The following is a 112,338-nucleotide window of genomic DNA, read 5'->3' on the forward strand; positions in this document are numbered from 1 at the left end:
GCCCGGCGGTACGTCTCCAGGAGACGGCGAGCACCCGCTGCGGTCAGCCGGTGACCTTCATCAGGGCGTCGCCCAGGGCTTCGGCCTCGTCAGGCGTCAGCTCCACCACGAGACGTCCGCCGCCTTCGAGCGGAACGCGCATGATGATGCCCCGCCCCTCTTTGGTGACTTCGAGCGGGCCGTCACCCGTCCGCGGCTTCATGGCCGCCATGCTCGTTCCCCTTCCTGCAACCGCTCAGCTACGCACCGGCAGTCCGTCCACCGCCGGTATCGAACGCATTGATCGGAAGCCATTATCCCGCATGCCACGGCCTGATGACCAACATCACTCTCGGTGCAACATCGGCCGGACCGACTCCAACCGCCGCAATTGGCGTCATAAGCCCCGGCGTGGCGGCGGTACCGGCACCGCGGGAAGGTGCGATACCTCACACTCCCCAGCCCGGCCCGCGCTCCGGCATCCTGGCACAACCACCGACGCGACGATCGTTTAGGGAGCCCTCGCCCATGTCCGATTCCGTGCTGTACGAGCTGGACGGCGGCCTGGCCGTCATCACCATCAACCGCCCGGGGGCGATGAACGCCCTGGACGTCGCCACCAAGGTGGCGCTGCGCGACGCCGTGACAGAGGCGGCCGGGGACCCTGCGGTGCGGGCGGTGCTGCTGACCGGGGCCGGCGACCGGGCGTTCTGCGTCGGGCAGGACCTGAACGAGCACCTGGCGCTGCTGAAGCGGTTCGAGGAGACCGGCGAGGGCGCGCTGCGGACCGTCGCCGAGCACTACAACCCGCTGACCCGGGCGCTGGTCGGGATGCGCAAGCCGACCGTCGCCGCGGTCGGCGGGGTGGCGGCCGGCGCGGGCGCCTCGCTCGCCTTCGCCTGCGACTTCCGGATCATCTCCGACCGGGCCGGCTTCAACACCGCCTTCGCCGGGATCGGGCTGACCGCCGACTCGGGGGCGTCCTGGACACTGCCCCGGCTGGTCGGGCACGCCAGGGCCACCGAGCTGCTGATGCTGCCCCGGACGGTCAAGGCCGCCGAGGCGATGGAGCTGGGCCTGGCCACCAAGGTCGTGCCTGCCGAGGAACTCGCCGCCACCGCGCGGGTCTTCGCCCGCGAGCTGGCCGAGGGCCCGACCGTGGCCTACGGCGCCATCAAGGAGTCGCTGGCGTACGGCGCTTCGCACTCGCTGGACGAACTGCTCGACAAGGAGGACGAGCTGCAGACCCTGGCCGGCGAGAGCGAGGACCACCGGATCGCGGTGCGCGCCTTCATCGCCAAGGAGAAGCCGAAGTACGTCGGGCGCTGAGGCTCAGCGCCGCTTCCCCCCGCCGGTGCGGACGTGGCAGTCCGCCAGGTGGTCGTCGACCAGACCACAGGCCTGCATCAGGGCGTAGGCGGTGGTCGGGCCGACGAAGCGGAAGCCCGCCTTCTTCAGCGTCTTCGCCAGCGCCGTCGACTCGGGCGTGACGGCCGGCACCTCCGCCGGTGTGCGGGGGGCCGGCCGGTCCGGGTCGGCGGCGAACTGCCAGATCAGCGCGTCCAGGCCGCCGTCCAGGTCGCGGGCGACCCGGGCGTTGGCGATCGCCGCCTCGATCTTGGCCCGGTTGCGGATGATGCCGGTGTCGGCGAGCAGCCGCTCCTCGTCCGCCTCGCCGAACTCGGCGACCTCGGCGATCCGGAAGCCTGCGAACGCGGCCCGGAAGCCCTCACGGCGGCGCAGGATGGTCAGCCAGGACAGGCCGGACTGAAAGGCCTCCAGGCAGACCCGCTCGAACAGGGCGTCGTCGCCGTGCACCGGGCGGCCCCACTCGGTGTCGTGGTAGAGGCGGTAGTCGTCCGTCGACTCGCCCCAGCCGCAGCGGCGCAGGCCGTCCGCGCCGAGCACCGCGCCTTCGACGACCTCTGTCACTGCTGCGCCCCCGGCTCGGCGTCCTCGGGGGCCGGCTGCTCGGTGAGCGCGGCGGCGGGCTGGACCACCTTGGCGAAGTCCTCCAGGCCCGGCAGCGGTTCGGCGGCCGGGTCCGGAGCGGTGGTGGCCTCGACCGCGCCGCGCAGGTGGGCGGCGGCCTCCAGTTCGGCGATCCGCGAGTCGCGGTAGGCGAGTTCGGCGCCGAGGCGGTCCAGGACGTCGTCCACCTCGTCCATCCGGTAGCCGCGCACGGCCATCGGCAGGCGCAGGTCGTCCACGTCCGTCTTGCTCAGCGGTCGGTCCTGCGGCAGCCGCGCGGCGATGCGGTCCGGCACCGCCTCCGGCATCGAGCCGCCCCCGCCCAGCGCCACCAGCGCGGCGCCGCCGACCACCACGGCCATGGCGACCACGATCACCCAGAACACGAGCTGTCCTCCCGAACTCCCGGCCGGTCCTCGATCAAGTGCCAGGGAACCAGACTGATCATGACAGCATGGTCCCTAGTGAGGCCGGGAGCCATCATCGCACCCGCAGGAGCTGTGGAGGAGACATCGGTGGCGCTACGCCTGGGACCGCGCGAATTCGGTGAGGACGAGCTGGTGATCATGGCGATCGTGAACCGGACGCCGGACTCGTTCTTCGACAAGGGCTCGACCTTCGCCGACGAGGCCGCGTTCGCCGCCGCCGACCGCGCGATGGCCGAGGGCGCGGCGATCCTGGACATCGGCGGGGTGAAGGCCGGCCCGGGCGACGAGGTCACGGTCGAGGAGGAGCTGCGGCGCACCGTCCCCTTCGTGGCCGAGCTGCGCAAGCGCCACCCCGACGCCGTGATCAGCGTGGACACCTGGCGGCACCAAGTCGGCGAGGCGGTCTGCGAGGTCGGCGCGGACCTGCTGAACGACGCCTGGGGCGGGGTGGACCCGAAGCTCGCCGAGGTGGCCGCCCGGTACGACGTCGGGCTGGTGTGCACCCACGCGGGCGGCGCCGAGCCGCGCACCCGGCCGCACCGGATCGGGTACGAGGACGTGATGGCGGACATCCTGCGGGTGACCGTCGGGCTGGCCGAGCGGGCGGTGGGGCTGGGCGTCCGCCGGGACGCGGTGATCATCGACCCGGGGCACGACTTCGGCAAGAACACCCGGCACTCGCTGGAGGCCACCCGGCGGCTGCCGGAGATGACCGCGACCGGCTTCCCCGTGCTGGTCTCGCTCTCCAACAAGGACTTCGTCGGCGAGACCCTGGACCGGCCGGTGAACGAGCGGCTGCTCGGCACCCTGGCCACCACGGCGGTCTCGGCCTGGCTGGGCGCGCAGGTCTACCGGGTGCACCAGGTCGCGGAGACCCGCCAGGTGCTGGACATGGTCGCCTCGATCCGGGGCACCCGCCCCCCGGCGGTCGCCCGCCGGGGGCTGGCCTAGGCCGCCTGTTCGGCGCTCGGCTCGCCTCCGGGGCGCTCGGACCCGGTGCCGACGTTCGTCGCTCCGGCGCTCGTGCCTCGCTTGTCGTTCCTCGCTCTTGGCGCTCGGCTCGCCTCCGGGGCGCTCGGACCCGGTGCCGACGTTCGTCACTCCGGCGCTCGTGCCTCGCTTGTCGTTCCTCGCTCTTGGCGCTCGGCTCGCCTCCGGGGCGCTCGGACCCGGTGCCGACGTTCGTCACTCCGGCGCTCGTGCCTCGCTTGTCGTTCCTCGCTTTCGGCACCGGCGCGCCCCTTCGGCTCGCTCGCGCTAGATCTCGTTGGCGGGCCGGCGGGCGTCGGCGAGGATCTTCATGACCTCGTCGATCTCGTCGGTGATGTGGAACAGCTCAAGGTCGTGCGGAGCCGCCTTGCCCTGCGCGACCAGGGTGGTCCTCAGCCACTCGTAGAGGCCGCCCCAGTAGGCGCTGCCGTAGAGGATCACCGGGAAACGGGTGACCTTCTTCGTCTGCACCAGGGTCAGTGCCTCGAACAGCTCGTCCAGCGTGCCGAGCCCGCCGGGCAGGACCACGAAGCCCTGGGCGTACTTCACGAACATCGTCTTGCGGACGAAGAAGTAACGGAAGTTCAGCCCGAGGTCGACGAACTCGTTGAGGCCCTGCTCGAAGGGCAGCTCGATGCCGAGCCCGACGCTCAGCCCGCCGGCCTCGGAGGCGCCGCGGTTGGCGGCCTCCATCGCGCCCGGACCGCCGCCGGTGATCACCGCGTAGCCGGCCTCGGCGAGGGCCCGGCCGATGGCCACCCCGGCCTCGTACTCGGGCGAGTCGGCCGGGGTCCGGGCCGAGCCGAAGACGCTGATCGCGGGCGGGAGTTCGGCGAGGGCGCCGAAGCCCTCGACGAACTCGGAGGTGATCCGCAGCACCCGCCAGGGGTCGGTGTGCAGCCAGTCGGTGGGGCCGGTGGTGTCCAGCAGACGCTGGTCCGTGGTGCTCGTGCCGACCTGGTCCCGGCGCACCAGCACCGGGCCCTTCTGCTTCTCGGGCCAGGCCTTCTTCTTCCGCGGCGCGCCGACCTGCTCGGGGCCGTGTCCGTAGTGCTTGTCGTCTCCTGTGCCTGTCATGACGAAACCCTACGCCGACCCTCCCCCGTTTTCAGGCAACGGGGGAAGGTCGGTTGGGCAACCGGAAGATGGCGTTCAGCAGCTGACCGGGTCGGTGGCCGAACGGCCCCGGCTCAGCTGGTCAGCCAGGCGCGCAGCCGGTCCTCGGTCTCGGCGATGGCGCTCAGCGAGCAGTGCTCGTCCCGCTTGTGCGCGAAGTTCGGGTCGCCGGGGCCGTAGTTGACCGCCGGGACGCCGAGCGCGCTGAACCGGGCGACGTCGGTCCAGCCGAACTTGGCCCGGGCCTGACCGCCGGTGGCCGCCAGGAAGGCCCGGGCGGCGGGCTGGGAGAGGCCGGGCAGCGCACCCGCGGCGAAGTCGGTCACGGTCAGCTCGAAGCCGTCGAAGACCTCGCGCACGTGCTTCTCCGCCTCGGCCTCGCTGCGGTCCGGCGCGTAGCGGAAGTTGATCGTGATCACGCACTCGTCCGGGATCACGTTGCCGGCCACGCCGCCGTCGATCCGCACCGCGTTGAGGCCCTCGCGGTACTCCAGGCCGTCGATCTCCACCCGGCGCGGCTGGTACTGTGCGAGCCGGGTGAGCACCTCGGCGGCGCGGTGGATGGCGTTGTCGCCGAGCCAGCTGCGGGCCGCGTGGGCGCGCACGCCGGTGAGCCGGATCTGCGCCCGCAGGGTGCCCTGGCAGCCGCCCTCGACCACGGCGCCACTGGGCTCCATCAGCACCGCGAAGTCGGCGGCCAGCCACTCCGGGCGGTCCTTGGCGAGGTGGCCGAGGCCGTTGCGGTGGGCCTCCACCTCCTCGCAGTCGTAGAACACGTAGGTGAGGTCGCGGTTGGGCTCGGTCAGGGTGGCGGCCAGGCGCAGCGCGACGGCCACGCCGGACTTCATGTCCGAGGTGCCGCAGCCGTAGAGCAGGTCCCCGTCGACGTACGAGGGCAGGTTGTCGGCGATCGGCACGGTGTCCAGGTGGCCGGCCAGGACGACGCGCTCGCCGCGGCCGAGGGTGGTGCGGGCGACCACGTTGTTGCCGTACCGGTCCACGGTGAGGTGCGGGTAGCCGCGCAGGGCGGCCTCCACGGCGTCGGCGAGCGCCTGCTCGTCGCCGCTCACCGAGGGGAAGTCGACGAGCCGGGCGGTCAGCGTGCCGCCGTCGAGAGTGAGGTCCAGGGGCGTCGGGTTCGGGCTGCTCATGGCGTCAGCCTATCCGCGTAGGTGTGCCGCCGGTGTGGTCGTTCCGTGACACGGAAGGCACGTGGATCGGCAACCGGGATGCGCCGCACATCCGTCCGAGTGGGTACGGTGTCGGATCAAGAAGGCGGGCGCGAGAGGGGCGAGGGTGGCCAGGAGAAGGCGCAGCGAGAAGCTGGGCGAGGAGCTGGGCGACGAAGTGGCGCCCCGCCGCCGCGGTCCGGTGCGCGCGCTGCTGCTCGTGCTGGTCGGGCTGCTCGGCCTGGCGTTGGTCGCGGGCCTGGCGGTGGTCGGGATCTGGTGGTTCGGGTTCCGGCCGGGCGTCTCCGAGGAGTGCTCGGTGAAGACCGCGGCCGGCAGCGGCACGCTGGAGCTGCCGCAGGCCGCCAACGCGGCGACGATCGCCGCGGTGGCGCGGTCGCGCGGGCTGCCGGACCGGGCGACGGCGATCTCGCTGGCGACCGCCATGCAGGAGTCCAAGCTGCGCAACCTCGCGGGCGGTGACCGGGACTCGATCGGCCTGTTCCAGCAGCGGCCGTCGATGGGCTGGGGCACCCCGACGCAGATTACGGACCCGGTGTACGCGACCAACAAGTTCCTGGACGGCCTGGTCAAGGTGCCCGGCTACACCCGGATGCCGCTGACCGACGCGGCGCAGGCGGTGCAGAAGAGCGGCTACCCGCAGGCGTACGCCAAGCACGAGACCAAGGCGACCCTGCTGACCTCGGCGCTGGCCGGGCGCGAGCCGGCCTCCTTCAGCTGCGTGGTGCACGACTACGCCAAGCCGGACCCGGCCGACTCGCCGTCGCCGACCGCGGGCGCCTCGGCCACCCCGGTCGCGCAGCCGGACCGCGCCCAGGTGCTGTCCGACCGGGTGCGCCGGGAGTTCGGCCGCACCGTCACACCGGCCACCGGCTACACCTCGACGATCAAGGGCGCCGAGAACGCGGTCTCGCTGACCCCGGACCCGGCCGCCGCGGCGCTGACCTCCTCGGCGGACGCCGGCGGCGACGCCGGGGCGAGCGCGGAGCGAACCAGCGGCTGGGAGGTGGCCCACTGGGCGGTCGCGCAGGCCCAGCAGCTGGGCATCGCGACGGTCGCCTACGACGGGAGGATCTGGCGCAAGACCAAGTCCGAGGACGGCTGGCAGACCCAGACCTCGGGGACGTCGACCAAGCTCGTTCAGGTCACCCTGGCCCCGTACGACAAGAGCTGACGCACAGACGTACGGGTTGCCGCCGGACGGGTGATTCCGGTCAACTCCGGTGGACCGACCGCCCGTTCCGGCGAACCGGGGTGGAGAACCGTCACTTCCCTTGGCCGGGGCCGATCCGACGGGGTGCGGCGGGGTCCGGTGGACCCCACCGCTGTGGTCATACGATCCGATGGTCGGTTGGGAACTTTCCTTGCCCCGGCCGAAACCTTCTGGCTTCTCAAGCGGTAACTACCTCGTCCGCCCGGTCCCGTCCAGGCCCGGTCGTCCACTCGGCGGACGGGACGGACCCAGACCCCTTCGAGGAGCCCCATGTCTCACCCCCTCACGCGCCGGATCGCCCAGGCCGCGCTCGTCGTGGCCGCCGGAGCGACCCCGCTGGTCGCGGCCGGCTCCGCGTCCGCCCTGGGCGGGGACGCCCTGCTTCCCAAGAGCGACCTCGCGGCGCCGCTGGGCCAGCTGACCAACACCGACACCGGTTCCACCCTGCAGCACACCACCCACCAGCTCGGCCAGGCGGCCGGCACCACCGGCGCGGCCACCGTCGCCGCGGGCGTGCCGGCCTCCGCCGACGCCGCCGGCGACATCGTCGCCCACCAGTTCCCCGAGGCGAACGAGAAGGCCAGTTCGCTGACCGCCCCGGTCGACCAGACCGCCGCCACCACCGGCCAGCTCTCCGCCGTCACCCCGAAGGTCGCCTCGACGCTGGCCGGCAAGCTCGGCGAGGCCGTCACCGGCAAGGCCATGGGCACCCGCAGCGCCAACGCCGGCACCGGCCCGGTCGCCGGGCTCGGCCAGGCGGGCGCCGTCGCCCAGGCCCTGCCCGGCGCCGACAAGCTCTCCAGCGCCGTCCCCGGCACCAACGCCGTCACCGACGCGCTGCCGCTCGGCTCGGTGGAGCGCGCGCTGCCGCTCGGCACGGTCGAGCACGCCCTGCCCGGCGGCCTGCCCGGCACCGACGTCCTGGGCCTCGCGGAGCACGGCTCGGCCAACCGCCTCGGTGGCGCCGACCTCGGCCCGCACAACCCGCTCTCCGGCCTGACCGGCGCGCTCGGCCCGGTCAGCGGCCTGCTGGGCGGCGTCAACGGCGGCAGCATCAGCGGCCTGCCGCTGTAGTCCGGGCAGTCCCCGGCAGTCCGCACAGACCGAAGGGGCCGGTGTTCCCGCTCGGAACACCGGCCCCTTCGACGTGTCGTCAGCGCGCCGCGTCCAGCCGCTCGACGGCTGCGGCGACCCGCTCGTCGGTCGCGGTGAAGGCGACCCGGACGAAGCGCTCGCCGGCCGGGCCGTAGAAGTCGCCGGGCGCCACCAGGATGCCCAGAGCGGCCAGTTCGGCCACGGTCTCCCAGCACGGCCGGTCCTGGGTCGCCCACAGGTAGAGGCTCGCCTCGGAGTGCTCGACGCGGAAGCCGTACGCCTCCAGCGCCGCCCGCAGCGCCGAGCGCCGGGCCGCGTACCGCTCCCGCTGCTCGGCCACGTGGGCGTCGTCCGCCAGCGCCGCGATCGTCGCCGCCTGGACCGGCGCCGGCACGATCATGCCGCCGTGCTTGCGCACCTCCAGCAGCTCCTTGACCACCACCGGGTCGCCCGCCACGAAGGAGGCGCGGTAGCCGGCCAGGTTGGAGCGCTTGGAGAGCGAGTGGACGGCCAGCAGGCCCTCGTGCTGCGTTCCATCGTCGGGGCCGCCGCAGACGTCCGGGTGCAGGACGGAGACCGGGTCGGCCTCCCAGCCCAGCTCCAGGTAGCACTCGTCGCTGACCAGCAGCGCCCGGTGCTCCCGGGCCCACTCGACGGCGCGGCGCAGCTCGTCCCCGCCGAGCACCCGGCCGGTCGGGTTGGACGGCGAGTTCACCCAGAGCAGGCGCACCCGGGAGCCGTCCAGCTCCTCCACCGAGTCGTACTCGACCGGCTCGGCGCCGCACAGCCGGGCGCCGACCTCGTAGGTCGGGTAGGCCAGCCGCGGGTAGGCGACCTGGTCGCCCGGGCCGAGGCCGAGCTGGGTCGGCAGCCAGGCCACCAGTTCCTTGGAGCCGACGGTCGGCAGGACGGCCTGCGGGCCGATCTCGGCGCCGCAGCGGCGGTGCAGCCAGCCGGCGATCGCCTCGCGCAGCTCCAGCGGGCCCCAGACGGTCGGATAGCCGGGCGTGTCGGTGTGGGCGGCCAGCGCCTTCTGGATCACCTCGGGGACCGGGTCGACGGGGGTGCCGACGGAGAAGTCACAGAGGCCGCCCGGGTGGGCGAGGGCGGTGGCCTTGTAGGGCTCCAGCTTGTCCCAGGGGAAGACGGGCAGCCGGTCGGAAACGCGGCGCGCCGCCCCCGGGTGGCCCGGGAACGGCGCGCGCGTGCTGTTCGTACTCACAGCTCAGTAGCCACCGATCGTCAGTGGTCGGCGTTCTGCGGCGGCAGAGCGGCGATGAACGGGTGGTCCCGCTCGATCAGGCCGAGCTTCGAGGCGCCACCGGGCGAGCCCAGGTCGTCGAAGAACTCGACGTTCGCCTTGTAGTAGTCCTTCCACTCCTCCGGAGTGTCGTCCTCGTAGAAGATCGCCTCGACCGGGCAGACCGGCTCGCAAGCGCCACAGTCGACACACTCATCCGGGTGGATGTAGAGGGAACGCTGGCCCTCGTAGATGCAGTCAACCGGGCACTCTTCGATGCACGCCTTGTCCTTCACGTCGACACAAGGCTGCGCGATGACGTAGGTCACGCTGTCGTTCCTCCTCGGAAGGGGCCTGGCGGCCCGTTCTGTTCTGCTCGCGTGCGCGGTGAGCGCGGCGTCGTCGATGCCCGCCCCTAGTATCGCGGGTCGGAGACCGCAAATGCACAGGAGGTGGCCGGATCATGACTCGGGACCCGCTGGACAGCCGTCCGGAAGTCCGGATAGATCGCTCTGACGTGGGACGACGCGTGTCCGTGCGACGGGTGTCCGGGTTCGTGGACGACCGTCCGGTGTTCCGCGATGTGATCGGGGTGCTCACATCGTGGGACGATCATGGACTCACCGTAGCACCGCGCTCGGGCGAGCCGGTCTCCTTCCCGGAGAAACTGCTGGTCGCGGGCAAGGCCGTCCCGCTGTTCCCGGCCCGGCGCGTGCCGCAGCCGCCCGCCACGCCCGTCGAACTGCAGCGGATCGCCGGGCGCGGCTGGCCCGGGGTCGAGCAGGAGGCGCTCGGCGAGTGGACCCTGCGGGCCGCGTCCGGGTTCACCCAGCGGGCCAACTCCGTCCAGGCGCTCGGCGAGCCGGGGCTGCCGCTGCCGGACGCGCTGGCCGCCGTCCGGGACTGGTACGCGGCACGCGGCCTGCCCGCGCTGGTCGAGGTGGTCACCCCCGGGACGGCGGACGAACTGCGGGCGCTGCTGGGCCCGCCGCGCTCGCCGACCCTGGTGCGCACGGCCCCGCTGGCCGGGGTGGCCCGGGCCGGCACCGGGCACGACCGGGTCCGGCTCTCGCGGACCGCGGACGCGGACTGGATGTCGCTGTACGGGCGGCTGAGCGAGGACCCGGCGGTGCGGGAGGCGGCCCGGCGGGTGCTGCACGGCGGCCCGTCGGTCTGGTTCGCCACCGCGCCGGGCGCCCCCGGGCAGCCGCCGCTGGCGATCGGACGCTGCGTCATCGACGGACCCTGGGCCTGCTTCGGCGCGATCGAGGTCCAGCCGTACGCCCGGCGGGCCGGGCTGGCGACGGCGGTCATGGCGGTGCTCGCCGCCCGGGCGGCCGAGGAGGGGGCGAGCGGCGCGTACCTGCAGGTCGAGGCCGGGAACGACGGTGCGATCGCGCTCTATGACGGACTCGGCTTCACGACCAGTCACACTTACCACTACGCACCTCTGCCCCAGGGGTAGCCGCCCGACCGTTACATCCCCGTTTGTCCGCTTGTCCGTCCGTCGCACGAAGGCCGTCGTCGTCACCGTGACCGAGCAGAGCAGAGACCGCTTCCGGATCGCCGCCCGCGCCGAGCAGCCCGACCCGGTGCTGCTCTGCCTGCTCGCCGCCGCCGAGCACGGCCCCGTCCTCGACCCGGGCGACGTCGGCGAGCCGCCCGGCGTCGACGCCCTGCTCGCCGCCTGCGAGGCCGCGCTGGACCGGCACGCGGCCGCCGTACGGCTCGCCGTCGCCGAGCGCTCGCCCTCCGGGCCGGAGGAGACCGCCGCCCTGCTCGCCGCCGTCCTCGGCGGGCGGGAGCGGTTCCACGGGCGGATGTCCGACTACCGGCGGCTGGAGTCCTCGCTGCTGCCGGACGTGCTGCGGCGCCGGCGCGGACTGCCGATCATGCTCTCGCTGGTGTGGACGGCAGTCGGACGGCGGGCCGGGCTCACCGTCCACGGCATCGGGCTGCCCGGCCACTTCATCGTCGCGGTCGGCGGCCCGGCCGGCGGCGAGGAGTACGTGCTCGCCGACCCCTTCCACGGCGGCCGGCTGCTCGGCCCGGCCGACGTCGAACAGCTGGTCGCCGCCGCCGGGCACGAGTTCACCCCTGACCTGCTCACCCCCGCCCAGCCGCTGGACATCGTGCTGCGGGTGCTCGGCAACATCCGGGCCTGGGCCGCCGACCGGCCCGAGCACGCCCGCACCCAGCTGTGGGCCACCGAGCTCGCCCTGCTGCTCCCCCGGCACCCGGCCCAGCTCCGGCTGGAACGGGCCGAACTCCTGGTGCGGATGGGGGACTTCCTCCGCGGCTCGGCGGAGATGGACGCCTACGCGCAGATCCTGGACGCCTTCGACCCGGACGGCGCCGCCAAGGTCCGGCAGGAGGCCCGGGCGGCCCGGCACCGGCTCAACTGATCTTTCGCGCGGCTACAAAGGCGGGGTTACAGCCAGCCCTTCTCCCGGGCGATCCGGACCGCCTCGGCGCGGTTGCGGGCCTCGGTCTTCTGGATCGCCATCGACAGGTAGTTGCGGACCGTCCCCTCCGACAGGTGCAGCCGCTTGGCGATCTCCGCGTTCACCGCGCCGTCGGCGGCCGCCCCCAGCACGTCCCGCTCGCGCGCGGTCAGCGGGTTGGCGCCCTCGGCCAGCGCGGCCGCCGCCAACGCGGGGTCGATCACCCGCTCGCCGCGCAGCACCCGGCGGATCGCCTCGGCGAGCTCGGAGGCGGGCGCGTCCTTCACCAGGAAGGCGTCCGCGCCGTACTCCATCGCCCGGCGCAGGTAGCCGGGGCGGCCGAAGGTCGTCGCGATCACCACCTTCGTCCGCGGCGCCTTGCGGTGCAGCTCGGCGGCCGCCTCGATGCCCGTCATGCCCGGCATCTCGATGTCCAGCACGGCGACCTGCACGTCGTTCGCCAGCACCGCCTCCACCACCTCGTCCCCGCGGCCCACCTGCGCGACGACGTCGATGTCCCCCTCCAGCCCGAGCAGCGCCGCCAGCGCCTCGCGGACCATGCCCTGGTCCTCGGCGAGCAGCACGCGGATCGAAGGGCTGTTCTCTGTGTTACCCATGGCCATGACCTTAGAGGGGAACGGGCTTGAGTCTCCGGCAGGGGGAGACTGCACAGTGGTGCCCATGGACGGCAGCGAAACGCTCTACTCGATCGGCGACCTCGCCCGACGCACCGGACTCACCGTCAAGACGATCCGGTTCTACGCCGACACCGGCCTCGTGCCGCCCACTGACCGCACCCCGGCCGGCTACCGGCGCTACGACGTCCGGGCGCTGGCCCGGCTGGACCTCGTCCGCACCCTGCGCGAACTCGGGCTCGACCTGCCCGCGATCCGCCGGGTGCTGGAACGCGAGGCCCCGCTGCACGAGGTCGCCGCCGCGCACGCGAAGGCGCTGGAGGTGCAGATCCGCACCCTTCGGCTGCGCCGGGCGGTGCTGCTCGCGGTCGCCCAACGTTCATCCACCCCCGAGGAGATGAGACTCATGCACAAGCTCGCCAAGCTTTCCGACGCCGAACGCCGAAGGCTGGTCCACGACTTCATCGACGAGACCTTCGGCGGCCTGGACGCCAACCCCGAGTTCGTCGCCATGCTGCGCTCGGCCATGCCCGAACTGCCGGACGAGCCAAGGCCGGAGCAGGTGGAGGCCTGGGTCGAGCTGGGCGAACTCGTCCAGGACCCGGACTTCCGTGCGGCGGTGCGGCGGATGGCCGAGCACCAGGCCGCCGAGCGGGCGGACGGCGACCGGGGCGGACTGCACGTGGCGCTGACCGAGACCGTACGGTCGGTGGTCGGCGAGGCGCTGGCCGCCGGTATCGCGCCCGGCTCTGTTGCCGCCTCCCCCGTCCTGGACACCCTCACCGCCGCCTACGCCGAGGCCTTCCAGCGCCCCGACGACACTGAGCTGCGGCGCTGGCTCCTCGTCCGCCTCGGCACCGCCAACGACCCGCGCGCCGAGCGCTACTGGCAGCTCCTGGCCGTCATCAACGGCTGGCCGGCACAGGAGAGCCTGCGATACGTATTCGAGTGGTTCACCGAGGCCCTGCACAGCAGACTGGCCGGATGCTGACCCTGGAGCCCCTCCGCCCCGACCACGCCGACGCCCTGCTCGCCTTCGAACTCACCAACCGCGCGTACTTCACCCGCACGATCCCCGACCGGGGCGACGCCTACTTCGCCGAGTTCCCGGCCCGCCACGGCGCCCTCCTCGCCGAACAGGCCGCCGGCACCTGCCGGTTCCACGTCATCCTGGACGCCTCAGGCGCCCTGGCCGGCCGGATCAACCTGGTCGACCTCGCCGACGGCAGCGCCGAACTCGGCTACCGCATCGCCGAGTCCGCGGCCGGGCGGGGCCTCGCCACCGCGGCGGTCGCCGAGCTCTGCTACCTCGCAGTCCGCAGCTACGGCCTTCGGTCCCTGACCGCCGCCACCACCCTCGACAACCCCGCCTCCCGGGCCGTCCTCGCCCGCAACGGGTTCGCGGTCACCGAGGAGTTCCTCCTCGGTGACCGCCCCGCCCTCCGATACCGCCGCTCCCTTACCGACCGCGACTGAACGCCCAGGTCACGAGGACAGTGACCGCGCTGAGAGCCAGGAGGAAGAGAAGATTCGCCGCTCCTGGATGACCGGCTCTCAACGGCCAGGAGAGGAGCCAACCAACACCGACCCCGCAGATCACTCCAAGTGCCGCTCCGCCGGAGCGGAGGGCGAGTTCGGCCAGTCGATGCACTGGGCGTCGGCGGTCCATTCGATGCCGCCGCCGGGCGGTCGGAGATAGAGCCGCCCGCCGATGACGTCCATCAGAACGCCGATACGGTTCGCGCGCCGATCGTGCACCAGATCGCTGTGGCCGGGGGTGTACGTCCCGGAATCGCTCATCGAAGCTTCGTCTTTCGTGCGTGCTCAGCGGGGATCCGTCCACGGCTCGATCTGGTGGAGACGCCGGAGCCGGAGGTTGCCGTCGGCCGAGAGCGTGACCAGGTTGTCGACCACCTCGACCACCTCCGCCGGGACACGCGGCGCCCACGGGGTGCTGATCTCCCAGTCCGGCGGCACGATGGCGACCGTCTCGCCGACAGTCGGCACCCCGTCGGTCGCCTGCGCGCCCTTCCGCAGCACATCCACGAGCTTGGCGACCTCGGCGGGCGCCGCCGCCCCGAACTCGATGACCACCACCCCCGTGGCCTTCACGGACGCCCAGTCCACCCGCAGCGACGGCAGTTTCACCCTCACCGCCGCCAACACGGCTTGAAGGTCGTCGAACACCATCGCCGCCTCCCTGCGGATCTCCTCAGTCTCCCGAACCAACCTCGATCCCATGGCCACCACCTCGATCGCTACAACAACCGGCGGACCAGATCGTCGCTCGCCGGCCCGCTCCCTTGCGACGGCGCGAGGGCGACTCTTCGACGGCATTACAAGACGTCATTTAGGCGTCATTGCAAGGAGATTCGTCATAGCCTGGGAACATGACGACTCCGAATGAGACCCTTCGGGTCGTGCGAATCGGCCTGCGCCTCAGCCAGGACGAGTTCGCGAAGCGCCTCCGGGCTGCAGGAGAAGATCAGGGCGAGCCCAACGACGCCAGCAAGCGGCTGGTCCAGCGCTGGGAGTCCGGTGAGGTGCGGTCGCCGCGCCCCGTGTACGTTCGTGCCCTCGAAGCCGTAACGAGGGTCCCCGTGGAACACCTCGGCTTCGAGGTCCCGCAGTTGCCGCCAAGAGTCACCGCCGACGGAAGAGGAGGTCACGACATGAGCAGCGCCGAGCGAGACATCGCCCCGGGCGGTACTCCCGGACCGAACGGCGAGGACTTCTCCGGAATCTGGCTCAGCCACTACGAGTTCTTCAGCAGCAGCCGCGAGGGCACGTTCACCGGGCTGCACCACGTCCTGTTCGCCCAGCAAGGGAACCGCATCACCGCGCGCTCTCTCCCCGGGGCGTCGTCCAACCCGGACTCGCCGCTCTTGCTCGATCTCACGGTCGACCGCAATGTCGTCACGGGCACCTGGACCGAGCAGACCGCACAGGACGGCTACTACCAGGGTGCGCGCTACCACGGCGCCATACAGCTCCTGGTGGACCCGACCGGCCGCTGCATGACCGGCAAGTGGGTCGGCTTCGGCAAGGAGTTCGAAGTGAACACCGGCCCATGGGAGTTCCGCCTGCTCGACAGGTCGACGGGGAACTCGTCCGTCAGCCGGTTCAGCAATCCCCCTCAGGTGTGACCGGAGCAGGAAGTCGGCCAGGCGACTTCCCACTCCATCTATCGGTCGGGGCTGGCATGATGGCGGGCATGACGACCTACCGAAAGGCCGATGCCACGTAAGCGGCCCGGCGCGCTGCGCGCGCACTGTGACCCCGCCCGCCGCTGGGAGACCGCCCCGCCGGTCCGGCTGTGCGGGCTGTCGACCTCGACCAGCCTCGCCATTCATCGGCATGAGCAGCTGACCACCTCGTACTACGTGTTCCCCGGAGCAACGGACCGCGCTCTGCGCCGGTACCGCCAGTTCCTCGGTCCACCCGGTACCCGTCCGCGCTATCCGAGAGCGCTGCACTGCACCTGCCGTGGCTGCTCGTTCGACGACGTCCGGCACGCCCGCGACGTCCTGGCGGAGGTGCTGTCCGCACTTGCGCCGGGGCCGCGCGCCGAACTCGCCCGACTCCTCCGGCCCATGGATGCCGCCTACCTCCGGCGCACCCTGCCCGATCCCCTCACCGAGCACGTCTGGCCGGCCCCCTGGTGGTACCGCCGCCTCGGCGAGCGGTGGGAGTGCGGGAGCTGAGCGGAGTGGGAAGTCGGCTGGTCCGACTTCCCACTCCGTCACTCGATCACTCGTACCGCAGGCCCGGGTAGCGGCCGCGCCTGGTTCCGGCGGGCAGGAAGGTCGCCCCGGACCTGGTCCCGTGGAAGGGTGCGGTTCACGGCAGCGACAGCCAGCGCTGGGCGGCCTCGACGCTGTCGGCGCCGCTGGTGTTGAAGGCGATGGCGGCCTGTGGGGCGTGGCGGCGCACGAGGTTGACGACGAGTTCGAAGAAGGGCAGCGCCGGCTCCGGCTTGCGGATGCCGCCGCCGATGACCACGACGTCCCAGTCGCGGTCGGCGAGGGCAGCGGTGATCGCGGGCTCGGCGGTCTCGTCGGGGGCGATCAGGGTCATCGCCGCGTCGAGGCCGTGCTCGGCGAAGCGGGCGAGTTCGGCGTCGAGGACGGCCCGCATGGCGTCGCCGTCCATGCCGGGGACGGTGTGCGGGTCGAAGCCGAGGATGAGGACGGTGGACATGCCCAACAGAACGATCAGTCCGCCCGGTCGGGTTCCCCGACTGTCGTCCGGCTAGCGGGCCTTGGAGGGCTCTGAAGGCACGGAAGGCGCGGAAGGCGCGGAGGGTTCGGAGGGCGCGGCCGTCGTGCGCAGTGGCACCGAGGCCCGCAGCCGGAAGCCCTTGCCGCGCTCCCCCGGCCCGGTCTCCAGCCGCCCGCCGACCAGCGCGAGGCGCTCCTCCAGCCCGGAGAGCCCGTTGCCCGGCTGGGACTTGCCCGGCCCGTGCCCGTCGTCGGCGATCTCCAGGACGGCGTAGCGCTCGCCGCTGCCCTCCCAGCTCTCGTCCGCCGTCACCGTGCACACGGTGGCGCCCTCGCCGTGCCGGACGATGTTGGTGACGGCCTCGCGCAACGCCCAGGCCAGCGCGCCCGCCTCCTCCTTGGCCAGCGACGGCCAGGCGTCCACCAGCTCCGGCGCGGCCTCCAGCCGGACCTGCGCGGCGGACAGGGCGGTCCGGGCGGCGGCCAGCTCGACCGGCAGGGTCGGGCGGCGGAAGCCGGTGACCGCCTCCCGCACGTCGATCAGCGACTGCCGGGCGACCTGCTCGATGTCGGCGACCTGCGCCCGCGCCGCCTCGTCCTTGCCCGCGTCCATGAACCGGCCGGCCAGCTCGCTCTTCAGGGTGATCAGCGAGAGCGAGTGCCCGAGCAGGTCGTGCAGGTCGCGGGCGAGCCGCAGCCGCTCCTCGGAGGCGGCCAGGTGGGCCACGGCGGCCCGGGCCTCGCGCAGCTCCTTCATGGTGGCGACCAGCCGCTGCAGGCCGGTCATCGCGACGCCGGAGAGGAAGGCGCTGAGCGCGAAGGTGGAGATGTTGTCGTTCCCGGCGTGGATCATCAGGCCGGTCGCCACGGTGAGCACGGCCATGCCGACCAGGGCGCGCAGCGCGAGGTTCGGCGGGGTGATGACCGCCAGGCACACCGAGGCGTAGATGAACATGGTCAGGAACGCGCCGCCGAGCACGAACGAGGAGGCCACCGCGAGCACGATCATCGTCCCGACGACCACCTGGCAGGCCCGCGGCTTCATCCCCGCCTGCGAGCGGAAGATCACCAGCAGCACGTAGGAGGCCACGAAGACCGCCAGGCAGGCCCAGCCGAGCACCTGGCCGGCCGGGCTGTGGCCGCCGTGGAGCAGGTTGCCCGCCGGGTAGGCCAGGTAGGTCATCCACAGCAGCATCCAGGCGACCTTGACCAGCATCTGTCGCCGGGTCTCCACCGGGGAGCCGGGGGCGTTCATGAACGACACGCGCGCCACACCCGCCTCCGGCTGCTCGTCGGTGCGGTGGGTCTGGCGCGCGTCACTCATATGGATCATCATGCCTGGCGGGTGTCACGGCGGTACAGTGCCGCGGCGGCGGCGACGAACACCGCGAAGAAGGCGGCCAGTCCGGCGACCGCGGCCAGGTCCAGGGAGTGCCCGGGCCGGGTGAAGGTGGCCAGCTTGTTGTACAGGAACACCGGGTTGAACCGGGCGAACTTCTCCAGCGAGCCGCTCACCGGGAACCAGGTGCCGCCGAGCAGCGCCATCAGCATGTAGGTGATCATCACGATCGGCTGCACCGCGTCCGGCGTCGCCGCGTACCCGAGCGCCACCCCGAGCGCCGCGAAGACGAAGCTGCCCAGCCACAGCGCGACCACCAGCCCGATCCACTGCGCCGCGCCGAGCTCGACGCCCTGGCTCGCGCCGACCGCGAAGACCACCAGGATCGCCGGCAGCGTGGTCACCGCGGTCGCCGCGATCTTGCCGACGGTGTACGCCCGGCCCGGCAGCGCGGTCAGCCGCAGCTGGCGCGTCCAGCCGCTCTTGCGCTCCAGCGAGATCCGCTGCGCATTGCCGGTGAGCACCGCGCCGACCGCGCCGAAGGTGGCCATCGAGACCATGAAGTAGGACTTCACCGGCAGGCCGCCGGCCACCTTGGAGGTGTCGTAGGCGTGGATGAAGAAGACGTACAGCAGCGCCGGGTAGGCGATGCTGAAGAGCAGGTAGCGCCGGTTGCGGAGGGTCCGCATGATCTCCAGCTTGATCAGGGTGGTCATCGCACGCTCTCCTTCGCGGCGTGCTCGGCGCCGTCCTCGCGGTCCAGCTCGCCCGTGATGGTCAGGAAGGCCTGCTCCAGGCCCAGGCCGGCGACCTCCAGCCCGCGCGGGTACAGGCCCGCCCGGTAGATCCCGGCCACGCTCGCGTCGGCGTCCGCGGTGCGGATCCGAACCGTCCGCACCCCCGGGACGCGGGCGGTGACGTCCAGCGACTGCACGCCCGGCAGGGAGCGCAGCACGGCCTCCTCGAACTCGCCGTCCATGTCGTGGAGTTCGAAGGCGATCCGGCGCGCCCCGGCGCGCGCCTTGATCTCCGCGGAGCTGCCGTCGGCGATCAGCCGGCCCCGGTGCAGCACCAGGACGCGGTCGGCGATCGAGTCGGCCTCCTCCAGGTAGTGGGTGGCGAACAGCACCGTGCGCCCCGCGTCGGCCTGCGCCCGCATGCTCGCCCAGAACGCCTGCCGGACGCTGACGTCCATGCCGGTGGTGGGCTCGTCGAGCACGATCAGGTCGCTGTTGCCCGCGATCGCCAGGGCGAAGCGGACCCGCTGCTCCTGGCCGCCGGACAGCTTGTCGACCCGGCGGTCGGCGATCTCGGTGATCCCGGCGTCGGTCAGTACCCCCGTGACCGACCGACCGCTCGGGTGCACCTTGCAGGCGAGCTCGACCAGCTCGCGGACCTTGACGTCGGTCATCAGCCCGCCGCTCTGCAGCATCGCACCGACCCGGCCGGCCGCGATCGCCTCCCGCGGGGTGCCGCCGAACAGCGTCACGCTGCCCTGGTCGGGCTCGCGCAGGCCGAGCAGCAGGTCCAGGCTGGTGGACTTCCCGGCACCGTTCGGGCCGAGCAGGGCGACGGTCTCGCCCGGCCGCAGCACCAGGTCCAGTCCGTCCACGGCGCGGACCCGTCCGTAGCTCTTGCCGACGCCGCGGAAGGCGGCTACCTCGGTAACCATCGCCCGGCTCCTCTCCCCTGATGGTGTCGCGTGCGGCGCTGTCCGCACCACCTCAGAGTCCCGCGCGGGCGGGTGCCGGCGGCAGTGTCGGCCGTCGTGCCTTCGGTATGACGGATGTCATGCCGGCGGCCGGTACCCCCATCACGCCAATGAGGCAGTACCGGGTACCGGCCGCGAACAGGCTGGTCAGGGGGTTCTACAGGCCCAGCGCGCGCTTCACGAAGTCGACCTGGAGCAGCAGCAGGTTCTCCGCGACCTCCTCCTGCGGGGTCATGTGGGTGACACCTGACAGCGGCAGCACGGTGTGCGGGCGGCCGGCGGCCAGCAGCGCCGAGGAGAGCCGCAGGGTGTGGGCGGCCACCACGTTGTCGTCCGCGAGGCCGTGGATGATCATCAGCGGCCGCTCCAGTCCGGCCGCGTAGCCGTTCAGCGAGTTCGCCTCGTACACCTCGGGCCGCTCGGCCGGGTGGCCCAGGTAGCGCTCGGTGTAGTGGGTGTCGTACAGCTCCCAGTCGGTGACCGGCGCCCCGGCGACCGCCGCGTGGAACACGTCCGGGCGGCGCAGCACGGCGAGCGCGGAGAGGTAGCCGCCGTACGACCAGCCGCGGATGGCGACCCGGTCGAGGTCGAGCGGGAACTCCCCGGCGAGCGCCTGGAGCGCGTCCACCTGGTCGTCCAGGGTGGCCCCGGCGAAGTCGAAGGCGATGGACTTCTCCCAGGCCGGACCGCGCCCGGGGGTGCCGCGGCCGTCGGCGACGACCACCGCGAAGCCCTGGTCGGCGAACCACTGCGAGTTGAGGTGCGGGTTGTGGGCCTGGACGACGCGCTGGCCGTGCGGGCCGCCGTACGGGTCCATCAGGACGGGCAGCAGGCCGTCGCGCTCGCGGTCGTAGCCGGTGGGCAGGAAGACGGCGGCCGGGATGCGGCGCTCGCCGGCGAAGCGGAAGACCGGGCGGGCGGTGATCACCGGGGTTTCGGCGTGGGAGGCGATGACGGCGACGTCGTCGACCACCACGCCCTCCGGCAGGTCGCGGGCGACCTGCACCAGGGTGCCCGGCAGGTCGGGCTCGGCGGTGGCCCGGACGGTGATGCCGCCGGCGTGCACCGCGCTGGTGACGGAGGTGAACGGACGGCCGTTGGAAGACTCCCAGGCGAGCCGCTTGCCGTCGTGGCTGATCCGGCCGACGGCGATCCAGCCGGGCTCGGGGTCGGTCTCCTCGGCGCCGCCGGAGGCGGTGAAGAACACCTCCTCCTCGGTGACGGTGACGACGGACCTGACGTGCAGGTCGGCCCCGGTGACGGCCTGGTCGCCGACCACCAGCGCGCGCACTCCTCCCTCGTCGGAGATCCGGACCAGCTTGCCGTCCGGGGTCCAGGCCGGGACGCCCTGGAAGGCCTCCAGCCATGCCTCGTCGCGCTCCTCGAACAGCACGTCGGTGGCGCCGGTGGCCACGTCCAGGCCGAGGATCCGCTGCGCGCGCTGGTCGCGGGACTCGACCAGCAGCAGCGGCACCCCGCCCTTGGACCAGTGCACCCGGGCCAGGTACGGGAAGGCCTCGCGGTCCCAGGACACCTCGGTGCGCCCGCCGTGCAGGTCGAGCACCCAGAGGCCGACCTCGGCGTTGGCGGTGCCGGCCGCGGGGTAGGCGACCTCGGCGGGCTCGCGGTCCGGGTTGGCCGGGTCGGCGATCCACCAGCGGCGCACCGGGTTGTCGTCGGCGCGCTCGACCAGCAGCCGGTCGCTCTCCGGGGACCACCAGAAGCCGCGGTCGCGGTCCATCTCCTCCTGGGCGATGAACTCGGCCTGGCCCCAGGTGACGTGGGGGCCGTCCGGCTCGGCGAGCGCCCGGTCGCCGCTGCCGTCGGTACGGGTCAGCCGCAGCTCGCCGGCGGTGTTGGCGTAGGCGACGTGCGAGCCGTCCGGGGAGAGCCGCGGGTCCAGCAGCGGGCCCCGGGCGGGCAGTTCGGCGGTGGCGCCGGTGGCCAGGTCGGCGGTGAACAGCCGACCGGACAGGGCGAAGGCGGCGAGCTTCCCGTCCGCGTCCAGGGCGTAGCCGACGACGCCGGCCGAGCCCTCGCGACTGCGCTCGCGACGGGCCTTCTCGGCCGGCGAGAGGTCCTCCTCGCCGCCGCCGAGCAGGACGGCCGGGTCGGCGGCGATCCGCTCCTCGCCGGAGGCGGTGTCGAGGGTCCAGAGCAGGTTGGCCCGGTCGCTGCCGGAGCGTGAGCGGAGGAAGACGACCCGCGAGCCGTCCGGTGCGACGGAGAAGGAGCGGGGCGCGCCGACGGTGTAGCGCAGGGTCCGCGCGTACTGCCGGGGGAAGGTGTCCGCAGGGGTGTGGGAGGTCATGGCACCAGACCCTACGACGGCGGACTCCCACGGCCGGGTGACTGGTGATCACTCGTTCGGAGCATCGTCGCGAAGTACGCCCCAAAGAGGTCCAAACCCCCTCCGACCGGCCCATGCACCGCACGAGTGCCCCGATGCCCGGGCGCGCGCGGACTCACTGAATGTAATGCTCCCCTTACCCATCGGGTATGACTGGTCGTGCGAGTGATCGTCGGGTCCGTCCCGGCCCCCGATCACCCGACCCCGATTCCCGTACGGTCCGACCGCCGGCCCTCCCCAGGGGTCGGCGCCCGAGAAGGGGCATGAGCCGACATGGCCATGAACATCTCCGCAGTCGCGCTGATGCTGACGATCGTGGTGGTGCTGGTCCGCCGCTCCGACCTGAAGCCGGCGCACGCCGTCGTCTGCGCGTTGCTCGGCTTCTACCTGGCCTCCAGCTCGATCGCCCCGTCGATCAGCCAGCTCACCACCAACCTCGCCGGAATGCTCAACGGCCTGAAGCTCTGACCCGCGGCCGCGGTCGTTAGGCTTCCTCCCATGACCGCGACTACCGGCCGCCGCCTCCTCCTGGTGCACGCCCACCCCGACGACGAGTCGATCGGCAACGGCGCCACCATGGCCCGGTACGCCGCCGAGGGCGCCCGGGTGACGCTGGTGACCTGCACCCTCGGCGAGGGCGGCGAGGTGATCCCGCCCGAGCTGGCCCATCTGACGGCCGATCGGGACGACAGCCTCGGCGCGTACCGGATCGGCGAGCTGACCGAGGCGATGCGCGCCCTCGGCGTCACCGACTTCCGCTTCCTCGGCGGCCCGGGGCGTTACCGCGACTCCGGGATGATGGGCGTGCCCGACAACGACGCCCCCGGCTGCTTCTGGCGGGCCGACGTGGACGAGGCGGCCGGCCACCTGGTCGCGGTGATCCGCGAGGTGCGGCCGCAGGTACTGGTCACCTACGACGAGAACGGCGGCTACGGGCACCCGGACCACATCCAGGCGCACCGGGTCGCGATGCGCGCGTACGAGCTGGCCGCCGACCCGGCGCACCGCCCGGAGCTGGGCGGGGCCTGGCGGATCGCCAAGGTGTACTGGAACCGGATGCCCCGCTCGGTGATCGAGGCCGGGCTCGCCGAGACCGCCGTCAAGGCGCCGTTCCCGGGCGTCGCCCAGCCCGCCGACGTGCCCGGAGTGGTGGCCGACGAGGCCGTCACCACCGCGCTGGACGGCGCCGGGTACGCGGGGCGCAAGGCCGCCGCGATGGCCGCGCACGCCACCCAGATCACCGTGGACGGCGCCTTCTTCGCGCTCTCCAACGACCTCGGCCAGCCGCTGTTCGCCACCGAGTACTACCAGCTGGTGCGCGGCCAGGCCGGGCCGGAGCGGCCCGAGCGCGACCTGTTCGCGGGCCTGGACCACGACACCGAGACCGAGACCGCCACTGAGGGGAGCGTCCGATGACCGCGCCCGCCACGCCGCCGCGCCGCTCGTTCGCGGCGGCCGTCCTCGGCACCCAGAAGGAGCGGCTAGCCGAGCCTCAACCCCCGCGCGCCGTCCGGATCGCGGTGTATGTCCTGTTCTTCCCGCTCGGCATCGCGGTGTCGATCTGCGGATCCTTTGTGCAGGCCCTGTGGCCGCCGGTGGGGGTTCTGCTGGCGCTCGCCGCGAGCGTCGCGACCTTCTACGCCGGTCTGCGGATCACCGGCACCCGGCTCGGCGCCGCGATGCCCGCGGCCGGCTGGTTCCTGGCGATGCTGCTGATGATGGTGCCCCGGCCGGAGGGCGACAACGTGCTGTGGTCCAACGCCACCTCGCTGGCCTGGCTGTTCGCCGGCTCGGTCCTGGGCGTGATCTGCGCCACCCTGCCCACCCGTGGCAGCTGGTTCCCGGGGGTGTCCAACCCCCCGCGCTGATCCCGCCCGCGAGCGGCGCACGGCACCGCGCACGACGCGCAGTCAGGACCACACGGCCGTACTCTCATACCGGAGGAACCGGACGTATCAGGATCTGTCCGAAGCCGTTCACCGCTCAGTTCTTCCCAGTATGGTGGTCCCGCAGTACGTCGAACCCGACCGTCGGTCGCAGAGACAGGCCCAGGGCCCGGCGACCACGAACCGCGGTCGCGCCGCACGGCCCGCCCGCGAACCCGGAGCAGAGCAGCATTGAGCAGCCGCGAATCTGACAACGCCAACCCGACGCCCCGGCGCACGGGTCCGGACGCCTACCCGTCGGGCACGCCGCCCTACGGCACCCCGGGGTTCCCCGGCGGCGACCGGGCCGCGGCCGGTGCCGACCAGGGCGCCGCGTCGGGCGGCGAGGACGACGGCCCGAAGACCGAGACCACCCTGACCACCCGGGTCCGGATCAACATCCCCGGCTCGCGCCCGATCCCGCCGGTCGTCGTCCGCAGCACCGTCAAGAACGAGGACGGCCCGGGCGAGCAGGCCCCGGCCGCCGCCGAGCCGGGCAGCCCGCGGCACCGCTCCGCGCCCGCCTCGCCCGTCCTCGGCGTGATGGAGGGCGGCGGCCGCGCGGCCACCCCGCCGCACCTGCCGCCGGAGTGGCAGATCCCGCCGATCCCGCCGGCGACCTCCGAGTCCGAGTCCACCGGCGCGTGGTTCCGGCCGCGGCAGAAGAAGGCCCCGGCCGCCGAGCCCACACCGGCCGCCGTGCCGGCCGGTGCCCCGAGCGCGCCGGAGGCCCCGACCGGGCCCGGCACCGCCGGGCCCGGTCCGCAGGGCGCCCCGAACGGCCGCCCGGTGCCCGCCCCGGGTAAGTCGCCGCGCCAGGCCCCCGCCCCCACCGCGCCGTTCGGCGCCGAGGCGCCGGCCGAGGAGCCCGGGGTGTACGAGGCCGCCGAGCCCTTCGCGCCGGTCGCCGACCCGTTCGCCCCGACCGGCCCCGAGGCCGGTCCGCGCGGCCCGCGCGGCGGCCGACCCCAGCAGCAGGCCCAGCAGCCGAACGGGGCCCAGCCGAACGGTGGCCGGCCGAACCGGCGGCAGCAGAACGGCCCGCAGGGCGCGCCGGGTCTGAACGGCCGCCCACAGGGCCCGGCCACTGCCGAGCCCGGCCCGGAGGACACCTCCGTGGACGGCTTCGCGCCGATCCGCGAGAACACCCCGCCGCCGGCCGCCATACCCGGCCGGCCCCAGAACGGCGCCCCGCGCGGCGCCGACGGCCGTCCGCAGCCGGGCCTGTTCGCCTCGGCCCCGACCGGCGCCGACCCGTTCGCCACCCAGCGTCCGGCCGCCCCCGGCCAGGACCCCTTCGGCCCCCCGGCGGCCCCCGGCGGGCTGTTCCCGAGCGCGCCGCAGCCCGCCCCCGGCGGCCCCCGGCAGGCCGGCCGCGACCCGGAGGCCACCGAGCTCACCCCGCTGCCGACCCCGGCCCCCGGCCCGGGCCCGGAGGCGGCCCGGCCCGCTCCGGGCGGTCCCGCCGCGCAGCCCGCCTCCGCACCCAACCCCGCGCCGAACCCCGCACCGGCTCCGGCCAAGGCCGAGCCTGCCGCCCCCGCCAAGGGCAAGGGCAAGGGCAAGGGCGGCGGCGCCAAGAAGCTGGTCAAGCTCGGCGTCTACGCCGTCGGCGGCGTGCTCTTCCTCGGCGCCGCCGCGTACGGCACCGGCCTGATGCTCAACCAGTCGGACGTCCCCAAGGGCACCGTGGTGCTCGGCACCGACATCGGCGGCAACAGTCGTGACCAGGCGATCCACGCCCTGGACGAGTCGGTCGGCAAGGCCGGGCAGCAGCCGCTCAAGCTGAAGATCGGCGACCAGAGCGTCGACCTCGACCCGACCGTCGCCGGGCTGAGCTTCGACACCACGGCCACCGTGGACGGCCTCGCCGCGCACAGCTACAACCCGGTCGACGTCATCAAGTCGCTCAAGGGCGGCACCAAGGCGGTCGCGCCGCAGGTCCGGGTCGACCGGGCCAAGCTCAAGGCGGCGCTGGACTCGCTGGCGGCCGGCTCGGGCCAGGGCCTGCAGGAGGGCTACGTCAAGTTCGGCGACACCGGCGACCCGGTCGTGGTGCCCGGCAAGGCCGGCCAGGCGGTGGACTCCAACGCCGCCCTGGACGTGGTCGAGCAGGCCTACCGCGACCGCGCCGACGGCAAGCCGGACCAGCCGATCGCGCTGGCCGTCACGGCCGCCCAGCCCAAGGTCTCCACCCAGGCCCTGCAGGCGGCGGCCGACGGCCTCGGCAAGCAGGTCGTCAATGGCAAGATCCACATCCTGGCCGGCAGCAAGCCCTGGGAATTCGGCGCCAAGACCGCCGCCAAGGCGCTCACGCTGGTCCCGGACGCCTCCGGCAAGATCGTGCCCAAGTGGGACCTCGACGCGCTGAACTCCCAGCTGAACGGCGTGTTCGACAAGGTGAAGGTCAAGAAGAACGGCCAGACCGGCACGATCACCCCGCAGGACGTCGCGGACGCCGTCACCTCGCTGTTCGACAAGACCGGCGACAAGGACCGCACCTTCAAGTTCACCGTCGCCTGACGGACCGGACACGAACGAGGGGCGGGCCCGCTGCCGCAGTGCCGGCAGGTGGTCCCGCCCCTCGACAACTCCCCTGCCGGTCAGCAAGATGTGACGCCACACCGTCCGTCACCGCAACCCCGGGAGCCACGCCGATGAGCAGCCGCCTTCAGCACCACCGGACGGCACTGCTCGCCGGCCTCACCGTCCTGACCCTCTCGCTCGCGCTCTGCTCCTGCTCCTCCGGGCAGGGCGACGCCGCCGCGGACGCGATGCCGAGCGTCGCCGGGGTGCCCAAGCTCACCTCGATCGACATCAACCAGCACGACCGCTCCGAGCTGCGCCAGGGCGGCACCCTGAACCTGGCGATCACCCAGTTCTCCCACCAGTGGTCGCCGATCCACACCGACGGCAGCGAGTCCTCGACCATCGCCGTCACCAAGCCGCTGCTGCCGACCTTCTTCCGCTCGGACGCGGCCGGCACCCAGACCGTCAACCCGGCCTACCTGCAGGAGGCGCACGCCGACTTCAAGGACGGCCGGCAGGTGGTCACCTGGACGCTCAACCCCAAGGCCCACTGGTCCGACGGCACCCCGATCACCTGGCGCGACATCGAGGCCAACTGGCGCGCCCTGAACGGCAGGAACCCGGCCTACCGGCCCTCCAGCAGCACCGGCTTCGAGCTGGTCTCCTCGGTCGAGCGCGGCAAGGACGACTTCCAGGCCGTGATGACCTTCGACCAGCCGTTCTCCGAGTGGCAGTCGATGTTCAACGGAGCCGCCAACGCCCCGCTGCTGCCGGCCGCCAAGGTCTCCACCCCGGAGCTGTTCAACTCGGCCTACCTGGACGCGATCCCGCTCACCGCCGGCCCGTTCAAGGTCGACCGCCTGGACCCGGCCGCGCAGACCGTCACCCTGGTCGCCGACCCCGCCTGGTGGGGCGACAAGCCGATGCTGGACAAGATCGTCTTCCGCGCCATGCCGCCCGACGCGATGGGCGCCGCGTTCGCCAAGGGCGAGATCGACCTCTTCAACAACGGCCCGGACCTGGCCGGCTACCAGATCATCAAGAACACCAAGGGCGCCGCCGTGCGCCGGGCCGGCGGGCCGGACTTCCGGCAGATCACCCTGAACGCCCGCACCCCGGCACTCGGCGACCCGTCCGTCCGCCAGGCCGTGTTCCAGGCGATCAATCGGGACGCCCTGATCCGCTCCGACCTCAACGGCCTGGACTGGCCCGGCACTCCGCTCAACAACCATCTGCTGGTCGCCAACCAGAACGGCTACCGCGACAACTCCCTCGGCCTGTCCCGCTTCGACCCCGCCGAGGCCGCCCGCAAGCTGGACGCGGCCGGCTGGAAGCTGGACGGCGACGTCCGGAAGAAGGACGGCCGCGAGCTGAACCTGCGGATGATCGTCCCGGCCGGGGTCGCGGTGGCCCAGAACGAGGCCGTCGGCGTCACCAGGATGCTCAAGGACGTCGGGATCAAGGTCACCATGGTGACCGCCGCCGCCAACGAGTTCTTCGACAAGTACGTCAACCGCAACGACTTCGACCTGGCCGCCTACGCCCTGCTCGGCACCCCGTTCCCGGCCAGCGGCAGCCGGGCCGGCTTCGCGCAGAACGGCGGCGCCAACCACGTCGGCGCCGGCAGCGCGGCCGCGGACGCCGCGCTCGACCGGGCCGCCGCCGCGACCGACGCCGGCACCGCCTCCGAGGCGATCAACCAGGCCGACGGCGAGCTCTGGAAGGTGGCCGGCGTGCTGCCGCTCTACCAGCGTCCGCAGCTGTACGGCGCCCGCGCCGACCTCGCCAACATCGGGGCGCAGGGGCTGTCCGACATCGTCTGGGAGAACGTCGGCTTCACCAAGTAGGGGCCGCCCGGCGCCCGGTCGGCCCGAAGGGGCTCAGCCGTGCAGCGTCTCCCGCCAGTAGTGGCAGGCGCTGCGCCGGCCCGGCAGCTCGGCGCCCTCCTCGTCCACCACCGGTACCAGCGGCGGGAGTTCGGCCAGGCAGCGGTCCTGCACCCGGTCGCAGCGCGGGTTGAACGCGCAGCCCTGCGGGATCCGCAGCAGGCTGGGCGGCAGGCCCTTGATGGCGTGCAGGTCCTGGCCCTTCTGGTCCAGCCGCGGGATGGAGTCCAGCAGGCCCCGGGTGTACGGGTGGGCCGGGCGCGCGTACAGCTCGTGCACCGGCGCGGTCTCGACGATCCGGCCCGCGTACATCACCGCGATCTTGTCGGCCACGTCGGCGACCACGCCCAGGTCGTGGGTGATCAGGATCAGGCCCATGTTGAACTCGGCCTGGAGGTCGGCCAGCAGGTCCATCACCTGGGCCTGGACGGTCACGTCCAGCGCGGTGGTCGGCTCGTCCGCGATGATCAGGTCCGGTTCCAGGGCCAGCGCCATGGCGATCATGATGCGCTGGCGCATACCGCCGGAGAACTGGTGCGGGAAGTCACCGACCCGCTGCCGGGCGGCGGGTATGCGCACCCGCTCCATCAGCTCGACGGCCTTCTCCCGGGCCTCCTTGCGGGAGAGCCCCTGGTGCACCCGGAACATCTCGCCCAGCTGGAAGCCCACGCTGAGCACCGGGTTGAGGGCGGACAGCGCGTCCTGGAAGATCATCGCGATCCGCTGGCCCCGGACGGCCAGCCGGGCCTTGGGGTTCATGGTCAGCAGGTCCTCACCCCGGAACAGGATCCGCCCCGAGGTGATCCTCCCCGGCGGCATGTCCAGGATGCCCATGACCGCCTGCGCGGTCACCGACTTGCCGGAGCCGGACTCCCCCAGCACCGCCAGCGTCTCCCCCGCCGACACCGAGTAGCTCACCCCGTTGACGGCCCTGGCTACGCCGTCCTGGGTGTGGAACTCGATGTGCAGGTCCTCGACCTCCAGCAACGGGGTCCCGGGCTCCAGGCTCGACCGGCCGCCGCCGATCACCTCCACCGCGTCCATGTGAGCAGCCCTCCTCAGCGCAGCAGCGACCACCGATAGGCGCCTAGCAACTATCAATGACCGACGCGCACTTGGGGAGAGCACGGCAGATCTCGGTTCCATCACGGCACGACACTGCACGACACGACCCCGTTCCGAGGACGCGCCCTGGGGACGGCGCAGTCAGTCGCCGCTCTGCCCGTTCTCGCGCTCCGCCGCGCTCTGCCCGATCTCGCGCTCCGCCGCGCCCTGCCCGATCTCGCGCTCCGCCGCGAAGTGACAAGCCGAGTCGTGGAAGGCCGCGTCCCGCAGCCAGCTCGGCGAGGCGAGCAGCGGGACCTCCACCGCGCAACGCTCCTGCGCCTTCCAGCAGCGGGTGCGGAAGCGGCAGCCGGACGGCGGGTTGGCCGGCGAGGGCACGTCCCCGGTGAGCACGATCCGGTCCCGCGACTCGCGCGCCGTCGGGTCCGGCACCGGTACGGCCGACAGCAGCGCCTGGGTGTACGGGTGGGTCGCGTGGTCGTAGATCTCCGCGTCGCTGCCGATCTCGACCATCTTTCCCAGGTACATCACGCCGACCCGGTCGGAGATGTGCCGGACGATGGAGAGGTCGTGCGCGATGAACATGTACGACAGGTTGAACTCGCCCTGCAGCTGCTCCAGCAGGTTGATCACCTGCGCCTGCACCGACACGTCCAGCGCCGAGACCGGCTCGTCGCAGATGATGATCTCCGGTTTGAGCGCCAGCCCCCGGGCGATGCCGATGCGCTGGCGCTGACCGCCGGAGAACTGGTGCGGGTACCGGTTGATGTACTCGGGGTTGAGCCCGACCACGTCCAGCAGGTCCTGGACGGCCTTGCGGCGGTCGCCCCTGGGCGCCACCTCCGGGTGGATCTCGAAGGGCTCCCCGATGATGTCGCCGACCGTCATGCGCGGGTTGAGCGAGGTGTACGGGTCCTGGAACACCATCTGGATGTTGCGCCGGACGGCCTTCAGCGCGGACCCGGACAGCCGGGAGATCTCCTCCCCCTTGTACCGGACCGAGCCGCCGGTGGCCGGCTCCAGGTTCATCAGCACCTTGGCCAGCGTGGACTTCCCGCAGCCGGACTCGCCGACGATACCGAGCGTCTCGCCCTGCATCAGGTCGAAGCTGACCCCGTCGACGGCCTTGACCGCGCCGACCTGCCGCTTGAACAGCACGCCCGTGGTGAGCGGGAAGTGCTTGACCAGGTCCCGGACTTCGAGGATCGGCTCGCCGCGCGAAATCTCCTGGTTGAACGCGACCTCCTCCGGCTCCACCGCGCCCAGCGCGCTGGACCCGCTGGCAGCGGCCCTGCCGGCGCCGGCTCCGTCAACGGTCATGGAGGGTCTCCTTCCAGAAGAAGCAGGCGCTGCCGCGCCCCTCCAGCGGCGTGCCGTCCTCCTCGGCAACCGGGAACAGCTCCGGCACCTCGGCCCGGCAGATGTCCTGCGCCCGGGGGCAGCGCGGGTTGAAGGCGCAGCCCCTGGGGATCCGCAGCAGGTTGGGCGGCAGGCCCTTGATCGCGTAGAGCTCCTGGCCCTTCTGGTCCAGCCGCGGGATGGAGTCCAGCAGGCCCCGGGTGTACGGGTGGGCCGGGCGCGCGTACAGCTCGTGCACCGGCGCGGTCTCGACGATCCGGCCCGCGTACATCACCGCGATCTTGTCCGCGACGTCGGCGACCACGCCCAGGTCGTGGGTGATCAGGATGAGCCCCATGTGGAACTCGGCCTGGAGTTCGGCCAGCAGGTCCATCACCTGGGCCTGGACGGTCACGTCCAGCGCGGTGGTCGGCTCGTCCGCGATGATCAGGTCCGGTTCCAGGGCCAGCGCCATGGCAATCATGATGCGCTGGCGCATCCCGCCGGAGAACTGGTGCGGGTAGTCGTTCACCCGCTGCTTGGCCGCCGGGATGCGCACCCGCTCCATCAGCTCGACGGCCTTCGCCCCGGCCTCCGCCCGGGAGGCCCCCTGGTGGGCCCGGAACATCTCGCCGAGCTGGAAGCCCACGCTGAGCACCGGGTTGAGGGCGGACAGCGCGTCCTGGAAGATCATCGCGATCTTCCGGCCGCGGATCCTCCGCCGCTCGTCCTTGCCCATCTTCAGCATGTCCTGGCCGCGGAAGCGGATCTCGCCGCGCGGGATCCGGGCCGGCGGCATGTCCAGGATGCCCATGATCGCCTGTGCGGTCACCGACTTGCCGGAGCCGGACTCGCCCAGCACCGCCAGCGTCTCTCCGGCCCGGACGCTGTAGTTGACCCCGTTGACGGCCCTGGCCACGCCGTCCCGGGTGACGAACTCGACGTGCAGGTCCCGTACGTCGAGCAGCGGCCCCTCGTACGGTGTCTCCCGCTCGCGTTCGGTGCTGTCCACAGCTGTGGTCACGATGCGCTCCCCTCGCTCAGCGAAGCTTCGGGTCGAGGGCGTCGCGCACCGCGTCGCCCAGCATGATGAAGGCCAGCACGGTGACGGAGAGCGCCGCGGCCGGGAAGAACAGCACGTACGGCGCCGTGCGGATCACCTTCTGGGCGGAGGAGATGTCGATGCCCCAGGAGATGGTCGGGTCCTGCAGACCGATGCCGAGGAAGCTCAGCGTCGCCTCGGTGGCGATGTAGCCGCCGAGCGCGATGGTGGCGACCACGATCACCGGGGCGATCGCGTTCGGCAGGATGTGCCGGAACATCAGCCGTCCGGTCCCGGCGCCGAGCGCCCGACCGGCCATCACGTAGTCGGCCTGCTTGACGGTCAGCACCGCGCCGCGCATGACGCGGGCGATCTGGGTCCAGCCGAGCACGCCCAGCGCGATGACCACGCTCCACACCGTGCGGGTGGAGAAGGCGTTCAGCAGCACCAGGGCGCCGAGCAGCAGCGGGATGCCGAAGAAGATGTCGATGATCCGGGAGATCACCGCGTCCACGCCGCCGCCGAAGTACCCGGCGACCATGCCGGTCAGCCCGCCGAGCACGGTGACCGTGGCGGTCACGAAGATGCCGACGGTGATCGAGGCGCGGGCACCGAAGATGACCCGGGCGTAGATGGAGCGGCCCTGCGCGTCGTAGCCGAACCAACCGGTCCCGAAGATGTCGCCCCAGTCCGGCCGCCGCAGGTAGTCGTGCACCAGGTCGGCCTTGCGCGGGTCGGCGTCGGTGAACGCCCCGGGGAAGATCGCCATGATGACGAGTAGCAGGATCAGCACCGCCGAGATCAGGAAGATCGGCCGCCGGCGCAGGTCCCGCCAGGCGTCGCCCCAGAGGCTGCGGGCCTCCTCCCGCTTCCCCACGTCCCGTTCGACCAGGGTCTCCTGCTCGACCGCCATGCCCTGCTCCCCGGCGTAGTCGAGGCGCGAGACGCCGGGCTTGGGGTGCGGCTCGTACGAGTCCTCGTCGTGGATGTCAGGCATAGCGGATCCTCGGGTCCAGGACCGCGTAGAGCAGGTCGACGAGCAGGCTGGCGACCAGGTAGACGATCACCAGGACGGTCACGATGCCGACCACGGTGGGGCCTTCCTTCGTGTTGATCGCCCGGTACAGGACGTTGCCGATGCCCTGCACGTTGAAGATGCCCTCGGTGACGATCGCGCCGCCCATCAGCGCGCCGAGGTCGGTGCCGAGGAAGGTGACCACCGGGATCAGCGAGTTGCGCAGCAGGTGGCGCAGGACGATGGTGCGCCGGGGAAGGCCCTTGGCGACGGCCGTGCGCATGTAGTCGGCCCGCAGGTTCTCGCCGATCGAGGTCCGGGTGAGCCGGGCCACGTAGGCGAGCGATAGTGAACCCAGCACCACGGCGGGCAGTACGAGTTGGGAGAGGTCGTAGCTGTTCTGCACGGTCGGGGTGACCCAGCCGAGGTTGGTGGCGAAGACCGTCTGCGCGATGTACGCCAGCACGAAGACCGGGATCGAGATCACCACCAGGGTCAGCACGAGCACCAGGGTGTCCCGGATGCTGCCGCGCTTCAGCCCGGAGAGCAGGCCTAGGGCGAGGCCCAGGATCATCTCGAAGACGAAGGCCAACAGCGCCAGCCGGATGGTGACCGGGAAGGCGTTGGCCATGATGTCGGAGACCGGGCGGCCGGTGAAGCTGGTGCCGAAGTCGCCCTGGAAGAGGTTCCCCATGTAGTGCAGGTACTGCTTCCAGACCGGCTGGTCCAGGAAGTACTTGTGCTTGATGCTGGCCACCACGGCCGGGTCGGCGGCCTTCTCGCCGAACAGCGCGACCACCGGGTCACCCGGCAGCGTGTAGACCATCACGAAGATCAGCAGCGTGGTGCCGAAGAACACCGGAATCATCTGCAGCACCCGCCGCAGCACGTAACTGCCCATCCGGGCCTCCTTCCTACGTTCCGGCCGAGAGACCGGCCGGCCGAGAGACCAGGCCCCGCCCTCCGTGCGGGGAGGGCGAGGCCGGCCCGGGGGTGCGGGCCCGCCGCTGGGCGGGCCGCAGGAGATCAGCCCTTGACCTCGACCTGGGTCCAGGCCGGGTTGCCGAAGGAGTCGAACTTCACGTTCTGCACCTTGTTCGAGTAGCCCGAGTTGGTGCGGTAGTACCAGAGCGGGATGGCCGGCATGCCGCTCGGCAGCACGGCCTCGGCCTGCTGGTAGCCGGTCACCGTGTCGGCGACGCTGGCGGCCTCGTCGGCCTTGGTGGCCGCGTCGTCGAACTGCGGGTTGCTGTAGCCGAAGTCGTTGGAGGCGGCGCCGGTGCGGTACACGTCGGACAGGAAGTTGGCGTTCAGCGGGTAGTCCTGCACCCAGCCGGTGCGGAAGGCGCCGTCGAGCTGGTGCGTGGTGATCGCCGCGCGCGCGGTCTTGAAGTCCGGCTTCGGGTCACCCAGGCAGTCGACGCCGGTGTTCTGCCGGATCGAGTTGCAGACCGCGTCCACCCACTCCTTGTGGCCGCCGTCCGCGTTGTAGGTGATCAGTAGCTTGTTGCCGGGGACGCCGCCGCCCTCCTGGATCAGCTGCTTGGCCTTGGCCGGGTCGAACTTGCAGAAATCACCGCAGGCGCCCTCCTTGTAGCCCTCGACGCCCTCTGCCACCCAGGCGCTGGCCGGCTTGCGGGAGCCCTGCAGCACGGTCTTGGTGATGGTGTCGCGGTCGATCGCCATCGACAGGCCCTGGCGCACCTTGGCCTTGTCCGGGGAGGACCAGTCGGCCTGGTAGAGCGTGAAGCCGATGTTCTGGATCGCGCCCTGCGGGGCGTCGACGGCCCGGTCGCCGAGGTCGTTCTTGTACGTCGCCAGCGCGGACGGCGGCACCTGGTCCATCACGTCCAGGTTGCTGGACTGCAGGTCCGCGTAGGCGGCCTCGGACGTGGTGTACATCTTGAAGACGATGCCGCCGTTCTTCGGCTTGTCCACGCCCTGGTAGTCCGGGAAGGACTTGGTGACCACCTCGGTGTTGTGGGACCAGCTGACGAACTGGTACGGGCCGTTGCCCACCGGCTTCTGCCCGTACCCGTTCGGGTCCTTGAAGAAGCCGTCCGGCAGCGGTGAGAAGGCGATGTAGCCGAGCTTGTACTCGAAGTACGAGACCTTGTGGCTCAGCTTGACGGTGAAGTGCAGGTCATCGGTGACGGTCAGTCCGGACATCTTGTCCGTGGTGGGCTGCCCGCCGGCCGGGTGGACGTCCTGGTAGCCCTCGATGTCGGAGAACCATGAGCTGTTGATCTGGGCGTTGGCCGGATTGGCGCCCCAGTTCCAGGCGTCCACGAAGTTCTTGGCGTGCACCGGGGTGCCGTCGTGGAACTTCCAGCCGTCCTTCAGGGTGACGTTGAAGGTCTGCGAGTCGCTGGTGTCGATCTTGTCCGCGACCTGCATCCGGATCTTCGCGGTGCTGGGGTCGTAGTCCACCAGCCCCTTGAAGAGGTTCTGGATGATGCGACCGCCGCCGACCTCGTTCGCGTTTGCGGGCTGCAGCGGGTTCTGCGGCTCACTGCTCTGGTAGCTGAAGGTCTTGCTGGCGTCAGACGAGCTGCTACCGCCTCCGCCGCCGCTGCCGCACCCGGTGGCCACCAGGACCACGGACGTCGCAGCGGCGAGGACCAGGCGAGCACGGGCGGCTACGGGCATGAAGGTCCCTCCTCATCGGGTGTGTGTCGCATCACACCCCATGAGAAGCGCGCCCCGGCGACGGCGCGAGTCGGGTGCACCCGGACGGGTGCCGTAACCCCCTGCGGGGTTGACGCGGCGCCGGATCGGCGCAGCGCCGGATTGACCGAATGCCGGATCGACCGAATGCCGGAAGGGCCCGCGGCCGAAGCCGCGGACCCTTCCTGGGACGCCGGGAGAGGTCAGGCCGCGGCCGACTCCCGGACCTCGGCGAAGTGGCAGGCCGACTCGTGCGCGGCCGGGCCCTCCAGCGTGGTCGGGATCGCCAGCAGCGGGATCTCCTCCGCGCAGCGGTCCTCCGCCTTCCAGCAGCGGGTGCGGAAGCGGCAGCCGGACGGCGGGTTGGCCGGCGAGGGGATGTCACCGGTGAGGATGATCCGCTCGCGGGACTCGCGCGCCGTCGGGTCCGGCACCGGCACCGCGGACAGCAGCGCCTGGGTGTACGGGTGGGTGGCGTTCTCGTAGATCTGCTCGTCGGAGCCGATCTCGACCATCTTGCCCAGGTACATCACGCCGACGCGGTCGGAGATGTGCCGGACGATGGAGAGGTCGTGCGCGATGAACATGTACGACAGGCCGAACTCGCCCTGCAGCTGCTCCAGCAGGTTGATGACCTGCGCCTGGACGGACACGTCCAGGGCGGAGACCGGCTCGTCGCAGATGATGATCTCGGGCTTGAGCGCGAGACCGCGGGCGATGCCGATGCGCTGGCGCTGACCGCCGGAAAACTGGTGCGGGTACCGGTTGATGTACTCCGGGTTCAGACCCACGACGTCCAGCAGGTCCTGGACGGCCTTGCGGCGGTCGCCCTTCGGCGCCACCTCCGGGTGGATCTCGAAGGGCTCCCCGATGATGTCGCCGACCGTCATGCGCGGGTTCAGCGAGGTGTACGGGTCCTGGAACACCATCTGGATGTTCCGGCGAACGGCCTTGAGGGCCGAGCCGTTCAGCTTGGAGATGTCCTCGCCCTTGAACAGCACCTGGCCGGAGGTGGCCCGCTCCAGGTTCATCAGCACCTTGGCCAGCGTGGACTTGCCACAGCCGGACTCGCCGACGATGCCGAGGGTCTCACCCTTCTTCAGGTCGAAGCTGATGCCGTCGACGGCCTTGACCGCGCCGATCTGCTTCTTGAACAGGATGCCCTGGCTCAGCGGGTAGTGCTTGACCAGGTCCTTGACCTCCAGGATGGTCTCAGCCATGGAGGGTCTCCTTCCAAAGGTGGCACGCGCTGCGGCGGCCGGTGAGCTCCTCGCCGTCCTTGCCGGTCACCTGGTGCAGCGCCGGGATCTCCGTGCGGCACAGGTCGGTGGCGACATCGCAGCGGGGGTTGAACGCGCAGCCGGCCGGGACCTTCAGCAGGTTCGGGGGCAGGCCCTTGATCGCGTACAGCTCCTGGCCCTTCTGGTCCAGGCGCGGGATCGAGCGGAGCAGGCCCTTGGTGTACGGGTGCGCGGGGTTCGCGTACAGGTCGTGCACCGGGGCGGTCTCGACGATCCGGCCCGCGTACATCACGGCGATCTTGTCCGCGACGTCGGCGACCACGCCGAGGTCGTGGGTGATCAGGATCAGACCCATGTTGTACTCGGCCTGCAGCTCCGCCAGCAGGTCCATCACCTGGGCCTGGACGGTGACGTCCAGGGCGGTGGTGGGCTCGTCGGCGATGATCAGGTCGGGCTGCAGCGACAGCGCCATGGCGATCATGATGCGCTGGCGCATGCCGCCGGAGAACTGGTGCGGGTAGTCGTTCACGCGCTGCTTGGCAGCGGGGATGCGCACCCGGTCCATCAGCTCGATGGCCTTGGCCTTCGCCTCGGCCTTCGAGGCGCCCTGGTGCACCCGGAACATCTCGCCGAGCTGGTAGCCGACGCTGAGCACGGGGTTGAGGGCGGACAACGCGTCCTGGAAGATCATCGCGATCTTCCGGCCGCGGATCTTGCGCCGCTCCTCGTTGCTCATCTTGAGCATGTCCTGGCCGCGGTACAGGATCTCGCCCTGGGTCACCTTGCCCGGGGGCATGTCCAGGATGCCCATGATGGTCTGGGCCGTCACGGACTTGCCGGAGCCGGACTCGCCGAGCACGGCGAGGGTCTCGCCGGCCGCGACGGAGTAGTTGACGCCGTTCACGGCCTTGGCGATCCCGTCCCGGGTGTGGAACTCCACGTGGAGGTCCTTGACCTCCAGGAGCGGGGTTCCGACTTCGAGACGGTCACTCTTCTGGCTGTTCTCGATCACGGTGGTCATCGGGTCGTCACCTCTTCTCTCAGCGGAGCTTCGGGTCGAGGGCGTCGCGCACCGCGTCGCCGAGCATGATGAAGGCCAGCACGGTGATGCTCAGCATGCCTGCCGGGAAGAACAGGGCGAACGGCGCCGTGCGGATCACCTTCTGGGCCGAGTTGATGTCGATGCCCCAGGAGATGGTCGGGTCCTGCAGACCGATGCCGAGGAAGCTCAGCGTCGCCTCGGTGGCGATGTAACCGCCGAGGGCGATGGTGGCGACGACGATCACCGGGGCGACCGCGTTCGGCAGGATGTGCTTGAACATGATCCGGCCGGTGCCGGCGCCGAGCGCCTTGGCCGCGGTCACGAAGTCGGACTGCTTGACCGTGATCACCGAGCCGCGCATGACACGGGTCATCTGGGTCCAGCCCAGGGCGACCAGGGCGAAGACCACGCTCCAGATGGTGCGCGAGGTGAAGGCGTTCAGGATCACCAGCGAGCCGAGCAGCAGCGGGATGCCGAAGAAGATGTCGGTGACGCGGGAGACGATCGTGTCGACCCAGCCGCCGAAGTAGCCGGCGACCATGCCGGTCAGGCCGCCGAGGATGGTCACGCCGAGGGTGACGCAGATGCCGACCACGACCGAGGCGCGGGCGCCGTAGATGGTGCGGGCGTAGATGCTGCGACCCTGGAGGTCGTAGCCGAACCAGTCCGGCTCGAAGAAGTGGCTGTAGTTCGGCTTCGACAGGTAGTGCAGGCGCAGGTCGCCGGCCCGCGGGTCCACCGAGGTGAACAGGCCCGGGGCGATCGCGATGACGATCAGCAGCAGGATGAGCAGCGCGGAGATCACGAAGATCGGCTTGCGGCGCAGGTCGTGCCAGGCGTCGGAGCCGAGGCTGCGGGCCTTCTCGGGCTTGGGCCCCGCGGACTGCGCGGTGCGCTGCGCCGGGATCTCCTCGGCGGTCTTCTTGTCGGTCAGGTCAGGCATAACGGATCCTCGGGTCCAGGACCGCGTAAAGCAGGTCGACGATCAGGCCGGCGGCCAGGTACACGATCACCAGGAAGGCCACGAAGCCGGAGACGGTCGCGCCATCCTTCGCGTTGATCGCTTGGTAGAGCGCGTGGCCGACACCCTGGACGTTGAAGATGCCCTCGGTGACGATCGCCCCGCCCATCAGGGCACCGAGGTCGGTGCCGAGGAAGGTGACCACCGGGATCAGCGAGTTGCGCAGCAGGTGGGTGCCGATCACCTTCCGGCGCGGCAGGCCCTTGGCCACCGCGGTGCGGACATAGTCGGCCTTGATGTTCTCGGCTATGGAGGTACGGGTGAGGCGCGCGACGTACGCCAGCGAGAGCGAGCCGAGCACAATGGCCGGCAGCACCAGCTGGGTGATGTCGTTGCTGTCCTGGACGGTCGGGGTGACCCACTTCAGGTTCTGCCCGAAGATTGTCTGGAAGATGAAGCCCAGCACCGGGACCGGGATCGAGATCAGCAGCAGGGTGAAGACCAGGGCGCCCTTGTCGAAGATCTTGCCGCGACGCAGACCGGCGAACAGGCCGATCGCGATACCCAGCACGATCTCGATGGCGAACGCGAACAGCGCCAGCCGGACCGTGACCGGCAGTGCCTCAGTGATCTTGTCGAGCACCGGACGTCCGTCCGTGACCCCGGTGCCGAAGTCGCCGGTGAGCAGGCCCCGCATGTAGTCGATGTACTGCTGGACCAGCGGCTCGTCGAAGTGCTGCTGGTGCCTCAGCGCGGCGAGCTGCACCGGGTCTGGCGCCTTGTCGCCCCACAGCGCTGCCAGCGGGTCACCGGGCAGCGCGTGCACCATGAAAAAGATGAGTGCGGTCGTTCCGAGGAACACCGGGATCATCTGGAGCAGTCGCCTCGCGACAAAGCGCCCCATCGTGCCTCCATGTATGACTCTGCCGGGCCCGTCAACCCGGCCAGAGATAAGTCGGCGTGCCAACGGCCGGTGCCAGTCCTCGCCCTCGTGGGGATGGGACGGGCACCGGCCGTTGTCACCGGGTCAGGCGGTGCCGACCGATTACTTCTTCTTGACCTCGACGTCGGTGTAGACCGGGTCGCCAAAGGAGTTGAACTTCACGTTCTGGACGTTGTTGGAGTAGCCGGAGTTGGTCTTGTAGTACCAGAGCGGGATGGCCGGCATGTCCTTGGCCAGAACGGCCTCGGCCTGCTGGTACAGGTCGGCGGTCTTCTCCACCGAGGTGGCCGCGTCGGCCTCGTGGGCCAGCTTGTCGAACTCCGGGCTGGAGTAGCCGGCGTCGTTCGCGGCGGCACCGGTGCCGTAGACGTCGCGCAGGAAGTTGGCGTTCAGCGGGTAGTCCTGCACCCAGCCGGTCCGCATCATGCTCGGGACCTGCTTCTTCGTGATGATGTCACGCGAGGTCTTGAAGTCCGGCTTCGGGTCGCCGAGGCACTCGACGCCGGTGGCCTGGCGGATCGAGTTGCAGACCGCGTCCACCCACTCCTTGTGACCGCCGTCGGAGTTGTAGATGATGCTGATCTTGTTGCCCGGGACGCCACCGCCGTCCTGGATCAGCTGCTTGGCCTTGGCCGGGTCGTACTTGCAGGCGTCGCCGCAGGTGCCGGCCTTGTAGCCCATGACGCCGGGCGCCACGAACGAGTCGGCGGGCTGACGGCTGTTGTTCAGCACGGTCTTGGTGATGGTGTCGCGGTCGATCGCCATCGACAGACCCTGGCGGACCTTGGCCTTGTCCTGGCCGTTCCACTCCGCGTTGTACAGCGCGAAGGAGATGTTCTGGATGGCACCCTGCGCCTGGTCGACGGCGCGCTTGCCCAGGTCGTCCTTGTACTTCGGCAGGTCGGTCGAGTCGACCTGGTCCAGGACGTCCAGGGTGTCGGACATCAGGTCCTTGTACGCGGCCTCGGGCGAGGTGTACGCGCGGAAGACGATGCCGCCGTTCTTCGCCTTGTTGGTGCCGGTGTACTTGTCGTAGGCGGCCAGGGTGACGGCCTTGTTGTGCTCCCACGAGACGAACTTGTAGGGGCCGTTGCCGACCGGCTTCTCGCCGTAGCCCTTGGGGTCGGAGAAGAACCCGGTGGGCAGCGGGAAGAAGGCCGAGTAGCCCAGCTTGTACGTGAAGTACGAGACGGGCTGCGTCAGTTCGATGGTGAAGTGGGTGTCGTCGACGACCTTGAGACCGGCCATCTCCTTGGCGGTCGGGTCACCCTTGTCCGGGTGAACGGCGTCGTAGCCGACGATGTCGGAGAACCAGTCCGAGTTGATCTGGTTGTTCGCCGGGTTGGCCGACCAGTTCCAGGAGTCCACGAAGGACTTGGCGGTGACCGGGGTGCCGTCGTGGAAGGTCCAGCCGGACTTCAGGGTGACGGTGTAGTTCTTGGCGTCGGTGGTCTCGATCTTGTCGGCCACCTGGTTGCGCAGGGCACCGGTCGCGGGGTCGTAGTCGACGAGGCCCGTGAAGAGCTGCTTGACGATACGGCCGCCCTGGTTCTCCATGGCGTTGGCCGGCTGCAGCGGGCGCTGGGGCTCGGCGCTCTGGTAGCTGAAGACGCCCGCGGGGTTGACCGCGGCGCCGTCCGAGCTCCCACCGGAGGAGTCGCTGCTGCCGCTGCTGCTACAAGCAGTCGCGGCGAGCGCGACAGCGACAGCTGCGACAACCCACTTGGCCTGGCTCACACCACGCATCGGTGTGCCTCCTGAATTCGACGTTGCGACGGGGAAGGCACCACGGAACGGTTGTCACCGGGCCCGCAATGCCGTCCGCGCTCGTGGTTTCGGCGCGCACCCCTGCGCGTTCACCCTTGACCCGAGCCTGACTGGCTCCACTATCCGTCACGCACGGACACGAAAGTGACCAGTGACGATCTCAATTAGGTCACATGAACAGTCGGTAAGTTTCGAAAACCGGACATTTGAGACATAGCCAGACAGGTACCAAACGGACAGTCGTCATGCATGACGAACCGTCGCGTCCGCTCAGCGGACACTCGGGTGTGATGAGCGTTATTCCGTTAATAGCGGCCCCGACAACTTGGAGTAGTTGAAAAAGTTCGCCCCCCTCTCCAATCGGAAAGGGGGGCGAAACAATCCGGCCAATGGCCGTTCAGAGCGTCCGGATCACGCCTTCTTGGCGCGCGAGGCGGTACGTCCGCGGTCCTTCTGGTCCAGGACGACCTTACGGATGCGAACCGTCTCCGGGGTCACCTCGATGCACTCGTCCTCGCGGCAGAACTCCAGCGACTGCTCCAGCGAGAGCTTGCGCGGCGGGACGATCGACTCGGCCACGTCGGCGGTCGAGGACCGCATGTTGGTGAGCTTCTTCTCCTTGGTGATGTTCACGTCCATGTCGTCGGAGCGCGAGTTCTCACCGACGATCATGCCCTCGTACACCTCGGTGCCCGGCTCGCAGAAGAGCACGCCGCGCTCCTGCAGGTTGGTCATCGCGAAGGCGGTGACCACACCGGCGCGGTCGGCCACCAGCGAACCGTTGTTGCGGGTGGTCAGGTTGCCGAACCACGGCTCGTGGCCCTCGTGGATCGAGTGCGCGATGCCGGTGCCGCGGGTGCTGGTGAGGAACTCGGTGCGGAAGCCGATCAGGCCGCGGGACGGGACGACGAACTCCATCCGGACCCAGCCCGAGCCGTGGTTGGACATGTTGTCCATCCGGCCCTTGCGGACGCCCATGAGCTGGGTGACGGCACCCATGTGCTCCTCGGGGACGTCCACGGTGAGGCGCTCGACCGGCTCGTGGGTCTTGCCGTTGACCTCCTTGGTGACCACCTGCGGCTTGCCGACGGTCAGCTCGAAGCCCTCGCGGCGCATGGTCTCGATCAGGATGGCCAGCGCCAGCTCACCGCGGCCCTGCACCTCCCAGGCGTCCGGGCGCTCGGTGTCCAGGACGCGCAGCGAGACGTTACCGATCAGCTCGCGGTCCAGGCGGTCCTTCACCTGGCGGGCGGTGACCTTGCGGTCCACCTTGGCGCCGGACTTGGCGTCCGCGCCCTTGCCGCTGCCGCCACGGCCGACCAGCGGCGAGGTGTTGGTGCCGATGGTCATCGAGATGGCCGGCTCGTCCACCGTGATCAGCGGCAGCGCGATCGGGTTCTCCGGGTCGGCCAGGGTCTCGCCGATCATGATGTCGGAGATGCCGGCGACGGCGCAGATGTCACCGGGGCCCGCCACCTCGGCCGGCTTGCGGGTGAGCGCCTCGGTCATCAGCAGCTCGGAGATGCGGACGTTCTGGATCGAGCCGTCGCGCTTGATCCAGGCCACGGTCTGGCCCTTGCGCAGCTCGCCCTGCTCGACGCGCAGCAGCGCGATGCGGCCGAGGAAGTTGTCGGCGTCCAGGTTGGTGACGTGCGCCTGCAGCGGGGCGTCCTCGTCGTAGCTGGGGGCCGGGACGTGCTCCAGCAGGGTAGAGAAGAACGGCTCCAGGTTGGTGCTGTCCGCGGGAACGGTGCCGTTCTCCGGCTTGGTCAGCGAGGCGACGCCGTCACGGGCGCAGGCGTAGACGATCGGGAACTCGATCTGGTCCTCGTCCGCGTCCAGGTCCAGGAACAGGTCGTAGGTCTCGTTGATGACCTCGTCGATCCGGGAGTCCGGACGGTCGGTCTTGTTGATGCACAGGATGACGGGCAGCCGGGCGCTGAGCGCCTTGCGCAGCACGAAGCGGGTCTGCGGCAGCGGGCCCTCGGAGGCGTCGACCAGCAGCACGACCGCGTCCACCATCGACAGACCGCGCTCGACCTCGCCACCGAAGTCGGCGTGGCCCGGGGTGTCGATGATGTTGATGGTGATCGGCGCGCCACCGTCCTTGGGGTGGTACTTGACCGCGGTGTTCTTCGCGAGAATGGTGATGCCCTTCTCGCGCTCCAGGTCGTTCGAGTCCATCATGCGGTCGTCGAGCTGCTGATGGGCGGCGAAGGCGCCGGCCTGCTTCAGCATGGCGTCGACCAGCGTGGTCTTGCCGTGGTCGACGTGGGCGACGATGGCGACGTTACGGATGTCGTTGCGCGTGGGCATGCCTAGCGGATTCTCCCGGAATCGTGGGTTACGGCGCCCGGCCGCGAGACGCGCACTTGCGGCCCCTGTCGGCCGCCGCCACCCGTTCGCCTGCTACTACCGGTCCACCCGCCGGGCATATGGACATGCCTCGGCTTCCTCCTATCGTACGGGGAAGCACCCAGGTGGGCGGAAACGAGCAGGTCGGGCGGGACCAAGATCACAGCTGGGTCACGCGCTCTTCACCCGGCGGCCGGGTTCCGACACTCTTCCGTTCGTGATCCCCGGGCCCGCGGCCCCGCAGGCCCTCACCGACGCGCCGCGCCGGTTCGCCCCCGCGGGCGCTCGACGCGCGCTAGCGGCTCCAGCCGACGTCCTGGAACCGGGGCCACCCGAAGCCCCAGGCGCCGACCCCGGCGACTCCGGTCCGCACACCCACCAGCTCCGGCCGCTGGTAGAGCGGCACCGAGTGCCCGAGCTGCCAGATCCGCACGTCCGCCTCCTGCAGCAGGTCCAGCCGGGCCGCCGGGTCGAGTTCGGCGGCCGCCCGGTCGAACAGCCGGTCGATCTCCTCGGTGCCGCTGCGGCCGTAGTTGGTGCCCGGGTCGGGCGTGCCGTTGGCGTCCGGCCGGGGCTTGGCGTAGGCGGCGCGCTGCTCGCCCGCCGGGCTGGGGCCGGCCGGCCAGGAGAACAGGGCGAGGTCGTAGTCCCCGGCCGCGAGGCGGTCCTTGACGAAGGTCTCGGCGGGCGCGGCCTGCGTCTTCACCGCGATGCCGGACTCGGCGAGGGAGGCGGTGAGCGCGTCGGCGGTGCGCTTGGCGGTCGCCGAGCCGGCCGGGACGAGCAGGGTGAGGGCGAGCTCCTTGCCGTCCTTGACCCGGGTGCCGCCGTTCGGCCGCTTCCAGCCCGCCTCGTCCAGCAGCTCACTGGCCTCCGCCGGGCCGACCGCGGCGCTGTTGTCGCGGTAGCCCTCCTGGTCCCCCGCGAGCAGGTGGCTGCCGAGCGGGGCGCCGGGCAGCCCGAGCGGGCCGAGCGCGGCCTCGGCGATCCGCCGCCGGTCGACCGCCCGGGCCAGCGCCCGCCGGACCGCCGAGTCGGTGAGCGGGCCGCGGGCGGCGTTGACGGTGAGCTCGGTGAGCGAGGCGGCGGCGGCCCGGTGCACGGTGATCCCGGGCAGCGACTCGGCCCGCCGCAGCGCCTGCGCCGCCGCCTCGGGCGCCGCGGCGTCCGCGGCGGCGGGCGGCGCGGCCGGACCGGTGCCCGCCGAGGGGCTTGCCGTGGGGGCGGCCGGCACCGCCCGGTCCACCGCCACGGTCAGCGGGGCGACGTCCAGCCGCTCCTGGTCCAGCGCGTCCAACCGCTGCTCGGGCGGCGTGGCCACGAAGTCGATCCGGTCGGTCTTCGGCAGGTCCCCCCACCAGAGCCGGTTGCTCACCACGGTGACCCGTCCGCCCTTCGCGTCGTACGAGGAGAGGGTGTACGGCCCGGCGCTCAGGTGGCCGCCACCGGTGAGCGCCCGGTTGAAGGCCGCCGCCGTGGAGGTCTCGGCGGCCGGGTAGAGCGGTCCGAACAGCGCGCGCCACTCGGCGTACGGCCGCCGGAAGGTCACCTTGACCTCGTACGGATCGGCGCCCTGGGTGATCGACTCGATGGCGTCGTACCCGGCCGGGTGTGCGCCCCGGTAGGCCGGGTCCAGCCCGGACAGGGCGGCCCGCTGGGCGGTGAGGTCGGCGGCCGACAGCGGGGTGCCGTCGCTCCAGACGGCGTGCGGGTTGAGCCGGTAGGTGACCACCTGCGGCTGCTGCCCGGGCGGGGTGGACTCGGCGCCGGCCAGGTAGTCCGGGTCGGGGACGAGCCGCCCGTGCTCGTCGGGCCGGAACAGCGAGGGGTACAGCGCGTGGGCGAGCAGCGCCGAGTCGGCGGTCGCGCCGCTCTGGTAGACGTTCAGCGTGGCCGGCACGCCGTCCACCGCCCAGCGCAGCGTGCCGCCGTTCTCGACGTCGGCGCGGTCGGCGGGGCGGACGTCCCCGGTGGTGGCGGTGGGGTCGGCCGAGGCCGGCGCGGGTTCGGCGGTATGGGCCGGGGCCGGGCCGTCGGAGCAGCCTCCGAGGCCGGCGGCGAGCAGCAGCGCGATGGCTGCGGCGGTGAGCTGGCGGACGCGCATGGCGGCCATGGAACGCCGCCCGGACGGCCCGGCCCGCGCCGACACGGCGGGCAGCCGGGCGACTGCACCCGTACGGCCCAGCCCTACGGCCTCACCACCGCTACAGCGCCAGCTCGAACCAGACGATCTTGCCCTTGGGCGTGCGCCGGCTGCCCCAGCGTTCGGCCAGCAGGCTGACCAGCTGCAGGCCGCGCCCGCCCTCGTCGGTCTCCTGGGCGCGCCGCTGCCGGGGCTGGGCGTAGCCGTCGTCCCAGACCTCGCAGACCATGGTGCGCTCGCGCAGCAGCCGCAGCCGGATCTCGCCCCGCCCGTGCTTGAGCGCGTTCGTGACCAGCTCGCTGACCAGCAGTTCGGTGGTGTCGACCAGTTCCTCCATGCCCCGGGAGAGCAGCCAGCTGCAGGCCAGCTCGCGGGCCTTGGCGACCGAGGTGGGCTCGGGGGGCAGGAACCAGTTGCCGACGGCGTCCTCGGGGAAGGCGTGCACCTTGGCCATCAGCAGCGCGATGTCGTCCTCGCCATGGTGCGGGTTGAGCTCGCCGAGGACGTGGTCGCAGAGGTCCTCCAGGGCCTTGCCCTCGGCGGAGAGCGCGGCCCGGAAGGCGCGCAGGCCCTCGTCCAGCTGGTGCTTGCGGCTCTCCACCAGGCCGTCGGTGTAGAGGCCGAGCACGGCGCCGTCCGGGAGGTCCACCTCGACCTCCTCGAAGGGCTCGCCGCCGACGCCGAGCGGCAGGCCGGGCGGCACGTCGAGCATCCGGGAGCCCTCGCCGGGGGTGAGCAGCACGGGCGGCAGGTGGCCGGCGTTGGCGATCCAGCAGCGCCGGGTGACGGCGTCGTAGACCGCGTAGACGCAGGTCGCCAGGTAGACCTCGCGGGCCTCCTCGTCGGCGGTCGAGGTGAGCCGGCCGTACGGGGTGGGCGGGCCGGCCGGGACGGAGTCGTCGCCGAGGCCGCGGGCGATCTCGTCCAGCGCGGTGAGCACCTCGCCGGGCTCCAGGTCGAGCATCGCCAGGGTCCGGACGGCGGTGCGCAGCTGCCCCATCGCGACTGCGGCGCGCAGGCCGCGGCCCATCACGTCGCCGATGACCAGGGCGGTGCGGTTGCCGGGCAGCGGGATGACGTCGAACCAGTCGCCGCCGACCTCGGTGTTGTTGTTGCTGGGCAGGTAGCGGCAGGCGATCTCCAGGCCGCTGGCGGCCGGGTTGCCCGGGGGCAGCAGGCTGCGCTGGAGGATCAGCGCGCGTTCGTGCTCGCGGCGGTAGAGCCGGGCGTTGTCGATGCAGACGGCGGCGCGGGCGACGAGCTCCTCGGCGATAGCCACGTCGCGGGCGTCGAAGGGCTCGCTGCCGATCGCCCGGGAGAGCTGGACCAGTCCGAGCACCTGGTCGCGGGCGACCAGCGGGACGATCAGGGTGGAGCGCAGCAGCGGGTCGCGGCCGGGCTCGGGGACGACGCTGCGGCCGGTGCGCAGTGCCCGGGCGTGCGGGGAGCGGCGCGGGTAACAAAGGGTGCCGCCGGCCTCGGCGATCGGCAGGCCGGTGACCGAGCCGAGCACCGAGGAGGCGCCGCCGATCACGCTGGAGACGGCGACCCGGCGCAGTTCGCCGCTGCCGTCGGTGAGCACGGTGTCGCCGGGCCGGCCGGCGCTGGGGACGGTCTCGCCGGAGAGCAGCGCGGTGTAGAGGTCGACGGTGGCGAGGTCGCAGAACGGCGGGACGACGACGTCGAGGAGTTCCTTGGCGGTGGTCTCCAGGTCGAGGGTGGAGCCGATGTGGGCGCTGGCCTCGTTGAGCAGGGCGAGGTTGCGGCGCACGCCGTCGGCCTCGCGCTCGGCGACGTGCCGGCTGGTGACGTCGGAGACCTGTCCGGCCACGCCCATCGGCTGCCCGGCCGAGCCGTTCAGCCGGTACAGCGAGACGGCCCAGAGCCGGTTGCCCTCGCGGGTCGGGACGGCGCTGTGGAAGCGCAGGTCGAAGACGGGTTCGCCGGTGGCGAGGACCTTGCGCAGGGCGGCGGTGAGCCGGTCGGCCTCGGAGGGCGGGAAGAGGTCGTGCGGGGTGAGGCCCTCCAGGTCGGTGGGGACCAGGCCCATGCCGGAGGCGAAGGCGTCGTTGACCCGCTGGAGGCGCAGCCGGTCGTCGAAGAGCACGAAGCCGGTGGGCGTCTGGCCGAAGACGGCCTCGGAGGCGGCGAGGTCGGTCTCGATCCGGCGCAGTCGGCCGAGGTCGACGGCCAGGCAGGTGGCGCCCGCGGTGGGCAGGGCGCTGTCCGGCATCAGGTAGAGCTCGGCGAGGCCCTCGCCGCCGGCGGCGTCCCGGTAGGGGGTCGTGCCGACCCACTCCTCGCCGGCCAGGGTGCGCTCCAGCCGGGCGCGGCCGCGCTGCCAGAGTTCGCGGGGCACGAAGGTGGAGACCGGGTCGGCGCCGACGGCCTCGGCGGCGGGGACGCCGAAGAACTCGGCGGCGCGCTCGCTCCACTGGCTGATCCGCCCGTCGGGGCCGATCGCGAAGGTGGCGACCCGGATGTAGTCGTAGATCGAGCCGGGGTCGCCGGCGCCCCAGGGGCGCTGCCCCGCGGCGGGGTGGGCGCCGCGGCCCGGGCCCCCGGTCCCGGGCGGCGCCGCCGGTCCGGGCAGGTGCGCGGAGGCGGCCTGCCCGGGTACAGCGGCATGACCGCTGCTGCTCGGCGCGTTCCGCGCCGGTGTGCTGTTCAACGGACCGACCCCTCCAACCCGCGACCGTCCGGATGTCGAGAAGACCGAGTATTCATCATCGAGGGGTACGTTCACACGCCCTCAACATCACAACATCAGATCGGGCGAAGGTTTTTGTCCTACCGCCCGCGCAACCACAATGCCACGCCCGCGCCCCCTTCCGGAGCGCGCGCTCCCCCCCGGGCCCCTACTGGCATATGCGGCACTGTTCTCCTGATGTTCTGCTCGCGCCCCGTTCGGATCATGACTCGCCCGGCACGCGCACCTCTCGATGATGAGCTCGCTACGCTCGCCCGTTACCCGGCAGCTCCAGCTCGAACCAGACCACCTTGCCGATCCCCTCGGCCCGGGCGCCCCAGTGCAGCGCCAGCCGGTGGACCAGCTCCAGGCCCCGGCCGCCCTCGTCGGCCTCGGCCGCGTGCCGCTCCCGGGGCGGGTCGGGCAGCGGGTCGGAGATCTCGACCAGCAGTGTCTCACCGAGCGTCAGCCGGACCCCGATCGGGGCGCTGGCGTACCGGACGGCGTTCGTGACCAACTCGCTGACCAACAGTTCGGCGGTGTCGGTGAGGTCCTCGACGCCCCACTCGGCAAGCGTGGCACGGACCAGCCGACGGGCCCGGGAGACGGCGGTGGGCTCCGCGGGCAGGGTCCAGCCGGCCGTCGGGGTGCCGGCCTGGCCGTGCCCGAGCCGGGCCAGCAGCAGCGCGACGTCGTCCGGTTCGCGGCCCTGCTCCATGGTGTCGAGCACCGCCTCGCAGGCGGCCTGGATGGAGGCGTGCGGCTCCTGGAGCACGGTGACCAGCCGGCCGAGGCCGACGTCCAGGTCCTTGTCCCGGGACTCGACCAGGCCGTCGGTGCACAGCGCGAGCAGGCTGCCCTCGGGGATCTTCAGTTCGACGGATTCGAACGGGACACCGCCCACGCCGAGCGGGGCGCCGGAGGGCAGGTCGAGGATCCGGCCGGCGCCGCCGGGCAGCGGGCCGCCGGTGCGGGTCGGCTCCTCGGTGGTCTCCTCGCCCGGCACCACCAGCACCGGCGGGATGTGCCCGGCCTTGGCGACGGTCAGCATCGCCGTGCCCGGGTCGAAGACCGCGTAGACGCAGGTGGCCAGCAGCGCCTCGTCCGGGCCCTGGGCCAGGTCGTCGGCCAGCTCGTGGACGTGCCGCAGCAGCACGTCGGGCGGCAGGTCGAGGGCGGCCAGCACCCGGACGGCGGTGCGCAGCCGACCCATGGTGGCGGCGGCCCGCAGGCCGTGGCCCATCACGTCCCCGACCACCAGCGCGGTGCGGTCGCCGGGCAGCGGGATGACGTCGAACCAGTCGCCGCCGACCTCGGTGCCGCTACTGCCGGGCACGTAGCGGTAGGCGACCTCGACGCCGGTGGGCTGCGGGACCTGCTGCGGGAGCAGGGTGCGCTGCAGGGTGAGCGCGGCGGTGCGCTCGCGGGCGTAGAGGCGCGCGTTGTCCAGCGAGCTGCCGGCCCGGTCGGCCAGTTCGACGGTGAAGGCCAGGTCGTCCCGGTCGAATCCCTCGCGGTAGCCGGCCCGGCTGACCAGCAGCAGGCCGATCACGATGCCGCGGGCGCGCAGCGGGACGACCAGCATCGAGTGCACGCCCAGGTCGTGGGCGGCCTGCGTCTTGGGATCGCCGGGGTAGGTCACCTCGTCCAGCTGGTCGGCGCCGGAGAGCAGCTCGGGCACGCCGGTGCGCAGCACCCGGCCGCAGGCGGAGTCCTCGGCGAAGGTGATCCGGGCGCCGCGCCGGAGCATCACCTCGACCTCGGGGCCGTCCTGGACGGAGGCGGTGCCGAGCTGGAGCAGTGAGGTGCGCCGGTCGTGGCCGTGCCGGGGAAGGTCGTCACCGTGCGCGACGGCCTGGAGCAGGATCACCGCCGAGTGGTCGGTCAGCCGGGGGACCACGGAGCTGGCGAGTTCCTGGGCGATCCGGGAGGCGTCGAGCAGGTCACCGACCCGGGAGCCGAACTCGTTGAGCAGCGAGAGCCGGCGCCGGGCGTGCTCGACCTTGGCGACCGCCCGGTAACGTTCGGTCACGTCCATCACGGTGCCGGAGATGCCGAGCACTCGGCCGGAGCGGTCGGTCATCCGGCTGTAGGAGATCGAGCGGTAGCCGGGCCGGGTGGTGACCGGGGAGGCGAGGGTGACGTCGATGACCGGCTCGCCGGTGGCCAGCACCTGGCGCTGGATCGTGGTGATCTCGTCGGCGGCCCGCTCGGGCAGGGTCTCGCCGGTGGTGCGGCCGACGTGGTCCTCCAGGGCGACGCCGTTCAGCTCGGCGAGGGTCCGGTTGACGGCGGTGTAGCGCAGGTCGGTGTCCAGGATGGCGATGCCCAGCGGGGACTGCTCGAACAGCGCGTCGCGCACCGCGAGGTCCCGTTCGACGGCCCGGACGGCGGCCGCCTCGGCCATGTTGGACTGCAGGAACGGGGTGCCGTCGCCGTCCACCAGGAGGGAGATCCGGGCGTCCACGGTGACCGGCAGGCCGTCCCGGTCGCGCAATTCGACGCTGCCCGCCCAGCGGCCGTGGTGCAGGGTGTCCTGGATCGCTGCCCGGATCCGGGCGACCTGCTCCTGGTCGGGGATCAGTTCATCGATCCGGCGGCCGACCAGCAGCTCGCCCGGCCAGCCGAGCAGTTCCTCGGCCGCCGGGCTCCACAGCACCACCCGGCCCGCGGTGTCCAGGATCGCGTTGGCGACCTTGAGCATGTCCAGCAGGCTGCCGTCGGGCGGCGTGCCCAGGCCCCGCGCGGCGTCGGCGGGCCCGCCGGGGAAGGGCCGCCCGGGGCGGCTGCGCGGGCCGGGCGGGGTGCCGGGCTCGGGGACGGCCAGGGTCGGCGCGGTCGGCGCGGGCTGGACGGGCCGAGCGGGCCGGGCCGCCTCGGGGGCCGTCAGGGCGCCGGCGCGACGGCGGCCGGCCGGCGGCTGCGGGGCGGCCGGACGGGCGACGCGGCGCAGTCGGGCGCGGGCGGAGGCGCCTCCCGCGGTGCCTGCCCGCCGCGCTCCCCCGCCGCCGTTCCCGGTAGTCGACACCGACGGGGCCTCCGGCTCTGGGTCGGGATCGGCGTCGCCGGCTGGGACGGCTCACCGATGGTGACGAATAGTGCCGAAAAGCGACATACCCAGCAGAACCCAGGCTATCCCGGCTGCCGGGTCGTCTTGTCCGATTGACCTATCCGGCGGCTTGCGCGTCACCCGCGGCCACCAGCAGCTCGGCGACGTACGGCAGCACCTCGCGGTCGTGCTCGATCCAGTCCACGCCGTCCAGCTCGGCCGGGCCGAGCCAGCGCAGCTCGTCGTGGTCCTCCAGCGGGCGCGGCTCGCCGTCCAGCAGCTCGGCCGCCCAGAACCGCAGCTCCAGGCCCGGCCGGACGGTCCACGCCCCGGGCAGCCTGCGCAGCGCCCGCGCCCGTACGCCCAGCTCCTCCAGCAGCTCCCGCTCCAGCGCCTGCGGCTCGGTCTCCCCGGGCTCGGCCTTGCCGCCGGGGAACTCCCACCGCCCGGCCACCGCCGCGGGCGCGTCGCGCCGGGCGGCGAGCACCCGACCGCCGTGGATCAGCGCGCCGCCGACGACGATCCGCGGCTCGCTGGGGGTCTCACCGGTCCGGTCCATGGCCCCGACCCTACGACGCGGCGTCCCCGTCCTCGGACTCGACCCAGTACAGCTGCTTGTGGCCGCGCGCCTCGAACTCCGCCGCCAACCGCTGCGCCTCGACCCGGTCCAGGCCCTTGGCGACCAGGAAGCGGTTGCCGTTGTCGTCCTGCCGCATCACCCGAAAGGTGCCCATGCGGGGAGCGTACCGGCGGCACGGGAGGCTGTCCCCGGCCGGCGTGGGGGTCGGGCCGGGGACATGGCAGCGAGCGTACGGGCGGCGCGCTACCGGGAGGTACGGGCGAAGTTAACGGCGGGTAACCCGTTGCCCGGGTGTTCGCCCCGGCGTTCGCTCGGGGTGCTCGCCCGGGTGTTTCAGACCCGGAGATCGGGCACCTGCTCGCCGGTGGACAGGCCCAGGGCGCGGCGGATCTCCACGCTGATCGGCACGGTCTTGGTCACCAGCGCCCGGGCCCGGCGCAGGTCGCCCGACAGGTCGGCGCCGGAGACCACGGCGTCCCAGGCGGTGGCCGCCTGGGTCTGCGCCTCGGCCAGCTTCTCGACCGGCGGCCGTACGTCGGCCGGCCAGTCCGTGGCCGGCTTGCGCAGGGCGGCGGCCTCGGCCCGGGAGGCGGCGGCCATCCGCCGCGCCCAGGACCGGTACTCGGCCTCGGCGACGCCGACGTCCTGCTTCGGCGCGTCCGCGTAGGTGTCGTTGAAGCCTCGGACGGCCTCCAGGTAGGCCAGCTGAGCGGCGGTCAGGCTGGCACGGTCGGTGCGGACCGTGCCCAGGTGCTGGTCGTCCCGGTCCTCGAAGACACAGGTGACGTACCGTTCGCCGGCCGCCCAGTTGCCCGAGGTCGGGTAGAGGTAGACGTCGTCCATGCCGTCCGGGACCGCCCACTGGTCGAGCGCGTAGTCCGCCAGCACCGTGCGGCACAGCGTGGCCGCCCGCTCGCGCATGGCGCTCTCTCCCGGGTACGAGCCCGTGCTCTCGGGCACCTTGGCGGTGCCGGCCACCTCGCCGTGGTGCGGGTCCGAGCAGGGCACCCGGCTCACCCAGTACACCGTCTCGTCACCGTGCCCGTCGGCCGTGCTGCTCCCGCTCGGGGAGTTGTAGCAGTCCCCGGCCTTCAGCGCGGACCAGCGGACCGAGCCGGGCGGGGGCTTCTGGGCGTACCGGCCGTCCCGCGCGGAGCTGAAGTCCCCCGCGCCCGCCAGGAGCGCGAGCAGCACCGTGCCGGCCACCCCGAGCACCAGACCGGTCACCGCCATGCCGCGGCCGCGCTCCTTGCGGCGGTTGATCTGGGTCAGCGCGATGATCCCGAACACCAGGGCCACCGGCGCGAGCAGACTCAGCCCGGTCGCCAGCGAGCCGACCGCGAAGCCGTTGGTGCGCCGCTCCGGCTTCGGGTGGTACGGGGACGCGGAGCCGTAGGGGTGCGGGTGCGGGTGCAGGTACGGGTGCGGGTACGGCTGACCGGGCTGGAGGCCGGACCGCGCCGACGACGCCGCCGTGGCCCCGCCTCCGGCGGGCAGCGGCGGGGGCGGCGACTGGGGCGGGGCCGGTGAGGCCGGCGGGGCGGCCTGCGCGGGGTGGTCGGCGGACGGGGCCCAGGGGTCGACGGGCGGGGCCCAGGGGTCGACGGGCTCGGGGGCCGGGGCCGGCTCGGCCGCAGGATCCGGTTCCGGGGCCGGGGGTTCCACCGGAGCGGGCTCGACCTCGGCGGGCCGCTCCGGAGCCTCGGCGTCCGCGCGGCCCGAGTCCTTGCGGAAGCCCACCCGCGGGTCCGGCCCCGAGGCGGCGGGCAGCTCGGACTCAGGCTTGGACACGTGGACTCCCCCAACCCGCCGGGGCGGGCGTCAGCTCGGCGTTGCGGCGTTCGACACCATGGCTCGGACCCGAGCGGGCCCGAGGTGAACGGTCGCGCGACTTTACCCGATCTTTCCGAACGCCCGCCCGACCGTCACCGCCCCGGGCCGTCCGACCGTCACCGCCCCGGGCCGTCCGCCCGGACCCGCCGCTCAGCCGCGGGCCAGGACCTCGCCGTGGATCATCGAGAACCACCCGTCCTCGGCGGCGCTCCACTCCCGCCAGCCGGCCGCGATCCGCTCCAGCTCGGCCCGGTCCGCGAAGCCCCGCTCCTCCGCCGTCCGGCCGAACGCCGTGCCGGTCACCCGGTCCGCCCACATCCCGCCCCACCAGTCGCACCGCTCGGGCGTCGCGTACGTCCAGGTGCTGGCGCTCGCGGTCACCTCGGTGAAGCCGGCCGCGCGGGCCCAGGAGAGCAGCCGCCGCCCGGCGTCCGGCTCGCCGCCGTTGACGCGGGCGGTGCGGCGGTACAGCTCCAGCCAGCGCTCCAGCGCGGGCGCCTCGGGAAACCAGGTCATCGAGGCGTAGTCGGCGTCCCGGGCCGCGACCACCCCGCCGGGCGCCGTCACCCGGCGCATCTCGCGCAGCGCGTCCACCGGATCGCCCAGGTGCTGCAGCACCTGGTGGGCGTGCACGATGTCGAACTCGCCGCCCCGGTACGGCAGTCGGTGCACGTCCGCGAGCTCGAACACCACGTTGGACAGGCCGCGCTCGGCGACGTACCCGGCGGCCTGCTCCAGCACCTCGGCGGAGGTGTCCACGGCCACCACCCGCCCGGTGGGGCCGACCAGTTCGGCCAGGTCGGCGGTGATCGTGCCGGGCCCGCAGCCGACGTCCAACAGGGCCTGGCCGGGCCGCAGTTCGGGCAGCAGGTAGGCAGCCGAGTCGGCGGCGGTCCGGGAGCGGTGCGAGCGCAGCACGGCCTCCTGGTGGCCGTGGGTGTAGACGGTGGCGGGCTGCGGTCCGGGCATGAGGGTCCCCCTGGGCGTGGTCGGTGTTCCGGCAGGTCTTCCGTTCGCGCGACGGTTCCGACGCTACGCTCCATCCCGTATGACGAGAAGAACCGTCTCACATTCCGACCCCTCCGGGGCTGCGCCACACCCCGCCGCCGTACCGTGGAGTCGCCCCCGACAGAACGGTCCCCGCCCATGCCCGGTCCCGGCCAGCGCCCCTTCGTCCTGCTCAGCGCCGCCGTGTCGCTCGACGGCCACCTCGACGACGCCTCCCCCGACCGGCTGCTGCTCTCCAACGCCGCCGACTTCGACCGGGTGGACGAGGAGCGCGCGGCCGCCGACGCGATCCTGGTCGGCGGTAACACCCTGCGCGCCGACAACCCCCGCCTGCTGGTCAACGACCCCGCGCGCCGGGCCGCCCGGGTGGCCGCCGGGCGCCCGGAGTACCCGCTGAAGGTGACGCTCAGCGCGAGCGGCGCGCTCGACGCCGACCTGCGGTTCTGGCACACCGGCGGCGCCAAGCTCGCCTACACCACCGACGCCGGGGCCGCGGCGCTGCGGCCCCGGCTCGACGGGCTCGCCGAGGTGGCCGCGCTCGGCGGCGCGGTGGACCTCGGCGCGGTGCTGGACGACCTGGGCGCGCGCGGGGTGCGCCGGCTGATGGTCGAGGGGGGCAGCGGGGTGCACACCCAGTTCCTGGCCCGGGGCCTGGCGGACGAACTCCAGCTGGCCGTCGCCCCAGTGCTGGTCGGCCAGACCGGGGCGCCGCGGTTCGTCGGCCCGGCCGCCTTCCCGGGCGGTCCGGCCCGGCGGATGCGGCTGCTGGAGGCACGTACCGTGGGCGACGTCGTCCTGCTGAGGTACGCCCCGAAGGAGCCCGCGCCGTGAACCAGCCCACCACCGCCGACCTCGACCACCTGCGCCGGGCCGTCGAGCTCTCCCGCCGGTGCCCGCCCTCCGAGAAGGCCTTCTCGGTCGGCGCGGTGATCGTCGGCGCCGACGGCGAGGTGCTGGCGGAGGGCTTCAGCCGGGAGGTGGACGCGCACGACCACGCCGAGGAGGCGGCCCTCGGCAAGCTCCCGGCGGGCGACGCCCGGCTGCGCGGGGCGACCGTCTACAGCAGCCTGGAGCCCTGCGGGCAGCGCGCCTCGCGGCCGGTGCCGTGCGCCCGGCTGCTCATCGCGGCGGGCGTGGCGCGGGTGGTGGTCGCCTGGAGCGAGCCGGACCTGTTCGTCACCGACTGCCAGGGCACGGCCCTGCTGGAGGCGGCCGGGGTCGAGGTGGTGGAGCTGCCGGAGCTGGCCGAGGAGGCCCGGGCGGTCAACGCCCATCTGCTCCGCTGAGTTTTTGTATCATTTGGAAACAAATAGCTCGCCTTCCTGGCCCGCGCGCCGCCATTCCCCCCGAGGAGCCGTCCCATGCCCGCCGCCCCACTCCGGCTGACCGCCCGCGCCCTCCTCCTCGACATGGACGGCACCCTGGTCAACTCCGACGCCGTGGTCGAGCGCTGCTGGGGCCGCTGGGCCGTGCGGCACGGCCTCGACCCCGTCGAGGTGATGCCCGTCGTCCACGGCCGCCAGGGCCACGCGACCATGGCCGTGCTGCTGCCGGACCGCCCGGTCGAGGTCAACCTCGCCGAGAACGAGCGGATGCTCGCCGAGGAGCGCGCCGACGTCGAGGGCGTCGTCCCGGTCCCCGGCGCCCCCGCCTTCCTCGCCGCCCTGGCCGACCTGCCGCACGCCCTGGTCACCTCCGCCGACGAGCCGCTCGCCCGGATCCGGATGGCCGCCGCCGACCTGCCTCTGCCGCCCGTCCTGGTCACCGCCGAGTCGGTCGGCGCCAGCAAGCCCGACCCCGAGGGCTTCCTCAAGGGCGCCGCCGCGCTCGGCCACGCCCCCGCCGACTGCCTCGCCTTCGAGGACTCCGGCGCTGGCATCGCCGCCGCCCGCGCGGCCGGCATGCGCGTCATCGGCATCGGCCCCCGCGCCGCCGCCCACCACCCGGACGCCCTCGCCACGACCCTCGACGCGGTCACCGTCACGGCGGACGCGGACGGGGTGGTGACGGTCACCGTCCGGGGCTAGCCGTACTGGATGCCGGTGGAGTCGAGCAGCAGCCGGCGGGTGCCGTCCGGGAGCTGGACCAGCAGGACACCTCCCTGCTGGTCCACCGCCAGGTACCAGGTGCCCGGCACCAGCTCTCCCGCCGACACCGGCGAACCGTCCGCGTCGAAGAGCTGGCGCACCGCCGGCACCGCGAACCAGAACGGCGCGAAGTCGTCCCGCTCCTCCGGCGGCGCGTACGGGTGGTCCGCGACGCCCTTCTGGATCCCGCTGACGTCCATCAGCAACCCCCTGGTGCCGTCCGGGAGTTGGACCAGAAGGGCGTTCTCGGCGGCCGCCAGCGCCAGGTACCAGGTGCCCGGCACCAGTTGCCCCACCGGCTCCAGCGAACCGTCCGCGTCGAAGACTTCGCGCACCACCGGCACCGCGAACCAGTACAGCTCGAACTCGACCTCCGCCAAACTGTTCTGGATCCCGACGCAGTCGAGCAGGATCCCCTGCGCCCCGTCCGCGTGCTGGACCAGCAGGGCGTCCCCGCGGGCCGCCAACGCCAGGTACCAGGTGCCGGGCACCAACTCCCCCACCGGCTCCAGCGAGCCGTCCGTACCGAAGATCTCGCGCACGGCCGGGACGGCGAGCCAGAACAGGCGGAAGTCCGGGTCCGGCTCGGCCGCCAGCGCCGCCGCCAGGCGGGTGGCCCGGTGCAGCAGTTCCCGCGCGCCCTCCTCGACGGCGGCCCGCAGCCGCTCGACCTCCCTCTCCCGCCACTCGAGTAGCTCCTCGGCGGCGGCCCGGGCCTCGATGTCCCGAGGGCTCTCGTCCTCCACCCCCGCCGCCCGGTTGCGGGCTATCGCGATCAGCCCGCCGGTGTTGCGGTTGCGCTGCTGCGGCAGCGGGCGGGACTTCTCGGCGAGCCGTGCGTACAGCCGCCGGTAGAGGGTGTCCATGTCCAGCAGTTCGGGACCGCCCGGGATGCCCCGCTCCAGCAGGTCGATGAGCTCCCCGGTGAAGGCGGTGTACGGCTCCCCGGGCGGCGAGAGGGCGGGCCGGGTGGCGGCCGAGGCGGTGAGCACCACCGTCCCGTTCACCGCCGTCCGGTCGGCGAGGGACTTGCCCGCGCCCATCGAGCCGACCAGCGCCCGGCCGCTGTAGCAGCAGTCCAGCACCACCACCGTGCGCTGCGCCCGGGACTGCGAGTCGAGCAGCGCGCGGCGCAGCGACTCGAACCGCAGGGCGGTGTACTCGCGCTCGCGGTCGGTGTCCGGCAGCGCGAGGTACAGCTCCTCCGAGTAGTCGTCGGTCACGCCGTGCCCGGCGTAGTAGACCAGCAGGGTGTCGGTGGCCTGGCGCGCCTTCTCCCGCACGGTGTCCAGCACTTCGCGCACGCTCGCGGGCTGGGCGATCACCGCGCAGGCCTCGGCGGGCAGCCCCCAGACGTCGGGGTCGGTGAGCACCCGGCGCAGCCCCTCCAGGTTCTGCTCGACGGCCGGCAGTCCGTCCAGGTGGACGTAGTCGTGCACCCCGACGAGCACGGCCGCCGACCGGCCCGGGTCCGCCAGCACGGTCACGACTGCTCAGCGGCTCCGGCCGGCGGCTCCAACTGCGCCACGATCCGGCGCACCTCGTCCGCCGACCCGTCCTCGATCACCACCGACGTGCCGCCGCGCTCGATCCGCACCCGCATCCCGCCGCGCCGCGAGTCCCGCCAGGTGGCGACGGCGGTCACCAGGCTCCCCAGCGCGATCCCGTTCGCCAGGACCACGTTGAGGATCTCCAGCACCTCCCCCATCCGCCCGGCCGCCGGATCCGCCACCCCGGGCCGCACCTCGATGCCCCGCAGCTCCGGCTCGGCCAGCAGCCACCGGGTCAACGACCGCGCCGCCTCGACCTCCGCCCCCTCCGAGGCACCCTCCGCCACCTCGAACCCGAGCTCGACCTCCACACCCAACCCCTCTCCCACAACCCCCAGTTGGCCGACCCCACCCTAGAGGAACCACCACCCCCACAAGGCAGAAGGGGCCGAACTCCGTTCACGGGAGTCGGCCCCTCCGGGGGGTGTCAGCTGTCGCCGGGTCAGACGTTGAAGCGGAATTGCCATCACAACGCTGTGGCCTGCGGAGACATTGGCTCGCGGGGCCCAAGTCAGCACGGAATTAGCACCGTGACGCAACCCCGGACTGGCAATCAGTAGCGGTAGCGGGCCGCCAGGATGATGATCTCCCGGTCCGTGACCAGGTAGACGAGGCGGTGCTCGTCATCGATCCGCCGCGACCACGCCCCGGGCAGGTGGTACTTCAGCGGCTCGGGCTTGCCGATCCCGGTGAACGGGTCGCGCAAGGCGTCCTCGATGAGCTTGTTGATCCGGGCGAGCATCTTGCGGTCGCTCTTGAGCCAAGACGTGTAGTCCTCCCAGCCGGCCTCTTCGAAGACGAGCCTCACGCAGCACCCTTCTCGACACCCGCAGCATCAGGGTCGATGAGTTCCCGCTCGGAGAGCCCCATGCCGCCAAGGGCGTTCTCGTACGCCTTGAGCAGACGGCGCGCGTTCGCCGGCGAGCGCAACAGGTAGGAGCCTTCGCGCAGGGCGGCGTAGTCCGCGGCCGAGACGAGTACGGCGTTCCCGTGCTTGGAGACGATCTCGATGGCCTCGTGATCGTCGTTGACCTTCTTGATCAACGGAAAGAGAGCCTTGCGCGCCTCGCTCGCAGTGATCGACATCGACTGAACTCCCTCCATGACTGGTACCACATAACGTACCACTGAAAGGAGGGCCCATCAGACTGAAGAGTCAGCACCAAGTCAGCACGGAAAAGAGAACAGGGTCCCCCAGCATCGTCGAGGTTCATCCAGCACAGCCGGCACGCGCCAGGCGAGGCATCCTGCCCACCACCGCGAGGCACCTTGTGTACACATGGGACACTTGGTACCCTTGGGCGCATGACGCAGCCACTGCCCATAGAGTCCGTCCGTGACGTGCGCGCACACCTGGCGGAGGTGGTGGAGCGCGCAGACCGCGACGACGTGCCCACGGTGATCACACGCCGAGGCAAGGAGGTCGCCGCCGTGGTCTCCATCGGGATCCTGCGCAAATACCAGGAATGGGAAGAGCGCGAGATCAACCGGATCATCGACGAGCGCATGGCCAACCCGGCTCCCGGCATCCCGATCGAGGACATCATGAGGGAGACGCTGGCGCGCAGTGAGTGACTACCGAACCGTCTTCCGCCCTGAGGCGCAGGCCGAGCTTCGGAAAATCCCTCGCGACATGGCGCTGCGCATCCTAGCCAAGCTGACCGAGCTGGAGACCGACCCGCTCGGCTTCAACACCACCGCACTCGTCTCCCAGCCCGAGCGACGCCGTCTGCGCGTCGGCGACTACCGAGTCGTCTACACGATCGACAACGGGGAACTGGTGGTCTGGGTTGTTCATGCGGGACACCGGTCCACCGTCTACGAGACCTGATTGCCGCTGACGCGCCGCCAGAGAATCCAGCGCCCATCCAGCACGGTGACGACGAAGGGGGCGGACTCGACAGAGTCCGCCCCCTTCTGACCTGCATGTTTGCCACGTCAGCGACGTGATGTTACTTCACCCGCTCACACGTTGAAGCGGAACTCCACGACGTCGCCGTCGTGCATGACGTATTCCTTGCCCTCGATGCGGGCCTTGCCCTTGGCGCGGGCCTCGGCGATGGAACCGGTCTCGACCAGGTCGTCGAAGGAGATCACCTCGGCCTTGATGAAGCCCTTCTGGAAGTCGGTGTGGATGACTCCGGCGGCCTCGGGGGCGGTGGCACCCTTCTTGATGGTCCAGGCGCGGGTTTCCTTGGGGCCGGCCGTGAGGTAGGTCTGCAGGCCGAGGGTGTTGAAGCCGACGCGGGCGAGGGTGGCGAGGCCGGGCTCGTCCTGGCCCATGGACTGGAGGAGTTCGAGGGCCTCGGCGTCGTCCAGCTCGATCAGCTCGGACTCGATCTTGGCATTGAGGAAGATCGCCTCGGCGGGGGCGACCAGCTCGCGCTGGGCGTTCTTGAAGTCCTCGTCGGCCAGCTCGGCCTCGTCCACGTTGAAGACGTAGAGGAAGGGCTTGGCGGTCAGCAGGTGCAGGTCGCGGATCGGGGCGGTGTCGAAGCCGGCCTCGAAGAGGGTCTTGCCGGTCTCCAGGATCGCCTGCGCGGCCTCGGCGGCGGCCAGCACGGGGGCGGTGTCCTTCTTGAGGCGCGCCTCCTTCTGCAGGCGCGGCAGGACCTTCTCGATGGTCTGGAGGTCGGCCAGGATCAGCTCGGTGTGGATGGTCTCGATGTCGTCCTTGGGCGACACCTTGCCGTCCACGTGCACCACGTCCGGGTCGGTGAAGGCGCGCACGACCTGGCAGATCGCGTCCGACTCGCGGATGTTGGCGAGGAACTTGTTGCCCAGGCCCTCGCCCTCGCTGGCGCCGCGCACGATGCCCGCGATGTCCACGAAGTCGACGGTGGCCGGGAGGATGCGCTGGGAGCCGAAGATCTCGGCGAGCTTGGCCAGCCGCTGGTCGGGGACGCCGACGACGCCGACGTTCGGCTCGATGGTGGCGAACGGGTAGTTGGCCGCCAGCACGTCGTTCTTGGTCAGGGCGTTGAACAGGGTCGACTTGCCGACGTTCGGCAGGCCGACGATTCCGATCGTGAGCGACATGAAGCGCAGTCCCGTGGGCTTGGAGGAGTTGGGTCGGCACCGTACGGGCCGACCCCCAAGTCTACGGGCAGCGCCTGCGCTGCCCTACGCCTCGGTCGCCGCCGGTCGCGGCTCCAGGAACTCCAGCCGGTTGCCCAGCTTGTCGGCCGCGTAGAAGCGCCGGTGGCCGGGCAGGTTGTCGTCCCAGAGCACCTCGTGGCCGTGCGCGGTGAGCCGCTCGGCCAGGGCGTCCAGCGAGCGCACCAGGATGCCCGGGTGCCCCTTCACGGACGGCCGGAAGTCCGGGGTCACGCCGAGGTGCACCTCGACCCCGCCGCCGCGGAACCAGCAGCCGCCGCGGGCCGCCAGCACCGGCGGCTTCTCCAGCTCCGTCATGCCGAGCACGCCGGACCAGAAGGCCCGGCACTCGTCCTCGGCGCCGGCCGGGATGTCGAGCTGGAAGTGGTCGAGGCGTTCGAAGGTGAAGTCCGCGGCCATGAGGTCCCCCGTGCGGTGATCCGATGATCTTGGTTCGTCGGCCCGTCCGAGCTGGTCGGACCGCTGAGCGACGATCACAGAACTACTCCATCCTGAGACACGGGACAAGACCTGAACGGTCCATTACACAGTGTGGCGATGATCGGACCGTACGTTGGGCGGGTGGAGCAGAGCACCCGTACCCAGCCGCCAGGGCCCAGACGCCGTCCGCCGAACGGCGCGGCCGCGGCCGCCGTCCCCGGTCCCGGCCGGGCTCCCGAGAGCACCCGAGCCCCTTCCGCCCCCGAGCCTCCCCCTGCCCGGCCGCGCCCGGTGGTCGGCCGGCCCGCCGCGGCGCGCCAGTCCCCCGGGCGCCGGCTGCGGGTGTACGGGCGCCGCCGCACCGGCCGGCCGACCCGGCTGACCGCCATCGGCACCGGCGTGGTCGCCGTGCTGGCGACGCTCGTGGTGGCGGGCGTGGACCGGCTGCTGTTCGACGGCCTCGGCTTGCTGTTCGGCCTCGGCTACCTGGTGGTCTGCTTCCAGCTGGCCGTCCGGGTCCGCTACGCCGACCTGCTGGCCGCGCCGATCAGCGGGCCGATCGCCTTCGCCCTGGCGCTGCTGGTGCTCGCGCCGGTCAGCTCCTCGGGCGTGACCGCCCAGGTGGTGGCGCTGGCGACCGGGCTGGCGCTGCGGGCCGGCTGGCTGTTCTCCGGCACCGGCCTGGCCGCGCTGATCGTGCTCGCCCGCTTCGTCGCCCAGCGGCGGATCCACCGCTCCCGCTGAGCTCCACCAACCCCGTCGGAGCCCGGCACCGGCAGACCCTCAGCCGGCCGCCCGGGCCGCCGCCATGGCGGCCCCGACGATGCCCGCGTCGTTGCGCAGTTCCGCCGGCACCACCCTCGCCTCGCGGTCCTTCAGCAGCGGCAGGAACTTGTCGTGCTTGCGGCTCACCCCGCCGCCGATCACGATCAGCTGCGGCGAGAACAGCATCTCCACCAGGTCCAGGTACTCGTTGACCCGCCCAGCCCACTGCTCCCAGGTCAGCCCGTGACGCTCCTTGGCGGCCGAGGAGGCCCGGCGCTCGGCGTCCTTGCCGCGCAGCTCCAGGTGGCCCAGCTCGGTGTTGGGCACCAGCGTGCCGTCCACGAAGAGCGCGCTGCCGATGCCGGTGCCGAAGGTGAGCACCAGCACCACGCCCGACTCGCCACGCCCGGCACCGTGGGTGAACTCCGCCAGGCCGGCCGCGTCCGCGTCGTTGAGGACGGTCGCCGGCAGGTCCAGTGCCTCGCGGAACAGTCCCGCGGCGTCCAGGCCGATCCAGCCCTTGTCCACATTGGCGGCGGTCCTGGTGCGGCCGCCGACCACCACGCCGGGGAAGGTCAGCCCGACCGGCCCTTGGTGGTCGAAGTGCCGGACCACCTCGCACACGGCGGCGACCACGGCCTCGGGCTCGGACGGCTGCGGGGTGAGCACCTTGTGGCGCTCCTGGGCGAGCGCTCCCCGGGCTAGGTCGACCGGGGCCCCCTTGATGCCCGAGCCGCCGATGTCCACGCCGAATACCGCCGTCATCACTCCGCCCTCCACCGTTCGACCGTGGACCGGCTCGTCCACAGCCTGTGCACAAAACTACGAGAGCCCCGGCGGCGACGCACAGCGGAAAACCCGGCACCCCACCGGGGCGCCGGGTTCTCCACAGCGGTCTACAGCTTGCCCGCCGCCTCGGCGCGCAGGTCGCGGCGCAGTTCCTTGGGCAGCGAGAAGGTCAGGTGCTCCTCGGCGGTCTTGACCGTCTCGACCGTGTCGTAACCGCGCGCGGCCAGGAACTCCAGCACGCCGTCGACCAGGATCTCCGGCACCGAGGCTCCGCTGGTCAGGCCGACCGTGGTGACGCCCTCCAGCCAGGACTCCTGGATCTCCTCGGCGAAGTCCACCAGGTGGGCGGCCTTGGCGCCGTACTCCAGGCCGACCTCGACCAGGCGGACCGAGTTGGAGGAGTTCTTGGAGCCGACCACGATCAGCAGGTCGGTCTCCGGGGCCAGCTGCTTGACCGCGACCTGGCGGTTCTGGGTCGCGTAGCAGATGTCGTCGCTGGGCGGGCTGACCAGCGCCGGGAAGCGCTTCTTCAGCTCACCGACGGTGGCCATGGTCTCGTCCACCGACAGGGTGGTCTGGGACAGCCAGACGATCTTGGACTCGTCCCGCACCCGCACGTTGGCGACGTCCTCGGCACCGTCCACCAGGTGGATCCGGTCCGGGGCCTCGCCCATGGTGCCGATGACCTCCTCGTGGCCCTCGTGGCCCACCAGCAGGATGTCGAAGCCCTCGTCGGCGAAGCGGACGGCCTCCTTGTGCACCTTGGTGACCAGGGGGCAGGTGGCGTCGATGGTGGCCAGCTTGCCTTCCCGCGCCTCGTCGTGGACGGACGGGGCGACGCCGTGCGCCGAGAAGACGACGATCGAGCCCTCGGGCACCTCCTCCGTCTCGTCGACGAAGATCGCGCCCTTCTTCTCCAGGGTCTGCACCACGTACTTGTTGTGGACGATCTGCTTGCGGACGTAGATGGGCGCCCCGTACTGCTCCAGGGCCTTCTCCACGGCGATCACGGCGCGGTCGACGCCCGCGCAGTAGCCCCGGGGGGCGGCGAGCAGGACACGGCGCTGCGCGGTGTTGGACATGGCTCCATCGTACGGGCGGCCGCGAGTCGCCCCGTTCCCGGCGGGCAGCCGCGCCGACGGCGGTCGATTTCCGGCCGGATCCGATCAGAAGTGCTCAAATCTGGTGTCTATGAGCGCTGTGAGCGAGCAGGCGACGCCCAGCGGCCTGCGCCGCAGTCTGGGTGTCCGCGATCTGATGGTCTACGGACTGCTGTTCATCGCCCCGATGGCCCCGGTCGGCGTGTTCGGCGTGCTGGACGCCACGAGCCACGGCGCCGTCGCCTCGGTCTACCTGGCCGCCACGGTGGCGATGGGCTTCACCGCCTTCTCCTACGCCCAGATGGTGCGCGCCGTGCCGCAGGCCGGCTCGGTGTTCGCCTACGCCCGGGCCGGGCTGGGCGAGGGGCCGGGGTTCATCGCCGGGTGGATGGCGATGCTGGACTACCTGCTGATCCCGGCGGTGGCCTACCTGTTCTCCGGGATCGCGCTGCACTCCCTGGTGCCGGGCGTCTCCCGCTGGCTGTGGACGGCGCTCGCGGTGATGGTCACCACCGCGCTCAACCTGATCGGGGTGCGCACGGCGGCCGTGGTCGGCTTCGCGGTGCTGGCGCTGGAGATCGCGGTGCTGGCGGTGTTCACGGCCGCGGCCGTGGTGGCACTGGCCCAGGACGGCGCCCGGCGCGGCTGGGACACCCCGTTCACCGCCGTCGGGGACTTCTCGCTCACCGCGGTGATCTCCGCGGTGTCCGTCGCGGTGCTCTCCTACCTGGGCTTCGACGCGATCGCCACCTTCGTCGAGGAGGCGGTCGGCGCCTCGGCGGCGGTGGCCAAGGCGGTGCTGTGGTGCCTGGCGCTGGCCGGGGTGCTGTTCGTCGCCCAGACCTACCTGGCGGCGCTGCTGGAGCCGATGACCCCGCGGCAGCTGGCCGCCGACCCGGCCGCGCGGGGCTCGGCCTTCTACGACACCGTGGAGAGCGGCATCGGGCACTGGCTGCACGTGCTGGTGGCGGCCAGCAAGGCGATCGGCGCGGCCTTCGCGGCACTGGCCGGTCAGGCCGCGGCCGGGCGGCTGGTCTTCGCGATGGGCCGGGACGGGCGGCTGCCGCGGGTGCTCGGCTCGGTCGACCCGGGCAGCGCGGTGCCGCGGCGGGCGCTGCTGGCGGCCGCGGTCATCACCATGGCGGCGGCGGTCTGGGCGGCCAACCGGGACGACGGGCTGGACCAGCTGACCTCGGTGGTGAACGTGGGCGCGCTGACCGCCTTCGCGCTGCTGCACGCCTCGGTGGTCGGCTGGTACACCGTCCGGCACGGCTCTCGGGACCGGCTGCGGCACCTGGTCGTCCCGGTGCTGGGGATCGCGGTGATCGGGGCGGTGGTCCACGAGGCCTCGACGACGGCGCAGATCGTCGGGCTGGCCTGGCTGGCGGTCGGGCTGGTGGTGCTCGGGGTGCAGGGCAGTACCGCTTCGGGCGCTGGCGGGCACCGTTAGCGCCCGAGCCGTCGGCGCACGCCGCTAGCCTCGTACGCATGGCCAACACCAGCTCCCCCGAAGCCCCGCTCCCGGTCGGCAAGGTCTCCGCGCTGATCGGCGGCTGGATCGACCGGCTCGGCGCGGTGTGGGTCGAGGGGCAGATCACCCAGCTCAGCCGTCGGCCGGGGGCGGGCGTGGTGTTCCTCACCCTGCGCGACCCGCAGGCCGACGTCTCCCTCACGGTGACCTGCTTCCGCTCGGTCTTCGACCAGGTCGCGGACGTGGTGCAGGAGGGCGCGCGGGTCGTCGTGCACGCCAAGCCGGAGTGGTACGCGGCGCGCGGGCAGCTGTCGATGCGGGCCTCGGAGATCCGGCCGGTGGGCCTGGGCGAGCTGCTGGCCCGGCTGGAGCAGCTGAAGCGGCGGCTGGCCGGGGAGGGCCTGTTCGCACCCGAGCGCAAGCGCCCGCTGCCGTTCCTGCCGCAGTGCGTCGGACTGGTCACCGGGCGCGACTCAGCGGCCGAGCGGGACGTGCTGGAGAACGCCCGGCGGCGGTGGCCGGCCGTGCGCTTCGAGGTGCGCAACGTCCCGGTGCAGGGGGTCAGCGCGGTGGAGCGGGTGAGCGCGGCCGTCCGGGAGCTGGACGAGCACCCCGAGGTGGACGTGATCATCGTGGCCCGGGGCGGCGGCAGCGTGGAGGACCTGCTGCCGTTCTCGGACGAGGGGCTGGTGCGGCTGGTGGCGGCCGCCCGTACACCAGTGGTCAGCGCGATCGGGCACGAGCCGGACCAGCCGCTGCTGGACTTCGTCGCGGACCTGCGCGCCTCCACCCCGACCGATGCCGCCAAACGGGTGGTCCCGGACGTCGGCGAGGAGCTGGCCAAAGTCCGTCAGCTGCGCGACCGGGCCCGCCGGCACGTGCTGGCCCGGGTCGAGCGCGAGCAGCACGGGCTGGACGGGCTGCGCAGCCGCCCGTCGCTGGCCGCCCCGCACCGGATGCTGGACGGGCGCGGCCAGGAGGTGGACGGCCTGCTGGAGCGGGCCCGGCGCACCCTGCGGCACCGGCTGGACCACGCGCAGAGCGACCTCGGGCACACCCTGGCCCGGGTGGTCGCGCTGTCCCCGGCGGCCACCCTGGAGCGCGGCTACGCGGTGCTGCAGCGGGCGGACGGCACGGTGGTGACGGACCCGGCGCAGGTCGCGGCCGGGGAGGGGCTGCACGCCCGGGTGGCGCGCGGCGGCTTCGACGTCACGGTGGCCGCGGCCGAGACCGAGACTCGCGACTAGCCGGTACGAGCGCTGCCGGGACGGCGCGGGCGCGGGCGGGTTTCCGCCTGCCGGAGCCGTCCCTGTCGGCGCCAGCCCCTACGCTGGCACGCATGGCAGAGCAGCAGGAGCAGCAGGACGCGGCGGCGCCGACCCCGGACGACGCGCTGGGCTACGAGCACGCCCGGGACGCGCTGCTGGACGTGGTCCGGCAGCTGGAGAACGGCGGCACCTCCCTTGAGGAGTCGCTGGCCCTGTGGGAGCGTGGCGAGCAGCTGGCGAAGGTCTGCCAGCGCTGGCTGGACGGCGCCCGGGCCCGACTGGACGCCGCACTGGCAGCCGAGGAGGGCGGGGCCCCGACCGGGGAGTGACGCGGGTCACAGCCCCTTGGGGAATCGTTGAAACTTCACCTATGTTGGAGCAGGTGATCGGCCGCGCCGGTCACACCGACGAACCCCCTCCCGCATGAGGTGCAGAAGCATGACCACCGACGCCCTGGTACTCGACGCCGCCGCTCAGGACCTGCTGTTCCGCGAGGCCCGCACCGCGAACACCTTCACCGACGAGCCGGTCACCGAGGAGCAGGTCCAGGCCATCTACGACCTGGTCAAGTACGGCCCGACCGCCTTCAACCAGCAGCCGCTGCGCGTCGTCCTGGTCCGCTCCGCCGAGGCCCGCGAGCGCCTCGTCCAGCACATGGCGGACGGCAACAAGGCCAAGACCTCCACCGCGCCGCTGGTCGCCATCCTGGCCGCGGACAACGAGTTCCACGAGGAGCTGCCGACCCAGCTCCCGCACTTCCCGCAGGCCAAGGACATGTTCTTCTCGGAGCGCTCCGTCCGCGAGCAGTCCGCCGCGCTGAACGGCGCCCTGCAGGCCGCGTACTTCATCATCGGCGTGCGCGCCGCCGGCCTGGCCGCCGGCCCGATGACCGGCTACGACGCCGCGGGCCTCAACAAGGAGTTCTTCGGCGACGGCGAGCACTCGGTGCTGGCCGTGGTCAACATCGGCAAGCCGGGCGAGGACGCCTGGTTCCCGCGCTCCCCGCGCCTGGCCTACGACGAGGTCGTCACCACCGTCTGATCCGCGACGGAACGGCGAAGGGCCCGCACCGGTTCACCCGGTGCGGGCCCTTCCGCGCACCCACGGAGCCCTGGCGCTACTTGAGCGCCTGGGCCAGCTCGGCCAGCTCCTCGTAGGAGGCGGTGCCGGTGATCAGGGTGGTCGCCGAGCCGGTCTGCGCGGCCAGCGCGCGGCCCTTGTCGCCCTGCACCCGGTCCCAGGCGTGCCCGGCGGCGTCCGAGGTGCCGTCCGGCCGGCCGCCCGCGACCTTGTCGGCCAGCAGCTTGTCGCGCGGCACGTCGGCCTGCTCGACGGCCGCGTACTGGCCGGAGGGCGTCACGAAGCCCAGGTGCCAGGCGTTGCCCTTGCCGGAGTTCAGGTCGGCCGGGGTGTAGCTGACCGAGGTGGCCCGCCACTTGTCGGACAGCCCCTCCGGGGAGAGCAGCGGATAGGGCGCGGCGCGCTTGGCGCCGGCCGCCGCCACCTTGTACTCGACCACGTGCACCGGGTCACTGTTGGCGTCGTGCGGGAGGAACAGATACCCGATCCAGACGACGAAACCGACCGCCAGCATCGACAGGACCATGTCCCGTACGGTCTGCCGACCTCTCATGCCCTTGCTCTCTGCAGCCACCCCCACATGGTGACTCATCCACATCCGGGCGGGGCCACCCGGGGTGTCCACGTACGGGTGAAGCCTGGCGAACCGGTGCATTTCGCCACAGGGTGGCGACCCGCGCCACAGACAGTCATCTCGTGGGCAGATACGATCGCAGAACCCTCACCACGGCGTTCGACCAGGCAGTAGTCGGGCGCTCACTGGCCGTCGCGTACAGAGAGGTAACGACGATGACCACGCAGTACCCGCACCACCTCCCCCGCGCCCTGGAGGTCGCGCCCGAGGCTCCCGACCGGAACCTCGCGCTCGAGCTCGTCCGGGTCACCGAGGCGGCCGCCATGGCCGCCGGCCGATGGGTCGGCCGCGGCGACAAGAACGGCGCGGACGGTGCCGCCGTGAAGGCGATGCGCACCCTCGTCTCGACCGTCTCGATGAACGGCGTGGTCGTCATCGGCGAGGGCGAGAAGGACGAAGCCCCGATGCTCTACAACGGCGAGCGGGTCGGCGACGGCACCGGCGCCGAGTGCGACGTCGCGGTCGACCCGGTGGACGGCACCACGCTGACCGCCAAGGGTATGAACAACGCGGTGGCCGTGCTGGCCGTCGCCGACCGCGGCACCATGTTCGACCCCAGCGCCGTGTTCTACATGGACAAGCTGGTGGCCGGCCCCGAGGCCGCCGAGTTCGTCGACATCACCGCCCCGGCGGCCGTCAACATCCGCCGGGTCGCCAAGGCCAAGGGCAGCGCCGTCGAGGACGTCACCGTGGTCGTGCTCGACCGCCCGCGCCACGACGGCCTGGTCCGGGAGATCCGCGAGGCGGGCGCCCGGATCAAGTTCATCTCCGACGGCGACGTGGCCGGCGCCATCATGGCCGCCCGTGAGGGCACCGGCGTCGACCTGCTGATGGGCGTCGGCGGCACCCCGGAGGGCATCATCGCGGCCTGCGCGATGAAGTGCATGGGCGGCGTGATCCAGGGCCGGCTGTGGCCCAAGGACGAGGCCGAGCGGCAGAAGGCCCTGGACGCCGGGCACGACCTGGACCGGGTGCTCACCACCAACGACCTGGTCAGCGGCGAGAACGTGTTCTTCGTCGCCACCGGCATCACCGACGGCGAGCTGCTGCGCGGCGTGCACTACCGCTCGGAGACCGCCACCACCAGCTCGCTGGTGATGCGTTCCAAGAGCGGCACGATCCGCGAGATCAACTCCGTCCACAAGCTGGCGAAGCTGCGGGCCTACAGCGCGATCGACTTCGACCGCGCCAACTGACCCACGCGAAACGGCCTCGAAGACAGGACGTTCGGGCGCGGCCTCGGCGGAATCCCCCTCCGCCGAGGCCGCGCCGCGTTTGCGACCGCCTTTCGGGGGATCCGCCTCCCGGCTCCCGTCTCCGGCCCGCCGTCAACCGGCTATCCGGCTCCGGGTCGTGGTCACCCGGGCGGCCTCGCGCAGCTCCGCGTCCCGGCGTCGGCGCCGGGCCAGCACCACCCGCCGCTCGGCGGCCGTCAGCCCGCCCCAGACCCCGTACGGCTCCGGCTGCGCCAGCGCGTGCTCGCGGCACTCCAGCAGCACCGGGCAGCGGGCGCACACCTGCTTGGCCTGCTCCTCGCGCGACAGCCGGGCCGCCGTCGGCTCCTTCGAGGGCGCGAAGAACAGCCCCACCTCGTCCCGCCGACAGGCCGCACCGGTGTGCCAGGGGTTGTCCTCGCCCGCGGCGGTGCCCGCAGCGGTGCCCGCCGGGCCGCCCGGGGGCTGCGGCTGCGGGCGGACGGCCGGACGACGCTCCAGCATGTGGGCGGCGGCGACTGGCGAGGTGGGGCGGGACTCGATCGGATGCAGCACGGCCGGTACTCCTGACGAGGCTCTCGGACACGGGGAACCTCGCTCCGCTGCCCGGCTGCGAGCCCCCGCTGGTCCAACCCTCCGGACCGGCCGCTTGGCCGCCTCCGGTGCGCAGCCGTACAAGAAGCGATGTGCGGAATGACCTACCCCGCCCCGCCGGGATTCATGCACACTGCACGCAATCGACTACGGAGTGCACCCGCCACAACGCCGAGTGCCCGGCCGGGAGTTGATCCCCAGCCGGGCACTCAACAGGCCAATTCGAGTCAGTCGGTGCCGAGTTGCTTGCGCACCCACTCCTTGAGCTTCTTGCCCCGGCGCGGCTTGGCGTTGCAACCGCCGAACAGGGCAACGCCCTTGACCCGCACGACCGGAGCGTACGGGTCCGCGGCGGTCTGCTCGCGAACGTCGAACCCGCCGAAGATGCCCACCCCGGAGCCGTGCAGGCTGACGTTCTCCGGCACCCGGACCTCGACCCCGCCGAAGATCGCCGTGACGGTGATCTCCACCTCAGGGGACTCGAACACGGCGTCGCTCAGGTCGATCTCCACCCCGCCGAACATGGTGAAGGCGGTCAGGTGCGAGCCGACCCGCCAGCGGCCCTTGCGGGCGGCGCCGCCGAAGATCGCCACCACCGACGGCGACTCCTGGCGCGCGGGCGGCAGTTGCGTCGGGGCGGGGGCCGGCGCCGGGACGTCCAGCGGCGGCTTCTCGAAGGAGAGCGGCCGGTGGGCGGGCAGGTCCCGGGTCAGCGGCACCAGGTCGCCGAAGGTCTTGGCGGCGTACGCGGCCTCGATCCGCTCGGCGTGCTCGTCCGCGTCCAGGCGGCCCTCGGCGTAGGCGTCCCGCAGCAGCTCCGCGACCCGCTCGCGGTCCGCGTCCGAGACGCGCAGCTCCGCCTCCGCCACCGGGGCGTGCGAGGGCCGCGGCTCGGCCGCGGGCTGAGGCTTGAGTTCGGGCTTGGTCATCGGTACGGGAGCCGGCACCGGCGGCTGCCCCGGGTCGTCCTGCGACGGCGAGTTGTCCACGGCGCAAGCGTAGTCGCTCGCACTGCTGCCCGAGTGAGCCCCGTCACGCAAGGCTGACCTGTCCGCATGCGTGTGATCAGCGGGTCCTACCCTGGATGGTGCTTCGCCGACGCAGCCGGATCACTGGACACCTAAGGACCGCCCCCATGGCTCCCACGCCAGACTTCGAGTACAGCGACCTGCTCCCCCTGGGGGCTGACCCGACCCCGTACCGCAAGCTGACCTCCGAGGGTGTCTCCACCTTCGAGGCCGGCGGTCGCAGCTTCCTCCAGGTCGAGCCCGAGGCCCTGCGGCTGCTCACCGCCGAGGCGATGCACGACATCTCGCACTACCTGCGCCCCGCGCACCTCGCCCAGCTGCGCCGCATCCTGGACGACCCGGAGGCCAGCCCGAACGACCGCTTCGTGGCGCTCGACCTGCTGAAGAACGTCAACATCTCGGCCGGCGGCATCCTCCCGATGTGCCAGGACACCGGCACCGCGATCGTCATGGGCAAGCGCGGCCAGAACGTGCTGACCCAGGGCGGCGACGAGTCCGCCATCGCGCGCGGCGTGTTCGACGCGTACACCAAGCTCAACCTGCGCTACTCCCAGATGGCCCCGGTGACCATGTGGGACGAGAAGAACACCGGCAACAACCTGCCGGCCCAGATCGAGCTGTACGCCACCGACGGCGACGCGTACAAGTTCCTGTTCATGGCCAAGGGCGGCGGCTCCGCCAACAAGTCGTACCTGTACCAGGAGACCAAGGCCATCCTGAACGAGGCGAGCATGCTCTCGTTCCTGGAGCAGAAGATCCGCTCGCTCGGCACCGCCGCCTGCCCGCCGTACCACCTGGCCATCGTGATCGGCGGCACCAGCGCCGAGTTCGCGCTCAAGACCGCCAAGTACGCCTCGGCGCACTACCTGGACAACCTGCCGACCTCGGGCAACGCCAGGACCGGCCACGGCTTCCGGGACCTGGAGCTGGAGGCCAAGGTCACCGAGCTGACCCAGAAGATCGGCATCGGCGCCCAGTTCGGCGGCAAGTACTTCTGCCACGACGTGCGCGTGGTCCGACTGCCGCGCCACGGCGCCTCGCTGCCGGTCGCGATGGCCGTCTCCTGCTCCGCCGACCGCCAGGCACTCGGCAAGATCACCGCCGAGGGCGTGTTCCTGGAGCAGCTGGAGACCGACCCGGCCAAGTACCTGCCGGACACCACCGACGAGCACCTGGACGACGACGTGGTGCGCGTCGACCTCAACCAGCCGATGTCCGCGATCCGCGCCGAGCTGTCCAAGTACCCGGTCAAGACCCGGCTCTCACTCACCGGCACCCTGGTGGTCGCCCGTGACATCGCCCACGCCAAGATCAAGGAGCGCCTGGACGCGGGCGAGGGCATGCCCAAGTACCTCCAGGACCACCCGGTCTACTACGCCGGCCCGGCCAAGACCCCCGAGGGCTACGCCTCCGGCTCCTTCGGCCCGACCACGGCCGGCCGGATGGACTCCTACGTCGACCAGTTCCAGGCCGCCGGCGGCTCGATGGTCATGCTCGCCAAGGGCAACCGCAGCAAGCAGGTCACCGACGCCTGCGCCGCGCACGGCGGCTTCTACCTCGGCTCGATCGGCGGCCCGGCCGCCCGCCTCGCCCAGGACTGCATCAAGAAGGTCGAGGTGCTGGAGTACGCCGAGCTCGGCATGGAGGCCGTCTGGCGCATCGAGGTCGAGGACTTCCCGGCCTTCATCGTCGTCGACGACAAGGGCAACGACTTCTTCCGCGAGACGACGGAAGGCCCGCTGATCACCAGCCTGCGGATCCGCTCCAAGGAGTAGCCGCACCTGCGCCCTCCCCCGCCCCGGTCGCACCCCGCGACCGGGGCGGGGGCGTCCTCGCGGCGCTCAGGCGTCGAAGTCGTACTCCAGGACGTAGGAGGCGGCGTCGAGGATCATCTCGTTGAGTTCGACGACCTGCCCCTCGTCGGCGAAGGCGGTGCGGCAGATCAGGATGACCGGGGTGCCGGCGGAGAGTTCGAGGCGGGTGGACTCCTCGGCGCTGGGCATCCGGGAGCGGACCTCCTCGCGGAAGTGCACGGGCTTGGCGCCGATCTCGGCCAGCCGGGCGTAGGTGCCGCCGGGGCCGGTGTCCTCGCGGGTGATGGCGGTGCCGGCGACCAGGACGGCGGGCAGGTAGGAGGTGGAGAGCAGCACCGGCTTGCCGTCCAGGACGAAGCGGCGGTGCCGTACGCACATCGACGCGCCCGGGTCCACCCCGAGCACCCGGGCCACGTGCTCGGGCGCGCCCTGCTCGGCGACGGAGACCTGGTCGACCACCAGGCTGCGGTTGTCGATGTCCGCGGACCATATCGACCGGCCGGAGCCCCACTGCCCCTGCGCCAGCCGCTGGATGCCGCGCCGGCGCAGCGGCCGGAAGTCCCGGACGAACACCCCGGCGCCCCGGCGGGCCTCCGCGATGCCCTCGCTCTGCAGCACGCCGAGCGCCTGGCGGGCGGTCATCCGGGCCACGCCGTACTCGTCCATGAGGTCGTTCTCGCCGGGCAGCCGGTCGCCCGCGCGGTAGCGGCCGTCGTCGATGGCCGCCTTCAGGGAGTCCGCGATCCGCTGGTACTTGGGCTGTTTGTCGCCACTGCTGCCGGTCATCGCCGCTCCCTCTCCCTCGGACAAATCCTAGGCGCGCCCGCGGCCGCCGGTAAGGAGATACGACCGTTGACATCTCTAGAGATATTAGCTTCTCTAGAGATGCTGGCCAGTCGCGCACGAGAGCGAGGAGCAGCACGGTGAGCACCCGACAGCACGACGCCCGGGCCTACCGGCCCCAGGTGGGCGAACTCGTCCTCGACCGGAGGACCGGACGCACCGGCATCTACATGGGCACCCTCGGCGGCGAGCACTACCTGCGCCCCGAGGGCGGCGGCCGCGAATGGACCGCCGAACCGCGCCACGTCTCGCCCGCCCCGGAGCCCCGCGATTCAGCTGATTGAGATCGGCGCCGGTAATTGCGGCAAAACCCACGCAAACCACGGCATTCGGGGCCCGGTAATCCCCCCGGTGAATCCGGAATTCCGGAACGCCGCGGGCCCGCCGCCGGGCACGTTACGGATGACTCCGGTCACCATGCGTGCACCACGGGCGGGAATCGGCCACCGCGATGCGCCCGCACACGAATTGGCGCGCACATAACCGACAGTGCCCCCGCGCCCGATCAGGGGCGCGGGGGCACTGGGTCGGAACGACTTACGGGCGGCCGCCGATGACACTCGCGAAGGCCCCCGCGGCAGTCGCCACGTATCCGGCAGTCACAACGGCGGTCGACACGGCAACCACCGCAACACGACGAAACCTGCTCACATAACCGCCAGGCCCACCCACAAGCGGGCGAACAGCAGTTCGATCTTACATTGCGTCAGACTTGAAACTCCAGAGCTGACATGCAAGCACCCCCGCGCCCGGACGGGGGCACGGGGACGCTTGGCCCGCATGACTTACGGGTGGCCGCCAACGAGGCTCTCCGGCTCGTACGGGCCGCCCGACTGGCCGGCGGCCGGCGAGGCGGGCTCCGCTATGTACTGACCCTCGTCACCAAAGGGGCCGTTCTCGAACGCGGTCTTGTCCGCGTCGGTGGGCGCGGTGTACTCGGTGGGGTTCGAGGACGCGGCCACCGCGCCCTCGACAGCCTTGCCCGCCTCCACAGCGGCGGCCGGGGCACCGGTCTGCGCCGCGTTCTCGGGCGTCGACGGCACCGGGGTCTCGCTCTGGTCGTTGGCCATTGGGCGGCCGCCTTTCGGTCATCAATTGTGTCCCGCCCGACCTCCGTGGCGCGGGCGCGGGGACAGTATCGTAAGGTTGATTAAATGTCCGATAAACATCGTGCGGCTTGCGGCGCCGTCCGGCAGAGTCAGGCGCCCGCCTAAGCTGAAGCACCACGGCGGACCGCCGAGCGCCCTTTCACGGAATCGACACCACAGGCCATCGGGGGACTTCATGGAGTTTCGGGAGACGCCGCAGACACCTGCGCTGCGCTTCCAAGTCCTCGGTCCGGTCCAGGCATGGCTCGACGGCAAGCCCCTCTCCCTCGGCTCCCCCCAGCAGCAGGCCGTTCTGACCACCCTTCTGCTGCACTCCGGCCGCCTGGTCACCACCCAGGACCTGGTCGACGCGCTCTGGGGCGACCGGCCGCCGACCCAGGCCGTGGCCGCGCTGCGCACCTACATCTCCCGTCTGCGCTCCGTCATCGAGCCGCGGCGCGAGGTCCGCCGGCCTGCCGAGCTGCTGATCTCGGTCGCCGACGGCTACGCCCTGCGCATCCCGGGCGAGGCCCTCGACCTGACGGTCTTCGAGCGGCTCTCCGCCGAGGCCGCGGCCGCCCGCGCCTCCGGCGACCAGCATGAGGCGCATCGACTGCTGGTACAGGCGCTGGACCTGTTCAGCGGCCGTCCTCTCACAGGCATCCCCGGCCCCTACGCCGATGCCCAGCGGCTGCGGCTCGCCGAACGCAAGGTGGCCGCCGCCGAGGAGCTGTGCGCCGCCGCCCTCGACATCGGCCTGCACGCCGAGATCGTCGGCGAGCTCAACAACCTGACGGCCGAGCATCCGCTGCGCGAGCGGCTGCGCGAACTGCTGATGCTGGCGCTGTACCGCTGCGGACGCCAGGCCGAGGCACTCGGCGTCTACACCGATACCCGCAAGCTGCTGATCGAGGAGCTCGGGGTCGAACCGGGCGTGGGCCTGTCCGCGATGCACACCCGCATCCTCGCCGCCGACCCGGAGCTCGTCCTCCCCGCCGTACCCGCCCGCGCCGCCCGCGAGGAAGGCCCGACGGCAGCTCCCGCGCCAGCCCAACTCCCCGCTGATGTCTCGGACTTCAGCGGTCGCGCCGAGCTGGTGAGCGACCTCTCGACGGTCCTGATGAACGCCACCGGCCAGGCCGTGGTGGTGACCTCGTTGGCCGGCATCGGCGGGGTCGGCAAGACCACCCTCGCGGTACATGTCGCCCACCGCGTCCGCGCCGAGTTCCCGGACGGGCAGCTCTACGTCGACCTGCGCGGAGCCGGTACCTCGCCCGCCGACCCGGTGATCGTCCTGGGCGACTTCCTCCACGCGCTCGGCGTCACCGAGAACCCCGACTCGCTGGAGCAGCGGGCCGCCCTCTACCGCTCGCTGCTGGCCAACCGCCGGATGCTGATCCTGCTCGACAACGCGCGCGACGCGGACCAGATCCAGCCGCTCATCCCCGGGGTCTCCGGCTGCGCGGTGCTCGCCACCAGCCGCTCCCGGCTGGCCGGCATCCCCGGCGCCCAGCTGTTCGACGTCGAGGAACTGACCCCTACCGAGGCGCTGGCGCTGTTCTCGGCCATCGTCGGCGAGCAGCGGGTCGCCGCCGAGCCGGAGGCGGCCATGAAGGTGGTCACCGCCTGCGGCTTCCTCCCGCTGGCCGTCCGCATCGCCGCCGCCCGGCTGGCCAGCCGCCCGCGCTGGAGCGTCTCCGACCTGGCCAGTCGGTTAGCCGACCAGCGCCGACGGCTGGACGAACTCCAGCTCGGCAACCTCGCCGTGGAGACCACCATCGGGCTCGGCTACGGACAGCTGTCCGCGGCCGAGGCCCGCGCCTTTCGACTGCTCGCCCTGATCGACTCGCCCGACATCCCGCTGGCGGCCGCCGCGGCGCTGCTCGGCGTGGACGAGTACACCGCCGAGGACCTCGCCGAGGCGTTGGTCGAGGCGAATATGCTGGAGTGCTTCACCCCCGGCCGCTACCGCTACCACGACCTGCTCCGGCTCTACGCCCAGCGGCAGAACGAGCGGATCGGGGATATCGAGGAACAGGAACGGGCGGTGCTGCGGCTGCTCGACCTGCTGATCCCAACTGTCCGCAACGCGGCCCGAGCCATCGAACCGGACGATGCGGAACCGGAGCTGCTGACCACGCCATCCTCGGCCGGGATCAGCCTGCCGACCAGCAGTTCCGCTCAGGACTGGCTGCGGACCGAGGGAGCCCTGCTGCTCAGCGCCGCAGCCGCGGCGGCAAACGGTCCCTTCGCCTCGCAGCACGCGGCGATCGACCTGCTGATCCTGCTCTACGGCCTCGGCCCGGACCCCACCCACGGCCCCCAAGGACGGCAGATCCTGGATACCGTCGGCCGCGATGCGGAGCACCGCGGCGACCGTGCCGCGCTCGCCCGGGTACACCTCGCCCTCGGCACCCTGCAGTCCGCCACCAGTGACTTCCAGGGGTCCGAGCAGTCCTTCCGCCGGAGTCTGGACCACCAGGCTCCGGACGAACCGACCTTCCTGCTGCTGGCCACGGCCAACATGCTGGGCGTGATCCTGAACGTCGGCAACCGGCCGGCCGATGCCCTGCTGTTCCTCGAACAGGCCCGGGCCACCAGCCAGGCCGTCGGCGCACCCATCCTTGAGGCGCGGGTCGTCAGCAACATGGCCCGGGTGCAGCACCGGCTCGGCATGACTGAGACAGCGGTCAAGTCCGCCAGCGACGGTGTCGCCGCCGCCCGGGCGTCCAAACACGGACCGCTGCTCGCCCAGACGCTCTATCAGCTCGGCGTGGTGCTCTCCGGCAACGAAGCCGTCCCGCACCTGCGAGAGGCCCACCAGCTCTACCAGTCTCAGCAGAACCCCCTGTGGGAGGGCTACACCCTCGCCCGCCTCGCCTCCGCCCTGCTCGCCGCCGAGCAGCACACCGAGGCCGCCGAAGCGGCCGGCGAGTCACTCGCGATCGGCCAGGAACTGGACTCCGCCTACTGCCAGGGCCTGGCCAACGCCGCCCTCGGCGAGGCACTGCTCGCCCTGGCCCAGCCGGCCCGCGGGCTCGCCTGTCTCCAGGAGGCGCACGCGATCTTCACGCGGCTCGGTGTGCCGGAGGCCTCCCCCGTGGCGGACCTCATTTCCCGTCAGCACACCGAGCCCTTCTCTTCTCCCCCCGCGCCGTAAGGCCTCCGCCCTCCAGCGGAGCGCCTCCCCCGATCCGCGCGTCGGCGCTCCCGCAGCCCCCCGGCTGCGGGAGCGCCCTCAACGCTTCCCCGGCGCTGGACTCAACTGTGCACCGCGCCGATTGACGTTCGATAAACGTCCGATTGTCAGCCTGCGGGCTGGCGAAACCGCAGGTCAGCGCCGCCACCCCGGCGTGCCGTCCGGCGTGCGGGGCCCGGCGCACCACCCCCGCCCGCACCGTAGTGCTTCCGTGAACCCGGGCCACATCGGCCCAAGCATGACGAGTTGGCTGGAAAGGGACCCCATGGCGCAGTGATCACGCATATTCTCAGATGCCAGTACGCACACGAGTGTCTGCCGGGAACGTGTCGGGGCGCAGTCCGCCTGTGTGATGCGAAGTGATGCGGGGAGCGTGACGTACCGCCACCGGCAGCGGCCCGCGAGGCTGCGGAGGAGCCGACCGGAGGCCACGGGTGGAAGGGTGCCTCTCAACGTGACGACCGGACAGATATCCGATTCGTTCCCGGTCGGCGAGGAAGCCGACGACGAACCCGACGTACGGCGGCGCCGTGCGGCGCGGGCCCTCCAGGCGGTCGCCTTCGACACCATCGGCGCCGGGTACGGCGAGGCCTTCCCCGCCAAGGACGGGCAGCTGGAGTGCGGGAAGCAGCTGCTCACCGCGCTCGAACCCGGGGCCCGGGTGCTGGACGTGGGCTGCGGCACCGGCGAGCCGACCGTCCGCCAGCTGACCGCCGGCGGGCTGCGGGTGACCGGGATGGACCTCTCGGACGTGATGCTCGCGCTGGCCCGTCAGGCGAACCACCCCGGCCCGTACCCGCCCGATTTCCATCGGATCGACCTGTACGATCTGGCCACCGAGCGCGCCGACCGGGTCTGGGGCGTCCCCGGGCTCGGCCCGGAGGGCCACGGCACCTTCGCCGCCGTCACCGCGTTCTTCTCCCTGATCCTGCTGCCGCAGGACGAGGTCCCGACCGTGCTCGGGCGGTTGCGCGAACTCCTGCGGCCGGGCGGACTGCTGGCGCTCGGTATGGTCGAGGCGGACCTGGATCACGTTCCGCTTCCGTTCCTTGGCAGAGAGCTGCGGATCAGTGGGTATCTGCGGGAGGATCTGGAACGGGTTCTGGTCGCGGCCGGTTTCGCCGTCGAGGAGTGCTCGGGGCATCCGTACGCGCCGGCCAGTACCACGCTGCCGCCGGAGGAACAGCTGTTCCTGTGCTGTCGACGCGTCGGCTGATCGACCGCCCGACCGTCCGACCGTCCGACCAGCACACCCACCGCCCAGCCCACCCACCGACCACACCGAATCCAGGACAGGCAGCCGTGCGCGACCAGCTCAAGACCGAGGCGGAGCAGCCGCCCGCCGTCCCGGGCCAGGGCCGCCGGGTCCCGGCCCGGCCAGAGGCGAAAGTCGGGGCCGCGGCCCCGGCGAAGCCGCCGACGGCACGGCCGGACCGCGCCGGGGCGGCGGAAGGGGTGGCCGACCGCCTCGCCTACCTCGACGCGGCGACCCGACGGATCAACAGCGCCCTCGACCTGTCCGCGACCCTGCGCAACATCGGCCGGGTGCTGGTCACGACCCTCGCCGACGCGGCCGTCGTCCACCTGCGCGACCCGCTGCCCAACGTCGAGCGCGAGCCCGGCTTCCCGGACGAGCTGCGGATCCACCACAGCACCGGCACCCGGATCGGCCGGCGCGGCCGCAAGGGCGGCGTGGACGACCGGCACCGCTCCCGGTTCGGCTCCCGCTCCACCGCCGACCCGGGCCCGGCCGTCCCGGTCACCCGCGGCGGCGCGCTCGCGCACGTCCTGCTGAGCCGCCGTCCGGCCGAGTCGGCCGTCCTGGGCACGCCCGCGGCCGAGCGCACCGAGACGCTGCTGCGCGAGCTGTACGGCCCCCGCGGGCTGGCGCGGCTGGCCGCCGGCACCTCCGTCCTCGCTCTGCCGCTGCGCGGCCGCAAGGCCGTCCTCGGGCTGCTGGTGCTGATCCGGCGGCCCCCTGAACGCACCGGCCGCCCGGCCTTCGACCCGGCCGACACCGCGACCGCCGCGCACCTGGCCACCCAGGCCGGGCTGGCGGTGGACACCGCGCTGCGGTACGCCCGCGAGTGGGAGATAGCCAACGAACTCCAGCGCAGCATGCTGCCGTTGCGGCTGCCGCAGTCGCACGGCGTCCGGCTCGCCCAGCGCTACCTCCCCGGCGAGCGCGGCGCGCAGGTCGGCGGCGACTGGTACGACGCGGTGCCGCTGCCCGGCAACCGGGTCGCCCTGATCGTCGGCGACGTGATGGGCCACTCGCTCACCTCGGCCGCCATCATGGGCCAACTGCGCACCAGCGCCCAGACCTTGGCCGCCCTCGACCTGCCACCGCACGAGGTGCTCTACCACCTGGACGAGCAGGCCCAGCGGCTCGGCCGCGAACAGCACCTGGCCACCTGCGTGTACGCGGTGTACGACCCGATCGCCAACCGGGTGGTGCTGGCCAACGCCGGGCACGTCCCGCCGGTGCTGGTCCGCCCGGACGGCACGGCCGAGTTGGTGGAGCTGGACTCCGGGGCACCGATCGGGGTCGGCGGGGTGGACTTCAACTCCGTCGAACTGCCCGCGCCGCCCGGCTCGGCGCTGCTGCTGTTCACCGACGGCCTGGTGGAGACCCGCAGCCGTCCGATCAGCGACGGCCTGGAGGTGCTCCGCGCCAGGATCTCCGCCGCCCGCTGGCAGTCCCCCGAGCAGCTGTGCCAGGAGGCGCTGCGAATCCTGCCGCCCGGGGACCGCGGTGACGACATCGCCCTGCTCGGCGCCTGCTTCGACGGCATCCCGGCCGGGGACGTCGCGCACTGGTACCTGCAGCCGCGCAACGAGACGCCGGGCCGGGCGCGCCGGCTGGCCGCGCACACCCTGCGCCGCTGGGGGCTGGACGGGCTGAGCGAGGCGACCGAGCTGATGGTCAGCGAGCTGGTGACCAACGCCGTCCAGCACGCGACCCGACCGGTCACCCTGAGCCTGGTGCGCACCACCCGGCTGCGCTGCGAGGTCGGCGACGACAGCCCGCTGCTGCCGCGGCCGCGCCGTACCGGCCCGGAGGACGAACGCGGGCGCGGGCTGCAGATAGTGGCCCGGTGCGCGGACCGCTGGGGCGCCACCCGGCTGGGCACCGGCAAGGTGGTCTGGTTCGAGCAGCGGCTGCCGCAGTAGCCGGCGGCTGCCGCAGTGAGCGGTGTGCCCGGCGGGGTTCCGCCGGGCACACCGGACGTCACACCTTCACGGGCTCCTCGACCCGTTCCTCCTCCAGCCGGGCGATCAGCTGCTCGCCCTCCATGTCGACCTTCGGCACGGCCTTCTCCAGCCGCTTCGGGAACCACCAGGCCGCCCTGCCGAACAGCGCCATCGCGGCCGGCACCAGCGCCATCCGCACCACGAAGGCGTCCACCAGCACGCCCACCGCGAGGGCGAAGCCGATCGGCTGGACGATCGGGTCGTGGCCGAAGACGAAGGCCCCGAACACCGAGATCATGATCAGCGCGGCCGCGGTCACCACCCGGGCGCCGCCCTTCACCCCGCCGACGACCGCCTCGCGCGGCTCCTCGCCGTGGACGTACCGCTCCTTCATCCCGGAGACCAGGAACAGCTCGTAGTCCATCGCCAGCCCGAACAGCACGCCGATCAGCAGGATCGGCACGAAGCTGACCACCGGGCCGACCTTGGGTACGTCGATCAGGCCGTCCAGCCAGCCCCACTGGTAGACCGCGACCACCGCGCCGAGCGAGGCCACGATGCTGAGCAGGAAGCCGAGCACCGCCTTGAGCGGCACCAGCACCGAGCGGAAGGCCAGCGCCAGCAGCAGCAGGGCGATGCCGACGATCACCGCGACGAACGGCGGCAGGGCCTGGCCGAGCTTGGTGGAGACGTCGATGTTGGCGGCCGTGGTGCCGGTGACGGCGATGCTCGCGCCGGTCGCGGACTTGAGCTCGGCGCGCTGGTCGCGGATCTCGGTGACCAGCGACTCGGTGTCCGCGTGGTCCGGGCCGGTCTGCGGGATGACGGGCACCAGAGCGGTCCGGCCGGCCTGGTCGACGGTCGGCGGCAGCAGCGTCCTGACGCCCTTCAGGGTCTGCAGCTTGCCCGCCACGGCCTGCACCGCCTGCTCGGGCCGCGGCGCGTCATGGGCGTCCACGACGACCACCAGCGGCGCGTTGAAGCCGGGCCCGAAGCTCTCGCTGACCAGGTCGTACGCCTTGCGGGCGTCCGTCCCGGCGGCCTGCGATCCGCCGCCCGGCAGGCCGAGCTCAAGGCTCGCGGCGGGCAGCGCGAGGGCCCCCAGCCCGGCCAGGCCGACCAGCAGCACCGGCAGCGGGCGGCGGACCACGAAGCGGGCCCAGCGCTCGCCCACGGTGGTCCGGCCGTGCGTGGTCAGCGCCCGCTTCCAGACCGGCAGCCGGTCGATCGCGCGGCCGGCGAAGCCGAGCACCGCGGGCAGCAGGGTGATCGCGACCAGGACGGCGACCACGACGGCGCCGGAGGCGGCCAGCCCCATCACGGTGAGGAACGGGACGCCGGCCACGGCCAGCCCGGCGAGCGCGACCACGACGGTCAGGCCGGCGAAGACCACCGCGCTGCCGGCGGTCGCGGTGGCGCGGGCGGCGGCCTCCTCCGGCGCCAGGCCCTCGTCCAGGTTGCGCCGGTGCCGGAAGAGGATGAACAGCGCGTAGTCGATGCCGACGGCGAGGCCGACCATCAGCGCCAGCACCGGCGCGGTGGTGATGATCTCGAACGAGCCGGTGAGCGCCAGCAGGGCGCCCAAGGCCACACCGACGCCGATCAGGGCGGTCAGCAGCGGCAGTCCGGCGGCGGCCAGGGTGCCCAGGGTGACCACCAGCACCACCCCGGCCACCACCAGGCCGATCGACTCGGTGCCGCCCTCGATCTGGGCGAACCGGTTGTACGCGTCACCGCCGAAGGCGACGTCCAGCCCGGCCGCGCGGGCCGGTTCGGCGGCGGCCTTCACGGCCTCGCGCTGCTGGTCGGTGACCTCGGCGAGCTTGTGGTCGAAGGAGACCAGCGCGATCGCGACCTTCCCGTCCGGGGAGACGGCACCGGTGGCGTACGGGTCGGGCACCGCGGCCACACCGGGGACGTGGGCGATCCGGTCGACGGCCTCGCCGACCGCCTTGCCCGCCCCGGGCGCCTTGATGCCGCCGGAGTCCGTGGCGGCGAAGACGACCTGGGCGGAGCCGTGGCCCTGTGCCGGGAAGGTGCCCTTGATCTTGTCCAGGGTGCTCTGGGCCTCGGTGCCGGGGACCTTGAACTCGTCGCTGGTCTTGCCGGCGAAGGCCCCCGCGGCGCCGCCGATCGCGATCAGCAGGGCGATCCAGACGGCCAGCACGGCCCGCCTTCTCCGGAAGCAGTAGCGGCCCAGCCGATACAGGTACGTGGCCATGGGTTCCCTCGGTCGGATCGTCGGACAGGCGGCTGCCCGGGCGGACCCGTCCCACGGTAGACCCAAGTTTGTCGGGTGACAAAGTTGTACGACAAAATCATCCGACACGGTTGCCCGACCATGGCGCTACTCTGGCTGAATGGCTCATGTCCCCGCCTCCGAACGCCGACCACAGCTGGTCCGGGCCGCGATCGACCTGATGACCCGGGAAGGGGTCGCCGCCGGCAGCACCCGCGCGATCGCGGCCGAGCTGGGCGTGGCACAGGCGACGGTGCACTACACCTTCGGCACCAAGAAGGACCTCTACCGGTCCGTCGTCGAGGAGGTGGCCGCCCAGTTCATCGGCCAGGTGCGCGCCGCGTCCCCGGGCGACGGCCCGTTCGGCGAGCAGGTCCGCACCCTGGTGCACGCGCTCTGGGCGGCCGCCACCGGCGAGGAGGGGCGCTGCGTGCTGCTGAGCGAGTTCTCGGCGCTGGCGATGCGCGATCCCGACGTGCGGGAGATCATGCTCGGACTGGACCGCGCGATCGAGGGCACCGCCACCGAGATGCTCACCGCCCTCGCGGCCGCGCACCGGCTGACCCTGGCCGTGCCCGCCCGCGAGGTCGCCGTCCACTTCCTCAGCGGCTTCGACGGCCTGACGGCCCGCCACCTCACCGGACACTCCCCCGGCGAGCCCGCCGACCCGGACACCCTGCGGGCACTGGACCTGCTGGTGGCCACGACGGTCGGACTCTGCCTGGGCACCCCCGCCGTGGTCGGCCGGGGCGCCTGAAGCCGCCCGCCGGAGACGGGCCCTCAGGGCCCGTCTCCGGCGGATCTTTGCCGGGTCCGCCGGACAGGCCCTAGGAGACGATCCGGACCGGCAGTTCGGCCAGCACCTCGCGCAGCGCGGCCGCGAAACGCTCGTACTCCGCGCTGCGGGCCGAGCCCGGGCGGGTGGCCAGCCCGATCCGGCGGCCGGGCGCCGGATCGGCGAAGCGGACCGCGGCCAGGCGGTCGGTGCGGCCGGCCTCGACGTCCAGCGCGGTGGCGGGCAGCAGGGTCACCCCGAGACCCCCGGCCACCAGCTGGACCAGGGTGGACAGCCCGGCCGCGCGGGTGGTGGAGCCGGCCGGGTCGGCGCCGACCTCGCGGCAGATGTCCAGCGCCTGGTCGCGCAGGCAGTGCCCCTCCTCCAGCAGCAGCACGTCCAGGTCGAGCAGCACGTCGCGCGGGACGTCGATCCGCCCGGCGAGCGGGTGCCCGGGCGGGGTGACCAGGACGAAGTCCTCGTCGAACAGCGGGATGTCCCGGGTCGGCGAGGCCCCGCCGGCCGGCAGCGCGAGCAGCAGCACGTCCAGGCGCCCGGCGGCCAGACCCTCCAGCAGCGAGGGGGTGCGCTCCTCGTGGACGTGCAGCTCCAACTCCGGGAACCGGTCGCGGACCAGCTTCAGCACCAGGGGCAGGAGATACGGCGCGACGGTCGGGATCACGCCCAGGTGCAGCGGCCCGGTGAACGGCCGGCGGGCGGCCTCGACCTCCTCGGTCAGCGCCTGTAGCGAGGCCAGCACCCGACGGGCGTGCCGGTGCACCCGCTCCCCCAGCGGCGTGACGATCACCTTGCGCGTCGTACGCTCGACCAGCTGGGCGCCCAGCGACTCCTCCAGCGCCGCGACCGCCCCGGACAGCGCCGGCTGGCTGGTCCCGGTCGCGGCGGCGGCCTCCCGGAAGTGCCGATGCTCGGCCACCGCGACGAAGGCCCTGAGCTGGGCGACCGTCGGCGTCCGGGGGCTGCGGACCGTGCCGCTCGCCACAGCCGTATCGGCCTTGGCGGAGGCGGACCTGCGGGCGGCGGGCCGGGGTGCGGGCGGTTCAGTACTGATAGCAATCTCCGATCAGACACATCCAGTGTAGCTATTTCCCTGATCAGTCCACGATGTGGAATGGTGGGTCGCGTCCGGAATCCGGACAAGCTCCCCACAGTCTCACTTCAGGAGAAGCGAACGTGCTCACGATCGGTGACAAGTTCCCCGAGTTCGACCTCAAGGCCTGTGTCGACCTCGACGCCGCGAACGCCTTCGCCGACATCAACCACAAGTCCTACGAGGGCAAGTGGAAGATCGTCTTCTTCTGGCCGATGGACTTCACCTTCGTCTGCCCCACCGAGATCGCCGCGTTCGGCAAGCTGAACGACGAGTTCGCCGACCGCGACGCCCAGATCCTCGGCGTCTCCGGCGACTCCGAGTTCGTGCACCACGCCTGGCGCAAGGACCACAAGGACCTGCGCGACCTGCCCTTCCCGATGCTGGCCGACATCAAGCACGACCTGATGCGCGCCTGCGGCGTCGAGGGCGAGGACGGCACCGCCCAGCGCGCCGTGTTCATCGTCGACCCGAACAACGAGATCCAGTTCGTCATGGTGACCGCCGGCTCCGTCGGCCGTAACCCCAAGGAGGTCCTGCGGGTGCTGGACGCCCTGCAGACCGACGAGCTGTGCCCGTGCAACTGGAACAAGGGCGAGGACACCCTCGACGCCCAGGCCCTCCTGGCGGGCTGACCCATGGCCCTCGACGACCTGAAGGCCGCCCTCCCGGACTACGCCAAGGACCTCAAGCTCAACCTGGGCTCGGTCATCGGCAACTCCGACCTCCCGGCCCAGCAGCTCTGGGGCACCGTGCTCTCCTGCGCGATGGCCACCCGCAGCCCCGGCCTGCTGCGCGAGCTGGAGCCCGAGGCCAAGGCCAACCTCTCCCCGGAGGCGTACACCGCCGCCAAGGGCGCGGCCGCGATCATGGGGATGAACAACGTCTACTACCGGACGCTGCATCTGCTCTCCGACAAGGAGTACAGCACGATGCGCGCCGGCCTGCGGATGAACATCATCGGCACCCCCGGCGTCGAGAAGATCGACTTCGAGCTCTGGTGCTTCGCGGTCTCCGCCATCAACGGCTGCGGCCAGTGCCTCGACTCGCACGAGGCCGTCCTGCGCAAGGCCGGCGTCGAGCGCGAGGTCATCCAGGCCTCGATGAAGATCGCCGCCGTCCTGCAGGCCGTGGCCGGCGTCCTCGACTCCGAGGCCGCCCTCGCCGCCGTCAGCTCCTGACGCACCCGGCACAACACCGACGGGTCCCTCCGCCCCAGGAGGGGCCCGTCGGCGTTTGCGCGCCCTGGGCCCCCAACTCCGCTACAGCGCAGGGCGATCCGTGAACGACGTTCGGTCCGAGGGGGCCCGAGGTGTCCGACCGCCCTTCGAATGGCGGCGGCTTCCAGACCGACGCCGACGCGCGGCGTTCCTCCCGGACCTGTCCTAGTCCACCGCCGGGGCCGGCTCCGCGGCCTGGGTCGGTTGCGCGGGCTGGGCCGGTTGCGCGGGCTGGGCCGGTTGCGCCGGCTGGGCCGCCGCCTTGTGTTCGGCGGCTTCGCGGGCGGCTTCGAGGGCGGTGAAGACGGCCTGGCCGGCCTCGTTGCGGCGGCGCAGGTGGGTGATCACGGTGTTGGTGACGGCGATCAGCGGGACGGCGACCACCGCGCCGCCGATGCCGCCGATGATGCCGCCGGCCGCGACGCCGAGGACCACGCCGAGCGGGTGGACCCGGACGGCGCGGCCGAGGATCAGCGGCTGGAGGATGTGGCTCTCGACCTGCATCACCACGATCAGGATCACCAGCACCATCAGCGCCGTCCACGGTCCCTGGGTGACCAGGGCGATCAGGACCGCGACGGTGCCGGTGACCAGGGCGCCGACCAGCGGGACGAAGGCGCCCAGGAAGATGATCACGGCGAGCGGCACGGCGAGCGGCACGCCCAGCAGCTCGATGCCGGTGCCGATGCAGACCGCGTCGATGAAGGCCACGCCGACCGTGCCGCGCACGTACGCGGTGAGGGTGATCCAGGCCTTGGGGCCCGCGCCGGCCATCGCGAAGCGGGAGTGCCGGGGCAGGCCGCGCAGGGCCCAGTTCCAGATCTTCGCCCCGTCGTACAGGAAGAAGAAGGTGGTGAAGAAGGTCATCAGCAGCGCGGTCAGGGTCTCGACGGCGATCTGCGCACCGGTGATCGAGGCCGAGGTGAGCTGGTCCGTGTTGGTGGTGATGGCCTTGGTGATCTGGTTGGCGAAGTCGGTGATCTGCTGCTGGGTCAGGTGCAGCGGTCCGGTGACCAGCCAGTCCCGCAGCTGGTTGACGCCGGTCTTCACCTGGGTGGTGACGTCGGACAGATTGGTGGTCACCTGCCACACCACGAACCAGCCGACCAGCCCGATCCCGGCCAGGCCGCTCAGGAACACCCCGCCCGCCGCGAGCGAGCGCGGCACCCCGTGCCGGCGCAGCCAGGAGACGGAGGGTTCCAGCAGCGCGGAGATCAGCAGCGAGGCCAGCACCGAGAAGGCCACCAGCCGCAGCATGTCGACGACGTAGAAGACGACGTACAGCGCGGCGCCGAGCAGCAGCAGCCGCCAGGTCGATTCGGCGGCCACCCGCAGTCCCCAGGGCACCGCCTCGGCGGGGGTGGCGGGCCGGCCCGGGTGGTACTCCCGTCCGAGCCCGGTGTTCGCGGCCGGTACGGACGGGGCGGCCGGGGCCGCCGCGCGCACCGGGGCCGTAGCCATAGCCGTCGTCGCGGCCGTCGCTGCCGCGGCGGGCTCGACGGCTACGGCTGCCGAGTCGACGCGCGGCACCGGGACGGGCCCGGGCGCCTCGGTGAGGGCCGGGACGGCGGGAAGCTCGGGCAGGTCGGCCGCCATCGCGGCGCGTCGGCGCCGTTCGATCACGGCGGCCGCGCTCGCCACCACGGCCATGCCCTTGGCCACGGCCTTGAAGGCCTTTCCGCCCCGCGCCATCCTCGCTACCGCCGCTTCCCCGCTGTACCCGCCGAGCCGGCGGTACGCCGTGGGTCCTGCCACGGCCGTCAGGGATGACGCTACCCGGCGGGGGCCGGACGAGTCCGCCCACCGGTGGGTTCGACTCGATCACCTCAGTCCACAAACTCGAACAAATAGCTGGATTACGGATGGTTTCGTCCACACGTCGCTGGGGAGGAGTTCGAACGAGACCTCAGGGTCATCCCACTCAGGCCAACCGCCGGCGGACCGGCCGGTGCGGGAAGCAACCAGGACCCCTTCCCGCGCCCCACGTCCGCATCCAGGACCGCACCGCCCGCGGGCGCACTGGTCAGCGCAGCCCGGGCGGCGCGGCCCGCCCCTTCCCAGCCGATGGAGGCCGATGGAGGGGCCCACCCGGCCGGAAAGCGCCACCCGGTGGGAGAACGCGACGGCCCCCGGCCGCTCGTCGAACGGGACGAGCGGCCGGGGGCCGTACGGAGTGCGCCGTCCGGGAGCGGCGGCCACCTTCGGAGCGAGGGGCGGCCTAGTACCAGTTGTGCGCCTGCCAGAACGACCAGGCACCGCAGGGGCTGCCGTAGCGGCTGTTCATGTAGCTCAGGCCCCACTTGATCTGGGTGGCCGGGTTGGTGCGCCAGTCGGCGCCGGCCGAGGCCATCTTGGAGCCGGGCAGCGCCTGGACCAGACCGTACGCGCCGGAGCCGCTGTTGGTCGCGGTGTAGTCCCAGCCGCTCTCGCGCTTCACGATCTGGCTGAAGCACTGGAACTGGCTGTCGTCGCCGACGATCTGCCGGGCCATGTCCTGGACGGAGCCGGGAGTGACCGAGACGGGCGGCGTGCTGCTGTCCACCGCGGTCATCGCCGAACGCGCCTTGGAGCGGTTGGCGGCGGCGTCGGCGGCGGCGCGCTGGTCGGCGGCGGCCTTGGCGGCCTTGTCCGCGTCGGCCTTGGCCTGGGCGTCGGCCTTCGCCTGGGCGTCCGCGGCGGCCTTCTGGCGCGCGGCCTCCTCGGCGGCCTTCTGCTCGGCGGCGGCCTTGGCGGCGGCGTCGGCGGAGGCCTGCTGGGCGGATGCCTGCTGGCCGATGTTGTCACTGATGGCCTGCGCCTGGGCGCCGGAGGGGACTTCGGCAAGCAGGGTCGCGCCGGCGACGTCGGCCGTCTGCATCGTCTTGCCCTCGCTGCCCGAGGCCATACCCACGACGGCACCGACAGCGGTGACGGCGGTGGCGGAGGCCACAGCAACTCCCCGGACCGAGATCCGAGTCACATGGTTTCCTTCCAGCATCGCCCATGCGTGACCGTACGGGCGCAACATGCCCCTTGACACGGACCTCCGTTGGGTGCTCTGGTCACGGGAGGTGCTGGCCCGGCGTCCGGCCGAGGTAAGGCGACCGGGCGTTGGAATCGGGCGGCGTACGGCTCGTCGGTCTTCAATTGTGCGCCCACCGACCGGAGTTGGCGGGCTTTCCGGGGCCTGACTTCCGGGGTCCGGAAGCCCTGCCGCGCCGTACGCGGGACCTGACAGAACCCTCACCATGCCGCACCGGGCACTGTCGACGCAATTCCCGCCCGCGTGGCGCATGTCACATTCACCACAGGGGAGTTCCCCGGATAGAAAGCACTCGATGTGATGAAACGGGCGGGGCCCGCTCCGTCAGGAACGGGCCCCGCGCCGCGAGTTGACCCTATTGTCCGACTATGCCCCGATCAGGGACTGTTCACGGGTGGATGTCCTCCAGCATCTCCGTGACCAGCGCCGCGATCGGCGAACGCTCCGAGCGCGTGAGCGTGATGTGGGCGAAGAGTGGATGACCCTTCAGCTTCTCCACCACCGCCACCACACCGTCGTACCGGCCGACCCGGAGGTTGTCCCGCTGGGCCACGTCGTGGGTGAGCACCACCCGCGAGCCCTGGCCGATCCGGGACAGCACCGTCAGCAGGACGTTCCGCTCCAGCGACTGGGCCTCGTCCACGATCACGAAGGCGTCGTGCAGCGAGCGCCCCCGGATGTGGGTCAGCGGCAGGACCTCCAGCATCCCCCGGGCGATGACCTCCTCGATCACGTCCGGGGTGGTGACGGCGGAGAGGGTGTCGAAGACCGCCTGCGCCCAGGGGCCCATCTTCTCCGCCTCGGTACCCGGCAGGTAGCCGAGCTCCTGGCCGCCGACCGCGTACAGCGGCCGGAAGACCATCACCTTGCGGTGCTGCCTCCGCTCCAGCACCGCCTCCAGCCCCGCGCACAGCGCCAGCGCCGACTTGCCGGTGCCGGCCCGGCCGCCCATCGAGACGATGCCGATGTCCGGGTCGAGCAGCAGGTCCAGCGCCACCCGCTGCTCGGCGCTGCGACCGCGCAGCCCGAACGCCTCGCGCTCGCCGCGCACCAGCCGGACCCGCCCGTCGCCGGTGACCCGGCCGAGCGCCCGCCCGCGCTCCGAGGTGAGCACCAGTCCGGTGTGGACCGGCAGCTCGGCGGCGCCCTCGACGTCCACCGCGGCGTCGTGGCCGGCCGCGAACAGCGTGTCCACCTGGTCGGCCGCGACGTGCAGCTCGGACATCCCGGTCCAGCCGGAGGTGATCGCGAGCTCGGCCCGGTACTCCTCGGCGAGCAGGCCCACCGAGCTGGCCTTGATCCGCAGCGGGAGGTCCTTGGAGACGACGGTGACGTCGTAGCCCTCGGCCTGCAGGTTGCGGGCGACCGCCAGGATCCGGGTGTCGGCCTCGCCGCCGCCGGCCCGGTAGCCGACCGGCAGTATCGAGACGTCCGAGTGGTTGAGCTCGACCCGGATCGTCCCGCCGAGATCGCCGACCGGGATCGGCTCGTCGAGCCGCCCGTAGCGGATGCGGTAGTCGTCGAGCAGTCGCAGCGCCTGGCGGGCGAAGTAGCCCAGCTCCGGGTGGTGCCGCTTGGCCTCCAGCTCGGTGACGACCACCACCGGCAGGACGACCTCGTGCTCCTCGAAGCGGGTCATGGCGAGCGGGTCCGCCAGGAGCACGCTGGTGTCGAGAACGTACGTGCGCCGGTCTGGTGTCCGGCGGCTCTTGGAACTGACCACTAGGCCTCCAGAGCGGATGACCCTGCGTCATCCGCGGCATGCCGGCCCCCGCTGCCCCGGTGGCCTCGGGGCCGGACTGACTGGAGTATTCCCAGGCGAGGAGCGGTGCATTCGCGTCCCCGGCGAACTGACGGATCATTGCCGGTGAACGTTTGGCCTCGTGCGGAGCCCGGGTAGGCAAGCCCTACGGCGGTCACTTCACCTCGTCACAGACCCAGCCGCCGGTGCCGCTGCTCGAACGCGCGCAGGGCGCGCAGGAAGTCGACCTTGCGGAAGGCCGGCCAGTAGGCCTCGCAGAAGTAGAACTCGCTGTGGGCGCTCTGCCAGAGCAGGAAGCCGGACAGGCGCTGCTCGCCCGAGGTGCGGATGATCAGGTCCGGGTCGGGCTGGTTGCGGGTGTACAGGTGCTCGGCGATGTGCTCGACGGTCAGGATCTCGGCCAGTTCCTCGATCGAGGTGCCGCGTCCGGCGTGCTCCTGGAGCAGCGAGCGGACGGCGTCGGCGATCTCGTGCCGGCCGCCGTAGCCGACCGCGACGTTGACGGTGATGCCGTCGATCGCGGCGGTCTGCTCGGCGGCGCGCTTGAGCACGTCGGCGGTGTGCTGCGGGAGCAGGTCCAGCGCGCCGACCGGGTTGACCCGCCAGCGGCGGGCGGCGGCCAGGCCGGTGACGGCGTCCTCGATGATGCCGAGCAGCGGGACCAGTTCGTCGGCCGGGCGGTCCAGGTTGTCGGTGGAGAGCATCCACAGGGTGACGACCTTGACGTGGGTCTCGTCGCACCAGCCGAGGAACTCGCTGATCTTGTCGGCGCCGCGCTGGTGGCCGTACGCGGTGGAGCCGCCGGCGGCCTTGGCCCAGCGGCGGTTGCCGTCCAGGATCACGCCGATGTGGTGCGGGGTGCGGCCGAGGTGGACCTCGACCCGGCGGCCGTAGAGCCGGTACATCCCGCCCAGCAGAGTGCGCAGCCCCGGCGTCCGTTCGGCGACATCGCGCAGACCCATGTTTCCCGGCCCCTCCGTACTCGTTCAGCTGGTGCGTCACCGCACCGGCGCAGCCTACTCCCGCGCGCTGGCGTGCGGGAAAGCCCCAGGTAGCGGTCTGGTCACGGTCCTGTACGAAGTCTGTCGCGGCGGGCGTGTCCCGGGCTCCGCCGGGCCCGACCCGGCGCGGACACGGAACGGTCTCCGAATCCTTAAAGAATCCGTAAGCCGACGGTCCGATGCTTGACGGCCGGCAATGGTCTAGTCCAGCTTTTGACCCGGGACGACAGCGAACTCCCGCGTCCCGCAAGGCTCACACCGGACCTCCCCTCCCCCACACGCGGCCGCCGCGCCCCCACCGCGGCGGCCGCTCCTCCCCCAGGAGCGTCACCCCATGGCCCGTACGCTGAACCAGCCTGCCCACAAGCGCCGGCGCAGCCCCCTCCCGGCCGTCGCGGCCGGTGCCACCGCCCTCGCCCTGGCCGGCGGGGGGCTCGCCCTCTTCGCCGGGGGCGCCAGCGCGGCGGTCGGCAACCTGATCACCAACGGCGGCTTCGAGACCGGGCTGGGCGGCTGGTCCTGCGCCGGCGCCGCGGCCGCCGTGTCCTCGCCGGTCCACTCCGGCACCGGCGCGCTGCAGGCCACCCCGGGCGCGGGCGACACGGCCGAGTGCACCCAGACCATCAGTGTGCTGCCCAACACCAGTTACACGCTGAGCGCCTGGGTGCAGGGCCCGTACGTCTACCTCGGCGCGCGCGGCACCGGCGGCACCGACCCGTCCACCTGGTCGAACCAGAACAGCTGGAACCAGCTGTCCACCACCTTCACCACCGGGGCGAACGCCACCAGCGTCACGGTCTACCTGCACGGCTGGTACGGACAGGGCGCCTACCTCGCGGACGACGTCGCGCTGGTGGGACCGGGCGGCACCTCCACCCCGTCGCCGACGGCCACCTCCACCCAGACACCGACCCCGACGCCGACCCCGACCGCCACCCCCACCCCGACCGCCACGGCGACCCCCACGGCCACCCCGACCGCCACCGCCACGCCGACCACCCCGCCGGCCACCGGCCTGCCCGCCCACGTGGTCACCGGCTACTGGCAGAACTTCGACAACGGCTCGACCCCGCAGCGGCTGAGCGACGTGCAGAACGCGTACGACATCATCGCGGTCTCCTTCGCCGACGCCGTGCCGACCCAGACCGGCGCGATCAGCTTCACCCTGGACCCGGCCCTGTCCAAGGCGCTCGGCGGTTACACCGACGCCCAGTTCCGCGCCGACATCAAGGCCAAGCAGGCGGCGGGCAAGAAGGTCATCCTCTCCATCGGCGGCCAGAACGGCGCGATCACCGTCGGCGACGCCACCGCCGGGGCCGACTTCGCCAACAGCGCCTACGCGATCATCAAGGACTACGGCTTCGACGGCATCGACGTCGACCTGGAGAACGGCGTCCAGGCCGGCCCGCTCGGCGACGCGCTGCACGCCCTGCAGGCCAAGGTCGGCCCCGGTTTCGTGCTGACCATGGCCCCCGAGACCATCGGGATGTACAGCACCTCCGGCGCCTACTTCCAATTGGCGCTGAACACCAAGGACATCCTGACCGTCGTCAACACCCAGTTCTACAACTCGGGCGGCATGAACGGCTGTGACGGCAAGGTCTACAACCAGGGCACGATCGACTTCATCACCTCACAGGTCTGCACCCACATCCAGGGCGGCCTGCGGCCCGACCAGGTCGGCATCGGCGTCCCCGCCTCCGGCAAGGCGGCCGGCGGCGGCTACGTCGACCCGTCGGTGGTGAACAACGCGCTCAACTGCCTGGCCACCGGCAACAACTGCGGCAGCTTCGTGCCGCCGGCCAAGTGGCCCACCATCCGGGGCGCGATGACCTGGTCCACCAACTGGGACGCCAACAACGGGAACGCCTTCTCCAACACGGTCGGCCCGTTCGTCCACAGGATGCCGTGAGGCACTCGGCGACGAGGCCCTCGGGAACGTAACTCCCCTCGGCGCGCCGCTCCTTGAGGGTGGGGCTCGCGCGCCGACGGCGGGGCCCGCCGTACCGGCCCCGGTACGGCGGGCCCCGTCCGCCATCAGGCCCGGTACCGCCATCAGACCGGTACCGCCATCAGGTCGGTACCGCCATTCCGCCAGGACCGCTATCTCGCCAGGACCGCGGTGAGGGCGCCGAGCAGCAGGAACGGGCCCACCGGGACGTCGAGCCCGCGCACCTTGCGGCGGCGGGCCAGCGCGGCGGCGGCCCGCAGGGTGGCCCAGAGCCCGGCGAGCACCACCCCGGCGACCAGCCCGCCGAGCGCGACCGGCCAGCCGTACCAGCCGAGCAGCCCGCCCAGGGCGAACCCGAGCGGGGAGTCGCCTGGGCCCAACGCGCCCGCCCAGACGGCGAGTTCGAGCAGCACCCCGACGGTCAGCGCGACCAGCAGGCAGCGCAGCAGCACCCCGGGGCGCCCCTCGACCAGGGCCGCCGCCGCCAACAGCACGGCCACCCCGGCGAGCAGCGCCAGGTTCAGCCGGTGCGGCAGCCGGTGCACCCGCCCGTCCACGAAGCCGAGCGCCACGCCGAGCGCGCCCGCCCAGCCCAGGGCCATCGCCGGCGGCCCGTCCGCCGCGTACGCCACCGCGACCGCGACCGCCGCCGCGACCGCCTCCACCACCCCGGCGCCGGCGCCCAGCCGGCCCCGGCAGCCCGGGCAGCGCCCGGTCGGCGGCAGCAGCCGCACCGCCCGCCCGCACAACGGGCAGGCCCCGCACCAGGGTTCGCCCTCCGGCACGGCGAAGTAGGCGATCAGCCCGCGCAGCGGCGGGGCCGCCAGGAGACCGACCAGCACCGCCGCGACCACGACCGGTACCACCGGCGCACCCCCTCCTCGATCCGACGCACCGGCCACATCCTCCCCCGTCCGGGGTGTGCCGTCCGTCTCGTTCCGAACAGGATCGAGCCCATGTTCCTCGCGTACGGGAGCATTCCGGACATCCGGCCGCCGGTTTGGAAGGCGACCGGACACCCCCGCCTGTCGATCCAAGGGGGCCGCTCCGGACGTTCTCACCCGTCCCAGGGACCCCCGGCGCGGGGCCCCGGCATGCCCCTAAAGTAAGCAGGCATGCAGGTCATCCAGTCCACGAAGCTCGCCAACGTCTGCTACGACATCCGCGGCCCGGTGCTCGACGAGGCGATGCGGCTGGAGGAACAGGGCCACCGCATCCTCAAGCTCAACACCGGCAACCCGGCCACCTTCGGCTTCGAGGCGCCCCCGGAGATCCTCCAGGACATCCTGCGCAACCTCTCCAACGCGCACGGGTACGGCGACTCCAAGGGGCTGCTCTCGGCCCGCCGCGCGGTGGTCATGCACTACGAGGACTGCGGCCTGCACGGGCTCTCGGTGGACGACGTCTTCCTCGGCAACGGCGTCTCCGAGCTGATCCAGCTGGCCATGACCGCACTGCTGGACGACGGCGACGAGGTGCTCGTCCCGGCGCCGGACTACCCGCTGTGGACCGCCTCGGTCTCGCTGGCCGGCGGCACCGCCGTGCACTACCTCTGCGACGAGCAGGCCGAGTGGTACCCGGACCTCGCCGACATCGAGGCCAAGGTCACCGACCGGACCCGGGCCATCGTGGTGATCAACCCGAACAACCCGACCGGCGCGGTCTACCCGCGCGAGGTACTGGAGGGCATCGTCGAGATCGCCCGCCGGCACCAGCTGGTGGTCTACGCGGACGAGATCTACGACAAGATCCTCTACGACGACGCCGAGCACGTCCCGCTGGCCACCCTGGCCCCGGACCTCTTCTGCGTCACCTTCAACGGACTGTCCAAGGCCTACCGGGTGGCGGGCTTCCGCTCCGGCTGGATGGTGCTCTCCGGCGACCGCAACCGCGCCCACAGCTACGTCGAGGGCCTGACCATACTGGCCTCGATGCGGCTGTGCGCCAACATGCCCGCCCAGCACGCGGTGGCCGCCGCGCTCGGCGGCCGGCAGTCGATCCGCGACCTGGTGCTGCCCGGCGGCCGGCTACTGGCCTCCCGCGACGCCGCGTACGAGCTGCTGAACCAGATCCCGGGCGTCAGCTGCGTCAAGCCCAAGGGCGCGCTGTACGCCTTCCCGAGGCTGGACCCAAAGGTCTACAAGATCAAGGACGACGCCCGGATGGTGCTGGACCTGCTGCGCTCCCAGCGGATCCTGCTGGTCCAGGGCACCGGCTTCAACTGGCCCGAGCCGGACCACTTCCGGCTGGTCACGCTGCCCCGGGCGGAGGAGATCACCGACGCGGTGACCAGGATCGGGGACTTCCTCAGCGGCTACACCCAGCCGTAGGCCCCACGGCCGGGGAAAACACTACGGCCGGAGTCCCGGCCCGGGCGGTCTCCTTGGTCGGGGAAAGACCGCCCGGCGGAACTCCGGCCGTCCTGTCACTCGGCGGGCGCGCGGTTCGTGCCGCGCGCCCACCTCTCGCTCGGTTGAGGCTCAGGCTCAGCCGAGGCGCGCGACCAGGCTCCGGTACTCGTCCCACAGCTCCTTCGGGGTGTGGTCGCCGAACAGCTCCAGGTGGGCCGGCACCAGCGCGGCCTCCTGGCGCCAGATGTCGGCGTCCACGGTGAAGAGCAGGTCGAGGTCCTCCTCGGACAGCTTCAGGTCGCCGAGGTCGAAGCCGTCGATGGTCGGCAGCACGCCGATCGGGGTCTCGACGCCCTCGGCCTTGCCCTCCAGCCGCTCGACGATCCACTTGAGCACGCGGCTGTTCTCGCCGTAGCCGGGCCAGACGAACTCGCCCTCGGCGTTCTTGCGGAACCAGTTGACGTAGTAGATCTTCGGCAGCTTGGCGGCGTCCGCCTGGGCGCCGACCTTCAGCCAGTGGGCGAAGTAGTCGCCCATGTTGTAGCCGCAGAACGGCAGCATCGCGAACGGGTCGCGGCGCAGCTCGCCGACGGTGCCCTCGGCGGCGGCGGTCTTCTCGGAGGCGATGTTGGCGCCGAGGAAGACGCCGTGCTGCCAGTCGAAGGACTCGGTCACCAGCGGGACGGCGGTGGCGCGGCGGCCGCCGAACAGGATCGCCGAGATCGGCACGCCCGCCGGGTCCTCCCACTCCGGGGCGATGGTCGGGCACTGCGCGGCCGGGACGGCGAACCGGGCGTTCGGGTGGGCGGCGGGGGTGCCGGACTCGGGGGTCCAGTCGTTGCCGCGCCAGTCGATCAGGTGCGCCGGGGGCTCCTCGGTCAGGCCCTCCCACCACACGTCACCGTCGTCGGTGAGGGCGACGTTGGTGAAGACGGTGTTGCCCCAGAGGGTGTCGATGGCGTTGGCGTTGGTGTCCACGCCGGTGCCGGGGGCGACGCCGAAGAAGCCGGCCTCGGGGTTGATGGCGTACAGGCGGCCGTCCTCGCCGAAGCGCATCCAGGCGATGTCGTCGCCGATCGTCTCGACCTTCCAGCCCGGGATGGTCGGCTGGAGCATGGCCAGGTTGGTCTTGCCGCAGGCCGACGGGAAGGCGGCCGCGACGTACTTCGGCTCCGCCTCGCCCGCGGAGTCGGCCGGCGGGGTGAGCTTCAGGATCAGCATGTGCTCGGCCAGCCAGCCCTCGTCGCGGGCCATGGTCGAGGCGATGCGCAGCGCGTAGCACTTCTTGCCGAGCAGGGCGTTGCCGCCGTAGCCGGAGCCGAAGGACCAGATCTCCTTGGTCTCCGGGAAGTGCGAGATGTACTTGGTGCTGTTGCACGGCCACGGCACGTCCGCCTGGCCCTCGGCCAGCGGGGCGCCGACGGTGTGCACGGCCTTGACGAAGTCCCCATCCTCGCCGAGCTGGTCGAGCACGGCCTGGCCCATGCGGGTCATCACGCGCATCGACACCGCGACGTAGGCGGAGTCGGTGATCTCGACGCCGTACGCGGCCAGCGGGGAGCCGACCGGGCCCATCGAGAAGGGCACCACGTACATCGTGCGGCCCTTCATCGCGCCGCGGAACAGGCCCTGCTCGCCCTGGAAGACCTCCCGCATCTCGGCGGGGGCCTTCCAGTGGTTGGTCGGGCCGGCGTCCTTCTCCTGCTCGGAGCAGATGAAGGTGCGGTCCTCCACGCGCGCCACGTCGGACGGGTCCGAGGCGGCGTAGTAGGAGTTGGGGCGCTTCTCCTCGTTGAGCTTCTTGAAGGTGCCCTGAGCCACCAGCAGGTCCGCGAGGCGCTGGTACTCCTCGTCGGAGCCGTCGCACCACTCGATGCGGGCCGGCTGGGTGAGCTCGGCGATCTCGCTCACCCAAGCGAGCAGCTGCTTGTGGCGGGTGGGCGCGGATGCGCTGAGAGCAGAGATCTCGTACGACACGATCGCTCCGTTTCACGCCGACTCGGCGAGGAGGCGGCGTTGCGGGGGTCTGAGGGTGCTTGCAGCGTAGCCCCGGCCTTCGGGCCCGAATGCGGCGCAGCGGCGGAATTGACGCATCTTTTACTACAGTAAGTACGATTACCGGCCAGTAACAGGTCGTTCACGCCCCGGCCGGAGTGCGCGGCGCCACACTCCAAATACTCCAAAACGTCCAAGAGTGATGATCGCCACTTCATTACGCGCCAGTAACCTACGGCTGCGTAGGTAGCGGGTAGCATGCTGCGCATGACTGCTGCCGCGCTCGCCGAGCGCCTCCCGGAGAGCCCTGACGAGAACAGGGAGGGCAAGCCGAAGTGGCGCGGCTGGCTGCACGCCGGGATGTTCCCCGCCACGGTCGCCGCCGGGATCGTGCTGATCTGCCTGGCCGGCTCCACGCCTGCCAAGATCGCCTGCGCGATCTACTCGGTCAGCGCCTGGATGCTGTTCGGGGTCAGCGCGGTCTACCACCGCTTCAACTGGGGCCCGCGCGGGGACGCCGTCCTCCGCCGGCTGGACCACGCGAACATCTTCCTGATCATCGCGGGCACCTACACGCCGTTCACGATCCTGCTGCTCAAGGGCAACAGCCAGCAGGTGCTGCTCTGGGCGGTCTGGGGCGGGGCGCTCGCCGGGATCGCCTTCCGGGTGTTCTGGGTCGGCGCGCCGCGCTGGCTGTACACGCCGGTGTACATAGCGCTGGGCTGGGCCGCCGCGTTCTTCCTGCCGGACTTCCTGCGCACCGGCGGGGTCGCCGTCCTGGTGCTGATGATCGTCGGCGGGGTGCTCTACAGCATCGGCGGCGTGGTGTACGGGCTCAAGCGGCCCGACCCCTCACCGCGCTGGTTCGGCTTCCACGAGGTGTTCCACGCCTTCACCCTCGGAGCCTTCATCGTGCAGTACGTCGGCGTCTCACTGGTGGCGTACAGCACGGTCGGCTGAACCCGGCGCGTTCCGACGGGCGGTCGCACGGTCCACGGACCGGGCGGCCGCCCGTTCCGCCGTCCAGGGCCGCTCGTACGGGGCCCGGCCCTGCGGGCGGTGCGGGTACGGCGGGTGGTCGGCGGCGCCGGCCTCCGGCTGCCGGGCCCGCGCGGGCTCGACCGACTGCGGCGTGAACTCCGACGTGAACTCCGGCCCGGACTCCCGGCGCGCGGCGCGGGCGGCCTTCGCGCCCCGCCGACGCGCCTCCCGCGCGTCCAGCGCCTCGCGCGCCCGGCGGCAGCGCTCGCAGTGTGCCGCGTCCGGGGTGCCGCGCCGCGGACGGTGCCCGGCCGGGGAGACCTGCTGGTGCAGGGCGCGCCAGCGGCGCGCGACGTACACCATGAGCAGCAGCACCTCGGCCCCGGCGACCCCGAGGACCAGCGCAGCGCCGTTGATCAGATAGGCCGCGACCACGGCCAGCGCGGAACCCACCACCACGGCCGCGCCCCACACCTGGGCACTCGCCCGCCTGTCGTCACTGTCGGCCACTTCGGCTTCCCCTTTCCCGGCGCCGGGCTCGTGGTCGGCTCCTGCCGCCCCACCCCTTCTCCGCTCTCGGCACGCGTCGGTCAGCACTGACCGATTGCCACATGGTATCTACCGACAGTCACCCGGGGCTGCCTCCAGGTGGCGAACGACAGATCAACGTTGCGTCAATTCCGCGTGTGAAAGCAGCACTTCCAGGACACGTCACGGACCGTGACCATCCCGCTACGCGCCTACCGTGGGGAGTCATGTTGACGGCTGGCTTCTTTTGATAGTTACTGTCATTTGACAGCTACTATCCTTCGGATGACCCTGGAGGTCACCGTGCCCGCCGCTCCGCCCGCTTCCGCCACCACCGCCGGGGTCGCCGACCCCCGCCGCTGGCTCGCCCTGGTCGCCGTCGCCCTCAGCGTCCTGGTGATCAGCTTCGACATGACGATCCTCAACGTCGCTCTGCCCACCCTGGCCTCGCAGTTACAGGCCGGCACCGGGCAGCAGCAGTGGATCGTCGACGCCTACACCGTGGTGTTCGCCGCCGCGATGCTCCCGGCCGGACTGCTCGGCGACAGGTACGGCCGCCGCAGCACCCTCACCACCGGCCTCGCCCTGTTCGGACTCGCCTCCGTCGTCGGCATGCTCGCCGACTCGCCCGGCGCCCTGATCGCCGCCCGCGCCGGAATGGGACTGGCCGGCGCACTCGTCATGCCGATGTCGATGGCGGTCATCCCCGGGCTGTTCCCCACCGCCGAACAGCGCCGGGCCACCGCCGTCCTGGCCACCTCGCTCGCCGCCGGCGCCCCGCTCGGGCCGCTCATCGGCGGCTTCCTGCTGCAGCACTTCTGGTGGGGCTCGGTCTTCGCGATCAACGTCCCGCTGACCGCGATCGGCATCGTCGCCTGTGTCCTGCTGCTGCCCGAGAGCCACAACCCCGCCGCACCCCGGATGGACCTGCCCGGCACCGCGCTCGCCGCCGCCGGACTGAGCGCGCTCACCTACGGCATCATCGAGGGCGCCGACGCCGGCTGGGGAGACCCGGTGGTGGTCACCACCCTGGTCGGCTCGGTGCTCCTGCTCACCGCGCTGGTGCTGCGCAGCCGCCGCCGGCGCGACCCGATGCTCGACCTCGCCCTGCTCGCCGACCGGACCTTCCGCTGGTCCGCCGTCGCGGCCACGCTGATCTCGCTCGTCCTGTTCGGCGCCTTCTTCGTGCTGCCCCTCTACTTCCAGAGCGTGCTCGGCACGGACGCCCTCGGCTCCGGACTGCGGCTGATGCCGATGATGCTCGGCCTGCTGGTCGCCGCCAAGCTCACCGACCGGCTGGTCAGCCGGATCGGCGCCCGTACCGTGATCACCCTCGGCCTGGCCCTGCTCGGCGGCGCGCTGCTGTTCGGCAGCCGGACCGGCCCCACCGACGGGTACGGACGGGCCGCGGTCTGGCTCAGCGTCCTGGGCCTCGGCATGGGCCTGTCGCTGATCACCGCCCAGGCCTCCGCCCTGGTCACCCTGCCGCCCGCCAAGGCCGGGGTCGGCTCCGGACTGCTCCAGACCCTGCGGCAGGTCGGCGGCGCGATCGGCATCGCCGCCTTCGGCAGCCTGCTCACCGGGGCCTACCGGGCCGCGCTGGACACCGATGGACTGCCGGCCGAGGCCGCGTACCGGGCCGGGAAGTCGGTGGTCGCCGCCGACGCCGTCGCCCGGGCCTCCGGACATCCTTCGCTCAGCGCCTCCGCGCACGCGGCGTACGTGCACGGGATGACGGTGGTGCTGCTGGTCTCCGGGCTGGTCGCGGTGATCTCAGCGGTACTGGTCGCGGCCCGGATGCCGGCCGGCGGGGATGCCGACGCGGCCGCGGACGCGCCCGAACACGTCGCCGCCGGAGATCGCCGATAATCGTCACCATGACTCCCAAGCAGCCGACCGTGGCCCTCCCGGACGCCCCGACCAACCCGGTCCAGGCGCTGTTGGAGGCGCCGCTGTCGCTGCGCGAGCGCAAGAAGTTGAAGACCCGGCAGACCATCCGCCGCGAGGCCTACCGGCTGATCTCCGAGCAGGGCTACGAGAACACCACGGTGGAGCAGATCGCCGCCGCCGCCGAGATCTCGCCGTCCACCTTCTTCCGCTACTTCGCCACCAAGGAGGATCTCGTCCTCTCCGACGAGTACGACCCGGCGATGGTCTCCGCGCTGCTGGCCCGCCCCGCCGACGAGCCCTTCCTCACCTCCTGCCGGGAGGCGATCATCGACCTGATCCGGGCCCTGCTCCAGCACGAACGCCAGGAGCTGCTGACCCGGATGCGGCTGGTCACCGAGGTCCCCGCGCTGCGCGCCGGACTCGACCGCTCCGGCAACAGCCCGCGGGAGCTCTACCTCTCCGTCCTCACCCGGCGGGCCGGTGTCGAGGAACCCACCTACGACATGCGGGTCACGGCAGCCGCCATCGGCGCCGCCACCACCGAGGCCGTGCTGCAGTGGGCCGCGGCCGACGGCCGGGAGGACATCGCGGACCTGGTCGACCACACCTTCGCCCTGCTGGGGAGCGGCTTCGCCGGGGTGTGAACACGGAGGAAAGGGGCCCGGCTCGGCGAGCCGGGCCCCTTCGGGTGTCAGCGGGTGCTCCGCCTGTCGGGTGTCAGCGGGTGCCGCGCCTGCGCCGCAGCACCGCGCCCGCGCCCACCAGCGCGGTGGCGCCCAGGGCCGCGGCCGCCGTCACGGCCGGCAGCGCCGTCGACGCCGAGCCGTGGTCCGCCGCGGGCTCCCCGGCGGCGTCCACCCGGTAGCCGCCGCCCTCGCCCGCCCGGTCGTACGCCGAGCCGGGCAGCTTGTCCCCGTACCGCTGGTGCACCAGCTGCTGGTACGCGGCCAACGACACCCCGCCCGCGCCCACCGAGCGCTTCGCCTCCTCATCCAGCGGCAGCACCCGGCCGTCGCGCAGCACGTACCAGGCGTTGACCTGCGGCTCACGGAAGGCGGTGCCACCGCCGCTGCCCGCCGCCTTCGCCGCGTAGTCGCTCTCGTCGCCGCCGGAGGCGATGTTGACCACCCGCCAGTCCTCGCCCTGGCGAACCGTCCAGACCGAGGCGCTCTGCCCGTCCGCCGCGACCACCTTGCTCGCCGTGAACTCGGCCTTCGCCACCGGCGCGCCCGGGGTGCCGGCCACGAAACCGGCGTCCAGGACGTACACCGGCACGGTGTCCCCGGTCAGCCGGGGCGCGGAATCGCTCGCCGCCTTCGCCTCCTCGGCGGCGCCGATGGTCAGCTGCTGGGTCGGCGGAACGCCCTTGCGGGCGAAGAAGTGGCCCACCTTGTCCAGCACCGCGGGGTCCTGGACCGCGCCGCGCGCCTGGGCCAGGTCGGCGGCGGGCACCGGTTCAGGGGCGGCGCCCCTCGGGGTGTCGGCCTGCGCGGCCGGGGCCAGCGCCAGCGCGAGGCCGGCGGCGAACAGGGCGGTCACGGCGGCCCGACGGGCCTTGCTGAGCTCGGTCATGGTCGCCCCTCACGCGCCGATCCGGTACAGGGAGTGGGTCCACGAGAACGTGTCGTTGTTCACGTAGTACCAGTAATCCGCCCAGTTGTAGCGGTAGTTGGACGGCCACGGGTCGCCCCAGTAGACCCAGTTGTTGCCGGTGTCGTAGCCGTACAGGACGTGCATGTGCCCGCCGCCCGAACTCCACTGGATCCGGGTCTCGATCGGCCGGTTGGCGTCCACCTCCGACTGCACCGTGCTGTAGCGCAGGTAGCCGGTGACGTACGAGCCAGGGGTGATGCCCACCCAGTCCAGCCCGTTCTGCACATCGGCCAGCGTGGCCTGGCTGTTGGGGCAGCTGGAGTCGATCGAGCGGCCGAACGCGGCGTTGCAGAACTGGTTCTGGCTGTAGTTGTAGCCGAACCAGGTGGCGATGGTGTTCCCGCTCGCCGCCCAGCACCAGTTGGTCTGCTGTTGCTGCTGCATGGAGATGTTGAGCTTCTTGAACGTGCCGGCCAGATCGGCCGTGCTGCCGGGCTCGATCGCCCGGCGGACCTGCGCCGGAGCCCGGTCCTGCGTGGGGGCAGCGGCCGCGGGAGTGCTCACCGCGGCGGTCAGCGCCGGGCCCAGCACGCCGAGGGCGAGCAGGGAGACCGCGCGGCGCAGTCGTATCCGTGGAACTGGCATGGGGGAATGCCTCCTTGCACGAGCGTTGCGAAGTGCTGCGTGGGGGCGCGGTCCGGATCGCGCCCCGAGCATCGCGCCGTTGCCAGAGGCTGGTCAACGGGCTTCGCTCCGGCCCGAGTTCAGGTGTGAACGGGCCGGCTCAGCTGTGAACACCGCCCGGGAAACCGCAGCGCCACCTGCCCGGACCGGTGACAAACGGGCGAACGGATGTGAATATTCACGGTCAAAACCCGGTTCCGTGACCGCCCCTCAGGAGGCCGAAATCCATCGGAGCGACCCCGCCGACCTCGCCGCCGCCCTGCGCACCGGCCCCTTCCACCTCGCCCTGCGCACCGCCATCGCCGCCCGCGGCCTCGCCCTCCACCGCATCCGCCGCCACCTCGCACTACGCGGCGTCCACGTCGGAGTTACCAGCCTCAGCTACTGGCAGCAAGGCCGCCGCCGCCCGGAACGCCCCGAATCACTGCGCGCCGTCGCCGCCCTGGAAGAAGTCCTCGACCTGCCCGACCACTCCCTCACCCGACTGCTCGGCCCCCGCCGCGCGACCGTCCCCGCCCCGACCGGGCCGCCCGTACGCCCGTACCGCGACCTGATCTCCCCACCCACCGCCGTCGACGACCTGCTCGCCACCCTGACCAGCCCGCGCGACACCGGCCTGCACACCATCACCCACATCGAACGCATCCGCATCGGCCCCGACCGCCAACTCGCCCGCCGCGACTCCCAACACGCCCTACGCGCCCACCGCGACGGCATCGACCGCTACCTCGCCCTCTACCAAGGCGACCCCGGCAGCGACATCACCCGCGTCGGCGTCCGCGCCGAGGAGAACTGCCGCCCCGGCCGCATCCGCCGCGACCGAGCCCACCACCTGCTCGCCGCCGAACTCCTCCTCGACCGCCGCCTCCGCGCCGGCGACACCCACCTCCTCGGCTACGGCTTCGACGACGCGCCCTCCCCGGAACCCAGCTGCGAATACGTCCGCGGCTTCAACTCCGGCGCCGGCCAGTACGTCCTCCAGGTCACCTTCCACCCCGCCGCGTTACCCGTGCGCTGCCACCGCTTCGCGCTGCACTCCCCAGGCGAAGCACCCTACGAGACGGAGGAGCTGACGCTCGACGGGCACCGCTGCGTACACCTGGTGGCGACGGCGGTGCGGCCGTGCATCCTGGGGATCAGGTGGGACTGGGAGTAGTGGAGGGCAGTGCGACCAGTACGGGTCGTCGAGGTCGGGCGCGGGCTCGTGTCCGGCCGGTCGCTCGCCGATCGGAGGGGCACCGTAGTTCTTCTCTGGCTGGTAGCGCACCGTGAAGGCCTCTGCGATCAGGCGCACCACCACCGTCGAGTCGGCCGGGGAACTGGCCACCGATAGCGTGAACAGGGCGTCGCCGTGTCCGGGGCAGTTCGATTCGGTGTAGTTCGTCGCCAGGTTGCCCGTGCCGTCGGACCGCCGGCAGTCGCCGCCTCGAAACCGCGTCATCCGGTCCAGCAGCACCGGCACCTTCGCGGGGGTCACCTTAGTCCGAACCGAGACCACTTCCCTGATGCTGGACAACAGGCTCGGCTCACCGTCGGCGTGCTCCGGCCCGCGGTCCACAGCGTAGAATCCGCCGGAGTAAGCGAACTGCGCCTTCGCCTCACCCGGGCTCAGCTGGGTGGTGTCCCGGTCCTTCAGAGCCATCGGACCGTAGCTGTTGTGGAACAGCCCCACCCCGATGGCCAGCACGGCCATCGCGGCCACGGAGCAACCCACCCCCCCCCCCGCGGTCGCTTCATCCCTGTCCCTTGAGCTTGACGTCCCCGCTGCCACTGACGATGGCCGCGATGTTGTCCAGCGAGGGGCCGCCTCGGCTCGTCAGGTACTTGGTGTGCGCGTCGATGGGGTTGCCCCTGCTCCAGTCGTCAACGGTGAAGCGGTTCGCACCGAAGTGCTTGCTGGACGGGTCCCGTCCGTACCAGAGTTCGTCCGGGTCGAGGCTGAGCTTCGATGGAGCCCACGTCACGAGGTCGTTCTCGGCCGCACCGGCCCAGACGTGGCCGGGCGGCAGCTTGAGGTCAGAGGCTTTGTCCACGCCGACGCCCGGGCTGCCGATGAAGACCACGTCGTCCGGGGGCGCGTAGTGCGACCCGGGCTGGGTGGAGAGCTTGACGGCCTGGCCCACCAGGTAGGAGCCGTAGCTGTGCCCCACCGCAGTGACGTGCGGCGGGCTTCCCTCGTGGCTCGCCCGCACACCGCTGAGGAACTTCGCGTACGCCGGGGCGCCCGCCTTGCCCGCGCTCGTCGACGCGGCGCCGAAATCCATCCCCGGCGGGTCGTAACCGAGCCACACGATCGAGGCGACCGAGTGGCCGGCCGGGGCCTTCCTGCTCGCGGCGCGGTACACGCTCAGGGCGTTCTCGGCCTCGTTGGTGCCGTCGTGGACGTTGCCCGACGTCCCCAGACTGTTGGTGTCAGTCGTGATACCGGGCACGTAGGCGGAGACGTCGGTGGCGGTGTCCGGGTTCCCGTAGGAGAGGATCGCCCGCCCCTTGCCCACGTCCTTTACGACCGGTACCCACTTGGGCACTCGCAGCTACCATAGCGTCCGCAGCGGACACGGTTATCAGGGGGAATCGGTGGGGCAGGATCCAGGATTCACAGTCAAGCCCGGCGAGTTGACCGCCGCCGGGAACAACGCGGTGGCGGTGGCCGGGAAGGTCCCCGAGGGGACGGCGAAGCTGGTGGAGCCCAGCAGCAAGGCGGCCGGGAGCCTGGCCGGCTGGCGGAGCGGGGCGGCGCTGACGGGGTGCGGCACCGCTTGGAAGGCCCTGCTGGACGGGCTCTCCAACGACATGAAGTCGGCCGGGGGCAACCTCATCACCTGCGCGCAGACGTACCTGAACGCCGACCACCTGCCGCCGCCCACCGCCGCGCCGGTCTCCGACCCCTTCGGCACGAAGGTGGTCGGCGCGACCGGCGGCCACCTGACCAAGGACGCGTAACTGGGCTACCGCGCCTCGAAGTCCAGCACCACGGCGTCCTCCACCGCCCGGTACCCGATCTGCTGGTAGATGGAGTTGCTTGTCGGGTTGGACAGGTCCGTGTACAGCAGCACCTCCTCCGCCCCCAGCCCGAGCGCGTGTGCCGACGCGGCCGCCGTGAGGGCGCTGGCATAGCCGTGGCCGCGGCGGTCCGCGGGGGTGTAGACCGGGCCGATGCGGGACATGCCGGCGAGGACCGGGCTGGTGCCGGCGACGGAGACGGGGTGGCCGTCGTCCTCCCAGAGGTGGAGGTCGCCGTTCGCGATCTTCTCGTCGACCGCCTTGGGCACGTCGGGGAGGCGGACCTTGGCCTCGGACAGGAACTCGTAGTACCAGCGGATCACCAGCTCGCGGTCGGCCGGTTCGGCGAGCCGGTGGCGGCCGGCCGGCGGGCGTGGCGGGTCGGTCAACTCGCCGAGGCGGTAGAGGCGTTCGCTGGCCCTGACGGACTGCCCGGCACCGGTGGCCGCCGTCCAGGCCTCGGCGAAGGCGCGGACGGCGTCGGCTCCGCCGCCGACCCCGGTCACCTCGGTGAACCCGCTTCCGGCGGCGGCCAGCCGCACCGCCAGCTCGGCGGCCGCGACCGACGGCATGAAGGAGAGCCGGGGCGGGAAGGGCGGCGTCTGCAGGAAGGCGCCCTCGACGGGGCCGCCCTCCTCGCCGCGCCACCATCCGAAGACCGGCGGGCGTTCCCCGAACACGTCGAGTCCGGCCTCGGCCAGTCGGTGGGCGATGGTGAGCAGGACGGTGTTCTCGGCCGGGCGGGCGGCCAGGAACTCACCGGCCTGCTCACGGAAGCCGTCGAGCGAGGTGCTGAGGGTCCAGGTCATGGCCCATGCTCGCCCCGGCCGGCCTTTCCCCGCCAACGATTATCCGCCCGCCAACCACGCCGATCGGGTCTACTCGACGGCCGTCCCGAGCCGTTCACCGAGCACCGCCGGATCCGTGGTCGGCGCCTCGCAGGCGAAGTGCCGGCACACGTACGCGGCGGGCGCCCCGCCGACCAGCGGCCGGTCCGCGAGCAGGGGGACGTCGGCGTCCCCGGGCTCCCCCACCGCGACGACGGCGCCCGGCGCCGTCCCGAGCAGCGCGGCCCGCCGCAGCGCCGCGGTGGCCGGATCCCCGGCGGGGCCGACGACGGCGATCTCGCGCGGCCCGTCCAGCAGGGCTTCGGCGACGGCCAGGCCCCAGCCGATGAACCGGGGGGCCCGCCCGGCCAGCGCGCCGACGATGCCGAGGGCGCGTTCGGCGGCGGTGCGGTGCCGGTCGGAGCCGGTGTACGCGGCGTAGGTCAGCAGCGCGCCGGCGGCGGCGGTCCAGCCGGAGGGGGTGGCGTTGTCGGTCGGGTCCTGCGGGCGGCGGATGAGTTCCTCGGCGTCGTCGGCGGTGTCGTACAGCGCGCCGGAGGTCTCGTCGGTGAAGTGCTTGAGCACGGTGTCGAGCAGCCCGCCGGCCAGCTGCAGCCAGGAGGTCTCGCCGGTGACGGCGTACAACGCGAGGAAGCCCTCGGCGGTGTCGGCGTAGTCCTCCAGGACGCCCGCGTTGGCGCCGGCCCGGCCGTCCCGGGAGGTGCGCAGCAGTCGCCCGTCGGGGGTGAGGTGGACGGCGAGCAGCAGGTCGGCGGCGCGTTCGGCGGCGTCGACGAGGTCGGGGCGCTCCAGCAGGGCGCCGGTCTCGGCGAGCGCGGCGATGGCGAGGCCGTTCCAGGCGGCGACCACCTTGTCGTCGCGGGCCGGGACGGGACGGGCGGCCCGGGCCTCGGACATCCGGGCGCGGATCGTCTCGTACTCGGTGAAGTCCTCGGGGTCGGCCAGGAGTTGGAGTACGGAGGTGCCGTGTTCGAAGGTGCCGTCGGCGGTGACGGTGAACAGCCGGGCGGCGGTGGCGGCGTCGGCGGGGCCGAGCAGGTCGACCAACTGGCCGGGCTCCCACACGTAGTAGGCGCCCTCGGCGGTGGCGCCGGTCTCCTCGTCCAGGCTGTCGGCGTCCAGCGCGGAGGCGAACGCGCCTTCGGGGGTGCGGAGTTCGCGCAGCAGGAAGTCGGCGGTGGAGAGCGCGACCCGGCGGGCGAGTCCGGAGCCGGTGGCCCGCCACAGGTGCAGGTAGACGCGCAGCAGCAGGGCGTTGTCGTACAGCATCTTCTCGAAGTGCGGCACCACCCAGCCGGCGTCCACCGCGTACCGGGCGAAGCCGCCGCCGAGCTGGTCGTGGATGCCGCCGCGGGCCATCGCCTCCGCGGTGCGGACGGCCATCTCCAGTGCCGCCGTCGAGCCGGTCCGTGCGTGGTGGCGCAGCAGGAACTCGATCACCATGGCCGGCGGGAACTTGGGCGCCCCGCCGAAGCCGCCGCGGTTCTGGTCGAACTCCCGGCTGAGGGCGACCAGCGCCTGGTGCAGGTCGGCTTCGCCCGGCGGGTGGTGGGCGCCGGCCGAGTAGACGGCGGCCCGATCGGCCAGGTCGGCGCGGATCCGCCCGGCGACCTCGCCGACCTCCTGCCGCCGGTCCCGCCAGGCGGCGTCCACGCCTTCCAGCACCTGCCGGAAGGACGGCATCCCGTGCCGGGGCTCGGGCGGGAAGTACGTGCCGAAGTAGAACGGCTCCTTCGCAGGAGTGAGGAACACCGTCATGGGCCAGCCGCCCTGCCCGGTCGCCGCCTGGACGGCCTCCATGTACACGGCGTCGACGTCGGGCCGCTCCTCCCGGTCCACCTTGACCGCGACGAACCGCTCGTTCAGGTATCCGGCGAGCTCGGCGTCCTCGAAGCTCTCGTGGGCCATCACATGGCACCAGTGGCAGGCGGCGTAGCCGACGGACAGCAGCACGGGCACGCCGCGCCGCTCCGCTTCCGCGAAGGCCTCGGGGCCCCAAGGCCACCAGTCGACCGGGTTCTCGGCGTGCTGCAGCAGGTAGGGCGAGGTCGCGTCCGCGAGACGGTTCGGCATGCCCCCATCCTCCCGCATCGGGGCCCTGGCGCGTGTCAGCCGGGACACGCGCCAGCCCGGGCCCCGCTCGCGCCGATCCCGCTACCCGCTACCCGCCGACGGGCGCCGGACACCCGACACCCGCTACCGGATGCCCGCCGGACCGGCCTCACCGAAGCCGGTCCGCAGCGGGGGTCACTCCTTGGGAGCCTCCGGCTCCTCCGCGAAGTCGACCTTCTTGAACTGCCGGTTCATCGACTTGGCCAGGAACCACGTCGCCACGCCGAGCGCGGCGAAGACGACGAAGCCGAGGAGACCGGGGGTGACCTTGGCGTCGTCGACGGCGAGGTCAGCGGCGAAGTGGACGAGGTTCACGGGGGCACTCATATCTCTATGGTGGCCCGGCTCACGGCGAGCCGGGCCGTCGGGGGTGGGTCAGTCGCGTGCGTCGGCGGCCTCGGCCACCAGGGTGGGGGTGCGCAGGCCGGCGAACAGGTCGTCCTCCGGCAGGTCCACATCCATCAGGGTACGGGCGAGCTCGTAGTCCTCGGTGGGCCAGACCTCGCGCTGGACCTCCAGCGGGACGCGGAACCACGGCCCGTCCGGGTCGATCTGGGTGGCGTGGGCGATCAGCGCGCGGTCGCGGGTCTCGAACCAGTCGTCGCAGCGCACCCGGGTGGTGATCTCGCGCTCCTTGCGGCCGCTCTTCTCCCAGCCCGCGATCCACTCGCCGTACGGGGAGTCGAGGCCGTGCTCGGTGAGGTACTGGTGCAGCGCACGGATGCGGCCCATCGGGAAGCCGTGGTTGTAGTACAGCTTCAGCGGCTGCCAGGGCTCGCCGGCCTCGGGGTACGCGTCCGGGTCCCCGGCCGCGTCGAAGGCCACCATGGTGATCTTGTGGGTCATGATGTGGTCCGGGTGCGGGTATCCGCCGTTCTCGTCGTAGGTCGTGATGACCTGCGGCTTGAACTCGCGGATCAGCCGGACCAGCGGCTCGGCCGCCTCCTTGACGTCCTCCAGCGCGAAGCAGCCCTCGGGCAGCGGGGGCAGCGGGTCCCCCTCCGGCAGGCCGGAGTC

The 112,338-nt window shown here is 72.2% G+C and carries 101 protein-coding genes and 2 pseudogenes (1 of these 103 cut by a window edge); 40 read left to right on the plus strand and 63 right to left on the minus strand.

Annotated elements, in window-relative coordinates; all coding sequences use genetic code 11:
* Positions 1-43 precede the first annotated feature (43 nt).
* Positions 44-211, minus strand: a complete 168-nt coding sequence (locus ACZ3UD_RS22650; RefSeq protein WP_270144370.1) for a DUF3117 domain-containing protein — start codon at positions 209-211, stop codon at positions 44-46.
* A gap of 296 nt (positions 212-507) precedes the next feature.
* Between ACZ3UD_RS22650 and ACZ3UD_RS22655 the strand changes: the two genes are divergently transcribed.
* Entirely contained in the window at positions 508-1,308 is an 801-nt protein-coding gene (locus ACZ3UD_RS22655) for an enoyl-CoA hydratase-related protein (protein WP_465590451.1), read from the plus strand.
* Positions 1,309-1,311: 3 nt separating this feature from the next.
* On the opposite strand, the gene ACZ3UD_RS22660 is transcribed toward ACZ3UD_RS22655, so the two are convergent.
* Both ACZ3UD_RS22660 and ACZ3UD_RS22665 read right to left on the minus strand, forming a co-directional pair.
* A complete protein-coding gene (locus tag ACZ3UD_RS22660) occupies positions 1,312-1,911 on the minus strand; it encodes a DNA-3-methyladenine glycosylase I (protein ID WP_465590454.1) in 600 nt (199 codons plus the stop codon).
* A complete protein-coding gene (locus ACZ3UD_RS22665; protein WP_465590457.1) occupies positions 1,908-2,336 on the minus strand; it encodes a DivIVA domain-containing protein in 429 nt (142 codons plus the stop codon). Before ACZ3UD_RS22665 ends, ACZ3UD_RS22660 begins: the two co-directional genes overlap by 4 nt.
* A 180-nt stretch (positions 2,337-2,516) precedes the next feature.
* On the opposite strand from ACZ3UD_RS22665, the gene folP reads away from it, so the two are divergent.
* Positions 2,517-3,329 (plus strand): dihydropteroate synthase, encoded by an 813-nt coding sequence (gene folP / locus ACZ3UD_RS22670; protein WP_465590777.1) that lies wholly within the window; start codon positions 2,517-2,519, stop codon positions 3,327-3,329.
* 306 nt (positions 3,330-3,635) lie between these two features.
* Here folP and ACZ3UD_RS22675 read toward each other — a convergent pair whose 3' ends face one another.
* Complete coding sequence (locus ACZ3UD_RS22675) at positions 3,636-4,445, minus strand: LOG family protein (RefSeq protein ID WP_465590460.1); 810 nt, start codon at positions 4,443-4,445, stop codon at positions 3,636-3,638.
* 113 nt (positions 4,446-4,558) lie between these two features.
* Complete coding sequence (gene dapE / locus ACZ3UD_RS22680; RefSeq protein WP_465590463.1) at positions 4,559-5,635, minus strand: succinyl-diaminopimelate desuccinylase; 1,077 nt, start codon at positions 5,633-5,635, stop codon at positions 4,559-4,561.
* Between the two features lie 145 nt (positions 5,636-5,780).
* Between dapE and ACZ3UD_RS22685 the strand changes: the two genes are divergently transcribed.
* Both ACZ3UD_RS22685 and ACZ3UD_RS22690 read left to right on the plus strand, forming a co-directional pair.
* Positions 5,781-6,848 carry a VldE C-terminal domain-containing protein gene (locus ACZ3UD_RS22685; RefSeq protein ID WP_465590466.1) on the plus strand — a complete coding sequence of 356 codons (1,068 nt, stop codon included), beginning with the start codon at positions 5,781-5,783 and terminating at the stop codon, positions 6,846-6,848.
* 309 nt (positions 6,849-7,157) lie between these two features.
* On the plus strand, positions 7,158-7,961 hold the full coding sequence (locus ACZ3UD_RS22690) for a hypothetical protein (RefSeq protein WP_465590469.1): 804 nt from the start codon (positions 7,158-7,160) through the stop codon (positions 7,959-7,961).
* Positions 7,962-8,040: 79 nt separating this feature from the next.
* Here ACZ3UD_RS22690 and dapC read toward each other — a convergent pair whose 3' ends face one another.
* Both dapC and fdxA read right to left on the minus strand, forming a co-directional pair.
* A complete protein-coding gene (gene dapC, locus ACZ3UD_RS22695; protein ID WP_465590472.1) occupies positions 8,041-9,204 on the minus strand; it encodes a succinyldiaminopimelate transaminase in 1,164 nt (387 codons plus the stop codon).
* A gap of 20 nt (positions 9,205-9,224) precedes the next feature.
* Positions 9,225-9,551, minus strand: coding sequence for a ferredoxin (gene fdxA / locus ACZ3UD_RS22700; protein WP_030287402.1), 327 nt, complete (start codon positions 9,549-9,551; stop codon positions 9,225-9,227).
* Positions 9,552-9,685: 134 nt separating this feature from the next.
* On the opposite strand from fdxA, the gene ACZ3UD_RS22705 reads away from it, so the two are divergent.
* Together ACZ3UD_RS22705 and ACZ3UD_RS22710 are read left to right on the plus strand one after the other, a co-directional pair.
* Complete coding sequence (locus ACZ3UD_RS22705; protein WP_465590476.1) at positions 9,686-10,687, plus strand: GNAT family N-acetyltransferase; 1,002 nt, start codon at positions 9,686-9,688, stop codon at positions 10,685-10,687.
* Positions 10,688-10,754: 67 nt separating this feature from the next.
* Positions 10,755-11,627: a transglutaminase family protein gene (locus ACZ3UD_RS22710; protein WP_465590780.1), complete on the plus strand. Its 873-nt coding sequence runs from the start codon at positions 10,755-10,757 to the stop codon at positions 11,625-11,627.
* Between the two features lie 26 nt (positions 11,628-11,653).
* On the opposite strand, the gene ACZ3UD_RS22715 is transcribed toward ACZ3UD_RS22710, so the two are convergent.
* Positions 11,654-12,283, minus strand: coding sequence for a response regulator (locus ACZ3UD_RS22715; protein ID WP_465590479.1), 630 nt, complete (start codon positions 12,281-12,283; stop codon positions 11,654-11,656).
* 64 nt (positions 12,284-12,347) lie between these two features.
* Between ACZ3UD_RS22715 and ACZ3UD_RS22720 the strand changes: the two genes are divergently transcribed.
* Positions 12,348-13,292, plus strand: coding sequence for a MerR family transcriptional regulator (locus tag ACZ3UD_RS22720; RefSeq protein ID WP_465590482.1), 945 nt, complete (start codon positions 12,348-12,350; stop codon positions 13,290-13,292).
* A complete protein-coding gene (locus tag ACZ3UD_RS22725; protein WP_465590485.1) occupies positions 13,286-13,777 on the plus strand; it encodes a GNAT family N-acetyltransferase in 492 nt (163 codons plus the stop codon). Before ACZ3UD_RS22720 ends, ACZ3UD_RS22725 begins: the two co-directional genes overlap by 7 nt.
* Positions 13,778-13,897: 120 nt before the next feature.
* Here ACZ3UD_RS22725 and ACZ3UD_RS22730 read toward each other — a convergent pair whose 3' ends face one another.
* A complete protein-coding gene (locus tag ACZ3UD_RS22730; protein ID WP_465590488.1) occupies positions 13,898-14,101 on the minus strand; it encodes a hypothetical protein in 204 nt (67 codons plus the stop codon).
* Positions 14,102-14,125: 24 nt separating this feature from the next.
* Positions 14,126-14,542, minus strand: a complete 417-nt coding sequence (locus ACZ3UD_RS22735; RefSeq protein ID WP_465590491.1) for a hypothetical protein — start codon at positions 14,540-14,542, stop codon at positions 14,126-14,128.
* Positions 14,543-14,691: 149 nt separating this feature from the next.
* Between ACZ3UD_RS22735 and ACZ3UD_RS22740 the strand changes: the two genes are divergently transcribed.
* Together ACZ3UD_RS22740 and ACZ3UD_RS22745 are read left to right on the plus strand one after the other, a co-directional pair.
* A complete protein-coding gene (locus ACZ3UD_RS22740) occupies positions 14,692-15,447 on the plus strand; it encodes a helix-turn-helix domain-containing protein (protein ID WP_465590493.1) in 756 nt (251 codons plus the stop codon).
* A gap of 90 nt (positions 15,448-15,537) precedes the next feature.
* The gene (locus ACZ3UD_RS22745; protein WP_465590496.1) at positions 15,538-16,005 is read left to right on the plus strand and encodes a hypothetical protein; all 468 of its coding nucleotides are present in this window, start codon (positions 15,538-15,540) and stop codon (positions 16,003-16,005) included.
* Positions 16,006-16,141: 136 nt separating this feature from the next.
* On the opposite strand, the gene ACZ3UD_RS22750 is transcribed toward ACZ3UD_RS22745, so the two are convergent.
* The 5 genes from ACZ3UD_RS22750 to ACZ3UD_RS22770 all read right to left on the minus strand — a co-directional run bounded on the left by ACZ3UD_RS22750 (position 16,142) and on the right by ACZ3UD_RS22770 (position 21,882).
* The gene (locus ACZ3UD_RS22750; protein WP_465590499.1) at positions 16,142-16,501 is read right to left on the minus strand and encodes a hypothetical protein; all 360 of its coding nucleotides are present in this window, start codon (positions 16,499-16,501) and stop codon (positions 16,142-16,144) included.
* A gap of 51 nt (positions 16,502-16,552) precedes the next feature.
* On the minus strand, positions 16,553-17,845 hold the full coding sequence (locus ACZ3UD_RS22755; protein ID WP_465590502.1) for a sensor histidine kinase: 1,293 nt from the start codon (positions 17,843-17,845) through the stop codon (positions 16,553-16,555).
* Between the two features lie 8 nt (positions 17,846-17,853).
* Positions 17,854-18,576 (minus strand): ABC transporter permease, encoded by a 723-nt coding sequence (locus ACZ3UD_RS22760; protein ID WP_465590505.1) that lies wholly within the window; start codon positions 18,574-18,576, stop codon positions 17,854-17,856.
* Positions 18,573-19,532, minus strand: a complete 960-nt coding sequence (locus ACZ3UD_RS22765) for an ABC transporter ATP-binding protein (RefSeq protein WP_465590508.1) — start codon at positions 19,530-19,532, stop codon at positions 18,573-18,575. The genes ACZ3UD_RS22760 and ACZ3UD_RS22765 overlap by 4 nt, the downstream gene beginning before the upstream one ends.
* A gap of 196 nt (positions 19,533-19,728) precedes the next feature.
* Positions 19,729-21,882: a S9 family peptidase gene (locus ACZ3UD_RS22770; protein WP_465590512.1), complete on the minus strand. Its 2,154-nt coding sequence runs from the start codon at positions 21,880-21,882 to the stop codon at positions 19,729-19,731.
* Between the two features lie 312 nt (positions 21,883-22,194).
* Between ACZ3UD_RS22770 and ACZ3UD_RS22775 the strand changes: the two genes are divergently transcribed.
* The 5 genes from ACZ3UD_RS22775 to ACZ3UD_RS22795 all read left to right on the plus strand — a co-directional run bounded on the left by ACZ3UD_RS22775 (position 22,195) and on the right by ACZ3UD_RS22795 (position 28,222).
* The gene (locus ACZ3UD_RS22775) at positions 22,195-22,389 is read left to right on the plus strand and encodes a DUF2304 domain-containing protein (protein WP_465590515.1); all 195 of its coding nucleotides are present in this window, start codon (positions 22,195-22,197) and stop codon (positions 22,387-22,389) included.
* Between the two features lie 30 nt (positions 22,390-22,419).
* Complete coding sequence (mshB, locus tag ACZ3UD_RS22780) at positions 22,420-23,337, plus strand: N-acetyl-1-D-myo-inositol-2-amino-2-deoxy-alpha-D-glucopyranoside deacetylase (protein ID WP_465590518.1); 918 nt, start codon at positions 22,420-22,422, stop codon at positions 23,335-23,337.
* Positions 23,334-23,789, plus strand: coding sequence for a DUF6113 family protein (locus tag ACZ3UD_RS22785; RefSeq protein ID WP_465590521.1), 456 nt, complete (start codon positions 23,334-23,336; stop codon positions 23,787-23,789). The genes mshB and ACZ3UD_RS22785 overlap by 4 nt, the downstream gene beginning before the upstream one ends.
* A 249-nt stretch (positions 23,790-24,038) precedes the next feature.
* On the plus strand, positions 24,039-26,369 hold the full coding sequence (locus tag ACZ3UD_RS22790; RefSeq protein WP_465590524.1) for a peptidoglycan binding domain-containing protein: 2,331 nt from the start codon (positions 24,039-24,041) through the stop codon (positions 26,367-26,369).
* 134 nt (positions 26,370-26,503) lie between these two features.
* A complete protein-coding gene (locus ACZ3UD_RS22795; protein WP_465590527.1) occupies positions 26,504-28,222 on the plus strand; it encodes an ABC transporter family substrate-binding protein in 1,719 nt (572 codons plus the stop codon).
* Between the two features lie 33 nt (positions 28,223-28,255).
* Here the strand turns inward: ACZ3UD_RS22795 and ACZ3UD_RS22800 are convergent, their stop codons facing one another.
* The 19 genes and pseudogenes from ACZ3UD_RS22800 to ACZ3UD_RS22890 form a co-directional block, all read right to left on the minus strand.
* Positions 28,256-29,305, minus strand: coding sequence for an ABC transporter ATP-binding protein (locus ACZ3UD_RS22800; RefSeq protein WP_465590530.1), 1,050 nt, complete (start codon positions 29,303-29,305; stop codon positions 28,256-28,258).
* A gap of 162 nt (positions 29,306-29,467) precedes the next feature.
* Positions 29,468-30,646: an ABC transporter ATP-binding protein gene (locus ACZ3UD_RS22805; protein ID WP_465590533.1), complete on the minus strand. Its 1,179-nt coding sequence runs from the start codon at positions 30,644-30,646 to the stop codon at positions 29,468-29,470.
* Positions 30,636-31,688 (minus strand): ABC transporter ATP-binding protein, encoded by a 1,053-nt coding sequence (locus ACZ3UD_RS22810; RefSeq protein WP_465590536.1) that lies wholly within the window; start codon positions 31,686-31,688, stop codon positions 30,636-30,638. Before ACZ3UD_RS22810 ends, ACZ3UD_RS22805 begins: the two co-directional genes overlap by 11 nt.
* 16 nt (positions 31,689-31,704) lie before the next feature.
* Positions 31,705-32,619, minus strand: coding sequence for an ABC transporter permease (locus tag ACZ3UD_RS22815; RefSeq protein ID WP_465590783.1), 915 nt, complete (start codon positions 32,617-32,619; stop codon positions 31,705-31,707).
* Between the two features lie 76 nt (positions 32,620-32,695).
* Positions 32,696-33,622: an ABC transporter permease gene (locus ACZ3UD_RS22820; protein ID WP_465590539.1), complete on the minus strand. Its 927-nt coding sequence runs from the start codon at positions 33,620-33,622 to the stop codon at positions 32,696-32,698.
* Between the two features lie 125 nt (positions 33,623-33,747).
* On the minus strand, positions 33,748-35,370 hold the full coding sequence (locus ACZ3UD_RS22825) for a peptide ABC transporter substrate-binding protein (protein ID WP_465590542.1): 1,623 nt from the start codon (positions 35,368-35,370) through the stop codon (positions 33,748-33,750).
* Positions 35,371-35,591: 221 nt separating this feature from the next.
* Complete coding sequence (locus ACZ3UD_RS22830) at positions 35,592-36,608, minus strand: ABC transporter ATP-binding protein (RefSeq protein ID WP_465590545.1); 1,017 nt, start codon at positions 36,606-36,608, stop codon at positions 35,592-35,594.
* Complete coding sequence (locus ACZ3UD_RS22835) at positions 36,601-37,650, minus strand: ABC transporter ATP-binding protein (RefSeq protein ID WP_465590548.1); 1,050 nt, start codon at positions 37,648-37,650, stop codon at positions 36,601-36,603. The genes ACZ3UD_RS22830 and ACZ3UD_RS22835 overlap by 8 nt, the downstream gene beginning before the upstream one ends.
* Positions 37,651-37,669: 19 nt before the next feature.
* Entirely contained in the window at positions 37,670-38,614 is a 945-nt protein-coding gene (locus tag ACZ3UD_RS22840) for an ABC transporter permease (protein WP_465590551.1), read from the minus strand.
* Positions 38,607-39,536 carry an ABC transporter permease gene (locus tag ACZ3UD_RS22845; RefSeq protein ID WP_465590554.1) on the minus strand — a complete coding sequence of 310 codons (930 nt, stop codon included), beginning with the start codon at positions 39,534-39,536 and terminating at the stop codon, positions 38,607-38,609. The genes ACZ3UD_RS22840 and ACZ3UD_RS22845 overlap by 8 nt, the downstream gene beginning before the upstream one ends.
* Before the next feature lie 141 nt (positions 39,537-39,677).
* Entirely contained in the window at positions 39,678-41,321 is a 1,644-nt protein-coding gene (locus ACZ3UD_RS22850; RefSeq protein WP_465590557.1) for a peptide ABC transporter substrate-binding protein, read from the minus strand.
* Positions 41,322-41,753: 432 nt separating this feature from the next.
* Entirely contained in the window at positions 41,754-43,658 is a 1,905-nt protein-coding gene (typA, locus tag ACZ3UD_RS22855) for a translational GTPase TypA (protein WP_465590560.1), read from the minus strand.
* 334 nt (positions 43,659-43,992) lie between these two features.
* On the minus strand, positions 43,993-45,801 hold the full coding sequence (locus tag ACZ3UD_RS22860) for an ABC transporter family substrate-binding protein (RefSeq protein ID WP_465590563.1): 1,809 nt from the start codon (positions 45,799-45,801) through the stop codon (positions 43,993-43,995).
* 100 nt (positions 45,802-45,901) lie between these two features.
* Positions 45,902-48,511, minus strand: coding sequence for a SpoIIE family protein phosphatase (locus ACZ3UD_RS22865; RefSeq protein WP_465590567.1), 2,610 nt, complete (start codon positions 48,509-48,511; stop codon positions 45,902-45,904).
* A gap of 283 nt (positions 48,512-48,794) precedes the next feature.
* The gene (locus ACZ3UD_RS22870) at positions 48,795-51,557 is read right to left on the minus strand and encodes a SpoIIE family protein phosphatase (protein WP_465590570.1); all 2,763 of its coding nucleotides are present in this window, start codon (positions 51,555-51,557) and stop codon (positions 48,795-48,797) included.
* A gap of 139 nt (positions 51,558-51,696) precedes the next feature.
* Positions 51,697-52,137 (minus strand): NUDIX domain-containing protein, encoded by a 441-nt coding sequence (locus ACZ3UD_RS22875; RefSeq protein ID WP_465590573.1) that lies wholly within the window; start codon positions 52,135-52,137, stop codon positions 51,697-51,699.
* Between the two features lie 10 nt (positions 52,138-52,147).
* Positions 52,148-52,312, minus strand: coding sequence for an SPOR domain-containing protein (locus ACZ3UD_RS22880; protein ID WP_465590576.1), 165 nt, complete (start codon positions 52,310-52,312; stop codon positions 52,148-52,150).
* A gap of 179 nt (positions 52,313-52,491) precedes the next feature.
* Positions 52,492-53,949 carry a DUF4190 domain-containing protein gene (locus ACZ3UD_RS22885; RefSeq protein WP_465590579.1) on the minus strand — a complete coding sequence of 486 codons (1,458 nt, stop codon included), beginning with the start codon at positions 53,947-53,949 and terminating at the stop codon, positions 52,492-52,494.
* Positions 53,950-54,141: 192 nt separating this feature from the next.
* Positions 54,142-54,966, minus strand: a pseudogene (locus tag ACZ3UD_RS22890) (methyltransferase domain-containing protein); the annotation flags it as partial.
* 171 nt (positions 54,967-55,137) lie between these two features.
* Between ACZ3UD_RS22890 and ACZ3UD_RS22895 the strand changes: the two are divergent.
* Together ACZ3UD_RS22895 and ACZ3UD_RS22900 are read left to right on the plus strand one after the other, a co-directional pair.
* Positions 55,138-56,285 (plus strand): annotated as a pseudogene (locus ACZ3UD_RS22895) (dihydrofolate reductase family protein).
* A gap of 75 nt (positions 56,286-56,360) precedes the next feature.
* Positions 56,361-57,026, plus strand: a complete 666-nt coding sequence (locus ACZ3UD_RS22900) for an HAD-IA family hydrolase (protein ID WP_465590582.1) — start codon at positions 56,361-56,363, stop codon at positions 57,024-57,026.
* On the opposite strand, the gene ACZ3UD_RS22905 is transcribed toward ACZ3UD_RS22900, so the two are convergent.
* From ACZ3UD_RS22905 to ACZ3UD_RS22920, 4 genes are all read right to left on the minus strand, one after another.
* A complete protein-coding gene (locus ACZ3UD_RS22905) occupies positions 57,023-58,573 on the minus strand; it encodes a caspase family protein (protein ID WP_465590585.1) in 1,551 nt (516 codons plus the stop codon). The two genes, ACZ3UD_RS22900 and ACZ3UD_RS22905, sit on opposite strands and share 4 nt — an antisense overlap.
* Positions 58,570-58,947, minus strand: coding sequence for an effector-associated constant component EACC1 (locus ACZ3UD_RS22910; protein ID WP_465590588.1), 378 nt, complete (start codon positions 58,945-58,947; stop codon positions 58,570-58,572). Before ACZ3UD_RS22910 ends, ACZ3UD_RS22905 begins: the two co-directional genes overlap by 4 nt.
* Before the next feature lie 242 nt (positions 58,948-59,189).
* Positions 59,190-59,444 (minus strand): Txe/YoeB family addiction module toxin, encoded by a 255-nt coding sequence (locus ACZ3UD_RS22915; RefSeq protein ID WP_465590590.1) that lies wholly within the window; start codon positions 59,442-59,444, stop codon positions 59,190-59,192.
* Positions 59,441-59,722, minus strand: coding sequence for a type II toxin-antitoxin system Phd/YefM family antitoxin (locus tag ACZ3UD_RS22920; RefSeq protein ID WP_465590593.1), 282 nt, complete (start codon positions 59,720-59,722; stop codon positions 59,441-59,443). The genes ACZ3UD_RS22915 and ACZ3UD_RS22920 overlap by 4 nt, the downstream gene beginning before the upstream one ends.
* Positions 59,723-59,941: 219 nt before the next feature.
* On the opposite strand from ACZ3UD_RS22920, the gene ACZ3UD_RS22925 reads away from it, so the two are divergent.
* Together ACZ3UD_RS22925 and ACZ3UD_RS22930 are read left to right on the plus strand one after the other, a co-directional pair.
* A complete protein-coding gene (locus tag ACZ3UD_RS22925) occupies positions 59,942-60,211 on the plus strand; it encodes a type II toxin-antitoxin system Phd/YefM family antitoxin (protein ID WP_465590596.1) in 270 nt (89 codons plus the stop codon).
* Positions 60,204-60,467, plus strand: a complete 264-nt coding sequence (locus ACZ3UD_RS22930) for a type II toxin-antitoxin system RelE family toxin (RefSeq protein ID WP_465590599.1) — start codon at positions 60,204-60,206, stop codon at positions 60,465-60,467. Before ACZ3UD_RS22925 ends, ACZ3UD_RS22930 begins: the two co-directional genes overlap by 8 nt.
* Positions 60,468-60,601: 134 nt before the next feature.
* Here ACZ3UD_RS22930 and ychF read toward each other — a convergent pair whose 3' ends face one another.
* A complete protein-coding gene (ychF, locus tag ACZ3UD_RS22935; protein ID WP_380612195.1) occupies positions 60,602-61,675 on the minus strand; it encodes a redox-regulated ATPase YchF in 1,074 nt (357 codons plus the stop codon).
* A gap of 84 nt (positions 61,676-61,759) precedes the next feature.
* On the minus strand, positions 61,760-62,152 hold the full coding sequence (locus ACZ3UD_RS22940) for a VOC family protein (RefSeq protein WP_465590604.1): 393 nt from the start codon (positions 62,150-62,152) through the stop codon (positions 61,760-61,762).
* A gap of 138 nt (positions 62,153-62,290) precedes the next feature.
* Between ACZ3UD_RS22940 and ACZ3UD_RS22945 the strand changes: the two genes are divergently transcribed.
* Entirely contained in the window at positions 62,291-62,917 is a 627-nt protein-coding gene (locus ACZ3UD_RS22945) for a DUF6542 domain-containing protein (RefSeq protein WP_465590606.1), read from the plus strand.
* Between the two features lie 39 nt (positions 62,918-62,956).
* On the opposite strand, the gene ppgK is transcribed toward ACZ3UD_RS22945, so the two are convergent.
* Positions 62,957-63,703 (minus strand): polyphosphate--glucose phosphotransferase, encoded by a 747-nt coding sequence (ppgK, locus tag ACZ3UD_RS22950; RefSeq protein WP_465590608.1) that lies wholly within the window; start codon positions 63,701-63,703, stop codon positions 62,957-62,959.
* Positions 63,704-63,834: 131 nt separating this feature from the next.
* Positions 63,835-64,809, minus strand: coding sequence for a 4-hydroxy-3-methylbut-2-enyl diphosphate reductase (locus ACZ3UD_RS22955; RefSeq protein ID WP_465590610.1), 975 nt, complete (start codon positions 64,807-64,809; stop codon positions 63,835-63,837).
* Between the two features lie 109 nt (positions 64,810-64,918).
* Here ACZ3UD_RS22955 and ACZ3UD_RS22960 point away from each other — a divergent pair, with 109 nt between their 5' ends.
* The 4 genes from ACZ3UD_RS22960 to ACZ3UD_RS22975 all read left to right on the plus strand — a co-directional run bounded on the left by ACZ3UD_RS22960 (position 64,919) and on the right by ACZ3UD_RS22975 (position 68,607).
* On the plus strand, positions 64,919-66,277 hold the full coding sequence (locus ACZ3UD_RS22960) for an APC family permease (protein WP_465590611.1): 1,359 nt from the start codon (positions 64,919-64,921) through the stop codon (positions 66,275-66,277).
* Between the two features lie 38 nt (positions 66,278-66,315).
* Positions 66,316-67,545, plus strand: a complete 1,230-nt coding sequence (gene xseA / locus ACZ3UD_RS22965; protein WP_465590613.1) for an exodeoxyribonuclease VII large subunit — start codon at positions 66,316-66,318, stop codon at positions 67,543-67,545.
* 92 nt (positions 67,546-67,637) lie between these two features.
* Complete coding sequence (locus tag ACZ3UD_RS22970; protein WP_465590615.1) at positions 67,638-67,895, plus strand: exodeoxyribonuclease VII small subunit; 258 nt, start codon at positions 67,638-67,640, stop codon at positions 67,893-67,895.
* Between the two features lie 109 nt (positions 67,896-68,004).
* Positions 68,005-68,607 carry a malonic semialdehyde reductase gene (locus ACZ3UD_RS22975; RefSeq protein WP_465590617.1) on the plus strand — a complete coding sequence of 201 codons (603 nt, stop codon included), beginning with the start codon at positions 68,005-68,007 and terminating at the stop codon, positions 68,605-68,607.
* Between the two features lie 76 nt (positions 68,608-68,683).
* On the opposite strand, the gene ACZ3UD_RS22980 is transcribed toward ACZ3UD_RS22975, so the two are convergent.
* Positions 68,684-69,220 (minus strand): DUF4245 domain-containing protein, encoded by a 537-nt coding sequence (locus tag ACZ3UD_RS22980; RefSeq protein WP_465590620.1) that lies wholly within the window; start codon positions 69,218-69,220, stop codon positions 68,684-68,686.
* Between the two features lie 215 nt (positions 69,221-69,435).
* Here ACZ3UD_RS22980 and glpX point away from each other — a divergent pair, with 215 nt between their 5' ends.
* Complete coding sequence (gene glpX / locus ACZ3UD_RS22985; RefSeq protein ID WP_380612186.1) at positions 69,436-70,476, plus strand: class II fructose-bisphosphatase; 1,041 nt, start codon at positions 69,436-69,438, stop codon at positions 70,474-70,476.
* A 132-nt stretch (positions 70,477-70,608) separates the two neighbouring features.
* On the opposite strand, the gene ACZ3UD_RS22990 is transcribed toward glpX, so the two are convergent.
* A complete protein-coding gene (locus tag ACZ3UD_RS22990) occupies positions 70,609-70,998 on the minus strand; it encodes a WhiB family transcriptional regulator (protein ID WP_465590786.1) in 390 nt (129 codons plus the stop codon).
* A 317-nt stretch (positions 70,999-71,315) separates the two neighbouring features.
* Positions 71,316-72,017 carry a DUF1707 SHOCT-like domain-containing protein gene (locus tag ACZ3UD_RS22995; protein ID WP_465590788.1) on the minus strand — a complete coding sequence of 234 codons (702 nt, stop codon included), beginning with the start codon at positions 72,015-72,017 and terminating at the stop codon, positions 71,316-71,318.
* A 206-nt stretch (positions 72,018-72,223) separates the two neighbouring features.
* On the opposite strand from ACZ3UD_RS22995, the gene ACZ3UD_RS23000 reads away from it, so the two are divergent.
* Positions 72,224-73,891, plus strand: a complete 1,668-nt coding sequence (locus ACZ3UD_RS23000) for a fumarate hydratase (protein WP_465590623.1) — start codon at positions 72,224-72,226, stop codon at positions 73,889-73,891.
* A 66-nt stretch (positions 73,892-73,957) separates the two neighbouring features.
* On the opposite strand, the gene ACZ3UD_RS23005 is transcribed toward ACZ3UD_RS23000, so the two are convergent.
* On the minus strand, positions 73,958-74,716 hold the full coding sequence (locus tag ACZ3UD_RS23005; RefSeq protein ID WP_465590626.1) for a GntR family transcriptional regulator: 759 nt from the start codon (positions 74,714-74,716) through the stop codon (positions 73,958-73,960).
* 137 nt (positions 74,717-74,853) lie between these two features.
* Between ACZ3UD_RS23005 and ACZ3UD_RS23010 the strand changes: the two genes are divergently transcribed.
* Positions 74,854-75,057 carry a hypothetical protein gene (locus ACZ3UD_RS23010; protein WP_465590629.1) on the plus strand — a complete coding sequence of 68 codons (204 nt, stop codon included), beginning with the start codon at positions 74,854-74,856 and terminating at the stop codon, positions 75,055-75,057.
* Between the two features lie 501 nt (positions 75,058-75,558).
* Here the strand turns inward: ACZ3UD_RS23010 and ACZ3UD_RS23015 are convergent.
* Entirely contained in the window at positions 75,559-75,843 is a 285-nt protein-coding gene (locus ACZ3UD_RS23015; RefSeq protein WP_465590632.1) for a hypothetical protein, read from the minus strand.
* Positions 75,844-76,057: 214 nt separating this feature from the next.
* On the opposite strand from ACZ3UD_RS23015, the gene ACZ3UD_RS23020 reads away from it, so the two are divergent.
* The 3 genes from ACZ3UD_RS23020 to ACZ3UD_RS23030 all read left to right on the plus strand — a co-directional run bounded on the left by ACZ3UD_RS23020 (position 76,058) and on the right by ACZ3UD_RS23030 (position 82,234).
* A complete protein-coding gene (locus ACZ3UD_RS23020; protein WP_465590635.1) occupies positions 76,058-79,021 on the plus strand; it encodes an AfsR/SARP family transcriptional regulator in 2,964 nt (987 codons plus the stop codon).
* Positions 79,022-79,514: 493 nt separating this feature from the next.
* Complete coding sequence (locus tag ACZ3UD_RS23025) at positions 79,515-80,276, plus strand: class I SAM-dependent methyltransferase (protein WP_465590638.1); 762 nt, start codon at positions 79,515-79,517, stop codon at positions 80,274-80,276.
* An 86-nt stretch (positions 80,277-80,362) separates the two neighbouring features.
* On the plus strand, positions 80,363-82,234 hold the full coding sequence (locus ACZ3UD_RS23030; protein ID WP_465590641.1) for a SpoIIE family protein phosphatase: 1,872 nt from the start codon (positions 80,363-80,365) through the stop codon (positions 82,232-82,234).
* A 58-nt stretch (positions 82,235-82,292) separates the two neighbouring features.
* On the opposite strand, the gene ACZ3UD_RS23035 is transcribed toward ACZ3UD_RS23030, so the two are convergent.
* Positions 82,293-84,476, minus strand: a complete 2,184-nt coding sequence (locus ACZ3UD_RS23035) for an MMPL family transporter (protein ID WP_465590644.1) — start codon at positions 84,474-84,476, stop codon at positions 82,293-82,295.
* Between the two features lie 139 nt (positions 84,477-84,615).
* Here ACZ3UD_RS23035 and ACZ3UD_RS23040 point away from each other — a divergent pair, with 139 nt between their 5' ends.
* Positions 84,616-85,251, plus strand: a complete 636-nt coding sequence (locus ACZ3UD_RS23040) for a TetR/AcrR family transcriptional regulator (RefSeq protein WP_465590647.1) — start codon at positions 84,616-84,618, stop codon at positions 85,249-85,251.
* Positions 85,252-85,321: 70 nt separating this feature from the next.
* Here ACZ3UD_RS23040 and ACZ3UD_RS23045 read toward each other — a convergent pair whose 3' ends face one another.
* Positions 85,322-86,272, minus strand: coding sequence for a LysR substrate-binding domain-containing protein (locus ACZ3UD_RS23045; RefSeq protein ID WP_465590650.1), 951 nt, complete (start codon positions 86,270-86,272; stop codon positions 85,322-85,324).
* Positions 86,273-86,463: 191 nt separating this feature from the next.
* Between ACZ3UD_RS23045 and ACZ3UD_RS23050 the strand changes: the two genes are divergently transcribed.
* Both ACZ3UD_RS23050 and ACZ3UD_RS23055 read left to right on the plus strand, forming a co-directional pair.
* The gene (locus tag ACZ3UD_RS23050) at positions 86,464-87,015 is read left to right on the plus strand and encodes a peroxiredoxin (protein ID WP_380612171.1); all 552 of its coding nucleotides are present in this window, start codon (positions 86,464-86,466) and stop codon (positions 87,013-87,015) included.
* 3 nt (positions 87,016-87,018) lie between these two features.
* Positions 87,019-87,561, plus strand: coding sequence for an alkyl hydroperoxide reductase (locus ACZ3UD_RS23055; protein WP_402942138.1), 543 nt, complete (start codon positions 87,019-87,021; stop codon positions 87,559-87,561).
* 204 nt (positions 87,562-87,765) lie between these two features.
* Here ACZ3UD_RS23055 and ACZ3UD_RS23060 read toward each other — a convergent pair whose 3' ends face one another.
* The 4 genes from ACZ3UD_RS23060 to ACZ3UD_RS23075 all read right to left on the minus strand — a co-directional run bounded on the left by ACZ3UD_RS23060 (position 87,766) and on the right by ACZ3UD_RS23075 (position 93,346).
* Positions 87,766-89,292, minus strand: coding sequence for an AI-2E family transporter (locus ACZ3UD_RS23060; RefSeq protein ID WP_465590656.1), 1,527 nt, complete (start codon positions 89,290-89,292; stop codon positions 87,766-87,768).
* Between the two features lie 526 nt (positions 89,293-89,818).
* Entirely contained in the window at positions 89,819-90,559 is a 741-nt protein-coding gene (locus tag ACZ3UD_RS23065) for an aggregation-promoting factor C-terminal-like domain-containing protein (RefSeq protein ID WP_465590659.1), read from the minus strand.
* 451 nt (positions 90,560-91,010) lie between these two features.
* Entirely contained in the window at positions 91,011-92,345 is a 1,335-nt protein-coding gene (locus ACZ3UD_RS23070; RefSeq protein ID WP_465590662.1) for a PhoH family protein, read from the minus strand.
* A gap of 206 nt (positions 92,346-92,551) precedes the next feature.
* The gene (locus ACZ3UD_RS23075; protein WP_380612162.1) at positions 92,552-93,346 is read right to left on the minus strand and encodes an isoprenyl transferase; all 795 of its coding nucleotides are present in this window, start codon (positions 93,344-93,346) and stop codon (positions 92,552-92,554) included.
* Positions 93,347-93,719: 373 nt separating this feature from the next.
* On the opposite strand from ACZ3UD_RS23075, the gene ACZ3UD_RS23080 reads away from it, so the two are divergent.
* A complete protein-coding gene (locus ACZ3UD_RS23080) occupies positions 93,720-95,297 on the plus strand; it encodes a chitinase (protein ID WP_465590666.1) in 1,578 nt (525 codons plus the stop codon).
* 191 nt (positions 95,298-95,488) lie between these two features.
* Here ACZ3UD_RS23080 and ACZ3UD_RS23085 read toward each other — a convergent pair whose 3' ends face one another.
* The gene (locus ACZ3UD_RS23085) at positions 95,489-96,202 is read right to left on the minus strand and encodes a prepilin peptidase (protein ID WP_465590669.1); all 714 of its coding nucleotides are present in this window, start codon (positions 96,200-96,202) and stop codon (positions 95,489-95,491) included.
* A 249-nt stretch (positions 96,203-96,451) separates the two neighbouring features.
* Here ACZ3UD_RS23085 and ACZ3UD_RS23090 point away from each other — a divergent pair, with 249 nt between their 5' ends.
* Complete coding sequence (locus ACZ3UD_RS23090; RefSeq protein ID WP_465590672.1) at positions 96,452-97,666, plus strand: pyridoxal phosphate-dependent aminotransferase; 1,215 nt, start codon at positions 96,452-96,454, stop codon at positions 97,664-97,666.
* Positions 97,667-97,822: 156 nt separating this feature from the next.
* Here the strand turns inward: ACZ3UD_RS23090 and ACZ3UD_RS23095 are convergent, their stop codons facing one another.
* Positions 97,823-99,664, minus strand: a complete 1,842-nt coding sequence (locus ACZ3UD_RS23095) for a phosphoenolpyruvate carboxykinase (GTP) (RefSeq protein WP_465590675.1) — start codon at positions 99,662-99,664, stop codon at positions 97,823-97,825.
* Between the two features lie 285 nt (positions 99,665-99,949).
* Between ACZ3UD_RS23095 and trhA the strand changes: the two genes are divergently transcribed.
* Positions 99,950-100,642 carry a PAQR family membrane homeostasis protein TrhA gene (gene trhA, locus ACZ3UD_RS23100; RefSeq protein WP_465590678.1) on the plus strand — a complete coding sequence of 231 codons (693 nt, stop codon included), beginning with the start codon at positions 99,950-99,952 and terminating at the stop codon, positions 100,640-100,642.
* Here the strand turns inward: trhA and ACZ3UD_RS23105 are convergent.
* Entirely contained in the window at positions 100,613-101,173 is a 561-nt protein-coding gene (locus ACZ3UD_RS23105; protein WP_465590681.1) for a hypothetical protein, read from the minus strand. The two genes, trhA and ACZ3UD_RS23105, sit on opposite strands and share 30 nt — an antisense overlap.
* 303 nt (positions 101,174-101,476) lie before the next feature.
* Here ACZ3UD_RS23105 and ACZ3UD_RS23110 point away from each other — a divergent pair, with 303 nt between their 5' ends.
* The gene (locus ACZ3UD_RS23110) at positions 101,477-103,060 is read left to right on the plus strand and encodes an MFS transporter (protein ID WP_465590684.1); all 1,584 of its coding nucleotides are present in this window, start codon (positions 101,477-101,479) and stop codon (positions 103,058-103,060) included.
* 8 nt (positions 103,061-103,068) lie between these two features.
* On the plus strand, positions 103,069-103,725 hold the full coding sequence (locus ACZ3UD_RS23115) for a TetR family transcriptional regulator (RefSeq protein WP_465590687.1): 657 nt from the start codon (positions 103,069-103,071) through the stop codon (positions 103,723-103,725).
* 73 nt (positions 103,726-103,798) lie between these two features.
* Here ACZ3UD_RS23115 and ACZ3UD_RS23120 read toward each other — a convergent pair whose 3' ends face one another.
* Together ACZ3UD_RS23120 and ACZ3UD_RS23125 are read right to left on the minus strand one after the other, a co-directional pair.
* Positions 103,799-104,653, minus strand: coding sequence for a hypothetical protein (locus tag ACZ3UD_RS23120; protein ID WP_465590690.1), 855 nt, complete (start codon positions 104,651-104,653; stop codon positions 103,799-103,801).
* 9 nt (positions 104,654-104,662) lie between these two features.
* Positions 104,663-105,319 (minus strand): papain-like cysteine protease family protein, encoded by a 657-nt coding sequence (locus ACZ3UD_RS23125; RefSeq protein ID WP_465590693.1) that lies wholly within the window; start codon positions 105,317-105,319, stop codon positions 104,663-104,665.
* Between the two features lie 238 nt (positions 105,320-105,557).
* Between ACZ3UD_RS23125 and ACZ3UD_RS23130 the strand changes: the two genes are divergently transcribed.
* A complete protein-coding gene (locus ACZ3UD_RS23130) occupies positions 105,558-106,514 on the plus strand; it encodes a hypothetical protein (RefSeq protein ID WP_465590696.1) in 957 nt (318 codons plus the stop codon).
* A 577-nt stretch (positions 106,515-107,091) separates the two neighbouring features.
* Here the strand turns inward: ACZ3UD_RS23130 and ACZ3UD_RS23135 are convergent.
* The gene (locus tag ACZ3UD_RS23135; RefSeq protein ID WP_465590699.1) at positions 107,092-107,886 is read right to left on the minus strand and encodes an alpha/beta hydrolase; all 795 of its coding nucleotides are present in this window, start codon (positions 107,884-107,886) and stop codon (positions 107,092-107,094) included.
* 88 nt (positions 107,887-107,974) lie between these two features.
* Between ACZ3UD_RS23135 and ACZ3UD_RS23140 the strand changes: the two genes are divergently transcribed.
* Complete coding sequence (locus tag ACZ3UD_RS23140; RefSeq protein WP_465590702.1) at positions 107,975-108,301, plus strand: hypothetical protein; 327 nt, start codon at positions 107,975-107,977, stop codon at positions 108,299-108,301.
* Between the two features lie 5 nt (positions 108,302-108,306).
* Here ACZ3UD_RS23140 and ACZ3UD_RS23145 read toward each other — a convergent pair whose 3' ends face one another.
* From ACZ3UD_RS23145 to mca, 4 genes are all read right to left on the minus strand, one after another.
* Positions 108,307-109,170 carry a GNAT family N-acetyltransferase gene (locus ACZ3UD_RS23145; protein ID WP_465590705.1) on the minus strand — a complete coding sequence of 288 codons (864 nt, stop codon included), beginning with the start codon at positions 109,168-109,170 and terminating at the stop codon, positions 108,307-108,309.
* Between the two features lie 69 nt (positions 109,171-109,239).
* Positions 109,240-111,282 (minus strand): thioredoxin domain-containing protein, encoded by a 2,043-nt coding sequence (locus ACZ3UD_RS23150; protein ID WP_465590707.1) that lies wholly within the window; start codon positions 111,280-111,282, stop codon positions 109,240-109,242.
* A gap of 174 nt (positions 111,283-111,456) precedes the next feature.
* Entirely contained in the window at positions 111,457-111,648 is a 192-nt protein-coding gene (locus ACZ3UD_RS23155; RefSeq protein WP_465590708.1) for a hypothetical protein, read from the minus strand.
* A gap of 48 nt (positions 111,649-111,696) precedes the next feature.
* Positions 111,697-112,338, minus strand: the 3' portion of a protein-coding gene (gene mca / locus ACZ3UD_RS23160) for a mycothiol conjugate amidase Mca (RefSeq protein ID WP_465590710.1). It continues 264 nt past the right edge of the window; 642 of the gene's 906 nt are visible here — the last part of the coding sequence; its start codon lies off the right edge, out of view; the stop codon is at positions 111,697-111,699.

Source organism: Kitasatospora sp. NPDC023118, from assembly GCF_055560875.1.

What these genes read in the sequence shown, in the direction of transcription:
- ACZ3UD_RS22650 (WP_270144370.1), bottom strand. Translation starts at nt 211, where the DNA reads ATGGCGGCCATGAAGCCGCGGACGGGTGACGGCCCGCTCGAAGTCACC.
- ACZ3UD_RS22655 (WP_465590451.1), top strand. Translation starts at nt 508, where the DNA reads ATGTCCGATTCCGTGCTGTACGAGCTGGACGGCGGCCTGGCCGTCATC.
- folP (WP_465590777.1), top strand. Translation starts at nt 2,517, where the DNA reads ATGGCGATCGTGAACCGGACGCCGGACTCGTTCTTCGACAAGGGCTCG.
- ACZ3UD_RS22675 (WP_465590460.1), bottom strand. Translation starts at nt 4,445, where the DNA reads ATGACAGGCACAGGAGACGACAAGCACTACGGACACGGCCCCGAGCAG.
- dapE (WP_465590463.1), bottom strand. Translation starts at nt 5,635, where the DNA reads ATGAGCAGCCCGAACCCGACGCCCCTGGACCTCACTCTCGACGGCGGC.
- ACZ3UD_RS22690 (WP_465590469.1), top strand. Translation starts at nt 7,158, where the DNA reads ATGTCTCACCCCCTCACGCGCCGGATCGCCCAGGCCGCGCTCGTCGTG.
- ACZ3UD_RS22705 (WP_465590476.1), top strand. Translation starts at nt 9,686, where the DNA reads ATGACTCGGGACCCGCTGGACAGCCGTCCGGAAGTCCGGATAGATCGC.
- ACZ3UD_RS22715 (WP_465590479.1), bottom strand. Translation starts at nt 12,283, where the DNA reads ATGGGTAACACAGAGAACAGCCCTTCGATCCGCGTGCTGCTCGCCGAG.
- ACZ3UD_RS22720 (WP_465590482.1), top strand. Translation starts at nt 12,348, where the DNA reads ATGGACGGCAGCGAAACGCTCTACTCGATCGGCGACCTCGCCCGACGC.
- ACZ3UD_RS22725 (WP_465590485.1), top strand. Translation starts at nt 13,286, where the DNA reads ATGCTGACCCTGGAGCCCCTCCGCCCCGACCACGCCGACGCCCTGCTC.
- ACZ3UD_RS22730 (WP_465590488.1), bottom strand. Translation starts at nt 14,101, where the DNA reads ATGAGCGATTCCGGGACGTACACCCCCGGCCACAGCGATCTGGTGCAC.
- ACZ3UD_RS22735 (WP_465590491.1), bottom strand. Translation starts at nt 14,542, where the DNA reads ATGGGATCGAGGTTGGTTCGGGAGACTGAGGAGATCCGCAGGGAGGCG.
- ACZ3UD_RS22740 (WP_465590493.1), top strand. Translation starts at nt 14,692, where the DNA reads ATGACGACTCCGAATGAGACCCTTCGGGTCGTGCGAATCGGCCTGCGC.
- ACZ3UD_RS22745 (WP_465590496.1), top strand. Translation starts at nt 15,538, where the DNA reads ATGCCACGTAAGCGGCCCGGCGCGCTGCGCGCGCACTGTGACCCCGCC.
- ACZ3UD_RS22750 (WP_465590499.1), bottom strand. Translation starts at nt 16,501, where the DNA reads ATGTCCACCGTCCTCATCCTCGGCTTCGACCCGCACACCGTCCCCGGC.
- ACZ3UD_RS22755 (WP_465590502.1), bottom strand. Translation starts at nt 17,845, where the DNA reads ATGAGTGACGCGCGCCAGACCCACCGCACCGACGAGCAGCCGGAGGCG.
- ACZ3UD_RS22760 (WP_465590505.1), bottom strand. Translation starts at nt 18,576, where the DNA reads ATGACCACCCTGATCAAGCTGGAGATCATGCGGACCCTCCGCAACCGG.
- ACZ3UD_RS22765 (WP_465590508.1), bottom strand. Translation starts at nt 19,532, where the DNA reads ATGGTTACCGAGGTAGCCGCCTTCCGCGGCGTCGGCAAGAGCTACGGA.
- ACZ3UD_RS22770 (WP_465590512.1), bottom strand. Translation starts at nt 21,882, where the DNA reads ATGACCTCCCACACCCCTGCGGACACCTTCCCCCGGCAGTACGCGCGG.
- ACZ3UD_RS22775 (WP_465590515.1), top strand. Translation starts at nt 22,195, where the DNA reads ATGGCCATGAACATCTCCGCAGTCGCGCTGATGCTGACGATCGTGGTG.
- mshB (WP_465590518.1), top strand. Translation starts at nt 22,420, where the DNA reads ATGACCGCGACTACCGGCCGCCGCCTCCTCCTGGTGCACGCCCACCCC.
- ACZ3UD_RS22785 (WP_465590521.1), top strand. Translation starts at nt 23,334, where the DNA reads ATGACCGCGCCCGCCACGCCGCCGCGCCGCTCGTTCGCGGCGGCCGTC.
- ACZ3UD_RS22795 (WP_465590527.1), top strand. Translation starts at nt 26,504, where the DNA reads ATGAGCAGCCGCCTTCAGCACCACCGGACGGCACTGCTCGCCGGCCTC.
- ACZ3UD_RS22800 (WP_465590530.1), bottom strand. Translation starts at nt 29,305, where the DNA reads ATGGACGCGGTGGAGGTGATCGGCGGCGGCCGGTCGAGCCTGGAGCCC.
- ACZ3UD_RS22805 (WP_465590533.1), bottom strand. Translation starts at nt 30,646, where the DNA reads ATGACCGTTGACGGAGCCGGCGCCGGCAGGGCCGCTGCCAGCGGGTCC.
- ACZ3UD_RS22815 (WP_465590783.1), bottom strand. Translation starts at nt 32,619, where the DNA reads ATGGCGGTCGAGCAGGAGACCCTGGTCGAACGGGACGTGGGGAAGCGG.
- ACZ3UD_RS22820 (WP_465590539.1), bottom strand. Translation starts at nt 33,622, where the DNA reads ATGGGCAGTTACGTGCTGCGGCGGGTGCTGCAGATGATTCCGGTGTTC.
- ACZ3UD_RS22825 (WP_465590542.1), bottom strand. Translation starts at nt 35,370, where the DNA reads ATGCCCGTAGCCGCCCGTGCTCGCCTGGTCCTCGCCGCTGCGACGTCC.
- ACZ3UD_RS22830 (WP_465590545.1), bottom strand. Translation starts at nt 36,608, where the DNA reads ATGGCTGAGACCATCCTGGAGGTCAAGGACCTGGTCAAGCACTACCCG.
- ACZ3UD_RS22835 (WP_465590548.1), bottom strand. Translation starts at nt 37,650, where the DNA reads ATGACCACCGTGATCGAGAACAGCCAGAAGAGTGACCGTCTCGAAGTC.
- ACZ3UD_RS22840 (WP_465590551.1), bottom strand. Translation starts at nt 38,614, where the DNA reads ATGCCTGACCTGACCGACAAGAAGACCGCCGAGGAGATCCCGGCGCAG.
- ACZ3UD_RS22845 (WP_465590554.1), bottom strand. Translation starts at nt 39,536, where the DNA reads ATGGGGCGCTTTGTCGCGAGGCGACTGCTCCAGATGATCCCGGTGTTC.
- ACZ3UD_RS22850 (WP_465590557.1), bottom strand. Translation starts at nt 41,321, where the DNA reads ATGCGTGGTGTGAGCCAGGCCAAGTGGGTTGTCGCAGCTGTCGCTGTC.
- typA (WP_465590560.1), bottom strand. Translation starts at nt 43,658, where the DNA reads ATGCCCACGCGCAACGACATCCGTAACGTCGCCATCGTCGCCCACGTC.
- ACZ3UD_RS22860 (WP_465590563.1), bottom strand. Translation starts at nt 45,801, where the DNA reads ATGCGCGTCCGCCAGCTCACCGCCGCAGCCATCGCGCTGCTGCTCGCC.
- ACZ3UD_RS22875 (WP_465590573.1), bottom strand. Translation starts at nt 52,137, where the DNA reads ATGGACCGGACCGGTGAGACCCCCAGCGAGCCGCGGATCGTCGTCGGC.
- ACZ3UD_RS22880 (WP_465590576.1), bottom strand. Translation starts at nt 52,312, where the DNA reads ATGGGCACCTTTCGGGTGATGCGGCAGGACGACAACGGCAACCGCTTC.
- ACZ3UD_RS22900 (WP_465590582.1), top strand. Translation starts at nt 56,361, where the DNA reads ATGCCCGCCGCCCCACTCCGGCTGACCGCCCGCGCCCTCCTCCTCGAC.
- ACZ3UD_RS22920 (WP_465590593.1), bottom strand. Translation starts at nt 59,722, where the DNA reads ATGTCGATCACTGCGAGCGAGGCGCGCAAGGCTCTCTTTCCGTTGATC.
- ACZ3UD_RS22925 (WP_465590596.1), top strand. Translation starts at nt 59,942, where the DNA reads ATGACGCAGCCACTGCCCATAGAGTCCGTCCGTGACGTGCGCGCACAC.
- ychF (WP_380612195.1), bottom strand. Translation starts at nt 61,675, where the DNA reads ATGTCGCTCACGATCGGAATCGTCGGCCTGCCGAACGTCGGCAAGTCG.
- ACZ3UD_RS22940 (WP_465590604.1), bottom strand. Translation starts at nt 62,152, where the DNA reads ATGGCCGCGGACTTCACCTTCGAACGCCTCGACCACTTCCAGCTCGAC.
- ACZ3UD_RS22945 (WP_465590606.1), top strand. Translation starts at nt 62,291, where the DNA reads ATGATCGGACCGTACGTTGGGCGGGTGGAGCAGAGCACCCGTACCCAG.
- ppgK (WP_465590608.1), bottom strand. Translation starts at nt 63,703, where the DNA reads ATGACGGCGGTATTCGGCGTGGACATCGGCGGCTCGGGCATCAAGGGG.
- ACZ3UD_RS22955 (WP_465590610.1), bottom strand. Translation starts at nt 64,809, where the DNA reads ATGTCCAACACCGCGCAGCGCCGTGTCCTGCTCGCCGCCCCCCGGGGC.
- ACZ3UD_RS22960 (WP_465590611.1), top strand. Translation starts at nt 64,919, where the DNA reads ATGAGCGCTGTGAGCGAGCAGGCGACGCCCAGCGGCCTGCGCCGCAGT.
- xseA (WP_465590613.1), top strand. Translation starts at nt 66,316, where the DNA reads ATGGCCAACACCAGCTCCCCCGAAGCCCCGCTCCCGGTCGGCAAGGTC.
- ACZ3UD_RS22970 (WP_465590615.1), top strand. Translation starts at nt 67,638, where the DNA reads ATGGCAGAGCAGCAGGAGCAGCAGGACGCGGCGGCGCCGACCCCGGAC.
- ACZ3UD_RS22975 (WP_465590617.1), top strand. Translation starts at nt 68,005, where the DNA reads ATGACCACCGACGCCCTGGTACTCGACGCCGCCGCTCAGGACCTGCTG.
- glpX (WP_380612186.1), top strand. Translation starts at nt 69,436, where the DNA reads ATGACCACGCAGTACCCGCACCACCTCCCCCGCGCCCTGGAGGTCGCG.
- ACZ3UD_RS22990 (WP_465590786.1), bottom strand. Translation starts at nt 70,998, where the DNA reads ATGCTGGAGCGTCGTCCGGCCGTCCGCCCGCAGCCGCAGCCCCCGGGC.
- ACZ3UD_RS22995 (WP_465590788.1), bottom strand. Translation starts at nt 72,017, where the DNA reads ATGACCAAGCCCGAACTCAAGCCTCAGCCCGCGGCCGAGCCGCGGCCC.
- ACZ3UD_RS23000 (WP_465590623.1), top strand. Translation starts at nt 72,224, where the DNA reads ATGGCTCCCACGCCAGACTTCGAGTACAGCGACCTGCTCCCCCTGGGG.
- ACZ3UD_RS23005 (WP_465590626.1), bottom strand. Translation starts at nt 74,716, where the DNA reads ATGACCGGCAGCAGTGGCGACAAACAGCCCAAGTACCAGCGGATCGCG.
- ACZ3UD_RS23015 (WP_465590632.1), bottom strand. Translation starts at nt 75,843, where the DNA reads ATGGCCAACGACCAGAGCGAGACCCCGGTGCCGTCGACGCCCGAGAAC.
- ACZ3UD_RS23020 (WP_465590635.1), top strand. Translation starts at nt 76,058, where the DNA reads ATGGAGTTTCGGGAGACGCCGCAGACACCTGCGCTGCGCTTCCAAGTC.
- ACZ3UD_RS23035 (WP_465590644.1), bottom strand. Translation starts at nt 84,476, where the DNA reads ATGGCCACGTACCTGTATCGGCTGGGCCGCTACTGCTTCCGGAGAAGG.
- ACZ3UD_RS23040 (WP_465590647.1), top strand. Translation starts at nt 84,616, where the DNA reads ATGGCTCATGTCCCCGCCTCCGAACGCCGACCACAGCTGGTCCGGGCC.
- ACZ3UD_RS23055 (WP_402942138.1), top strand. Translation starts at nt 87,019, where the DNA reads ATGGCCCTCGACGACCTGAAGGCCGCCCTCCCGGACTACGCCAAGGAC.
- ACZ3UD_RS23060 (WP_465590656.1), bottom strand. Translation starts at nt 89,292, where the DNA reads ATGGCGCGGGGCGGAAAGGCCTTCAAGGCCGTGGCCAAGGGCATGGCC.
- ACZ3UD_RS23075 (WP_380612162.1), bottom strand. Translation starts at nt 93,346, where the DNA reads ATGGGTCTGCGCGATGTCGCCGAACGGACGCCGGGGCTGCGCACTCTG.
- ACZ3UD_RS23080 (WP_465590666.1), top strand. Translation starts at nt 93,720, where the DNA reads ATGGCCCGTACGCTGAACCAGCCTGCCCACAAGCGCCGGCGCAGCCCC.
- ACZ3UD_RS23090 (WP_465590672.1), top strand. Translation starts at nt 96,452, where the DNA reads ATGCAGGTCATCCAGTCCACGAAGCTCGCCAACGTCTGCTACGACATC.
- trhA (WP_465590678.1), top strand. Translation starts at nt 99,950, where the DNA reads ATGACTGCTGCCGCGCTCGCCGAGCGCCTCCCGGAGAGCCCTGACGAG.
- ACZ3UD_RS23110 (WP_465590684.1), top strand. Translation starts at nt 101,477, where the DNA reads ATGACCCTGGAGGTCACCGTGCCCGCCGCTCCGCCCGCTTCCGCCACC.
- ACZ3UD_RS23115 (WP_465590687.1), top strand. Translation starts at nt 103,069, where the DNA reads ATGACTCCCAAGCAGCCGACCGTGGCCCTCCCGGACGCCCCGACCAAC.
- ACZ3UD_RS23120 (WP_465590690.1), bottom strand. Translation starts at nt 104,653, where the DNA reads ATGACCGAGCTCAGCAAGGCCCGTCGGGCCGCCGTGACCGCCCTGTTC.
- ACZ3UD_RS23125 (WP_465590693.1), bottom strand. Translation starts at nt 105,319, where the DNA reads ATGCCAGTTCCACGGATACGACTGCGCCGCGCGGTCTCCCTGCTCGCC.
- ACZ3UD_RS23145 (WP_465590705.1), bottom strand. Translation starts at nt 109,170, where the DNA reads ATGACCTGGACCCTCAGCACCTCGCTCGACGGCTTCCGTGAGCAGGCC.
- ACZ3UD_RS23150 (WP_465590707.1), bottom strand. Translation starts at nt 111,282, where the DNA reads ATGCCGAACCGTCTCGCGGACGCGACCTCGCCCTACCTGCTGCAGCAC.
- ACZ3UD_RS23155 (WP_465590708.1), bottom strand. Translation starts at nt 111,648, where the DNA reads ATGAGTGCCCCCGTGAACCTCGTCCACTTCGCCGCTGACCTCGCCGTC.